Origin of the sequence: Tissierella simiarum, assembly GCF_018917865.1 — a bacterium.
Taxonomy (GTDB): domain Bacteria; phylum Bacillota; class Clostridia; order Tissierellales; family Tissierellaceae; genus Tissierella_C; species Tissierella_C simiarum.
Genome location: NZ_JAHLPM010000006.1, coordinates 115,343 through 199,541, shown reverse-complemented (window position 1 = coordinate 199,541; position 84,199 = coordinate 115,343). Strand labels below are relative to the sequence as shown.

The window sequence follows — 84,199 nt, the reverse complement described above, 5'->3', positions numbered from 1 at the left end:
CTTAGGAAGCCTTATTCTTTTTGGCGTGTCCAAGTACGCCCTATGCTGAAAGCAAGTGCTCACAGTTTACATTTATACTACCTTAATCCTCACTGGATTTAAATACTCTTCATTAATTAAGTTAATGTTTTTTATATTTGCTTTTCTCATTATGTTTAAAGAGCCATTTATATCTGCGTTTAATATAACTTCTGTAGCTGATTTATATTGACCTCGTGAGATTCTTCTGCCACTAAAAGGATAACTTTTCTTATCAAAAGCACTATAAATAGGCAAGCATCATTAGCTAAAAAATCAGCTTGTGAAGTATAACTCTCTTAAAGCTAAATATTCACCTTTAGACAAATGTTTAAGCTGTTGTTTTTGAACACCAAACAAAACTTCTTTAGTAGGCTTTTGGGGCATTTAAATCCTCCTTTCTTAGAAAATTATAGTAATATTATAGTATAATAGTCACGATTTTACAATAAATGCTATTATTTATGTAATCTAATAAAAGAAAAAACTTAGCTAAAGCTAAGTAAAAATTCACCACCCACCTATACATGATGGGTGTACTCTTTTTGAAAAAAGATAGAATTTAGTAAAACCACTATATTTTAGGGTTTTAAGGTTAATTTAAGTCTTTAGTAAGATTGATTTAAGTTTCTAATAAGACTTATTTAAGAAAAATAAGCTATTCTATAAATACTATTAAGAAATTAAATATTTCAAAGGGAGGTATGCTTATATGTTTAAATTTCCAGATCATCTTTATACAGATGTACGTATAGAAGATGTGTATGAAACAGAAATAGTTTACTCCACTGGGGAGATTGAAGAGTCTAAAATCAGAAACTATAAAGCTGCTTTTATTAGAGTATTTGATGGAGAAATGTGGTATTACAGCTCGATATCAAATTTAGAAAGCATTCAAAAAGAAATAGATTCTCTCTCATCCTATGCAAGTCCTAATAGAGAAATAGATAATCATCCTATTGTAAATAAACTACAAGTCACCAAGGAAAAACTTTTAAAATTTGAAGATAATGGTATGGAAAAAATTGAAATAAAAAGAAAACATGACTTATTAAAAGAACATTTTCCTTTGCTAGAAGGCAGTACATTCATTAAAAATTGGAAAGCTGCTTATGTAGACCGAAAAGTTAATAAAGAGTTCTATTCAAGTAAGGGCTCAGAAGTCATTTTCGATACCCAATCTACTGGAATATTTATATCGATGCAATTCGGTTATGAGGAAAAAATGTTTTCTGAAAATTATCAGATATCCTACGATAATTTTGATAGCCTAGATGGTAAATTAGAAAATTTTAAATCTTTTATTAAGCAATGTGAGGATTTCCTATTGGAATCTCAGCCCGTTAAACCTGGTAAATATACAGTGATATTATCTCCTTCATCTGCTGGTGTATTTGCTCATGAAAGTTTTGGACATAAAAGTGAAGCCGACTTTATGATAGGTGATGAAGCTATGAAAAAAGAGTGGGCAATAGGAAAAAAGGTAGGAAGCGATATTCTTTCTATTGTGGATAGTGGCAATATATCTGGTAGCGGTTATACACCATTTGATGATGAGGGTATAAGGGCAGAGAAAACTTACCTTATTAAGAATGGCATATTAAGTGGTAGACTTCACAGTGGTGCTACGGCTGCTTCTTTAGAAGAAAATTTGACTGGAAACGCTAGGGCTGTTGACTTTGAATTTGAGCCTATAGTAAGGATGACAACAACATATATAGAACCAGGCAATAAAACAAAAGACGAATTATTCTCAGAAGTTAAAGAAGGAATATATGTTGAAACTATTAAACATGGGTCTGGAATGTCTACTTTTACTCTGGCCCCTTCACTAGCTTATTATATTAAGGATGGCAAAATTGCTAATGCAGTAAATATTTCAGTAATTACTGGTAATGTCATGGAAACATTAAAAGAAATTGATGGATTATCTGATAAACTTGAAATACTCAGCTTCGTTATAGGAGGATGTGGTAAAATGGAGCAAGCGCCTCTACCCGTAGGATTTGGTGGACCTTATGTTAGGGTAAATAATCTTAATGTACAATAGGGGGAATATCAATGATAAAAGAAAAATATATTAATAGAGTTAAAAAAATATCAATTAATGTGACTCAAACTAAGATAGATTCCATAAGCCATAAGGATATAGAAAAGACAGGACTTAGAATATATAAAAACGGATATATAGGTTATTCAGGAGCAATTGGAAGATATGAAGAGGAAGAATTAGAAAAAAGAGCAAAAGATTCATTAAATAACAAAATGCCTTACCAATATAATCTTGGCAAAAACCTTAGAAAAAAAGAAGATTTTTCTTCTGAAATAATTAAGGAAGATAATTTAGTAGAAGAGCTCAATGAATTGCTAGGTGCTCTTAGAAAAGAACAACCTGAATTCTACTTTTCAAATAAATTCAATCTTATTGAACATGAAGTTAGACTTTTAAATGATAATGGCCTTGATTTATATTATAAAGATAAATACATTGATTTTATACTTATCTTTAAGGAAAAAACATCTCCCAATATTATGGATGGCTTTGTAGGGCTAAACGGGAGGAAATATAGTCGTAAGCTAGCTTTAGAAAACATTAATCAAATATGCAGTGCCTATAGAAACAAAGTAATGCTGCCAAACAAGAAAGTTTTACCAGTAGTTTTTTCTACGGACGATATGCTACCTCTTGAAAAATTTCTTGAAGATTTAAATGGAGATAGATTTGGCAGCAAAAGCTCTTTGTTAAGTAATAAAAGAAATAAAAAAATATTTAATGAAAATTTCACTTTATACCAGACCAACAATCCTAATGACTGCATTGTCCCTTTCTTTGATGCAGAAGGAGTTATAAATGATAACCACAGATATCCCCTCATAAAGGAAGGTATAATTGTATCCCCTTATACAGATAAAAGGATATCCAATAAATATAATTTACCTTTAACAGGATGTGCAGCAGCAGAATATGACGGTATGCCTAACTTAGGATTTCCAAAATTGAAAATTAAAGAATCGGAAAAAACTGCTAAGGAGCTATTAGGCGGCGAAATGGGAATCTTCATACTAGTAGCTTCCGGAGGAGATTTTACTCCTGAAGGAAACTTTGCTACACCAGTTCAATTAGCATTTTTATTTGACGGAGAAAAATTCATTGGTAGATTACCTGAACTAAGCATATCTTCAAATGTTTTTCATATGTTTGGTGATTCATTTTTAGGTGTAAGTAAGGATACAATGAACCCTCTTTCTAATAACAAGTTTCTAATAATGAATATGGAAGTATCTAAAATATAAACATAGACCATGACTATTTAGTCATGGTCTATGTTTATATCTAGTAATTTAGACGGATTGTTATTCCCTAAAGTTTCTATTATAATTAGTGGGCTGCCATCACAGCTTTTTTAATTTAAATATTATTTCTTAAATTCAGGAGGTATAAAACATGAAAAAAAAATTAATCTTAATAGTCTTAATCATTTCTTCAATATTACTTACTTCATGTAGTGGTAAAAACACGACTTTATTTACAGATAAATCGGTTAAGGAGGAATCTGCTAATATAACAAAAAAATATAACGCCTATGTAGAAGCTAATAATATTATGAATGATGTTTTAAATCAATCTTTAAATTACTACTACAAAAGCTTTGGATTAGATATAGATAACTTTGAACCAAAGGAAAAGGCCTTTGTTACAAGTTCCGTTTCATCTTTTAATGTTGATTTGATTCAGGAAAAACTTAGTTTCTATGATAATGAACCTATTATTGAGAATCTAGATAGTGCTGCCAAAAATTTAGAACCTGCTATAGTAGAACTTGCAAATATTATAAATGAGATTAAAATTTACTACGATTCTAAATCTTATGTTGATGATGATTTTAAAGAAGGCAGAGAATTACATACAAAGCTTTGTACAAGCTATGAAAACTATTATCAAAAAAAAGAAACCTTTTTCGTTCCTTTAATAGAATTATCTTACGAGGAATCAGAAAAAGCTATGGAAAACTATCTTAAAAATAATGAGTTGATAAAATATCACTCAATTGATTATATGGTAACAGCCCTTGATTTATTTACTGAGTTAAAAAGTCAAAATATAGACAACGAAAATCTTACTGTTGATTCTGAAAAATTTGCAGAGCAATATAAAATTCTATCAGAAAAAATAAATGAACTTGTTGATGCAGTCAACAACTCTAAAAATGAAGAAATAAATCAATTTGAACAAAGTAACTTTAACAAGTTTATAAATTATACTCAAGAAACAAAAGGAGCTGCTGCCCAAATCTCGCAAGATCTAAATGAGGGAAATCTTTCTATTAAATCTTTAAATGAATTCTATAAAAACTATAGGACAATGATTCATTACTATAATAGAGTTGTACAATTCTCCAATAACATAGATAATCTAAATTACTTTCCTGTAATTTAATTATAGATATAAAAACAATAAAATAGTTATTAACCCAAGGAGGAATAAAATGTCGAAAAAAAAATCTTTATTAATTCTACTATTTTTACTTTGCTTTACTATTACTGCTTGTAACTCTACTGGCAAACAAGAAGAAGAACCGGCTACTACATCTACTGAAGTTAGTGATTCTCAAGCTGATTATGAAAGAAAAATTATTACTAAACAAAATGCTTATGTTAATCTTGGAAATTTCATTACAGCTGAATATTTCAATAGAATTATTGACACATACTTTAGCAGATTTGGTACAGAAGAATTTGTTAAGCCATCAAGTGCACCTTTTGTAAATGCCGTTGCAAAACATGAAATTGATTTAATAGATGATGCATTAGAGCGTTCTGAAAGAGAACCTTATATTGAAGGATTTGACGAGTCAGTGCAAGACTTAGTGCCAAAACTCAAAAACTTGATTAGCATCATGGATGAAGCCCATACATATTATAAACAGAAAGACTATATAGATGATGACTATGCTAAAGGTGCTGAATACCATAATCAAATAGTCTCAATATATTTCAATGAATTTTATCCATCTCTTGAAGTATTCTTCGGCTATATGGATGAATTAGCTAAAAACCAACGTGAAAGTAATATGCAGTTATTAGTAGAAAATGATTTTATGATAAGGTATCATATACTCGATGTATTATATAAAGCTCAAGATATTCAATCTGGAATTTATGATCAAAATGTTAGTTCAGAAAATATTTTAGAATTAAACCTTGATTTAATTAAGGAAGACTATGAAGCATTAATTGAATCTATAAATAAGCTTAAAGAGTATTCAAAAGATAATAAACGTCTAGAAGCTGAAGGTTTTGACTCAGTTCAGATGGAACAATATATAGGTTATGCAGCCGAAGTTAAAGCCGCTATTACAGAAATAATTCAAAGAGTTAATGACAAAAATCCCGTTCCTGAATCTGACATTAAACATAACTATGTTTCTTCTACATCGGGAACCCCTGAAAAACTTGATTCTAGAATAAGTGCTTTAATTGATTACTATAATTCTTCTTTTTCTAGATAATCATTATCTTAATAAAAGTGTTGCAGAGGTAATCTACAACACTTTTATACTTTTATCTATCATAGAATTTAACTTTTCTTCTTAAAGATATTTTTATAAATAGATTGTAGTGAAAAAAGTGTTCCATTAATGGCAGTAGTCATGGTTTTTACTAAAATTGGAAGACTACTGAATTGATCCGGGCTATCATCTATTAAATAGGTCCAAGTTGATGAAGGCACTTTTAATTCTTCTTTATCTAGCTTTATTCCATCTTTACCAACTTCTATATTGTTGAAAGTCTTCACTATTTCTAAATCTATCCTATTCATCATTTCATCAAAAGCCTCTATTGCCATCTTATGAAATTCATCTAAAGGACTTTTTCTTCCTATCACAACCAAATGTATACTTTCTCTTATATAAGAAACATAATCTAGATAGTCGGCCCAGCATCTGTTTATATGATATAAAGTAATCTGTTTTTCAAGGCTTTTCAATGCCTCTTCACCTATTTGGTTAAGAAAGTGATCATATTGCTGAGGTGCTTTAGTACGTAATGTATCTACTGAAACTTTATCCATAAGTATCCTTTGTCGCTTATCATAAATTATACGTCGTTGCTGCTCCACAATAAAAGAATACTTCCATAGCTGCCTTCTAGTATCCGAGTTATATCCCTCCATAATTCTTTGTTCTTTTTCTATTCGTTGGCCAATAGCAGGATCTTCAATTTTTTCTTCATTCTCAATATGTTTAAGCAAATGAGTTAAATTGCTCATATTATATTTCTTAATCATATCATCTTCTAGACTAATAATGAACCTGCTTTCTCCAGGATCTCCTTGACGACCAGCTCTCCCCTTTAACTGCTCATCTATTCTCCGGCTTTCATTACGATTGGTTCCTATTACATATAGTCCTCCTAAAGCAAATACTTTATCTCTCTCCTCTTCTCTTTCCCCACCTAACTTTATATCAACTCCACGTCCTGCCATATTAGTAGAAACAGTTATAGCTCCTACTTCTCCAGCTTTAGCAATAATTTGAGCTTCCATTTCATCGTTTTTAGCATTTAACACTCTACAGCTTATTCCTTCACTTTTTAAATCTTCTGCTAATAGTTCCGATTCTTCTACACTGCCTGTACCTATTAACACAGGCTGCCCCTTTTTATGAGCTTTTACAATTTCATCAATAAGAACTTTCCTCTTAAATTCTTTATTAGAAACAATTAGATCAGCATGGTCTTTACGGATACATGGTTTATTCGTAGGTACCACTAATACATCCTTATGATAGAATTCTTTTAGTTCCTTAGCGGCAGCTTGTGCTGTTCCTGTCATTCCTGATATCCTTGGATATAGACTTAAAAAATGCTGTAAAGCTATGGAGCCCATAATCATTCCTTTTGATTTAGACACCAGACCTTCTTTAGCTTCTACAGCTTCTTGCAGATTATTAGGCCAATGTCTTTTATCAGCAATACGTCCAGTAAATTCATCAATAATCTCAATACTTCCATTCCTTACAATATAGTCTTTATCTTTGTCGAGAAGTATTTCTGCGTGTAAGGCACAGTTCAGCTTTGTAAGTAGTTGTAGATTCTCAGGAAGATAAAGGTTGCCACACCCTAACATCTTTTCAACTCTTAAAAGTCCAGCTTCTATAAGATATACATTTCTCTTATATTGATCAACTTCATAGTCATGGCCAAGTTTAAGGTCCTTGACTAATTTAGATAAACAAGTTTGTTCCTCTTCAACATCTTCCATCTTTCCTGCAATTACTAAAGGTACTCGAGCTTCATCAATAAGGATGGAATCAGCTTCATCCACAATCCCATAATGGAATGGACGGTGAATAATATTTTCTTTTTCCATACATAGAAAATCTCTCAGATAATCAAATCCTGCTTCTTTTGCAGTTACATATGTTATATCAGCTAAATAAGCTTTTTTCTTTTCCAATGTACTCATTCCTTCTTGTACACACCCTACTGTAAGTCCTAAAAATTCATATATTTGCCCCATCCATTTTGAGTCCCTGCTTGCCAGATAGTCATTAAAAGTCAAAACATGAACGCCTTTTCCTGTCAATGCATTTAAATAAGCCGGCATTGTAGCAGCTAAGGTTTTACCTTCTCCTGTTTTCATTTCTACAATCTTATTCATATGAAGGGCTATACCTGCAATAATTTGAGTATCAAAGGGATACATCCTCAACACACGTCGTGCTGATTCTGCAACTAAAGCAAAAGATTGGGGTAAAATTTTCTCAATTTCAATTCCACTTCTAGCTTGTTTCCTAAGTTTTATTGATATTTCTTTAAGTTGATAATCACTTAAACTTTCTAACTTAATATTTTTAATCTCTTTTAACACTTCTTCATATATCTCTAATTTGTATTCTATTGGATTATAAAGATTTTCTGTAGAATCAATTAATTTTAATAACTTATTAAACATAGCAATTCCCTCCTGTAAATAATCATATTTAACACATTGGCTATAAGCACAAATAGTCCCATTTATATAATAAAGGGATTTATGTTATAGCAACTCACAAGCAACTTAGATTACTTCACAAGAGAGTCTCTAGTTATTTTAAAAGTATGATAAAAAATAATAATTAAAATAGTAAATAAAAAGATAATATCTAATGAAATGATAAAATGGTTTGATGATTTGGAAAAACTATAAATAGATATAATACTTTCCTTTAATGATGCCTTCAATAAAAGAAAATTATATATTACCTGAGTACTTATAAAGGATAAGATAAATAAAATTGAGCATACAGGTAAATCTTTATTAAAGACATATAATCTATCTCTAACAAAGCTAACACTTACAATTTTAAAAACATGAATTATGCTTAATATGCTTAGCAATGACACACTCATTTTATTTACTCCTTTTATAAATCTAATCTACTTTCATTTTTCTAACTATTTTATATCTATAGATAGTATTATAACAAATATTGTTACTTTTGCTTTAAAATTTTTAAAATTATTCAAAAATGTAAAATACTTTTATACCAGTACGAAAAATAGTATACTATATTAGAATAAGGTTTTAAAAAGATTATATATAGCTTAAAATCTAAAACATACATAACAATAAAAAAGTTTTCTATACTACATATGAAAGTTAGAGGTGTAAAAATTATGTCTAGGAAAAAAAGATTCCTATTAGTTTTATTAATATTGATATCTGTTTATACAATTTACCATATCATTGATAAGATTAATTACAATAAATATGTTTCCAAAAGTAATGATAGAGTAGATATGTGGGAAAAGGATATAGATTACCTTGCCTATAATTTACCCAAAAAACATAAAGATTTATTCTATAAAGTAAGCAAAGATGATTTCACTAACCAAATTGAAAACCTTAAAAAACAAATTAGAAATATGGAAGATGATGAAATCAAAATGAATATACAAAAAATAATTGCCTCTATTGGAGATGGTCATACTTCCGTTAATGTTAGTCCACGAAAGATATTTCCTCTACAACTATACTATTTTAATGATGGTATATATGTTATAAACACATTAGATGAACATGAGGAAATCATGTATAATAAGTTAAAAGAAATCAATGGAATAAGCATTGACAATATAATTGAAAATGTTTCACTAATAGTTTCTCACGACAATGAATTTGGGTTAAAAAATGATTTACCACTCCGTATAGTATCGTCAGAGGTACTCCATGGATTAGGTATCATAGATAACCCTGATGTTGCAAAATTTGTTTTTGAAAATCAAAATAAAGAAATCCTAGAAGTTGAGCTTGAATCCATAAGTGGTGAGAAATATTTTGATAATATCTTTTCAAAGGAAAGAAAAGATGCTCCTTTATATATGAGAAATAATGATCAATATTATTGGTTTGAATATTTAGAGAATGAAAAAACAGTCTATTTTAAGTACAGTCAATGTGTCAATATGAAGGACAAGCCATTTAAAGAATTCTCAAAAGAACTTATTAATTTTATCAATAGTAATGATGTAGAAAAATTTGTTATTGATGTTAGAAATAATGGTGGAGGAAACTCTGCTATATTAGATGGATTTATTAATGAAATATCTAAAAACAAATTAAATAAAGAAGATAATCTATTCGTTATTATAGGAAGAAGGACTTTTTCATCAGCAATACTAAATTCAATAAGCCTTAAAGAAAAGACAAAAGCAACTTTTGTTGGGGAACCTACGGGAGGTAAACCTAATCACTTTGGAGAAGTTAAAAGTTTCAAACTTCCTAACTCTCAAATTACAATAAATTATTCTAGTAAATACTTTAAACATTATAAAGAAGATATTCCATTTTTAAGCCCTGACAAGATAATCGAGTTAACTATTGATAATTATATGAAAAACAATGACCCTGTTTTAGAATATATTCTTAGTATTTAATAAACTAATATATTGGACTAGTAATTTTAAAAAATCCGTAGGTTTTAAAATGTACGAAACCTACGGATTTTTAAATAAGATGAAATTTAATTTATATGTCTATCCACCATATGTCTTAAGCTTGGATACTTCCAAACGTCCTTTATTATTTCTTAAGATACGATCTACTATTCCTCTAGATATTTCTGTAGAGTCAGTCTTTTCTGCCTTTAGCTTTTCCTCTAAGTATTCAAAGGCAGCCCAAGGATCTATCATAGTTCCACAAGTAAATAAATCTACAGCTGCATAGCTATATTCTGGCCATGTATGAATAGTTAAATGTGATTCTTCTATGATAACGGCTCCACTAACTCCCCAAGGATTGAAAGTATGAAATACACTTTCTACTACCGTAGCTTTAGCTATTTTTGCAGCTTCTATCATATATCCTTCAATTAATTTTGCATTGTTTAATACTTTATTATCACAATTATAATATTCCACTAAAATATGTCTTCCTAGTTGTTCTGATTTAATCATAATTCCTCCTTTTCAATATCCATTCCATTTTTAATTAACCCATCTATTTTAAATACTTGTTTTTTTCATTAATTCAAAGACTTGATGATTACATTTATAACATCCTTTTGACTTTAGATCTTCTATAGTTTTAAATTTTTCTGAAATACCAACTTTCATTATTTCACCGCATTTTTTACACTTATAAGAACGCACTGTAGTTTTAAGCTCTCCAGTGTAGAGTGCTCCTTCATAAGAGGATTCTATTAATGTCTTGCTAATACTAGTGGTTTTAAGAATAATCATCTGCCCTGTATTTCCAATTATTCCAGCTCCCTCATAAGTATTAAACCTAACCGTTATTTCTGAAACGGTAAGTCCCATGTTCACAAAACACTTCTGCATAGCTAGCTCAAAGTCTGGTGATTTATGAGCATAAGATAGAAATATAGCAAGGCCACTTTCAGCTTTTAGAGCTTCTATTCCCCTTGAAAGAAACAAATTCATGCCCTGAAGAGTATAAGGTGGGTCTGTAAAAAAGCAATCAAATTGATTTCTAAATTCCTTTGGTAATTGCCTTCTGAAATCCAACTCCTCACACTTAATAGGAAGAGCTTTTTCTACAGCTATACCTTCTATATAGTTGAGAATTCTACTGTCAATATCCATTACAGTAATTGATGTACTACAGTCACTAACGTCATTAAAGAGTTTCTTCAGTAGAAAACCCAAAGCTATGCTTATTAAATCATCATCTCCTACACATAAAATCTTTTTTCCTATTAAATTATGATTTTTAACACATAACACTGCTCTTTTTATGGCTGTATCCACATTACACTTTGACTGATCTATAGTAACATCCACCTGAGGTCGATTCTTAAAGATTGTATTTAATTCTTCTTTTATTTCAATAATTTCCTTGTGCTCTTTCCATGGCTCCATTAATAATTTCATATATAAATTTTTATTTATTTTTTTAAAACCTAATTCATTCTCAATAAAGTCCCTACCTTCCCTAGTGAGCCTTACCCCTCTATCTTGAATAAGCAATCCATCTTTAATAAATTCTCTTTTTATGGCTGCAACTACTGGAATAGGTAATAGATTGTTTCTAGCTAACTCTTTAGTAGAGATACCTTCTTTAAAATATATATTTAATAAAATATTTTCTATAGCTTTATTTCCCTCTTCTATTTTCACATTCCTATTTATTTTTTGTATATAATTACACATCGCTGATAACCCTCCGTATCTTAATTTTCAATTACCTTATATTTAAATTTAGTCAAGCTTCTCCTTTTAGAAACTAAGAATGACGGTTGTATTTGAAAGTAAATTAGAAACATGAATAAAAAACAAAAAAGACCATAGCAACACAAAGTCACTACAGCCTTTTTTATAATCTAAAAATATGCCAAAAAACTTTTTTAAATCTTAGTTTACTGGTATTTTAAAAACTATACCAAATTACTAGAAATTTAAAATAAGCTTACAAGTAAACTTATAACTATATAAGTATTCTCCTTTAGCAAAATAACCGTGCAAAAGCACGGTTAAACAATATATTACAAGGTCTAATGATATCCGTGTTCCTAACCTACTCCTAAAAAACCATCGACAAATAAACCTAAAACATCCTAGGTTAAAAAAGTTTTTTAAGATTCAACTATTTAGTTGATTTAGTTAAGAACAAACGCTGACATCAACTTCTCTCCCTTATTCATCTCTACTATTTATTTAATCTTAATCATATTATAGCATATGGAAATATATGCTGCAAATATATTTCCATATGCTTATTTCAAGAATATAATGTTATGAAAGTCTTCATATAATTACCGATAGATATAATCTTCCATATTCCATATATCGGTTACCCAGCTTTCATAAAATTCCTTCTCATGACAAACTAGAAGTATCGTTCCATTATAGGCAATAAGTGCTTCTTTTAAAGCTTCTTTGGCACTAATATCCAAATGATTTGTTGGTTCATCAAGAAGAAGCCAATTACTAGGTTTCATCATTAGTTTGCATAGTCTAACCTTTGCCTGCTCTCCACCACTTAATGCAGACATTTTTTTAAGAATATGCTCCTCTTTAAGTCCACATCTTGCAAGAGATTTTCGTATCTCCTCTCGTTTTTTCTGAGGAAAATCATTCCATACTTCATCCATAGGGGTGTTGTTTCCACCCATAATCTCTTGCTCAAAATATACTGGAAAAATATAATTTCCCATTTCAATTTTTCCATTTAACGGTGGGATAATTCCCATTATAGTTTTTAGAAGGGTAGATTTTCCTATTCCATTACATCCTACTATAGCAATTTTCTCCCCCCTTGAAAGCTTTAAGCTTAAACTTTTTATAATTGGATAATTATATCCAATATCCATATTTAAACTTTTAAATACAGATTCTCCAGATTCACGAGCAGATAAAAATGAAAAAGAAGGTCTTGGGAGATTCTTTGGCTTTTCTAACCTTTCAATTTTTTCAAGTTGTTTTCTCCTACTTTGAGCCCTTTTAGTAGTAGAAGCCCTAACAATGTTTTTACTTATAAACTCTTCCATACGTTTAATTTCGCTCTGCTGTTTATTGTACATTTCAATATATCTTTTTTCTTCGTCATCTTTAAGGCTTAAAAACTTTTCATAGTTGCCTGGATAACGGTTTAGAGAACCATAATTAATATGGAAAATTACATTTGTTATTCTGTTTAAAAAATTTTCATCATGGGATATTACTATAAAGCAATTGGGATAGTTTATTAAATAATTTGATAGCCATTCTATATGTTCTTTATCTAAATGGTTAGTAGGTTCATCTAAAAGTAGTAGGTCTGGATTTTTAAGAAGAAGTCTTGCAAGCTTTACTTTAGTTCGCTGACCACCACTTAATTTGCCTATAGGAGTATCCATTCCTAACAATTGCAAACCTAATCCCCTTGCTACATTATCTACTAAACTATCTATCTTATAAAAGTCTTTTGCATATAATGTTTCCTGCAAATTACTAAATTTAGTAAGAAGTTTTTCCATTTCATCTTCACTGGCATTAGCCATATTTTCACCAACTTCTAACATTTCTTTTTCTATAAGATATAAATCACTAAAAGCTGATTTTAGAACATTTTCAATAGTATATCCTTCTTCAAGCTTTGAATGTTGGTCTAGATAACCAATATTTGCCGATGAAGCTTTATATATAGATCCTTCGTCTGGAATTAAATTACCCATTAAAAGATTAAAAAAAGTGGTTTTACCAGCACCATTAACTCCTACAAGTCCTGCATGTTCTCCTTTTAGAAGGCGAAATGAAACATCCTTCAATATCACCTTATCTCCAAAAGAAAAACTTAATTTTTCAACATTTAAAATACTCATATTCTAACCTCCTCAAAAAATAAAAAAAGGAAAGGGGATATTTAAACTCCTCTTTCCTTTTAACACTATTAATCTCTTCTATTAAAAATAAATAATTATACTTAATAAAATTCCATAAGAGATTATTCTGTATCATCTATATATTAACAATTATAAATATCTCTAATAACATATAGAAAATAAATACAACATAAAAAGAGCCTTCAATCCTTCACTACGTATTCCTATATTAATTTAATTTAACTTAAAAAAGGACGCACCCATCCCTTGGTTAAATTAAATTAACTGTAAGAATTACGTAGTTACTCATTTTAGACTCTCATCTCCTCTAAGTATAATTATTGTATTCTATTATATAAGGTTTCTTTCATAATGTAAAGCATTCCCTATTAATTAACTTTTTATTACTAGTATTTATATTTAAATATATTCCAGAACCATACAAAAAATCCCGTAAGAAAATTATCTCTTACGGAATGTTTAAAAAACTTAAAACTATATTTTTCTGAATTATATTAATATACTCATATACAAATTAATCTACTGATTTCAAAGACTCTACCATTCCTACTCTCTTTAATCTAAAGTACATCACAAAATTAACCAACCCTGCAAATAATATAGTAAGCATTGAAGAATACACATAACTTATGGCATTGATATTACGCCCAAACATTACATACTCTATTTCTCCAGTAACAACAATGAACTTATGCAAAAATGTCCCTAATATAAGTCCTAGCATCATTCCAATTAAAGTAAGTATAAAGTTTTCTCTATAAACATAGGTTGAAACTTCTTTATCATAGAATCCTAGTACCTTAATGGTAGCAATTTCTCTAATTCTTTCACTTACATTAATATTGGTCAGATTATAAAGCACCACAAAAGCTAAAGCCCCTGCAGAAGCAATTAAGACTAAGACAACATAATTAAGACTACCTATTATATCCTTAAAGTTTTTACTAACACCTGTAGTAAAATTTATAGAAGCAACTTCGTCATCTTTTAATAGATCTCTAGAAATCTTATCTTCAAAACTCTCCGATATCTCTGTGGTTTTTGCTACTATTTTTTGAAACTCTATATTTTCCTCATAAATAGACTCAAATAAATTTGGTGACATATAAATATAATGGGCAACATAATTTTCTGTAATGCCTATTACTTTTACATTTATTTTATTATTCTCATCTTTTATATATATTTCATCTCCTATTTCAACTTCAAGGATTTTAGCTAGTTTTTCGGTCAACACAACACCTTCATTATTAAAAGGTACAGTTTCTCCAGTAGTACGATTTCTTAAAACAATAAAATTCCTTATATTATCAATATTTTCAGGAACTATTAGAGAAACAGTTTTTTCAGTACTTCCTTTTCCTATATCAATATTTTGTTCTTTCATAAACATGTAATCAGAAATTCTACTATCTTTATCCATAATGTTTATAAGATCTATAGCTTCTCCTGATTTTATACCATTCTTTAATTCTATCGCCATGTCATACTGATATATTTCATCGAATTGTTTAGTAGCAATAGATACTATAGAATCCTTCAATCCAAACCCTGCTAACAACAGTGCTGTACAACCGCTAATCCCAACAATAGTCATAATAAAACGTTTTTTATATCTAAATAAATTTCTAGCAGTAACCTTCTGAGTAAAATTAAACCTAGACCATATAAATTTAATTCTTTCCAATAAGATTCTCTTACCAGCCTTTGGAGACTTGGGTCTCATAAGTAATGCAGGTGTTTCTACAAGCTCATTATAACAGGCTACCAAAGCTGCTAACGTAGTCGCAAGAACGGCAAAAGCCGTTGAAATAATAGCATAAAATACGTTAAATTCTGTTATGATAGGAGGCATGGTATACATAATTCTATAAGCATTAAAAATCACAGTTGGAAATACCTTAAATCCTACTAATAAACCTACTATACTTCCACTAATGCTGGCAGCAGTAGCATATATTAGGTATTTTGAGGCTATGGCCGTTCCACTATATCCCAATGCCTTAAATGTACCTATATAAGTTCTTTGTTCATCAACCATTCTTGTCATAGTAGTAAGACAAACTAATACAGCTATAACAAAGAAAAATACTGGAAACACTTGAGAAATAGCATCTATTCTGTCTGCAGCCATGCCATAATCAATAAAGTCTAAGGTTTCACTTCTTTTTATTACGTACCACTTAGGTTTTTCCAGTTTTTTTATCTCTTTTTCTGCATCAGCTATTTTCTTATGAGCTTCCTCTATCTTATTATTTGATTTTGTCTTTGCATCTTCATATTCTTTTTGTCCCTTTTCAAAATCCTTTTTAGAATTATCCAGCTTTTTATGAGCAGCTAAAAATTCATCTGAAGCTTTTTTCTTAGATTCTTCTAATCTTTCCCTCTCTTTTTCCAGTTGCTCTTTACCAACAATCAAGGTTTTCTTTGCATTAGCTAATTCATTTTCTCCCTTAGAAATACTCATCTTATTATTTTCTAACTCAGTTCTGGATGATGCTAATTGAGCTTTAGCATAAGATAACTCCTTCTCCCCTGTTTCTATAATAGCTTTAATCTTAGCCTTTTCTTCTTCATTAGTAATGGAACTTAAAGTAGTTTTAAGTTGATTAATTTCAGCCTCTTTCTTATCTATTTCTTTTTGTGCATAATCTATCTTTTGTTCCGCTTCTAAAAACTTTTCCTTAGATTGAATTTTCATTTCATTGAAAGATTGAAGCTTTAGATTATATTCTTTCTCTCCATCTTCTAATTTCTTACTTTCCTCTTTTAATTTACTTTCAGCATCTTTTATAAGGGTATTAAACTCTCTTTCTTTTTTATTAAGTTCTTTTTCTCCATCTTCTATTTGTTTTTTAGCTTTCTCAAGTTTAGACTCAGCATCTGAAAGTTCTATTCTTTGTTTTTCTTCTGCTTCTTCTAGCTCTCTTTTATTAGCATTAAGTTCCTGGTTAGCCTCTAAAATTACTTCGTCATAGCGCATCTTAGCCCTATCTTTCCCAATATTCTTAATAGATTCTTTTATAGGATCAAGAATATTATCGTATTCATCATCATAACAAAGTACTTCCCTAGCTTCTTTCACTGTAATAAAAACATCTGTATAAACAGACATATTAAAGTCTTCTTCAGGAATCATAATAAAACTGTTTATTTTACCGTTTCCAATAGTACTCGTGCCTCTTTCAAAAGAAATGTAATAAGGAGTTTCCACTATACCTACAATAGTGAATTCATCGGTCTTCAAGCTTTCACTGATATCCTTATCAGAGCCAGAAGATAATTTAAGAGTTGAACCAATAGACATTGAAGATTCCAGCATTTTCCCTCTTTCAGCCAAACATTCTCCTGGCTTTTCAGGATATCTTCCTTCTACTAATTTAATTCTGTTAATATAAGACTTATCAGGATTATGAATTTTATCCATAGGTACAGTGAGAATCTTTACAACTCTATCTTTATCATTAACATTAACTAAAGCATCCATAGAATAGCTAGGGAAAATTCCTTCTGCTCCAGATACTTTCTTTATAGCATTTATATCATTATCATTAAACCCCATAGTCGAAATGACTCTTATGTCCATTAGCCTATAATCATCAAAATACTTATCAGCGGTAATTTTCATATCTGGAGATGTAGCCTTAAGCCCAGCAAAAAATGATACTCCCAAAGCTACTATTGCAAAAATAGAAAGAAATCTACTAAGAGTCCTTCTTATTTCTCTAAAGGTATCCTTAAATAAGGCATTCTTCATTATTACCACTCAATCCTTTCTACAGGTACTGGATTATCATTAAGTTCAATACTATCTACTTTACCATTTTTAATTTTGATAGTCTTATCTGCCATAGGTGAAATAGCTAAATTATGGGTAACAACAATTACTGTCATACCTCGGTCCTTACTTGTATCTTGTAATAGCTTTAAAATAGATTTTCCTGTATTATAATCTAAAGCTCCTGTTGGTTCGTCACATAGTAGCAACTTAGGATTTTTAGCTAAGGCTCTTGCTATAGCCACTCTTTGTTGCTCTCCACCTGATAATTGAGCAGGAAAATTGTCCTTTCTATCTTTAAGTCCTACTTGTTCTAAAACCTTTTGTGGATTAAGAGGATCTTTACATATCTGTGTAGCAAGTTCTATATTCTCAAGGGATGTAAGGTTTTGAACTAAATTATAAAATTGAAAAACAAAGCCTATATCGTATCTTCTATAAGTTGCCAGCTGTTTTGAATTATATTTACTTACTTCACTTCCATCTACCATTATTTGCCCACTACTAGTAGAATCCATTCCTCCTAGTATGTTTAGAACAGTACTCTTACCAGCACCACTTGGTCCTACAACTACTACAAATTCTCCTTTATCTACAGAAAAAGATACACCGTCTAAAGCCTTTATATTTACTTCTCCCATTTTGTAAACCTTTTTAACTTCTTTTAATTCTATATATTTGTTCAACTAGTCTCACCCCTATCTTTATAATTTATTATTATACTTTAGCACTCATACCTAATCAATATTGTTAAATATTAGATTAAATTTTATATAATAAAGCTGCCTATAGAACTTTGACAGGGAATTAATCCCTGCCAAAGTTTTATAAACTGCTTATTTTTTAATAACTAATTCTACTGGACAATGATCAGAACCCAGGATTTGTCCATGTATATCTGCTCTTATTAAATTATCCTTCAATTTTTCTGAAACACAAAAATAGTCTATTCTCCACCCTGCATTTCTTTCTCTTGCCTTTCTCATATAAGACCACCAAGTATAAACCTCTTCTTTTTCTGGATAAAAGTGTCTAAAAGTATCTATAAATCCATCATCTAAAAGCTCTGTTATTTTTTCTCTTTCTTCATCAGTAAATCCTGCATTCTTTCTGTTAGTCTTAGGATTCTTAAGATCTATCTCTTTATGAGCAACATTTAAATCTCCACATAAAATAACAGGCTTTTTTTCATCTAATGCCTTTAAATAACATCTAAAATCATTTTCCCATTCCATTCTATAATTAAGTCTTGCTAGCTCTCTTTGTGAATTTGGAGTATAAACATTAACTAAATAGAATTTTTCAAATTCTAAAGTTATTACCCTTCCCTCATTATCATGATGTTCTATTCCCAATCCATAAGTAGCATTAATAGGTTTTATTTTAGTAAATACTGCCGTACCTGAATAGCCTTTCTTTTCTGCATAATTCCAATACTGATAATATCCTTCTAGATCCAAGTTTATTTGTCCCTCTTGCAACTTAGTCTCTTGAATGGAAAAAATATCTGCATCTACTTCATTAAAATAATCTAAAAATCCCTTTTCTACGCAGGCACGAAGTCCATTAACATTCCATGAAACTAATTTCAGCATATCTCACACTCCTTAATCTATACATAATTTTTAGCTTTAGTAAAACTATTTATTTTTTAATCCATAAAAAGCTTTTAGTATATAATAACATATACTCACTGCTCTATGTATTATAGAACCGAAAATTTTTTAACACTGTAAGAATGTGATATAATAAATTGGGGTGGTATTATGAAAATACTTATAGATGCTGATGGTTGTCCTGTTGTTGACCTAACCATTAAAATAGGTAAAGAATATAATTTAGATGTTATTATAGTAAAGAATTATGCTCATGAAATTGAAGATAATTATGCTACAGTTGTAACTGTAGATTTATCTCCTGATAGTGCAGATTATTATATTGTAAATAAAAGTGAGAAAAATGATATTGTAATTACACAAGATTATGGACTTGCAGCTATGGCTCTTTCTAAAGGGGCTGTATGTATAAATCAAAATGGACTTATTATATCTTCAGAAAACATCGACCAATTGCTAACCCGTCGCCATTTTAATCAAGAACTCCGTCGGAAACATAAAGTTTATTCTAAAATAAAAAAAAGAGATTCTCAAGCTGATATACAGTTTGAGAAAAACCTAAAACTTTTAATTCAAAAACTAATATAGAGGCTTTTAAATCAACTATATAAAGCCTCTATGTTTTCTTTTCATACATTCAAAAATCTATTACCTTTTTTTCTGCCTAGTTTTATTATTTTTTGATGTTTTTTTAAATTTGCTATCCTTTTCTTTTTTAAACCTTTGTCTCTTAGGTTCTCTTTGTTCTTTATAATTTTTATTTTTGTTGGTGCTTCTCTTATCTTTTTCCTTTTCTATTTTTTGTTTCTTTAAGGTCATTTTAATTTTTCTTTCAATCATGGCTAAAGCATCTTTATCTTTAGGTGTAACAAAGGTAACAGCAATACCTGTATGTCCTCCCCGTCCTGTACGACCTATACGATGAATATATCCTTCAGCATCTTCAGGTATATCATAATTAAATACATGAGTCATTCCTTCTACATCCAAACCGCGAGCAGCAACATCTGTTGCTACAAGAAGTTGTATTTCTGCTTTTCTAAATGATTTCATAACCTTCTCACGTTTTGCCTGGCTAAGATCTCCATGGAGTTCATCAGAATCATACCCTCTTGCCTGTAAATCTTCATTAAGTGCAGATACACGTCTTTTTGTACGACAAAAAATTATTGCTAAAAATGGTCTATACTCGTCAATAGCCTTACACAGTGCATCCTGCTTTCCTCTATCTGTAGTTTCAACTACTATCTGCTTTATTTCATCCAAGGTGATATTGCTTCCTTGTATCTGTATTTGATATGGATCTTTTGTATATCTAGTAGCAAGAGAGCGAACCTCCTGTGGTATTGTAGCAGAAAACAACATGGTCTGTCGTTTCCATGGAATCTCATGGATTATATTCTCTATATCTTCAAAAAAACCCATACGAAGCATTTCGTCAGCTTCATCTAGTACAATCATTTTAAGTTGACTTAGGTCGATAGTTTTTCTTCTAATATGATCCAATAAACGACCTGGTGTAGCAATCACTAAATGAATCCCACGATTTAATTTTTTTATCTGTTTATCTACATCTTGCCCACCATATGCTGCCAATATATTTACACCTTTCACTGATGCAAGTTTTTTAGCTTCATTAGTAATCTGAATTGCCAACTCCCTGGTAGGTGTTATGATCAAACCTTGTATAAAAGACTGTTTTGTATCAATCCTCTCCATCATAGGAAGCATAAAAGCAAGAGTTTTACCTGTTCCTGTATGGGCTTGAGCTATAATATCCTTTCCTTTTAAAAGTTGTGGAATAGCTTGCTCCTGAATAGGTGTGGGCTCTACTATCCCATTTTTCTTCAATATACCTTCAAGTTCACTGCTGATTCCAAGAGTTAAAAAATTAATTGCCATAATGTCTATTACCTCTCTTTTTTATCTATTATTAGCATTCATTAATGAATTGATTCTATAATATATTTGCTAATTTTCTGTAAAACTTTAAATTATAATTAAATAATTTTTAATAATATATAACTATATCATAAGAAATTAAAAATGTATTCATTAATAATAAGTTTCTATCCAGTTCATTTAAATAGTTTTTACTATATACATCATAAACTATTACAGCTATAGAAACACCTCTTACCCATGCATAAGCAGCAGTAGGAATATCTCTTTTTTGAAATTTTTTATGATGGGTCTTATAATACTTATCTATTGTCTTTGATCCATATTGGGTACGAATAATTATTAAATCAATTTGTCTTGAAAGCTTATCATAATTAATCTTTATATAAAATTCAAAATTTTACTATTGACAAATATGTTTTTTGGTAGTATACTCGTTTTTAATATTTTGAATAATTTAAAAGTTAAGAAGGAGACAAAAATACTGACATTTTAACTACAGAGAACCGAAGTTGGTGAGATTCGGTGTTAACACAGTATATAATGATCACTCCTGAGCTGCCGAATTGAAACAAATGTGGAGTAAATAAGGCCGGGAATCTATTTTAATAGATTTTGCCACCGTTATATGGCTAGGGTTCAAGGTATTTATCCTTCGACCTGAAGAGGCAATTTATGAAAGTGAATTGTAAATTAGAGTGGTACCACGAGAATAATCCTCGTCTCTAAAGCATAAATTTTATGCTTTAGAGACGAGGATTTTTTATATCTTTTTAAGTAAGTCTGGCCAGAACTTATCTAAAAGAATTAACTAACTTTATAGGAGGATTTTATTATGGATAGTTTATTAGCTTTAACTGTATTATGCTTAGTTTTTGCAATTGGAGATTATATCTCAGCAAAAACTAAATCAATTTTTTCAATGATGTTTGTTTCATCTGTCATTCTTTTAGTTGGTTTTTGGATAGGCTTGCCTAAAACAATTTTTCAAGATGCTGGATTGGTTAATATTGGTGGATTGATGATAGCTTTTTTGATCACTCATATGGGAACACTTATGGACTTTCAGGATCTTAAAGTTCAATGGAAAACAGTTGTAATCTCTCTATTTGCAGTTGCAGGAATAGGAATATTCTTATTCTTTGTTGGAACTCCTATTTTAGGAAGAGAGTATGCAGTAGTATCAGCTCCACCAATTTCAGGAGGTATTGTGGCTGCCATAATAATGGGTGATGCGGCTAAGGCAAAAGGTATGGAAACTGTTGCTGTTTTTGCAACTTTATTAGTAGTAGTCCAAGGGTTTTTTGGATTTCCAGTTGCCTCTTTATTATTAAATAAAGAAGCTAAAAGAATAAGTAAAGTTTACAGAGAAAACAAATCATTACAAGAAGCTAAAGCTTTTAAAGAAGTAGCTGCTACCACTTGTAAACACATGAATGAGAAGAAAAAGTTAATATCACCTTTATCGAAAGAACTTCAGACTCCCTGTATTTTATTAGCTAAATTAGGATTAGCTGCTATACTAGGCTTTAAATTAGCTGATTTAACTAACGGTATAATAAATAAGTACGTAATGTGCTTAATCATAGGTATTATCGGAAGAGAAACGGGTTTCCTTGAGGAGAATATAATAACAAAAGCAAATTCTTTCGGTTTAGCTATGGTTGGACTTATGGCAGCTATATTTGGAAACCTTACACTAGCTACTCCAGAAATGATTGTTTCTCTTTTATGGCCTTTAGTAGGTAGCTTAATTTTAGGTCTTATAGGAATTACTATAACTTCACTACTTCTTAGTAAACCACTTAATTATTCCAAAGAAATGGCTATATCCATAGGGGTATCTGCTTTATTTGGATTCCCAGGAACATTTATTATTTCAAATGAAGTAGCTAATGCAGTAGGAGAAACTGAAGATGAAAAGCAAGCTATTCTAAATGAAATATTGCCTAAAATGCTGGTGGCTGGGTTTATGACCGTTACTATTTCTTCTGTAATACTTGCAGGTTTTATGGTAAAGCTTATTTAATTTAAATTCATATAGAAATAACTATTAATCATAAAGGAGAGGACTTTATTATGTCAAACAAAACTTTATATACAGGATTTACTCTAATTAATGGTACTGGAGAGAACCCAGTTGAAAATGCTTATTTTCTTGTAGAGGGAAATAAACTTCTTACAGTAGGTAGCGGAGATAAACTACCCTCAGCAGAAAATATTGAAATAGTGAATTTAGCTGGAAAAACTGTTATACCTGGTTTAATCAATTGCCACGTGCATATTACTATGGAACCAGTAGGAGATCCTTTTTCTTTAATGTTAAAGGAATCCCAAGCCAAAACTGCTTTAAGAGGAACAGCTAATTTGAAAAAGCACCTAAAATCTGGTACTACCTATTTCCGCGATTTAGGTGGTCCAGATGGAGTTGATTTAGCTTTAAGAGATGCTGTAAAAGAAGGGTTTATAGAAGGTCCTGAATTTTTAGTATCTTGTAAAGTATTGACAATGACTGGGGGTCATGGCTGGCCTATGGGTAGAGAGGCAGATGGTCCAGAAGAGTTGAGAAAAGCTGCTAGGGAACAACTTAAATCAGGAGCAGACGTTATTAAAATAATGGCTACTGGAGGCGTTATGACTCCGGGGGTAGAGCCTGGCTCTCCTCAGCTTTCAAAAGAGGAAATGGAAGCGGCTATTATAGAAGCTCATAAAGCTGGTAAGAAAACTGCTACCCATGCCCAAGGAACTACAGGTATAAAAAACGCAGTATTAGCCGGAATAGACTCAGTAGAGCATGGTATCTTTCTTGATGATGAAGTTATTGAACTAATGGTTGAAAGAAATGTTTATCTTGTTCCTACCTTGGTTGCACCATATTTTATCGTTAAAAATGGAGTTGAAGCTGGAATCCCAAAACATGCAGTAGAAAAGGCTAGGATGGTTATGGGCAGCCACATGGAAAGCTTTAGAAAGGCTCACAAGGCTGGTGTTAAAATTGCTATGGGTACAGACGCAGGAACCCCCTTTAATTTCCATGATGCAGCACCTTTTGAATTGAAATTAATGGTTGAAGGAGGAATGACTCCTATGGAAACCATTGTTTCATCAACAAAAACTGCTGCTGAATTATTAGGAGTTAATAACAATTATGGAACCTTAGAAGAAGGAAAATTTGCAGATTTTCTTGTACTAGATGAAAATCCTTTAAATAACCTAGATACCTTGTTCAATATTAATAGTGTTTACAAAGCAGGTAAACTAGTAAAATAATGAAATAAGCAGCCCTGCCAATATTTATACCTTATGATGAATATTGACAGGGCTCAATAGTATCTTATATAAATTGTTTATAATATATTTGTAGTTAAAATAATATTTCTAGATTTATATCATCTATTGAAAAGTCTATACTTTAGATATATTATAAATAATATATCAAGATATAAAAGGAGAATTATATGATAAATGAAGTTAATATTAAAAAGATAATATTACATATTTTAGATCCTTCAGTAGGAATGCCAGTATTATCAGAAGAAGAGCACCCACATGATGAAGAAATAAATGAGTTCATAAAAACACATATAGAAAATGTATTTAAAGATATTAATATTAAAAAAGCTTTCTTTAGAAATGAAGAAAATCGAGTAAAAAACTTATGTATGGATATATCAAAAGATGATAATAAATTTGTAGAAAAAACTAAAGAATTTTCTCAGATTTTTTATGACTTTATGGTTAGTAATATAAGCATACCTCCTTGTGATTTAATATGTTCCCTATTTAATGGAGACGGTAGAGAATATTTAGGATTTTTTATATTAAATTATAAAACTTCTTATATACACTATGTTGAAGAATTAGAAGATACAAGGGTTAATACTGTAGTTAAACAAAGCACAGCTTTACCAAGCGAAAGCCAAAAGATAGATGAATTTATTATAGTAGATTTAGAAGATTATTCGATGCTATTAAAAGAAAAGAAATATGAAATAGATGGACAAAAAGAATATTATATATCTCGTTATTTATTAAGGTCAGAGGACTCATTATCCGATAAAGAAAAAATAGATATTGTAAATAAGGTATCAAAAAAATTGGTAGAGAAATATTATGAAGGTGATGTTACAAAACTAGCAGAAATTAAAAGCGCTATGTTGGAAAGCGTTGAAGAAACTGATGCTATAAATGTAGAGCATATTAAAACCAAAGTATTTAACAATAACTTAGAAATTCAAAATGTATATGAAGAAGAGATAGAAAAAAGAGGATTGACAGAAAGAACTATAGAAGTAAATGAAAATCTAAGTAAAAAAATATCTAAGACTCAAAAGTTAGTAACTGACGATGGAATAGAGTTGAAAATACCTATATCTTATTTAACTAGTAATGATAAAGTAGAATTTTTAAATAATCCTGATGGTACTATTTCAGTCTTACTTAAAAACATTAGAGACATACAAGGTAAATAAAAAATAAAGTTCTAGTAAAATTTTAAAGATCTTACTAGAACTTTATACTTTATTATGCGGCCATATTTAAAGAGTCTAGATTTTCTACAACATTTTTAATCCACTTCTTTGAATGAAGTCGTTTCGCTTCAAATACTACCTTAACTACTTCCTCTAAACAGATTATAAGAAAGACTTTATCTAAAGGCATTTTAAAATATACAGCAGCAATATATCCTGCCGGAATAGCGAAGCACCAAACAGTTCCAAGTTGTACTAACATGGAATAAGTAGTATCTCCTCCTCCTCTAAAGACACCTACAATCATAAGAACATTAAAGAATCTAAGAGGTGCAAATATAGCCATAATTCTAAGCACTATAATTGTAATATTTAAAGTATCCTGATTTATGTTAAATACTCCTACAATTGAAGGAGAGGCAATCCATAACGCTATACCTGATATTAATCCTACAATTGGAGCTAATATTCCTAGTTTTACTGCATAATCAATAGCTAAATCTTCTTCACCTGCTCCTATTTTATTCCCTATCATAATAGAAGCTGCGGTAGCAATACCTATGCATAGAACCATAAACATATTATTAATGGTAGTTGCTATTTGCATACTGGCTACTTCACGGATACCTATTTTAGCATATATTATTGAATATGCAGTTAATCCTAAAGCCCACACTAATTCATTGATTATTACTGAAGAAGATGTTTTAAAATATACTTTAACAAATTCAAGATTAAATCCTATCATCTCTTTTAATTTACTAGGAATAACACTATTAGATTTATAAGCACAAACAACCACATATATCATTTCAACAAGTCTTGCTATACTTGTAGCTATAGCAGCACCTGCTACTCCCATAGCAGGAAATCCAAAATGTCCAAATATTAGCACCCAATTTAAAAAAGCATTTGTAAGTACTCCTATTAAACTAGCAAACATAGGTGCTTTTGCTATACCTATACACCTTAAAGCTGTAGAGTAAGCTTGAGTGATACTAGTCAATATAAATGTTATAGAAATAATCCTAAGATACTGAATTCCTAAATTTATAACTACAGTCTCTTTAGTAAATACTTTCATTATTGTTTCAGGAAATATAAAACCTAAAAGGAAAAAAATCAAAGATGCCGTCATACTAAGTATAATATCTAATCCAAGCATCTTACGTATATTTAAAATATCTTTTCTACCCCAAAATTGAGACATAAATATACCTGCACCAGCGTTAATTCCTGATAGGCAAAGCATAAATATGAAAAAATATTGATTAACTAATCCAACTGCTGCAATTGCATTTTCTCCAAGCTTTCCTATCATCAAATTGTCCACCATATTTAAAGATGAACTAATTAAATTTTGTAAAGTTATAGGTATAACCAATGTAAGAATTGTAAGAAAAAATTTCTTGTCTTTAAATATCTTTTTCATTTAATTCCTCCTTCTATTATTAGAACAATAAAAAAGCAAATGGGTTGTATATAAGCCGCCCATCTGCTTTTAAGCTATATTTTAAAATATTAAATTTATTATAATTACCTATTAAATTATACAGAAAGATTGTATAGTCGTCAATATTTTCTTAGGCAACCTAGGCTATTATATATTTCCCTGTTCTATTTTAATAAAAAAACCTATATAGTAATTAAAATTTATTACCATACAGGTTTCCTAGAAAACTAGGGTATTACCTACTAGTTTGCCTATCAAGCATATCTTTTACTTCTTGTGGACTTAAGCCACTTGCATTTACTACTGGTGCTTTTGTTTCAGTATCACTGTAGCCTAGCATGTTAGTGTTATAGCCTGCTGCTACTATGGCATCTAGGCCATCTAGCTTTGAAATATTGTCATCTATTGATTCACTTAACATTTGTACAGAATAGCCTTCATTAGTTAGAAATTCTGCAACATTGTCTAATCCCTTTTCTACTCCAATTTTTTTCATATCTCTATCACCTCTCGATTATTTTATACAAGTAGTTTCTAATCTATACACATAAATAATATATAGTTTTCATAAATAAAAAACAGAATAATTAAAATTATTCTGTCTGAAGATTATATTGATGAAAAATTTCTTTGATTAAGTTAATATCTTCTTTACTAGGTGGAGTAATATTTTGAAGTTCATATTTATATCCTAACTTTTCCCACTTGTACTCTCCTAATTTGTGAAAAGGGAGTATTTGTATTTTCTCTATGTTCTCTAAAGTAGATAAAAATTCAGCTAAATTTTTAACGTCTGAACTATTATCAGTTATTCCAGGAACTAATACATATCTTATCCATACTGGCTTATTTATATCAGATAAATATTTTGCTAATTCAAGAGTAAATTTATTTGAAACCCCTGTTAAATCCTTATATACGCTATCATTAAAAGACTTAATATCTAAAAGAACTAAATCCGTGTACTTTAAAACTTCTTTAGCTGCATCTAAACTTACATATCCTGAAGTATCAATAGCTGTATGAATATTTTCCTCTTTACATCTTTTGAAAATTTCTTTTACAAAGTCTGATTGTATAAAAGGTTCGCCACCACTAATAGTGATACCTCCTCCAGAAAATTTCATATAAGATCTATACTTTTTAGCTTCTTTCAATATTTCTTCTACTGAAATCTCCCTTCCATCTTTTAAGTTCCACGTATCTGGATTATGACAATACTTACATCTTAGGGGACAACCTTGCACAAATACTACAAACCTTATGCCTGGACCATCAACTGTGCCACAGCTCTCTAGAGAATGGATCCTTCCTTTCATATCCATCTACATCAACCTCCATTAATAATAAGATAAGGTGTAGTAATAAATAATTTAATACTACACCTTAAGTTTTAGCCTTTCTTACATTGCCTCATGGAAAGTTCTATTTAAAACCTCTATTTGCTGTTCCTTTGTTAACTTAATAAAATTAACTGCATATCCCGATACACGAATTGTTAACTGAGGATACTTCTCTGGATGCTCCATTGCAGCTACTAAGGTATCTCTATTGAATACATTAACATTTATATGATGTCCACCATCATGGAAATATCCATCTAACATACCTACTAGATTGGAAACTTTTTCCTCTTCATTTTTACCTAAAGCATCGGGTACTATTGAAAATGTATAAGAAATACCATCTTCTGCATGTTCATAAGGAAGTTTAGCTACTGAAGCCATAGATGCAATTGCACCATTTTTATCACGGCCATGCATTGGATTTGCTCCAGGTGCAAAAGGTTCCCCAGCTTTTCTACCGTCAGGAGTATTTCCTGTTTTCTTACCATATACAACATTTGATGTAATAGTTAATATAGATTGTGTTGGTATTGAATTTCTATAAGTCTTGTGTTTTCGGAGCTTATTCATAAAGGTTTCTACTATGTTGGCTGCTATCTTATCTGCTCTATCATCATTGTTTCCAAATGCAGGGTATTCCCCTTCTATTTCATAGTCCACAGCCAAACCTTCATCATTTCTTATTACTTTTACCTTGGCATACTTCATTGCTGATAGAGCATCGGTTACAACTGATAATCCTGCAACACCACAAGCAAGAGTTCTTACTACATCTTTATCATGAAGGGCCATTTGAATCCTTTCATAGCAATACTTATCATGCATATAGTGAATTATATTTAATGCATTGACATAAAGTTTAGATAGCCAATCCATCATCTGATCAAACTTTCTTGAAACTTCATCATAGTCTAAATACTCTGATGTTATTGGTGCAAATTCAGGAGCCACCTGCTCTCCAGACACTTCATCCTTTCCTCCATTTATAGCATATAATAATGCTTTAGCTAAATTAGAACGTGCTCCAAAGAATTGCATTTGTTTTCCTATTCTCATTACAGATACACAGCATGCTATACCATAATCATCGCCATAAGAGAGCCTCATTAAATCATCGTTTTCATATTGAATAGAACTAGTATCTATTGAAACCTTAGCACAGTATCTTTTAAAATTCTTAGGTAGTCTTTCAGACCAAAGTATAGTTAAATTTGGCTCTGGAGCAGGACCTAAGTTATATAATGTATGAAGAAATCTATAACTTGTTTTACTAACCAATGGTCTTCCATCTTCTCCAATTCCACCTATAACCTCTGTAACCCATGTAGGATCCCCTGTAAATAGCTCATTATAATCAGGAGTTCTTAAAAATCTTACCATTCTCAATTTCATAACAAAATGATCTAGTATCTCTTGTATCTCTTTTTCTTTTATTATTCCATTCTCTAAATCTCTTTCAAAATAAATATCAAAGAAATTTGATACACGTCCAAGAGACATAGCAGCACCATTTTGCTCTTTTACAGCTGCCAAATATGCAAAATAAGTCCATTGTACAGCTTCTTTACCATTTGAAGCTGGTTTACTTATATCAAAACCATAAGACTTAGCCATCTCTTTTAACTCTTGTAGAGCATATATCTGTTCTTTAGTTTCTTCCCTGCATCTTATAATATCTTCTTCCATATATTCTGTTTCTAATAACTTTAACTGTACCTCTTTATCTTCTATTAGCCTATCTATTCCATAAAGAGCAACTCTTCTATAGTCACCTATAATTCTTCCTCTACCATAGGCATCAGGAAGTCCCGTTATAACACCAGAATGTCTGGCTTTTCTAATTTCTTCTGTATATGCATCAAATACCCCATCATTATGGGTCTTTCTGTAATTAAATATATTTTCCGTTTCAGAGTCTAGTTCATATCCATATGCTTCAAGAGAGTCCTTAACTACTTTCAATCCTCCAAATGGCATTATTGCTCTTTTAAGTGGCTTTTCCGTTTGAAGTCCTACTATTTTTTCTAAATCCTTATTAATATATCCTGCATCATGGGAAATTATAGTGGATATAGTTTTAGTGTCGGTATCCAATATTCCCTTTTCTACTTCCTTAGCCATTAGCTTAGATACTTCTTCCCAAAGCTTTAAAGTATTATCTGTAGCTTCTTCTAAAAAAGTTTCATCTCCTTCATAAGGAGTATAATTCCTTTGAATAAAATCCCTAACATTAATTTCTTCACGCCATTTTCCTTCTTTAAATCCTTTCCATTGTTCAAACATACTTAAACCTCCTTTTATATTTAAATATTTTTCTAATAGCTGCTATAATCTTATTAACTATTAGAAATTATTGCTTTAGTGAAAAGATTATTAGAGATTGCCTTTCGTGAATTATTTAACATTTTTATACATTTGCATTTTTATTTGTATTTTGTATCTTTTAGGTATTTTATTGCTACATCCGCTATTCCCAATGTTTCTAATTATTTAAATTTTATAGAATATTCTTAATTTAGCAAATTATCTGCGTTTTGATTTTTAGCAACATATATTTTTCTCTTTTTATCGTTATCTTTTTAACATATATCGTCAAAAAAATAACAACATCTATATATATAATTAATACCATGAATTCAAGTATAAGTCAAGTTTATAATAGGTTATTTTTTATTGAATAAGAGCTTCTGAAACTTTATCATCAAAATAAATAAAAGAGAGTTCTTTCTGATAAAACTCTCTTTTTTATATAAAGAACTATATTTTTCTTATTCTGTCTACAGATATTGAATTCACTAATTATTTAATACAAACCAATCACTAAGCAATTTAAATTCCTTAAATCCTCTTTTTTTATATATATTATAAGCTAAAGTATTTTTAGTTATTATAGTTAAATAAATCTCATCTACATTTTTTAAATTTAAAAAATCTATGGCAGTTTCTAAAAGTCTTTTCCCATAACCTTTGCCTCTATAAAATTCTCTTAATCCCATATCAAATTCTCCTGCATTCCCTTCAATTTTACATTGAAGAAATCCTATACCTTTATTATCAGTCCCAACTATAAAAAAATGATTATTATCATCAGTTATTTCTATTTGTTCATCAATATCTTTTTCTGTTAATGTAGCTCCATGAGGCACTTCTTTAAAGGCATCATTATAAATCTCTAAATATTCATCCTTATTTTCCTCACATAGTGGAACTAAATGTAATGGAGTATGCTTTATCTTCCTATCCCTTAAGATCATTTTTATTGCTAAATATTGTTTATACATATTGAGAGAATTTAAGATTTTAATTATCTCTTCATTTCCAGTTCCCATATATATCTCATATGCTCCATAATTTTTAGCTATACCTTTAGCTTTATTCAATATCTCACTTACAATTAATTTTTTATTAGCTACATTTTCATCTATATCTAAATTAACTATATATGCAACCCCTTTTTCACTACATTCCTTTAATATTATCAATACCCTTCCTATAACATTGCCTTCATGAAGTTTAAAAATAACTCCCCTGCCTGAATCATATATTTCATCTCTAAACTGTTTATCCATTTCTTCAAAAGAATGCTTGTTATTCCCATTTCTATTTATAAATTCATATACTTTATCTATTTCAGCTTTATTTAATTCTAAATAATTTTTGAACACCAATCTCCCTCCGATACCTCTACTTATTCTTTTACCCAATAACTGCTACAATCCTTAGTTCTCTCTATGAAACCATATTCAATCAATCCTCTTCTTATTGTTGCATTATCATCATAAATTCTCTTCAATATCCTATTTATCTCCTTCTCTGAATAAATCTTTCCTCTTGAAAAATTCTTCATTATTTCTTCCAAAACTATAATCTTTTTCTTCTCTTTTGATGGGTATGTTTTTAAAGCTCCATTTTCATCCATATAATTTTTAATAACAGTTTGTTTTTCTTTATCTGTTATATTAAATCTGTCATCTAAAGCTGTGGCAGTTTTATGAGCATCACATATAATCCCCTTGTTAGTATTATTCAATTTATTATTGGTATCCTTTGCTAAAAGCTCCATTATTGCTAAGAACATCTTGGCTTGCTTTTCTTTTTCTCTGAGCTTAAAACGACGATTCCTTATAGTGGACGTGGCTATCCCTAACTTACTAGCTATCTCCTTATCAGAAAATCCTTGGGAAATCAATGTCAACAATTGTTTTTGAGCTTCTGTTATACCTGTAAAACTTGTATTCATATTAAGTAAATATCCAATCATTGATTCATGCTTTTCTTCTACATGCAGTTCTACAGTTTTTTTAGAATCGTATAGCTGCGAATCAACAGTATATATTCTGCCTTTAATATACTCTTCTCCACAAACTATACATTTAAACCTATCTCCATATTCTACGTATCCTTTTTTTATTTCATCAATATTAGCATTCCAAAATAATTCATTCAATTTAGTCTCCATAACTTTAATCACCTACCAATTTATTTATAATACAATTATATAGATAGAGTATTATTTTGTCTATATAATTGTAAACTTATTATGTTTTTGTTTATATCGATTTGATTGTAGATCACAGTTTTAAGGTTACTAGAATACCATAAATCTATATTATGGATTTTTTTACTTTTAAATACTATTGACATTTTATGTTAAAAGTTTAAAATAAAATAGTAATTTTTTGTTAATCATAGAGAAGGGAAATGGTGATTATGAAGAAGTTTGAAATACCTTTTAATTTTGATATTGAACTGTTAAATTTTTTAGATAATAATATTGATAAAAATTGGATTGAATTTCTATTTTTATCTCTTTTTAGAGAAGATAGCTTCAATGCCAGAAGCCATGTAGAAAATGTAGAAGTAAATGGTTGGATTTATAAAGTACCAGAAACAAGAAATGAGTATACAAAATATATTGAGGAAATACAACTTAGAGGATATAGACCTGCTATCCTGCTACAAGCCCCTAATCCAATTGCAAAAGAAAAATTGAATTATTATTTTAATTTAGGAATAAAAGATTTCATAGTAAATAATGATAGTCTTGCCTTGTATATAAAAAATAAGAATCCTAATTATAACTTAGTAGCTTCTATAACCAAAATACTTAGTGCCAATGACATTGCTGAAAATGACTATTCTATGTATGATAAAATTGTACTTCATTTTCCATTTAATAGAGCATTATGCAGACTAAAAGAACTACCTCAGCAATATAACTATACAATACTTGTCAACTCCTATTGTTCCTATAACTGTATGGAAGCTAAGAACCATTGGTATAGTACTTCTGAAAATGTACACAATGTAAACTGTACTAAGAATCTTAATAAAGATAAGTTAGTATATATTCCCCCTGAATATATACATCTCTTTGAACCTTATGTCTCAAGCTTTAAACTTCAAGGAAGGGAATATCCTACATCCGTATTAGCTAATGAAATATATTATTACTATAATAGACTTCACAACCCTATGGCGGGAGCTATATATAATAGATTAAGTCCCTTTAATGAACAAGAATATTTTAATCAAGCTAAAAACTTAAGCTTCGTAATCAACAATAATTTTACTCCTAAAAATCCAACATCACCAAATTCTCCTAAAGAGTTTAAGACCCCTGCTTAATCTCCAATTTAAAACTCTAGCCATTAATTATGCTAGAGTTTTAAAAGTAATCTATGTATTAAAGATACTGTTTATTATAATGAAAATAGGATTATGATTATACAGATATTTAGTTATAGTAGATTCTTCAAGATACTTTAATATCATGTTATTATTAACTAGTCCTATTAAAAATGTTAATAGAGTAAGGCTAATAAATATTAGTATCAATCCTTTTATGGAGCCAAATATCATTCCTCCAAAACTATTGACTTCATTAAGTACAGGAAGAGAAACAATATTGTCTATTATTCTACTTATAATAGATAATACAATCATAGCTGCGAAAAAAACGGCTACAAAACTAATTAGATCCATAAGTGTTTTTGCAAGAGCATCTGAAATGATATCATTTAATCCACCCATTGTTTTGACACTATGTCTTGTAATTAAGTTCCCTTCCATTAAAATCTTTTCTAATTGACTAGGAAGATTTAGTGCTTTAAAAATAGTTTTGTTTATAGTCGCTCCATTATATGCCATAGTCTCTTGAGCCATATTTTGTATTCTATCACCTATAAAATTTTTCACTATATTTATCATATTCGTATTATTTAAGATATAATTCGATAAACGTGGAGAATAGTACTTTGCTGCAATTCCTGACAATATATATTGAAGCATACCAAATGCTGATAATACCAATCCTTTTCTCCATCCACTAATACTATATATTATTAAAATCAAGATAACAGCTATATCTAGCACTATAATATCTCCCTCCTATTCTATCTTTTCTATTATGTCCTACTCTTATTTTATGAAAGAGCTTGTCTTTTTAATATTAAATTTATTATGTTTATTTATTTCCTTATTATTACTTTTTAGTATATAAACCCATATCTGCAAATCCTACCTTTATGCCTCCAACTTTATCACCCGTTTTTTCAACTTCAAAAATTAACTCACCATAACTTGACACATCTAAATTTATATCTAAAGGTTTAGTATTATATTTTATAGTATCTGATGTATAAAGCAATGTTTTATCACCATATATTTTTAAAACTATATTCCCCGTAGAACCGCTATCTTGCCAAACAACAATTTTACCTTTTAGAAAATCATATTTCTTATCTAAATTATATGATAAATATCCTTTATAGCTCTTTGCATTTTCATCTATCCGAACAGCCTTAGTATATGTATTTAACTGATTATCAATCAATGGACCTCTATTGTTAATACAATATCCCCACCAATCATCCATTCTTGCATCATCAATTCTTTTTGCTTGACTATAATTTGATGCTTCAATCCATGTTATGGAATCATCAGCTATAGATTTTGATGAATTTAGCTCTTTAGAACCTGCAATAATAGGATTAGCAAAAATATTATACTCAACATCACTTGCTTTCTCAGCTTCAAATACGGCCCTATAGTTTCCATCTTTTAAATCAATCTCAATAGTTTCATTAACATTATTTCCAGACTTTTCATATACTATTTCGTTACTATCTGAATAAATATAAAACCCCACTTCTCCACTTTTACATTTAAAATCCAAATGTAAACTTATCCTATTATTACCTTCAATTTCAAAGTATTTGTTGCTTTTAAATATAGATGCATATGAGAATCTATCTTTTAATGCAAATAATTCATTATATTTTATATTATCACCTATTATACTCTCCATATATGCATTTACATTCTTCTTTAAATCATTTCCTTTATTAGGCTCTACAAAAGTTGCTCCAGACACTACTGCAACAGTAGATACAATAATAGATAAAATAATTGGAACAACTAATGCCTTCTTAGTAATCCCTTGAAATTTCATAATAATCGACAACCTTTCTTTCAAAATCTCCTTATCCCTATACATAGTAGGAACAAATAAGTCATTTTCACGACCTTTATTCTCAGCAATTTTTAAAAGTACATTACCATAGGCCTTACGCTGGTCTTTATTTAAATTTCTTACAACCATTTCATCACAAGAAAGTTCACAAACCTTGTTAATCTCATTTCTAACTAAATAAATAATAGGATTAAACCAATGAATGCTTACAGTAAAATTAATAATCCACCTTATTATTAAATCTAATTTCTTATAATGTGTTAGTTCATGTTTATAAATATAATTAAGTTCGTCCATTGAGTATTCTTCACAAGGCAGCAATACTTTCGTTCTAAATATGCCTACCAACATAGGCGTTGAGATATGAGAATTTTTAGATAACCAAAATTCCCGCTTTATATTTAAATCTTTTTTACAATCTTCTAAAACGGAAAAATAATATTGATTTTCTATCCGCTTATTATTTTTTCTTATGTTTCTTATAAATACAATATAGAAAGTTATATTTAATCCAAAGGATACAATAAATCCAATGGTCCATAAAATCCAAATATTATCAAACAATTTTTCTATATAATTAGTCTTACTTTCAATTATATGTATATTGCTTATTATATTGGATTCATTGTCATTATCTATAGCTGCATCCTTTCTTTCACTAATATTATAATTAGACGTAGTGAGAGATATTAATTGTATAGGTAAATCACTTTTAACATAATTGACCTTATTGACTTTAGGAAATACTGGTACTAAAAATCTTAAAATAACTATCAGCCATATATAATACTGCCACGACTTAGAAATTTTGTTTTTTACCATAAGATTAATAGAAAATACAATAATAGATAGAACGCTTCCTAATATTGAAAGAAAAAATATTGTCCTCATAAAATCACTCATCATCCATTCCCTCCATAAAATAATCCCTTAATTCTTTTAAGTCATCTTCATTTAACTTATTCCTATCACATAGGGATAAAACATAGTTTTTTAAGCTTCCATTATATAATTTATCAACTAAGGTTTGCGTTTGATAGTCTGCATATTCTTGTTCGGTTACTAGGGGAGTATAATAGAAAAGTTCTTTCTTCTCACAGGCAATCACTTCTTTATCTGTAAGCCTTTTTATTAAAGTAAGGACTGTTGACTTCTTCCAGTTTTTTTGCTCTTGTAGTATTTTCCTAATTTCAGGTGCTGTCATAGGCCTTTTACTGTTCCATAATATTTGCATTATCTCTAGTTCTGATTCTGATATTCTATTTGACTTATTCATATTAACCTCCTAACATGAGTTTACAAATGTAACATCTAACTAGATGTTACATTTGTAAACTCGAAATGTCAAGAGTTATTTACTTTCTAAATCTTCGATAAACTTTATTGAAGCAGGTGATAAAGATACACTCTTTAGAAAACAAACACCTATACTTCTTTTTGGTATTTCGTCTACTATTTCTACCTCATACAACAAATTATTTTTCAAATATTCTTGTGAAAATTCTTTAATAACACAGGATATGCCTAGATTAATCTTAGCAAATTCCAAGAGTAAATCATGAGATCCAAGCTCAATCTCTGGTTCAATTTTTACTCCTTTTGATAAAATATATTTTTCTACATATTGCCTTGAGTTTGACTTAGGTTCAAGTAGTATTAGTGGAAATTCTGCTAGCTCTTTAAAACTTAATGGAGCAGAAATTCTATCTTTATACTTTTCTCCACAAACAAAAATATCATGAATATCCATACATGTTCTTATTTCTAAAGAAGAATCTTTAATGGGTAGATTACAAATTGCAATATCAACTTCTCCTGATTTTAATATAGTACAAAGTTCTAAGGTGGTACGATTTACAATTTTTAATTTAATATTTGGATATTTATTATGAAACCTTTCTAAATAAGGCAATAAAAAATAACGTGAAATAGTATCTCCAACACCTATCTTTAATTCTCCAGCCATTAAATTTTTAGACTCCATAAGCTTTTTTTCACCTATGTTAATTAAGTTAATGGCTGAATTTATATATTCAAATAAGAGCTCTCCTTCATTTGTAAGAATTACTCCTCTAGGAGTTCGTGTAAAAAGACGTATCTCTAATTCATTTTCAAGCTGCATCATAGCTTGGCTAACAGCTGGCTGTGTCATATATAGAGATTCTGCAGCTTTAGAAAAATTTTGGCATTTAGCTACTTCACAAAAAATTTTATATAAATCTAGTTTAACGGCCACATAAGCACTCCTTATATCTAATATTATATCTATTTATTTTACTTATACCATAAAGTAGTATATATTACAAGAGTAAGGTAAATATTGAATCCAAAATAAAATAATTAAGGGGAGATCTCAATGGAAAGAATAGTAGGAACTGTTGTTAGAGGCCTTCGTGCCCCAATAATTAGTCAAGGAGACAATATCAGAGAAATAGTTGTAAACAGTGTATTGAAAGCTTCAGAAATAGAAGGCTTTTCTATTAATGAAAAAGACGTTGTTGCTGTAACTGAATCTGTAGTTGCTCGTGCCCAAGGAAACTATGCAACTATTGATGCCATTGCAAAAGATGTAAGCTCGAAGTTCGGTAAGAAAACTATCGGAGTAATATTTCCTATTCTAAGTCGTAATCGTTTTGCTATTTGTCTTCGTGGTATTGCAAAAGGAGCTAAGAAAATCGTATTAATGCTTAGCTATCCTTCTGATGAAGTAGGTAATCATTTAGTAGACATAGATATGCTTGATGAAAAAGGTGTAAATCCCTGGACAGATGTTTTAACAGAAAAGGAGTTTCGTGATCATTTTGGATATAACAAGCATACTTTTACTGGTGTTGACTATATTGAGTATTATAAATCTTTAATTCAAGAATATGGTGTTGAATGTGAAATCATCTTTTCTAACAATCCAAAAACGATTCTTAATTATACAAAAAATGTTCTTACTTGTGATATTCATACAAGATTTAGAACTAAGAAAATTTTAAAGTCAAATGGGGGAGAAAAAATTTACAGCCTTGATGATATATTATCAAAACCCATCGATGGCAGTGGATATAACGAAACTTATGGTCTTCTAGGTTCAAATAAGGCAACAGAAGACAGTATAAAACTTTTCCCAAGAGACTGCCAACCTATTGTTGATAATATCCAAACCCTTATTAAAGAAAAGACTGGTAAGACCGTTGAAGTTATGATCTATGGAGACGGTGCATTTAAAGATCCTGTAGGAAAGATCTGGGAACTTGCTGACCCAATTGTGTCACCAGCTTATACAAAAGGGCTTGAGGGTACACCTAATGAAATTAAATTAAAGTATCTTGCAGATAACAATTTTGCCCATTTAAAAGGTGAAGAACTTAAAAAAGCTGTATCCGAATATATTAAAAATAAAGAGTCAGACCTTGTAGGCAATATGGAGGCACAAGGTACTACTCCTAGAAAGCTTACCGACCTTATAGGCTCTCTCTGTGACTTAACTTCAGGAAGTGGAGATAAAGGGACTCCTATTATATACATCCAAAATTATTTTGATAATTATACGAAATAATAACTAATTCATATTTCTCTTTAAGTAAGAATCTTTATTTAGAAAGTCATTTGTCTTGAAATCTAATTGTATTTTGGTTAAAATTATAATTAGATTTTAGGTATTAAAAATAAGTTATTTACTTATTTTTAATTGAGAAAGGAAGAAAATTCTATGTTTACTCCCATTAAGAATACAACAGTTTCCGAAAAAGTTATAGAACAGATAAAAGAAATGCTTTCTAAGGGAACTCTTAATAAAGGTGATAAATTGCCTTCTGAAAGACAAATGGCAGAGAGATTACAAGTAAGTAGAACTTCTGTAAGAGAAGCTCTAAAAGAATTAGAAATAATGGGTCTTATAGAATCTAGGCAGGGAGAAGGAAATTTTATAAAAAGTAATTTTGAAGATATATTATTTGAACCTTTTTCTACAATATTCCTAATCAAAGAAAGTAATGCTGAGGAAATACTAGAACTTAGGAAGGTTATAGAAAAAGGAGCTGTTACATTAGCCGCACAGCGAATAACCGATGAGGAATTAGAAGAAATTAAAAAAGTTTTAGATGCAGCAGAAAACTCAGACTCTGAAGACGAGTTAGCAAAACTAGATGTACTTCTTCACTATAAAATAGCACAAGCTAGCAAAAATTTTCTTCTACAAAGCATATTAAATGCCGTTTCTTCTCTTATTGAAGCTTCTATAAAAGATATAAGGAAGAATATAATGGTCAAAGAACAACATAAAGATGTAATTAAAAAACAACATAATTCAATCTACGAAGCCTTGAAAAATCATGATACTGAAACTGCAGAAAATGCAATGTCAAATCATCTTGATTTTGTTAATAATGAAATGAAAAAATCTATATCATAAAAAGTCGTCTTTATCAAGTAAAGACGACTTTTTAATATTAGGTTATACTATCATTTTTTCTTGTAAAAATGATTTATTTAAAACATCTTCTAACGTATTAGCAGATATCTTTAATTTTTGAACTTCATCATCACTTAAAGATACCTTCAATGCTTTTTCAACGCCATTTCTTCCCACAATAGCTGGAACTCCTAAATAAATATCATTTATACCATAATAATCATTGAGTAAAGTAGATACTGGTAATATACATTTTTCATCTCCTAATATAGCTTCAACAATACGTTTTACTGCTAAACCTATAGCATAAAAAGTTGCACCTTTTCTATTTATAACTTCATAAGCAGCATTCTTAACGTTTTCATGAATTTCAGTTCTAACCACATCGTCATATCTACAATTTATTTCTTTAGCATATTGATCTATTTTTATACCTTGTATATTAGTTAAACTCCAAGAAACAAACTCTGTATCCCCATGTTCCCCCATTATATAAGTTTGTACATCTCTTGCATCTACACCTAATCTTTTACTTATTTCATATTTAAGTCTTGATGTATCTAAAACAGTTCCAGATCCAATAACTCTTTCTTTAGGAAATCCTGATAACTCATAAGCTACATAGCTTAATATATCAACTGGATTAGAAACTACTAATAGAATAGAATTTGGGCTATATTTAACTACCTGTGGAATTATTGATTCAAATATTTTTATATTTTTATTTACAAGATCTATTCTTGTTTCGCCAGGTTTTTGCGCAGCTCCTGCAGTTATCACAACAATATCCGAATCTTTAGTATCTTTATAATCTCCTGCTTTTATATTAACAGGTTTTATAAATCCAGCTCCATGGCTTAAGTCTAATACTTCTCCTTCAGTTTTAAGCTTATTAACATCTACTATTACTAAGTCCGTAGCTAACCCTGCCATAATTAATGCATAAGCAGTAGTTGAGCCTACCGCTCCTGCTCCTATAATTGATATTTTAGCACATTTCTTTCCTTTACTCATTTAAACCATCCTTTCAAAATAATAATAAATTTTAAAAATAAAAATTAGGTGACTATTATTATAATATTTTGGTTCATTGGTATACTGGTCGTACCAGTTTCTTTTATAATATCAAAATATTTTATTAATGTCTAGTATGATTATTTTATTATCAACTAAAACTTCCTATAAGAAATAACTTAAATGTGGCAAAATATAATTTTGAAGAAGTATTGACAAATATCATTTACAAATGTAAACTATATTTAACGTTTACGCTTGTAAACAATTTATCACTAGGAGGAGATTTATATGAATAATATCCCTAAAATATCTGAATCTGAGCTAGAGATTATGAAACTTTTGTGGAAGTCCAGCCCTTTATCCTCTAACGAAATAATAGACTCTCTATCAGATAGAACAGACTGGTCTAGTCAAACCATAAAGACTTTTATAAACAGGCTTCTTAATAAACAAGTCATAGATTTTGAAAAATCAAAAAAAAGCTATCTCTATTATCCTCTAATTTCTTATGATGAATATGTAAAAAAAGAAAATACGTCTTTTCTTGAAAGAGTTTATGATGGGGCTGTAGACATGTTTTTTTCAAAATTTCTAGAAGAAGAGAATTTATCTGAAAAAGAAATAGAACATCTTGAAGAAATTTTAAAACAGAAAAAACAATCTATAAATAATGAATCTGAAAATCCTAAGAAAAGGAAGTAGTTAATATGGCCATATTAGAGAAGACTTTTTTATGGGTTTTATATTCCTCATTAACAGCATCTGTTATTACATTGCTCATTCTTTTTATTAAGAAGCTTTTTAACAACAAACTTAGCCCTAGACTTCACCATGCTTTATGGTTTCTAGTATTAATAAGACTTCTACTGCCTTTTGTTCCAGAAAGTAACCTTAGTCTATTCAATCTTTCTATTAATAATCATAAAAGTTTAACTATATCTAGCCCTTTAGAACCAATATATTTAGATCAAGGACAAACAGATGAAAATAACAGTGAATTAGATGATATGAATCAAAATAAGGTAAATCAGAGCATATACTCCAAAGAAAATCCTTTAAAATATAAAAATCAGTCATTATCTTCCGATAAAGAAGACAATGTACTTCAAAAAATTATAAGGATATATTCATATATATGGTTACTAGGCTTTTTATCTGCATGTATCTTTATTCTATTGACTTTCTTAGGATTTAAGAAAAAGGCAGGTTTTTTCAAAAATATTAATCATCCTGCAGCTATAAGTACCTTAAATATATGTAAGGAGAGACTAGACGTAAATAAAAATATCCCAGTTTATTGTGGAAATACTTTTAAAACTCCTTTCATATATGGGCTTTTAAATCCTAAAATCTATCTTCCTAAAGATATTTTAGATACAATTGATGATAATCAGCTATTACATATATGCTTACATGAACTAGCTCACTATAAAAGGAAAGATTTATTTTATAATTTACTTGGAATAGCAACTATAACGATTCATTGGTTTAATCCTGTAGTATGGATTGCAATGAAAAAAATGAAAGCTGATAGGGAATTGGCATGTGATAGTTATGTATTAGAAATCCTTGGAGAAAATGAATCTATTTCTTATGGAATGACTATTATAAAGCTTTCTCAGATTGTTTCAAATAAAAGTTCTAAAAAAATACTTTTTACACATTTTTATGAGAATAAAAATCAAATCGAAAGGAGAATTACAATGATAAAAATGTTTAAGAAAGGCTCATATAGAGTATCTATTGTAGCCGTTATACTTCTTGTAATATTAGGAACTACAACTTTAACAAATGCTAAAGGTTCTGAAGTTAAAATCAATACAAACAAGGTAGACCCTCAAGGTCTTATAGAAAAAAAAGATAAGAAGTTTGTATTAGACGGTCCTACCAATAAATTTTTTAATAGCTTGGATAGAGCAAAAGATTTTATAGATTTCGAATTTAAAGTACCAGATTTTATCCCTGTTGGTTATAATTTTGATCGTGTAATTCTTGATAAGGATGATATAGTGAATATAAGTTTTAGGAATGAAAACAAGAAAAGTAGTTTTATTCTTTTAATTTCTCAAGAAAATATTATAGAAAATTTCAAAGCAAAAAAAGATGCGAAAAAGGATAATAAAAATATTAATCACAATATAGATATAAATCCAATGACTATTTCTAATGTAAATGTCTCTCATGTAATTAGTAAAATGTGGACAGATGATATAGATAGTACTGAATTTATAAATAAATATTTTATATGGAAAGATGAAGATGTATGGTATGGTATTAGATACTGCTTTGAATCTAAGAATTCAAAAGGAAAATCCTACTTAAATTATAGTCATATAGAAGATGATTTAGGTAAAATTATAACATCACTAAAATACCCTAAAGACATACAAAATATTAGTTATATATCAGAGAATTCTGTTAGCGAACATATAGACATATATGACGAAAAGGATTTAAAAAAAGCAGAAAAAATTATAGGGTTTGTTCCTAAATTTCCATTATCTTTACCTGGAAACTTTGTTCCTGTTTCATCACATACATCTGTTTCTATGTATAAAGGACAAGATAAATCTAGTACTCAGATAACTACCACGTTTAATTTAAAAGATCAGGATAATATTATACCTGCAATAGAATTCGAACAAACAAAAAATACATTCTATTATAACAACTTAGAACAAAAAAGGTATGTTGAAATAAAGCATCCTGATACAAACAAGACAGTTAATATTAAAGTAGATTCACTGATAATAGATAATATTAAAGTCTTTAAGTATGAAACAGAATTTAATTTAGAGGATGACATTGATGAGTTACACCAATATTATATATGGAAACAAGAAGATATTGTATATACAGCTAAATTTATTGGAAAAATGGATAACAAACAAGAAATAGTAAGGGCACTTATTAAAGCTGATTGATTCTTTTTCATAAAATGAAGCTAGTATAATGAGAGATGTTGTATGCATTTACCAAATGTATACAACGTCTGCTCTATAATAATAATAAAAGTTCCAACATTGTTATATAGCTCTACTTCTGATACTAAATCTGTAGTTAATCCATTCATAATTAATACATAATCAGTAGTTAGAACTACGGATTCTGCTCCTATAATTGATATTTTAACACATTTCTTTTCTTTACTCATTTAAACCATGTCTTCAAATAAATTTCTTATAAGAAATACCTTAAATATAAGAAGATATAACTTTAAAAAAGTATTGACAAATATCATTTACAGATGTAAACTATATTTAATGTTTACATCTGTAAACGATAAATGCTAGGAGGAAATTTATATGGCTAATATTCTTAAAATGTATGAAAAAGAAATAGAACATCTTGAAGAAATTTTAAAACAGAAAAAACAATCTATAAGTAATGAATCTAAAAATCCTAAGAAAAGGAAGTAGTTGATATGACCATATTAGAGAAGACTTTTTTATGGGTTTTATATTCTTCATTAACAGCATCTGTTATTACATTACTTGTTCTTTTTATTAAAAAGCTTTTTAACAACAAACTTAGCCCTAGGCTTCACCATGCTTTATGGTTTCTAGTATTGATACGACTTCTATTGCCTTTTGTTCCAGAAAGTAATCTTAGTCTATTCAATCTTTTTATTAACAACCATAAAAGTTTAACTATATCTAATCCTTTAGAACCAATATATTTAAATGAAGAACAAACAGATGATAATACTAGTGAGTTAGATGATACGAAACAAAATAAGGTAAATCAGAACATATACTTTAAAGAAAATCCTTCAAAGCATAAAAATCAACCATTATCTTCTGGCAAAGAAAGTAATATGCTTCAACAAATTATAAAAGTATGTTCATATATATGGCTAATAGGATTTTTATCTACATGCACCTGTATTTTATTGATTTTGTTAAGATTTAAGAAAAAAGCAGTTTTTTTTAAAAAGTCTAATCTCCCTAGAGCCATAAATGCCTTAAATATATGTAAAGAAAATTTAAATATAGATAGAAACATTCCAATTTATTATGGAAATACTTTTAAAACTCCTTTTATATATGGGCTCTTAAATCCTAAGATTTATCTTCCTCAAAATATTTTAGATACAATTGACGATAATCAACTACTACATATATGCTTACATGAACTAGCTCACTATAAAAGGAGGGATTTATTTTATAATTTACTTGGAATAACAGCCATAATTATTCACTGGTTTAATCCTATAGTATGGATTGCAATGAAAAAAATGAAAACTGATAGGGAATTGGCATGTGATAATTATGTATTAGAAATCCTTGGAGAAAACGAATCTATTCCTTATGGAATGACTATTATAAAGCTTTCTCAAATTATTTTAGATAAATATTCTAAGAAAACACTGTTTACACATTTTTATGAGAATAAAAACCAAATTGAAAGGAGAATTACAATGATAAAGATGTTTAAGAAAGGCTCATATAGAGCATCTATTGTAGCCGTTGCGCTTCTTGTAGTATTAGGAACTACAACTTTAACAAATGCTAAAGGACTTGAAGGTAAAATCAATACAGAAAAAGTATCCCCTCAAAGTATTATAGAAAATGAAGACAAGGAATTTACATTAGATAATCCTTCTAAAAGCTTTAACAACCTAGATAGAGCAAAAGATTTTGTAGATTTTAAATTTAAAGTACCAGACTTTATTCCATCAGGATATGAACTATATGATATAGATCTTGATAAAGATGATACATTGCGTATAGACTTTTGGACAAACATCCAATACAAAGAACATCACTTTAATTTTATAGTTTCTAAAAAAGATATTATACAAGAAATGAAGGAGATAACCAAAGATAAAGAATCTTCTGCTAATATTTATCGTATAAAGAGCAACAGTACAATAAAGGAAGAACCTATGCATATTGGTAATATAAAAGGTAATAGTATAGCAATTGATTGGAAAAATAACAATAGCAGTATAAAGAATCTTCATACCATATCTACTACCGATAAATACTTTGTATGGAAAGATAATGATATTTGGTATAGCATTCAATATTATGATTCAGGTGTTCTTTTTGACTCATCTTCCTATGTAAATGAAATTTCTAAAGATAATATACAAAAAATTATATCTTCAATTAAATATCCTGATGATACGAAAAATGTGAAGTATGTATCTAAAGCTTTTAAAAACTCATTGTATATATATGATAATAAAGATTTAAAAGAATCAGAAAAAATATTGGATTTTAAACCAAAGTTTCCTTTATCCTTACCTGAAGGATTTTATCCTACTTATTCTATGGTATCAGACTTTGCCTATTCAGAAGGGTCAAACCATTCAGAGCAAAGCATATGTATGGAAACAAGGTTTTCTCTAAAGGACGCTGAGCCTTTTACAGGAAAAATAGATTTTTCTCAAACAAAAAATAGATTCTTCTACGATATATTAGCAGAAAAAGGATATTTTGAAACAAAAGATCGTAGCACTAAAGAAATGAAAAAAATTGAAGTAGATGAACTTATGATAAACAATATAAAAGTTTTAACATATAAAGATGAACTTGATACTTATATTGGAAAAGTAAAATATACAAGTTATACATGGATGGAAAATGGTGTTGTTTATGAAGCTGAATTTACTTCGGATATAAAGAATAAAGAGGAAATAGTAAAAGCATTAATGATGTTTCCTACAAAATTATAAACCCATATTAAACTAAATTTAAAAGTGTATATTTCCTTGTAACCATGTTTCTCAAGGAAGTATACACTTTTTATAATAATATTCTAAATTTAAAAATTATCTATCAAGCAAAAGAAAGATTTCTAACATTGAATTTTTCATAAAAAAATGATATGTTAAACTTATAATAAGATTCCAAATTATTCAAATATTTGTTAGAAGGAGGAAAAGATGAAACTAGAAGTTAATAAAATTTATCATGGATTTAATCTATTAGAAGAATACGAGATAAAAGAGATACAATCAATAGCAAGAGTATTCATTCATGAAAAAAGTGGTGCAAGATTATTACATCTAGAAAATGCCGATGATAATAAAGTTTTTTCCATAGGATTTAGGACACCACCATCCGATAGTACAGGAGTACCTCATATTATTGAACACTCTGTTTTATCTGGCTCTAGGAAATACTTAACTAAAGAACCTTTTATGGACATGGCTAAAGGTTCTTTAAAAACTTTTCTCAATGCTATGACTTTTCCTGATAAAACCATATATCCTATAGCTAGTAGAAATGAAAAAGACTTTTTTAATTTAATGGATGTTTATTTAGATGCTGTTTTTTATCCAAAAATATACGATATTCCTGAGATCCTTATGCAAGAAGGATGGCACTATGAATTATACGATAAAAATGATGATATTACGTATAAAGGTGTTGTTTATAATGAAATGAAGGGAGCCTATTCATCGCCTGAAAGACTTCTATACCAAGAAATCACAAAATCCCTTTATCCTGATACTTGCTATCAATATTCTTCAGGAGGGGATCCAGATGTAATTCCTGAACTTACTTACGATGCATTTTTAGAATTTCATAGAAATTTCTATCATCCTGTAAATAGTTACATATATCTTTATGGAAATGGAAATATTGAAAAACAACTTGATTTCATAAATAAAAACTATCTATCAAATTTTGATAAAATCAATATAGATTCTCATGTTGAAATTCAAAAACCTTTTGAAAAGATGAAAGAAGTAGAAACTTATTATCCGATTTCAAAAGATGAGAATGATGAGAACTCTACTTATTTAAGCTTAAACTTTGTGCTAGGAGAATCTACTGATCCAGAAATTTATTTAATGAAGAGTATAATCAATCAGTTATTGATCGAATCCTCTGCAGCACCTCTTAAAAAATCATTAATAGATGCTGGAATCGGAGAAGATATACTTGCTATAACTAGTGGTGGGATACAGCCTAGTTTTGGTATTGTTGCTAAAAATACATCTTTAGATAAAAAGGAACAATTTAAAGAAGTGGTTTTTTCAACTCTTAAGAAACTGACTAAAGAAGGTATTGATAAAAAACTTATTGAAGCTTGTATTAATATAGCCGAATATGACCTACGGGAAGCCTCTAAGTATCCAACTAAAGGTATTATGTATAATAAGACTTGCTTAGATAGTTGGTTATATGATAGTCATCCTACAACACATATTCAATATGAAGAAACTATAAGAAATCTAAGATCAAAAATAGACACAAATTATTTCGAAAAATTTATTGAAGAACATATTATCAATAATAATCATAGTTCCCTAGTTATAATGAAGGGTAAAAAAGGCTTGGGAGATGAAAAAAGAAAGATATTAGAAAAAAAATTATCTGACTATAAAAATTCTCTTACTGATGAAGAGATTGAAACATTAATCCAAAAAAATACCAAACTTAAAGAAATGCAGTTATCTCCTGATACGCCAGAAGCTAAAGCTACTATTCCTAAGCTTCTAATATCCGACGTAGAACCTAAGGCTAAAGTCATTCCTCAAGAAATAATTAAAGATAAAGAGGTTACTATACTTTATCATGATATTTTTACAAGTAAAATCGCTTATGTAGATTTCTTATTTGATATAAGTATGGTTGATGAAGAGTTAATTCCTTATGTCAATCTTCTTACAGAAATTATAGGAAAAGTTGATACAGAAACAATGTCTTATTCCCAGCTTTCAAATGAAATATACGTAAACACTGGGGGTATTGATTTAGCTACAGAAGTATATATTGAAAATGGCAATGATAAGATATATTATCCTAAACTAATTATTAAAGGAAAAACTATAGGCGATAAAACAATTTCTTTTATAAACCTTGTTACAGAATTAATTACAGCTTCAAAAATAGAGGATGAAAAACGAATTAAAGAATTAATTCAACGAACTAAATCAAGACTAGAAATGTCTATATTTGATATGGGTCATCTTGTATCTTCAAAACGAACGGCTTCTTATTTTTCTCCAGGAGAAAGATATAAAGAGATTCTTAAAGGCTTAGATTTCTATTGGTTTATTTGTGATATTAATAATAACTTTGAAAACAATAGTGAAGAAATCTTATCTAATCTTAGAAAAGTTTATGATATGATATTTAACATTAATAATCTAATTATAAGTTTCACAGGAGCTAAAGATGATTTCCATATTACTAGAGAGAATCTACACTTTGTTACTTCAAAACTTAACACAGAGAAACTTGAGCCTAAATACTATAACTTTGTTGAAACGAAATTGAATGAAGGTATCCTTTCTTCTGCTAATGTTCAATATGTATCTAAAGGATATAACTTCAATACGCTTGGTTATAAATATCATGGTAATATGCTTGTTTTATCCACTATATTGAGTGCAGATTATCTTCATAATCGAATCAGAGCAAGAGGTGGTGCTTACGGTTGTGGCATAAGTTTTGAAAGGTCTGGCAATGTAACAGCTTTATCATATCGTGATCCTAACCTTAAAGAAACCATTGACGTTTATGATAGTATAGCTGATTATGTTAAAAATCTAAATTTAGATACAGATGATTTAACAAAATATATTATAGGAACTATAAGTAAATTAGATTATGCTACAACTCCTCATATGGAAAGCCAAATAGCAGTAAGAAACTATATTTGTCATATTAGTCAAAATGACATACAAAATGAAAGAAACGAGGTTTTAAGTACAAAACTTAGTGACATCGTATCTCTTTCACAACTTTTAGACGATATAATGAAAGAAAATTACTGCTGTGTATTGGGTAATGAAAACAAAATAAAAGAAAACGAATATATATTTAATAAACTTGTTCCATTAAAAAAATAGTATGATATATAATACGAAAATAAGGACTAAAAAATAAGTCCTTATTTTTGTATTCATATAATAAAGATGTTTTTTCCTTCTATATGTCAACCTTAGTTTATAAATAATTTATCCATTTCTAATTAAATTTAACTTCTTGTTAACTTTCTTCCGTAAAACATTAAATAAGAATTTTTTTATTTTATTGCTGGTATTATTATACTGACTAAAAAAATCATCTGGACTATTAAAGATTCCTAGATCATCTGTAATAGAAAAGCTTTGAATATACGTATTTTGACCTTGCCAACAAGTATTTATCTTATTTTTATCCTCTACAGAAACACCATATCCTATATAGCCTTTATTAAAATTACAAAGTCTATCTTTTACCTGATTAAGGTACTTATCATCAATAATTACACCTTCTAAAGTTATCCATCGATTATTAAAATACACTTCAGTCCAAGCATGAACAATTTTTTTAGGAGCAAATAAATATATAAATCCTGTTAAAGCACCTTTTTGCATTTTCTTATCGATAAAAAATCCATGAATCCTACAAGGAATACCTACTGCCCTTAGTAATGCCATTAACAAAATGCTTTTTGTATTACATTGTCCATATCCATCTCTTAAAACTTCAGAAGCAGTTATATCATCTTTTTCATTATATCCAAATTTAATCTCATTTCGCACAAAATCATAAACTGCTCCAATCTTTTCTTTTTCCTCTAGCTGATTCCATCCCCTACTAATGATTAAATCTTGAATAGATGGTGCAGTAAAATCTAATAATTTGGTTTCTTTTAAATATGCCTTCATACAATCACCTCTTTTTACCCTATTATAAGGTGAAAAAAGTAGTTATACTTTCAGATATCTGCTATTTTTTGTAATGATCCTCGGAGGCATTCCCAGTTTATCTCGAACAGTTTGAGTAAAATGAGAAGAACTGCTGAATCCAGCTTCTATAGAGGCATTTGTAATATTTGATCCATTAAATATTAAATAAAAAGCTTTTTCCAATTTTTCATGTAGTATATAGCTGGTTAAAGATATTCCAATTTCCTCTTTAAATAAATGGGATAGTCTACTTTCTGATAAAAAGACTATATTACTTAATTCTTTAACAGACAGCATATCCAAAGGATGGTCTTCAATATAATTTAAGACCTCTTGTATTCGATTATCTATTGTATGTTCTACATTATAATTTGATATTCCTAAAGTTTCTTTTAACTTTTTTATAAATTTATTATATTCTAAGGAATTAGTTATTTCTGCTATTAATTGAATATTTAATTCCATGATACTATTTATCTTTTCTTCTTTTATCATATAAACTTTATTTTCTTTCAACAAATTCTTTTTTATTGTTTCTCCAAAAATGGATTCAGGGTTAATTAATAAATATAGCTGCCATTCATTATAACCATGTAGCTTATGATCTGTATTTGAATCTAAAATAATTCCTTTTGTATAAATGGAATCCTTTTCTATAGTAATATGAAAGTTTTTTTCAACTCCAATGGTAATTTGAATATAGTTGTGTCTATGATAATGGGTATCTACTTTATCTGTAAGAAATGTAATATGATCTTTAGCATCAAATATAATTAACTTATTTTTATACAGTTGGTTTAAATCAGTATTAAACATTAAAGCCTATACCCCCTTCTATTTCTATAATATAATCTACTTTAAATACAGTAGTTTAATTATATCATAATACAACCTTTATAATGATTTTTAAAAAAGCAAGCGTGTACCAAAAGCTAAAATAACAGGATAATATCCTGTTATTTTAATCTTATCATTTATAAAATGGTAATTAAAACTTATCTTTATACTTCTCTTCCCATTCTCTTATAAGATATTCTCTAAAATCTGGATGAGCTATATTTATTAAGGCTCTTCCCCTTTCTCTTAAAGTTTTTCCTTTAAGATTGGCAATACCATATTCAGTAACTATATATTGCACATCATTTCTTGATGTTGTAACTGCTGCACCTTCATCAATAATAGATACTATTCTAGACACTGTACCCTTAGCCGCAGTGGAAGGCATTGCAATTATAGATTTACCATTATCAGACATATTTACACCTCTGACAAAATCTACTTGACCTCCTACACCACTAAATTGTTTCTTACCTACAGTGTCTGAAACTACTTGCCCCATTAAATCTACTTGTATACAAGAATTAATGGAAACCATCTTATAATTCTTCATAATTACAATTGGATCATTAACATAATCTACAGGATGCATTTCTATATTAGGGTTGTTATTTACAAAATCATAAAGACGCTTTGTCCCCATAATAAATGTTACTACCATTTTATCCTTATGCAAAGTCTTCATCTTATTCGTAATAACCCCTGCCTCATAAAGTTCAACTACTCCATCAGAAATCATCTCTGAATGAATTCCCAAATCCTTCTTATCTTTTAAAAATAATAGTACTGCATCAGGAATTGCTCCAATACCTAATTGAAGGGTAGAACCATCTTCAATCAAGGAAGCACAGTATTCTCCTATTGATCTTTCTACATCCGTAATTTTAGGAGGTTTTAGCTCAGGTATATCTGCGGAAGCTTCAACTATATAGTCTATATCCGATAAATGTATAAAAGAATCTCCCATAGTTCTAGGCATATTAGGATTTATTTGTGCAATTACAGTTTTAGCACATTCTGCTGCTGGTTTTGTATAATCTACAGATGTACCAAAGCTGCAATATCCCTTTTCATCTGGATAACTTACTGTAACCAAAGCTACATCTACTGGTAAATAACCTTCCCTAAAAAGTTTGGGTACTTCATAGAAGAAACATGGCGTATAATCCCCTCTTCCTTCATTAATTGCTTCTCTTGTAGTTCCTCCTACAAAAATTGCATTATGGCGAAAGTGTTTTGTCATCTCCGGCTTCGTATATTCACCTTTCCCCATAGGAACCATATGAACAATTTCAACATTCTCATATTGCTCTTTATTAGCTACCATAGCATCTATAAGTAAAGTAGGTTCTCCTACCGCATGGCCTATTACAACTCTATTTCCTGGTTTAATATGTTTAACAGCTTCTTCTTTAGATACAATCTTATGTTTATATTCATCTTTCCAATCCATTTATTCAACCCCTTTCCAATACTTTTTACAATATCCTGGGACATATAATAAATCTGTTAACTTTAGATTTATTAATATAATCTTTCATATATCTCTCTTATTTCTTCTCTTGAAAGAGGTACATAATTATTAACTAAAAGTCTTTGTTGAGTTGCTATTACACTGTCTGTAAATAAATCTATTTCAGCTTCTTTCATACCATAATCTTTTAAATTTCTTTTAGCTAATAATTGACTTAGAACATTCTCTAAAGAATCGTATACTTTGTCAACAGAAACAGAAAGTATATCTGCTAACATCTCATTCACTTCTTTTATCTTTCCATTAGGATCAAGTCTATTATATGTTTTAAAAACTTCAACAAAGAATTGATAATTTGCTTCTCCGTGAGGAACATGATATGTACCCCCTAGAGGATAAGAAAGGGCGTGCACAGCACCTACACCAGTATTTGCAAATGCTACACCTGCATAATTGCTAGCAATTAAAAAATCATCTATTATCTCAAATCTATAGTCGCTTCCTTTTTCTAATATTTCAAGATATCCTTTAAGTATTATTTCTATAGCTTTTATACTGAAAAGTTCCGTATAACAATTTGACTTAGGAGAAACTAAAGATTCAGTAGCATGTACAAGGGCATCTATTGAACTTGTTACAAAAAATTTATAAGGTAAACTTTTAACCATTTCTGGTATCATAACTGCATAATCAGCATATAATTCATCTATTGCCAATCCCATCTTTGTACCTTTTGCTTTTATTTCGGCTATAGATATATTGGTTACTTCACTACCAGTTCCGCAAGTAGTAGGTACTATTATGAGCTCTTTTTCCTTTATTAGAGGAATTTTCTTTTCAAATAAATCTAAGGTATTTGTCGCATCCTTTATTACAAAGAGTTTTGCTATATCTATTACAGAACCCCCACCTATAGCAATTACTCTGTTATATTCTATACCTTTTATGTCTTCAAAAATCTTATCAATCATTTCATCTGAAGGTTCTCCCAAGCCATACTTTTCTTGATATATAACATGAGCTGGAAGGTTTAAAGAACCCATAAATGGTTTATAGATAAACTCATTAGTCAATATTAAGTCCTTGTCATTTATAGAAAAGAATTGATTAAATTCAGCACAAGTATCAAATCTATATATTTGAGGCTTTACAATTAATTGTCTCATTCATACCACTCCTTTATTAGAATTTAATTATTCCCAAATTTCTTCATCTGTAGGTACTTTTACATTTGTTCTTACAAGACCTATTCTTGAAACGTTTATTAAATGTTTATAGTCAAGGTTTTCTGAAATACTATTATTTCCCCATGTACCACAGCCTAAAGTAGTTGTAGGTGTAAAACCATTTAATAGAGATCCTCCTGCTGTCGTTGCTGATGGAGCATTTACGACTACCCTTGAAACCGTAATATTTTCACCAGCATACTTTATATGTTCCATATTATTTGAATGAACTACTGCTGTATGACCTTTTCCCTCTAGATTAAGGTTTGTTTGAGCAATATTAACTGCTTCTTCAAAAGTATTATATTTTAATACAATTATTGCAGGACACATCTTTTCTTTACATAAATAATCTAAATTGCCTACACCCTTTGGTTTAAACAATAATACTTTTGTTTCCTTAGGAACTTCTACTCCAGCCAAGTTAGCAATGAATTGTACTGATTGTCCAACGATTTCTCCATTTATCTGACCTTCTGGAAACATTACTTTTCTAAATTTATCAACTGTTTCTTCATCTTCTATATAATATGCACCGTTAACTTCCATAGCTTTTATCACTTCATTATATTTGTCTTCAGGTACTATTATAGATTGTTCTCCTGAACATATTATTCCGTTATCAAAAATTCTTCCCGCTATTATTTTTTGTGTAGTATCTACGAAATCTACATCTCTATCAATTATAACTTGAACGTTTCCAGCTCCTACTCCAAAAGACGGCTTTCCACTAGAGTAGGCTGATTTTACCATTGCCATACCTCCTGTTGCTAGTACCACATCACAGGTTTTCATTAATTCCGTTGTAAGCTCTATAGTTGGTTCTTCAATTATTTGAATAAGGTTATCAGGTCCATTCAGTTTTTTAATTTCTTCATTCATCAAATCTACTGTATGTTTACTACATTTCTTAGCCCTTGGATGGGGAGCTACGATTATTGCATTTCCTCCCTTTAATGCAAACATAGCATTACACATAGGAGTTACCACAGGATTGGTTGTAGGTGTAACAGCACATACTACTCCTATAGGTTTAGCTATACATATAAGACCTTTGTCTTTGTCTTCCTCAATTATTCCAACAGATTTTTTATTCTTTAAATGATTCCATATATTTTTTGCCTTTCCTTTGTTCTTTGCTACTTTATCTTCATATACTCCCATTCTTGTTTCTTCTACTGCTTCTTTTGCCAGCATATCCGCATTGTCATATACTACCTTGCCTATGGCTTTTACTATTGCATCAATTTGTTCCTGAGAAAAAGTTTCAAATACTCTTTGTGCTTTTCTAGCTTTATCTACCATTTCTTCAATAAACCTTTTATTATCCACATTCAAACCTTCTTTCCCCTTATATTTCACTACTTATATTTTAATAAATGCAAGAAACATACCAATGACAAGGTAGCAATGAATGTAAACATTCATTCTTTGTTAAAATAATAACTTTATTTCCAATCTTTATTGATGTTTATTTATATAATTGCATTTTTGCAACATAAATTATGTTTTAAAATGCAAATTTAAAGCTTAAATTTAGTCTATCTAAGGGATTGGGTATTTTTTAACAATCTGTTGCATAAATACAACTTGTTGTATTTATGCAGCAGAAGTTTTCTTCTCCTATATATGCTTTTTTCTCTTTCTAACAAAGGTTGAAGGATCTATTTCAAGAGCCTTGGCAGCATCTCTTACATTCCCATATTTATCAAAAGCCATTTTTAGCATGTATTTCTCTACTTTATCTAAAGCTTTTTTCAAAGGAATTACTTCATTCTCGATGTTTATGTTTTGCTCCTCATTCCAAATTAAAATCTCTTTTGGAAGATCTTCTTTAGTTATGACATCACCACTAGTCATTACCATTATTCTTTCAACTATATTCTTTAACTCTCTTACGTTTCCTTTCCATTCATAATTATAAAGACAATCCAACGCCTCACTGCTTAAAGATTTATTAAATTTATACTTATCGTTCAATTTTCTTAGAAAGTAATTTATAAGGGGTATTATATCGTCTTTTCTATCCCTTAATGGTGGTATGGTTATAGGTACAATATTAAGCCGATAATACAAGTCCTCTCTAAAAGTCTTTTGTTCAACCATTTCTTCGAGATTTCTATTTGTCGCAGCCAGTATTCTTACATCTACTTTAATAGATTTTACTCCACCGACTCTTTTAAATTCATTGTCTTGAAGTACTCTAAGAAGCTTTACTTGCATGTCAAGAGGCAGTTCACCTATTTCATCTAAAAAAAGAGTACCCTCATCGGCTACTTCAAATAGACCTATTTTACCATCCTTACTAGCACCAGTGAAAGCTCCTTTTTCATAACCAAAAAGTTCTGCTTCTATAAGAGGTTTTGGTATGGCACCACAGTTTATTTTTATAAATTGTTTATTATTTCTATTGCTGCTTCTATATATACACTTTGCAATTTCATCTTTTCCTACACCCGTCTCTCCAACAAGTAAAACAGTAGTATCTAAAGGTGCGACCCGTTTTGCCATTTGCACCACACTTAACATTTTTTTATCCTTAGCTATGATATTCGTGTTTTTTAAAAGCTCTATTCTCATCTTTTCTAACTCTATACAGTATTTTTTCGTTAAATGTTCATTTTCATTAAGTCTTTTCTTTAACTCATATAGTTCTGTAATGTCTCTTACGTTGGTTACTACCATAGTAATATTCCCATCTTCATCAAAAACGGGTGTAGCCGTTACTAATGCCTTTTTTCCTGTTTTAAAATTTTGCTCTATAGTGTTAACTTTTTTATTATTCAAAACTAGTAATGTAGCAGATTGAGATATATAACCTTCTCTTACCAAGTCATTCATATTTCTTCCTAACAATTCTTCCTTATTTATTCCAGTTATTCTTTCATAAGCTTTGTTGACTATTAGTGTGTTTGCCTCTCCATCAGTAATATATATGCCGTCAAAGGAAGAATCAATTATATCGTTAATCTTATCATATATGTTTTTATTAGGAACCAAGGAAATATCCCCCCTTATAGTGTAAGTCCACTTTCACACTCCATTACATAATAATATGTTAAAATTATAACATACATGAGAAACTTTTAAAATTGATTTCAAATCTTAAGTACTTTTGAAATGTTCTTTTATAAAACTAACTATCCGTGTATTTTATCTATTTTATATTCTACAAAAAAGACGAATTCCCTTTCTATATTTTTAAGGGAATTCATCTTTTTATATATTATTTATTTTGTTCTTCTTTGATTCCAGCTATTTCTTTTGCCAGTTCTTTTTTAGCTGATATATTACCTTGTCTTGATATCATTATTCGTTGGGCTTGTGGTGATCCTGCACCATGCATTGATTCTGTACGATATCCTACTGCTGCAGTTCCTAGGGTAATATTTTCAATTAATCTTAGTACCCTCATTCTATTTTCTGTAGAAACTCCGTCTACACCCTTTAAGTATTTTTCTATATATGGACCAATCTTTGGATCTTTAAGATCTTTTTCTGATGGCATTGTAACCATTAAACCACCTGCTAAGTCTTCAGCAAGTCTTGCTATTTCATAAGGATATCTTGTTACATTTTGCTTACATACGTTTGCTAACAATAAGTCTATTTGATAGTTTCCTGAAGCAGTAGGACATCCTTCTGATGAACAAGCCATTCCACAGCAATATAATGTTTCATTAAGATGTGTCATTTCAATAAGTTTATCTTTAACATGAGAGGCCTTTCCTGCACCATTATAATCTGCAGCAAGAGCAGCTGCACCTATAAGAACGTCACCAACACCTACTTTACATCCACCATAACTTTGTCTATGATATCCAGCAAATCTTTCTACTAACATTCCTGCGAAATCAGTTTCTCCATTTAAAAATATTCTGTCATTAGGAACAAATACATCATCAAATATTACTAATGTTTCATGTCCTCCAAAGTTCTTATTTCCTAAATCAATGTCTGCTCCTTCTTCTAATTTCCTAGTATCACAAGATTGTCTTCCGTATATCATAAATATCCCATCTGTATCTGTTGGTACTGCAAAAGAAACAGCCCAATCTTTATCTTCAGGTCTCATGGATATTGTAGGCATAACTATAACTTCATGAGAATTTACCATACCTGTTTGATGTGCTTTTGCTCCTCTTACTACGATTCCATCAGGTCTTCTTTCTACTACTCTAAGATATAAATCTGGATCTGCTTGTTGACTTGGAGATAATCCTCTATCTCCTTTAGGATCTGTCATTGCTCCATCAACTACTAGATCCTCCTTTTGTATATAATCCCAATATTTTTTGAAATTTTCATGATAATTGGTTCCATAGGCTTTGTCTATTTCATAAGTAGTACTATATACAGCATTCGCCGCATCTAATCCTACACATCTTTGGAAACATGCTGCTGTTTTTTGTCCCATTAACCTTTGCATTTTAACCTTTTTTCTTAAGTCATCAGTGCTTTGATGAATATGAGTAAATCTATTTATTTGTTCTCCGTTTAAGTTTGATGTAGAAGTCATTAATTCTTCATGCTCAGGTTGTTTAGCCAATTCATAAGTCATTGCTACAGAATTTAGAGAAGGTCTTATCATAGGGTGATCTACAGGATTTTCAATTAATTCGCCAAACATATACACCTTTAAATTAAGCTTTCTTAAGCTTTCAATGTATTGCTCCTTTGTCTTTAATGCCATTTCCATCTCTCCCTTTCTATAATTAATTTTATTTTTTGATTAATAAATACTTCTGCTTATTTATTAAGCAATAACCTTGCCAAGTTTTTAACATAAGCTTAGTATTTTATATTTTTTTATAAAATTTATAGGGAGAAAATATATAAGACGGTGATTTTATAATTCTTCGTGTATTTAGTATATAAATAAAAAAATACTGGATTTTTCCAGTATTTTTCATTTATAGTGAGAACGAGGTAATCTTTTATTGCTCCAATATAAACTAGATATATTCTATTTTCTTTAATATTTCAAGTTTTAGGTACCAGCTTTTAAGCTAAATCATAATACAGCTTCTTCTCTAAAACTTAAACTTTGATCCTTCATTAAAAATAATTTGGCTATTAAAAACACTAATAATTCCCCACTAAAATTGCTAAGCCATATACCACTATCTCCTAAGAGCTTAGGTAATATTAATAAGGAAACTTGTATAGTGATAAATCCTCTTAACAAACATATTAAATTTGAAGCTTTACTCATTTTTATAGATTGAAGATAGGATGAATTTATTATATTTATAGCTGCAAAAAATGATCCTAAGTTAAAAAGATTAAATGCATTATATGTTATTGATATTAACTCTTTGTCAGAAGTAAAAAGTGATATTATTCCCTTTCCAAAAAAGAAACAAATACCAAAGTTAACAACTGCAGAGATAAGTCCACTCTTTAGGGACAATAAATAATAGTATTTAATCTTTTCTTCCTCTTTAGCACCATAATAAAAGCTTAATAAAGGCTGTACCCCTTGAGCAATACCTCCAAGAACCATGTTCAAGACGGTAATAGCATAACTAATTATACTATATACTGCTACTCCACTTTCTCCAATCTCTTTTAAAATTACCATATTAAAAGCCATTGTTACAACGGCTATAGCAGATTGCGTTAAGAAAGATGGAAATCCTATTTCAGTTATATCTTTAAGTGCCTTAAAAGATATTTTGCACTTTTTAAATCTAAGAATCCCCTTTCCTCTTAAAAAGTAAATAATGGGAATTATAGCACTTATAAGTTGGCCTAATCCTGTTGCTATTGCAGCTCCTGCAACTCCCCATTGAAATATAAATATAAATACATAATCTAAAAATATATTGGTTAATGCTCCAGCAATCATTGCATACATGGCAAGTTTTGGAGCTCCATCATTTCTTAAAAAATAATTTAATCCATTACTAAGAACTAAAGGTACAGAAAATAAAAAATAAAATCTTATATAATCATGTACATCCCCTATTAATGAATCTGGAGAGCCTAAAGCATAAGCTAAAGGTTTTGATAAAAATGTTCCTACTAAAAATAATACTATAGCAGATATGATTAAAAGTAGAAATGATTGATTAAACTTATTGACAGCCTCCTCAGTTTCGCCAGACCCTAAACTCATAGAAACTAAAGTAGAACCTCCGACAGATATTATAAGAGTCAATGCTGTTGCTATTAATGTTGGTGGAAATGCTATATTAATTGCCGCTAATGCATTACTTCCAACACCTTGACCTACAAACATTCCATCTACAATAACATAAAATGATGTAACTAACATTCCAATTATAGCGGGAATTACGTAATTAAAGAACTTCTTCATTAAAATCCTCTCCTCCTTATAAAGAAGAATTATACACTCTACAACGACTATAGAGTCAAGAGGAAATTAAAATTTTATATATACAATTTATAACATTAATTTTGTCTCTAATTTTGTCTCTAGTTAATTATTCTTATTAACCTTTATAAAAATCTCCATAAAGCTTTTTTCCCTATCATTGTATAATTCTGAACCTATACAACTCTCATATAAAGGACTTTCAATACTTAAGTTTTCAGTCTCAATAAAATCTAAAAGATGATTTATATATTTTTTATTATTGATATAGTAATCAAGATAAATAATGGAAGCATATAAACCTTCTTCTATTTCAGAAACTTTAATTCTATCATCATCTATCTTATCTTCTATTACAATAAAGTAGCTATTATATTTCACTATCTCTTTTTCTTCAAATTCTTCATAATTTATTTCATATGCTAATTCAAGGGTTAGAGGATCATTTAATTTAGGGAATTCATTTAAAGCTTTTCTAAAGCTTACTTCAGCATCTTCTAAAGACTCATCTTCTAGTTTTACCTTTATAATTCTCTTTTTAGCCTTTTTATTTAAAAATACTGTTCCTAAAGGTTTAGAAATCATTGATTTTATATATTTATTTTTATTTTTAATTGATTTTTTTTGTTTTTGTAACATTTTAATCTGATTATCAATTTCGTCTTCCTGAGCTTCCAATAGTTCAACTACATCATTTATAGTAACCTTATTTGATATGAGTTCCTTTATTTCTAAAAGAGATAATCCTAACTTCTTATAAAACCTTATAAGGTCTAATTTATAAAATTGTTCTAAAGAATAATATCTATATCCGCTATCCTTAACTAAACTAGGCTTTAAAAGCCCTAATTTATCATAGTGTCTTAGAGTTTGAACCGATAGATTATATAAGCTTGCAACCTCGCCAATAGAAAAATATTTGCTCATTATGATCAACTCTGTAAAACTTATAGAAAATATATTTATATATCCTTTATAAATTTTACTCATACATCTAACATAAGTTAATGTACATAATAGCATTCTTACAATGCTATACCGTAAGTTGGCGGTACTTTCTTCACCTCACTCTCTATACTTTAATCATCTCCATCTGGGAAATAAGCTTCCCTTACATTGTATCTCTGTTTATTTAGTATTTTACACAATAAACTATTTATGTCTGAATCGTCTTCTACTAATATCTTTATGTTATGATTCATACTCTAAATCTCACTTTATTCCTATATTTTTTGATTTTATATAAATTAGTATAAAGTACCTTGTCTTTAAAGACAAGGTACTTCATATTTTCAATGCATTACATTTATTATAAGTATTTCTCTGCATCTTTTTAATTATTATTAAACTTGCTTATTATTAGTGTCACAACATCCTTTTCTTTTAAGTTCAACTTTGCCTTAATTTTTTCTCCATTTACTTTAATAGCTCCTATCTCGATTAATCTTACAATATCTGATCTGCTAATATCTTTAATCTTAGATGATAAAAATTTATCTGTTCTTATCTTTTGTTGCAGTACATTAAGGAAGATATTTATCTCACTAATGCTCTCTTCTTTAAATTTTATTACTCTAATCTCCTCATAATTACTTTCCTCTATATTAAATTTCTCTTGAACATTCTCTAATCCTGATACTGTTTTAAAAGTATCTATTTTTTTATTCCATGTATGACCTTTTGGACATTTATATATTGCAAAACGAAATATATTTTTACCATTAGCATTTTGCCTTCTTTTTAAAGAATCCTTAAACTCTACTTTTTTTCCACAATTGTGGCAATATCTTTTTTCTATGTCTATTTCACCATTATATATATCCCAAATTAAATTTATTTTTTTCTCCATATTCCTTACCTCCTAGAATTTTAACTTTACGGTAAGGAATATAGAAATAATTTTTTTGTTTTCTTAGTTTTGGTAATGTATTAATCATAAACTTATACTCCTTCCGTTTATCGATTTGTATCCATTACCTTAATAACAGGGGTCATCTGCTTACCTCCCATCCTTATATTTTTGTTTGATATGCCCTCTATGGACTGCCTAGATATAACTTTATTAAAAATTTATACTTTCTATTTCATATAATAAAAAAGACTATAAGAAGATACATACTTCTTATAGTCTAAAATGCATAAATATAATTATTATAATTTTAAAAAATCAAGATTAGACACAAGGAAAATCAATACTCTAAAGAATCAAAGTATTATATTGAATCTATGAAAATTCTTATTTAATTACAATAATTAGTTTTAATGAAGTAAGTTAATCTCTAAATTGCAATTCCATAAAAGAGCACAACAAGTATACCTAACCTAAGTTAAGTAAAATTAAACTCCTTTGGAATAAATATTAATTTATTAATAAAATTAATATTAGCAATTAGATGGTGTCATAACTTACTTCCCTCCTTCTTAACTTTAAATTAATGATATTATATATTATAAAGTGCTTAGTGTAAACATATTCTAATAACTATTTTTTAATAATTGGTATCCAAACTTCACATTATCTAATAATGGACATTGAATATATATTTTTGATTAATATGTTTTATTAAACCTGAGAAGAATCCATATCAATTTAATTTATAAGCTTGTCTTGAATTTTTCCAAATAAAATGATATAAATTTAATTAAAATTCAAATAACTTAACATAGCACAAAAAGAGTTCCGCTACATTAAACTGTTAAGTTAATTAGGGTAATTATTTTATTTCTTAACAATTTCTATAATAAACTATGATATGGACATAAAAGGAGGAAAAAATTATGTCATCTAATTTAAGTAAAAGTGCTGGAAAGGTTCAAACAGCACTTAAAGAATTGGGATTTGAACTTAATATAATTGAACTATCTGATTCTGCTCGTACTGCACAAGAAGCAGCGGATGCTATAGGATGTAGTGTAAGTCAAATAGCTAAATCCTTAATCTTTAAAGGGAAAATTTCTCAAAAACCTATATTAATTGTAGCAAGCGGTACAAACAGAGTAAATGAAAAAGCAGTTAAAGAACATATAGGAGAAAAGCTTGAAAAAGCAGATGCAGATTTTGTACTTGAACATACAGGCTTTGCCATAGGAGGCATTCCTCCTATTGGACATAAAACTGCTATTACTACTTTAATTGATGAAGACTTAATGCAATATGAAGAAATATGGGCCGCTGCTGGAACACCCCATGCTATTTTTAAATTGACTCCAAAGATTTTAACAGAGATAACTCAAGGAGATATTATCTGCGTTAAATAATTCAAAGCCACAAAATACCCTTATATATTTTGTGGCTTTGATTCTATAAATTACTCTACTACCATATTTACCTATTTGGATTCCATCCCAAGAGAATACATCAATGTCTTATTTACATGAAGTTCTACTGTATTCAAGACCTCTAATTCAAGGTCATCTTCATTAATAATTAATGGTAATTCTGTACAACCTAATATTACACCGTCTACATCATACTTCTTAATAATATTAATAAGTTTTTCTTTACTACTATTATGAAATATTCCTATGGTTAATTCATCAAAAATAATATCATTGATTAATATCCTTTCATCTCTAGATGGAACGATAACATCTATTCCTAACTGTTTTAGATAGTTTTCATAAAAACCACTTTCCATTGTATACTTTATACCTAATAGCAGAACCCTTTTTAATCCTTTTTCTTTTGCTCTTTCCCCGACAGCCTCTACAATACTAAGCATAGGCAATTCAGTAAGGATTTTTACTTCATCATATACTGAATGCGGTGAGTTTGCAGACATAATAATAAAATCTACTCCGCTTCTTTCTAGAGAATGTATCCCTTCCATTATATACTCAATATAGCCTTCTTTGTCTCCATTATCCTCAAAATCAGTAAACTTCTGAAAATCTAAACTATATATAATTATTTCTGGATAATAATAATCTCCTTTAAGTTCATAATATTTCTTTAATATAAGCTCATAATATTTAATGGTTGATTCATGACTGATACCGCCTAATATTCCGATTTTTTTTGGTGATTTAGCTTCATTCGGTTTAATTCTAAAGGAATGATCATCTATTGCCTTTGAAACAGCCAATACTCCGTCTAAATGATCATATTCATGTTGAATCAATTCAGCAAGATCACCTTTTGCTTCCATTACAAAATCCTTCCAATCCAAGTCCTTATAATGTATTTTACATTTATTATATCTTTTTACCTTTACGAATAAATTAGGAAAACACATACAATCGTCCCATACCTCTATTATTTCATCATCTAAAAACTCCAATTTTGGATTAATAAAGGTAGTTTGGCGACCATTGAAGTCCATGTGAATAATACGTTTAAAATACTCAATTTGAGGAGCCGCTATTGCTCTTCCATATCCATATTTTTCTCTAAAATCCATTAAAGTATCATTTAAATCTTCAACGATATGTTTAACATCTTTAAGTTCTTCATACTTCACTTCTTCAGATACTTTATATAAATCTTCATCACCCAATAATAATATTCTTTTTACTGCCATACTATCTCTCCTTCATTTATAAGATTAATTATATAATCTTAATATGCAACTATTATGCCAACATATAAAATCAATATAAATGCTCATTTTATGCTATCTTAGAGAAAATCTAGCAGTATTTCAATTTTTAAGATTTTATCATTTTGAGAATTATTATTTATTAAAACACTATATAGAAATGATTTTACCTGTAATCATTAATTTATCATTTTTGAGAAACTTATCATTTGTGAGAACTCTTTCATTTTAGATATTATATTTTTTAATCTTTCTATATAAAGTAGCTATACTAATACCTAATTTTTCTGCCGCTTTCTTCTTGCCTTCTAGGCTTGAACCATAAGTATTTAAATATTCTTCAATCAATTGTCTTTCTACATCATCTAAAGTAATCTTTATTTCTATATTGGGTTTCCTGCTAGCCAATATTTTACTAGGTAGATGTTCAATAGAAATGATTTCATCGTTTTTTAGCATATTCACACTGTATTCTGCAGTATTTTCTAATTCACGTATATTACCTGACCAATCATAAGCATATAAATATGTCCAAATATCCTTATCAATTGCCCTAACTTCCTTATTAAAAATGTTACCATATTTTTTTAAGAAATGAGAGAATAAGATTTTAATATCTTCTTTTCTCTCCCTTAATGGTCTAATATTTATTGGAATAACATTTAATCGGTAATAAAGATCCTCTCTAAATGTATTTTCTTTAATCATTTCTTCCAAATTTTTATTTGTAGCCGCTACAATTCTAATATTAAGCAATTTTTCTTCCAGATCTCCAAGCTTTACTATACTTTTGTCTTCCAGTACCCTAAGAACTTTAGCTTGCATATATAAAGGCATATCACCAATTTCATCTAGAAATAATGTCCCCTCATCTGCCAACTCTATTTTTCCAATTTTACCTTTTGGATTGGCTCCTGTAAATGCTCCTTTACTATAACCAAAGAGTTCACTTTCTAATAGTGAATCGGGTATAGCCGCACAATTAACTGCGACAAAAGGTTTGTCTGCACGATTGCTTTCATTATGAAGAGCTCTAGCCACTAATTCTTTTCCTGTTCCGCTCTCACCCGTTATTAATATAGTGGATTCTGACGAAGCAACAGTGCTAATTTTTCTCTTTAATTCTTTTACGACTTTTGAGTTGCCAATAATCTTATCTAATCCAATATCATGTTTAGAACCTGATAGCTCTAAAAATTGTTCCTTCAAAGTTTCTCTAGACGTAAAAACAATAACTTCATTAATCTCTTGATTACCATAGTTAACATCATATCTTTCTCCAACTACAGTAAATGTATTGCCATTATATTTGATTTTGTATTCTTGTAGTTTCAATACCATATTTCCTGTTGACTCAATATTTATATTTCTATTTAAATTAGTATCGATTTTTAAGATATTTTTAGCATAGTTATTAAAATTCACAATGTTACAATCACTATCTATTATTACAACACCTTCATTGATTTTATTTAAAACATTATCTAATAGATCTAAGACTTTTAACTTTTTTCTTTTCTCTATCTCTTCAATTACCCTTGATTCCAATAGCTTTGCCATTTGTTCAATAAATACTATATAGGTATTTTCATTGTTTACTATATATTCCTTTTGTTCTTTATTGGTACATACACATTCTATAGTACCAATAATTCTTTCACCAAATTTTATAGGGATCGAAATTTCCATTGTTTCCATACAATTATCCTTTTTATTACAGTTATTGCAGATTAAATTTTCTTTGGGATTATGAATTATTGCATTTTTTCCAGTTTCAAAAACCCTCTTAGTAATATAGGCATGGTCTCTTATACTTTCATCTATTTTATCTTGCCAATATCCCGTTCCTGCAACACGTTTATACTGGGAATCTATAATTTGTACATCTACCTTTAACACTTGAGATATTACTTGGACGAAATGATTCAATTCATCTTGAAGAAGCGAGAATAGCTGTTCCATTGGCATTACCTCCCAATTCTTCCATTGTATTTATTTTTATTTTCTAGTTTATATTTGTATTTACACGATCATTAATTTTTCTAAAATAAAAAATAGATCTATATTTAATAGTATTTTTATTGGTCATAGTCTGAATTATAATTTTATTCTAAATTTCTATGTATTATATGAATAAGTAAAAGATTATAACTTTTTGCTATATCCCTATACATTATTTATCAATTTGGATCTTTATACTATACTAATATACTAACACTAGTTTATATAAAATCCCATAGTTGGCTTTACTTAATTATAGCTGTTTCTAAGGATACTATAAAGAGTCCTGATTTATTATTATAGGATTTTCCGTAACAGGTATAGGAGAGACTTTTTTAGAAGCAAAATACTACTTAGACCTAAATCTAAGTAGTATTGTTTAATTGTTTAAATTTGCTGATTCTACTAGCTAATTATATCCTTACTTTCAATATCTTTTATAGATAGATAAGCAATAGATACTCCTATAGCAGCAAGAGTTATTGGTATTGCAACAATAGAATTTAAAGAAAAACCATAATTATTTCCATTAATAATAAGTGCTATTAATATAGAGGATACTATTGTAGTTGAAGCTGATTTTTTTCTCATACCAAAGTATAAAGGTATTAAACTTATACATGAAGAAGATAAAGCATTCATAACTATCTTTATAGAATTTTCCTTAATAATAGTCATACTTAAATTACCTGGGATAAAGTTATTAATAATATTTAATGTTAATAAGGCACTATTTACAAATATATTAGATATAATAATAAATACAAATGTAAATATTACAACAATTAGTAACTTTGATATGATTAATTTTTTTCTACTTATAGGATAAGTAAATAGTATAGAAATTGTATTATTTTTATATTCATTAATTATTAATCCAGACATAAGCACGGCTGCAAATATTGTAAAAGTTACCCTTACAAGAACATCAACTGCTAAAAAAGCTTCATCGTAATCAGCAAATATACTAGCCCCCTCCATTTTATCTATAAAAACAAATACAATCATAAAAAACAATATGCCTAAATTACAGAAAGCGGCACTCTTTATATATCGTCTTATTTTAGATTTTTTCATTTCTAACCTTATTAGCTTAAGCATCTATAACACCTCCATTTAGTAAATTCATGAAATAATCTTCAAGAGAACTACTCTTCCTACTTATAGACTCGATCAGAACATCGTTTAATATTAATGTTTTAGATATATGAGATTGGGAAATATTATCTTCATATATCCTTATAATATTATTCTCTATAACTCTAAAGTTTGAAATGTTAAGATGATCCTCCAAAACATAGACTGCTTTTTTACAATTCATTGTCACTACTTCTATATAATCTGTATTCTTTCCTCTTATAGTATCCATAGGAACTTCATCTAGTAATCTTCCATTATTTATAACTCCTATTGTATCTGCAATTTGTTCAATTTCTCCTAAAATATGAGTAGAAATTAACACTGTCATCCCATATTCTTTACTCAACATTTTAAATAGGCTCCTAAACTCTTTAATCCCTATTGGATCTAGTCCATTAATAGGCTCATCGAGCATTAAAAACTCTGGTTTTGTTGTTATCGCCCTTGCTATACCGAGTCTTTGTTTCATTCCTAAAGAAAACTCTTTAACTGGCTTGTTATCAATACCTTTTAAATCAACAAGCTTTAATGCATTGTCTATAGCCTTTTTATCATAGTATCCCATATATTCACAATGAAGTTCTAAGTTTTCTCTAGCAGTAAGTTTATCATAAAATACTGGATATTCAATAATTGTTCCCATTCTCTTTAGTACTTCATAAGACCTATCCGTTAGTTTTTCACCCAAAATTTCAATTTCACCACTAGTAGGCTTAAGAAGATTTGTTATCATTCTCATTACCGTTGTTTTACCCGCTCCATTAGGTCCTAAGAATCCATAAATTTCTCCTTTTTTTACACTCATATTTATATTTAATATGACTTCTTTACCATTAAATGCTTTCGTTAAATTATATGTCTTTAATATATGTGTCATTTTTCCCCTCCTCATAATTGTAAGCTATATTTTAATTATAAATATTAAAAGTATCTTTTTTATTTCTCAAATCTTACAAAATTATTAAGTTTTTTTCTTATAAAAAAACAAGATACTTTCTTTATGTCAGCATCTTGCTCTCCTTTCTATTAAGTATAGATTTTCATTTAATTTTACTTCATTTTATTAATAAGTAATTCTCTTCAATTTAAAAGAAAACACTGTTTTTTCATAGGGTTTGCTATAAAGAAAAATTTCTCCACCTAATCTTTCAACAAGTCTTTTAGTTATGGTAAGACCAAGACCACTGCCTTGGTAAGATTTATTTCTTGAATCCTCAAGAGTGTACATTCTTTCAAAGACCCTATCCTTATCTAATTCATTGAATCCCTTGCCTTTATCCCAAATGTCTATATAAGCAAATTCTTCATCTTCTCTCAAGGTTAAACCTATAATATTTCCTCCATTTCCATAGTTGATAGCATTTGAAATCAAATTGTTCAATATCCTATTAATGGATTCTTCATTTCCTAAGACATAAATACTCCTTTGAGGAATATCAATATTAACCTCAAGCCCTTTAGAAGTTAATATATCGTAAAAAGCTAAAATGTTTTTTCTGCAAACTTCATTTATATTAATTCTTGTTGTTTGAATATCTTGGTCTCCCGACTCCAGCTTCGCCAAGTCAAAAAATTTATTAATAAGTTCTAATACTTCTATCGTTTTATTTTGTACCTTTAAAAGTAACTTATCCCTTTCATCACTGTCCATATTACTATGAAGTCTTATAGTTTCAATATATCCTAATATAACTGTAAGGGGAGTCTTTAAATCATGAGAGATATTCGAAAGCATCTTTTTCATTGATGTTTCTGTTCTTATGTGCTCTGACAATATTTTTTGATTATAATCTAGCAAATTATTTATCTCTATTAAAAAAGATATAAGTTCTTTATCTTCAGTAAAAAGCAAAAGTCTTTTAGAAGTATCATTTTTTATAATTTTATTTAGCTTTTCATAGGTGTATTTTAAGTCTCTACTTCTACGTTTTTGAGATTTATATTGAAAATAAATGATTATTATTAAAGCAATGATTATCATCAGCAAAAAATTAATCATATTAAATATCTCCTAATCTATATCCTATGCCCCATAGAGTCTTAATATATTTAGGCTGAGATGGAATATCTTCTATCTTTTCTCTTAACCTACTTATATGGACATTAATTACATTCTCATCGCCAAAATAATCATCTTTCCAAACGAAATTATAAATTTGTGCTTTAGTAAAGACCTTATTAGGATTTGTAACAAATAGCTTTAATATATCAAATTCTTTTGCTGTAAGCTGTATGCTTTTACCATTTTTAATTACTGAAAAATTATTTGAATTAATAATAAGATCATGAATTTTTATAACATTTGTTTCTTCTTTTTTATTATCATTAGAGTAAGTAGTAGCACGTCTTATAGCTGCCTTAATCCTAGCCAAAATTTCAATCATTGAAAATGGCTTAGAAATATAGTCATCAGCCCCCAAACCTAGTCCTATAACTTTATCAACATCGCTATCTTTAGCAGATATAATCAAGATCGGTATTAAACTTTTTTCCCTAACTATTCTCATAACTTCCATTCCATCAAGTTTTGGCATCATTATATCAAGTATTATCAAGTCAAAAGAATCCTTTAAAAATTTACATATTCCTTCTTCGCCGTTAAAAGCAGGTACTACAATAAATCCTTCTCTAGTTAGATAATCTGTGATCATTTCGCTAATACTTATATCATCTTCAATAAGCAGAATTCTACTTTTCATTAAAAATACACCTCATTTTATAAATAGCTAAAATAATAGAATATTAAAATTCCAATTTTTTATATAATATTCAGTACTTTACAATCCCTATTTCAGGATAATGCTTTGATATATTATCTAGAAAAACAGACTTTATCACCCCTGACATACCTGTTGAAAAATGAAAGATTAACTTCATTAATTATACCATTAGTATAACTTACATCTTCCCCTTCACTTTGAACAGAAGGAAAAATAAACTGATATCGGATAGCTCGTGTGATCCGTGCGGGGAATCCGTCAGATAATAACTATTACCATTTCATAGCAAGATGGCTTCTTCGTTCTAACTCATTCTATATACCCTAAGCAAATGGTTTCTAAACTAAAATGACTTAATGCAAGGCATTAAGTCATTTTAGTTTTATAATATCCTATCTAGTTTTTTAAACTATTTAATAGATTCTGCAATCTTTATTAATTCATTTTTGGTAATTTCTCTGCCATTTAACATGTAAATCACACCATTAGCTTCCCAGTCAATATTTCTCTCATCATACATTATAGCATCTACGCCATTAATTTTTATTTCTTCAACCTTATCTGCTCCCGTTTCATATGCAGTTTCTTCATCAGCAAATCTTTGTTGCATATAAATATATTTCCCTGTTTTTTCATTAGTAAAGTATAAAACAATATATTTAGTATTCTCTACAATACCATTTTCATCTTTAAAAAATTCTGCTCTATCAAATTCATAGCCTTCTGGTAAATAGCTAGGAAGTATAACATTAAAACAAGTATAATCATTTAGTTCACTAATATTTTCAACTACTAAAGTATATTCTTCTTTTTCTTTTTCCCATTGAGCTACAGTTGTTATTTCACCAGTTAAAAAATCTAAATCAGCAATTTTTTCACCGTCAGCTGTATATATATTCCCAGCATTATCTTTCGAAAATACTTCTATTGGATTTCCATCTTTATCGAAAACTTTCCCTTTAAGCTTACTTGGAACAGGATATGATTCTATTTCTGAAGACTCTTCTTCATAGATTGTTATATGCCCAAGAGATATAGTCCTTACTATTTTGTTTATTACATCCTGTGCAAAGGATGCTTGCATTAAAGAAAAACCTAATATACATACCAATGCAAAGGATGCTACTTTAGTAATAGGATGTTTAGTTCCCTTTGATTTTTTCATTATATCCTCTCCTTTATATTTACTAATATTTTTTAAAGTTTTATTAAATACTTCTTCTTTATTGCTACTTTCACTAAAATCTTTATCAGATAAAGCCTTACCTAGTTCTAAAAGTTCATTGCATTCTTCTGATTCTAATTTGTTTGAGCTTTTTATTCCCTTTAAATAAGCGTCCATCTCTATAGCAAATCTATCTTCAATACCTTTTCTGCCCATATTTATTCCTCTCTTTCTAATTCTTTTTTCAGTTTTTTCATTGTTCGATAGAGGATTACCCCAATATTACTTTCAGTAAGATCTAATATTTCTGCTATTTCTCTATTTCTTAAATCTGCACCAAATTTAAGTGCTATTATATTTCTCTCTCTTGTATCTAGAATTTTTAATGCCCTTAGGAGTTCATCATTAGTTTCCGATGTTTCTACTATGTCTTCTGGAGTTTTTTTCTTTGACACTAATTCCTTAATTGCATCCAGAGAAAAAATCTGTGTTTTTTTTAGACTTCTGAAATAGTCGTTTACTACATTTTTCGCTATGGCAAACAACCACACTTCAAAGGGTGATTTGCTTTCAGAATACGTATTTATTTTAAGCATGGATTTTTCAAAAACTTGACTAGTCAAATCTCCTGCTGTATAGTGGCAGTTGACTCGATAATATATATAGTTATAGACCCTTTTATAGTAAGTTTCAAAAATATAAGTAAAATCTACTTCTTTACATAAATCTTCTCTAGTTTCCTTTTCATTTAAAGTATCAACCAAAGTAAGTTGCTGCACCTTTTTAAAACCTCCTTCTCCTAACATCTTTACTTAGCTAAGTATACTCAGAGACATCTATACCTCCTTTCTCATATGTTAATACGAAAATGTTTTGATTTCATTACATAATATTTTAAAAATTTCTCAAAAACTATTTAACAAGGAAAAATTAAGATAATCTTTCCAAAATATATTTCACATAAATTGAGCTGAGCTTAAAAAATGCATATTTAGAAAAGCCATATCTTATTGTAGAATAAATACAATAAGATATGGCTTATTAGAATGTACCTTAACTAAAGCATACGATATAATATCATCAACGTCAAAAATAGGTAATCTCCTTGATAAGATTTATATAGAAGATTTCTATTATTTTAAAAATTAAGCTGACACCTTATAAAAAAAATATCAGCTCATATAGCTTTATGAGAAATTATGATAAGTGATTGTACTCTATATTTAATAAAAATAAATCCCTGCCTCCTAAAATAGAGTAGGAGGCAAGGATTTATTTTTATTACTTATATTCATTCTGTTTATCTGTTGCTTCGTCTTTAATTTCTTTTCTCATGGAATTAAGTGATTCTTCTCTTCTCTCATTTTTTTCTTCTAATGCTTTCTTCATTTTTTCATCGTCTGTTTCTGAAATCATCTCTTCAGCAAGTCTATAATTCTTAATGGTTTGATCAATATTATATTGGATTTTATCTACATTATCTCTTCTGTCATCTGGTTTTGGTTTGTTTTTCATAGTTTCACATCCCCTTATTTTAATATAATCTATATTTGTCAATAAATGAGAAATGTGTAGTTCCTTATAAATACATATCTTCTATTTTATTATGTCTATAAATTGACTTATTATTCTTTTCCTTTTCTTTACTCATTTTTACTGCAAATATATTTAAAAAGTGACTATGTTAAAATTATCTTAATACAGCCACTTTTTTCATAAATCATAATAAATTTTTTAGACACAAAATAACATCTACCTAAATGATAGATGTTAAAAAGCTTTTTTAATATCTTAATAATATATTATTAAAATATATCCTAACTATTTGACCAATTTATTATCTCATAACTAAATTTGTTCATTAAATATTAAAATTACTTACAGATATATTAAGGGTATTAACAACATCATTTAAACTTTCTGAATGAGATGAAATTTCTTCTATTGCTGCTAAATTTTCTTCATTATTAGCTGAAACTTGTTCTGTAGCTGCCGCTGTTTCTTGGGAAATAGCTGAAACACCTTCTATAGCTTCTATTACAATATTTTTCATATTAACCATTTCTTCATTATGATCTTTCACTTCTACAACCTTTTCAATTAAAGTATCAATAGAATAGGTAATATCATCAAATACTTTTTCTGTTTCATGAACAGCCTTATCTTGCTCCTGTACCGTATATATTACTTGCTCCATTGCATTAACAGCTATATTAGACTCTTGTTGAATATTTAATATCAATCCTTCAATCTCATTAACAGCTTCAGAAGACTGCTCTGCTAATTTTCTTACTTCTTCAGCAACTACAGCAAATCCTCTTCCTGCTTCTCCAGCTCTTGCTGATTCAATAGCTGCATTTAAAGCTAGTAGATTAATTTGACTTGCTATACCTTTAATTACTTCCGTAATTGTACCTATATGCTTAATACTATTATCTACATTTTGAACTGTCTGATTTACTTCTGCCGTTACTTCTTTGTTTTCTTCTGATTTATTTGTCAATAAATCTACTATCCCATGTCCAGTTTTACTGTATTCACTAGCTTTTTGAGCAAATTCATTCATTATCGCCGTTTTCTCGGTAATACTTTCCATCATGCTAGCTAACTCTCCCATAGCAGAAACGCATATTTCTGCATTACCTGCTTGCTCTGTGGCATTACTTGCTATTTCTTCCATAGTTTTTGCTATTTCATGAGTAGCTATATTGGTTTGTTCTGAAATGCTACTTAATCCACTAGACATTTTCACTAACATATCTAATGGATCTTGAATCTCCTTAAAGGGTTCTTTCATATTCTCTACCATTTGATTAAAATCTTCCATAAATTTCCCAATTTCATCAGTAGTTTTTACTTCTACCTTTACGTTTAAATTTCCTTTAGATAACTCTGCCATACAAGACCTAAGTTCATTTAAAGGATTCAAGAATATTTTCTTTATACAAATTACCAAAAATATCATACTTATTACTATTTCTATAATCACCGATAATATTCCTTCTAAAAAACTGGGAGTATTCAACATCTTTCCTATAGTGTTGTGTAGAAATAAGGCAATTATTCCTGCCAGTACGGAGGCTCCGAAAAATGCTATAATAAATTTTCCTAAAATACTCAAATTGGACTTGTTGCCTTTTTTCGTTAAGTTTTTAAACTTACTTAATTCTCCTTTCATAGTTCTTCTCTCCTTCTTTTAAATTTACCATATTCTAGAATCGTCTCCAAAGTTTAAGGTCTTTTTCCTATTCTTAATAATATGTTAAGAAACTGAACCCAGCACTATATTTGCGTAAGTTCAGTTTCTTTGAAAATAGACTTCTTTTAGAAGCCTTGACTTTTAAGCCAATCGTCAGCAGACTTTTCATCAGTAAAAATCTCTGGTTCCATAACGCCTGAACCGCTTTTTTTCATCTGCATCTTAATAATACTACTTTCTACTACAATAGCTGCCTTCTCTAAACCATTTTTTGCAGACCAAGAAACGTGTTTATTGATTTCATCTGTGATGTTTGAAGTCTTATAGCTTTTCAACTCACTTAATTTAGCCCAAGGTTTGCCACCAAGAAGAGGTCCAATTTTTGTAACATATTCATTGTGCAGTCTCTTATAGTCTTCTGCCTGCCATAATCCTGTAACGTACTCATATACTATTCTTCTTTTAGTGTCTACCTTAACTTCATACATACCTTTTGCATCTTGAATTATCATATTATCTCCTCCTAATTTTTCTTAGTTCCTTCTAAAGCTTTAAATCTATCTGCTACAGGAGCTGGTTCACTCCCGTCAGTAATTAATTCAATTACACACGGACCTTCTAAGTCTTTTATAAATTCACCTACACTGACTAACTCCTCTAAAGTAGAAATCTCTATAGACTTTATACCTATAGCGTTCATCATACTACTAATAGAAATTCTTTGCTGTCTGAATCCTTCTACAGCTCTTCCATACAAGAATTTATGTCCATGCTCCACATATCCTAACATAGCATTGTTAATTACAATATAAATAATAGGCATCTTATATTCCTTAGCTGTTAAAATTTCCATTCCGTTCATAAAGAATGAACCGTCTCCAGTAAATATAGCCATTGGTCTATTCGGTTCAGCTAAATGTGCACCTACAACACCTGCTACTCCAGAGCCCATAGCTCCATAATTTAAACTAATATCAAAATCTCCCTCCGAAGGCATTGGAAGATATTTGAACAGGAAGTTCATGTATTCTCCAATATCAGAAATATAATAAGTATTTTTAGGGAGAATTTCTGTAATTCTCTCTAAAACTAATCTAATAGATAGACCAGTATGATTTTGGACATAGGATTCATTTACTAAGGACTTTTGAAATAACCCGTCTTTTGCTTTTACACCTTTTACTAATGCTGGAATAACATCTTTTAAATCATGGTAAACTTCTACATCGGTCTTAAAAACTTTTCCTAATTCTTTCTTATCCCAATCCACATGTATAACCTTCTTATCCTTTACCAGCACTGGATTGTAGTTACGAGTAGCTGATTCGCCTAAGCTAGAACCTAATACTAGAACACAAGTAGCAGGACTAGTTTCTACATAAGCTGTAGAAGCATCTGTTCCGGAGAACCCATAATTTCCTAAATTTAAGTAAAAATCCGTAGGTATAATTCCCTTTCCTTCTGGTGTTGTGATTATAGGCCATTGTAGCTGTTCACTTAAAGCCATCACTTGTTCTGATAATCCTCTGCAGCCTTTCCCGACCATGATAATTCCATGTTTTTCTTCGTTTATTACTTCTATGGCTTTTTCTATAGCTCCATCATCAAATATAATCTTCTCTGGTATTGCTACTTGCTCAGGAATTAATTCTACAAGCTCAGAAATCTGTATATCAATAGGTATAGATATATGAACAGGACCCATAGGTGGAGTTAAGGCAATCTCCATAGCCTCTTTTAGAGTAGATAAGACGCTTTTCTCATCAAGTACAGTTTTACTATATTTAGTGATAGGTTTTAATATTTCTTCTGTATTTAATTCTTGAATAGCACCTTTGCCGATTTGCCATCTATGAACATATCCTGTAATAAATAGAACAGGAGCCTTAGATCTCATGGCATCTGCTATACCATTTACCATATTATTAGTTCCAACCCCGCCTGCAGCAATACATACACCTATCTTTTTGGAGATACTAGCATATTTTGCAGCCATATAAGCCGCCCCTGCTTCATTCTTAGTAATAATAGGTTTAATATTTACATCATTAACCCCATCATAGATAGCACTAACAGTACCTGCAGACATACCAAAAATATATTCTACATTATTTTTCTCTAAGTATTTCATAATTGCATTAGCAACTTTCATATCATGCTCCCTCCTTAATTTATATTTTATCTATTCATATAATCTTGGATCAAAGCCTCACATTTTTCTATTTCTTCAAAAGTAAACTCATGGGGTTGTCCTATAGATGCTATACATACAATCCCTTTTAAAATTTCATCTTCCATAACAGGAACTACCAAAATACTATCTATGCCAAATAGAAAGAATGCTTTTGAGGAAAGTTTGTCACTCTTAACGTCAGAAATGGCAATAGGTTTCTTTTCCTCTGCAATCTTCATAAGTATTTCATGCTCATCTATATAGATTACATTTTGGGCATGAATATCTTTCCACTGTTCTGCAGATAGTACATTAGTTTTGGTCTTATAAATAGGCTTAAGTCTACCATCCCTTATTTCATGATATCCTATATCTTCAATTCCAGTAGTATCATGTATTTTTTCAAATAATTCAACTAGAAACTTTTCTTGCATTTTCTTCCCTTCCTTTCTTATGTGCCATAATCATAAGGAACATACAAAATAAAATGGAAAAATTTACAACAAAAAATAGACAGCATCTAAGACATGCTATCTATTTTTCATAGCAGAACTTAGCAGCTTGGCAATCATAGAACAAGTTCCTTAGACCCATGGCTTTGCGTCCCTATCTTTCGATAAGTTTGCCCTTGTTAAATTCATGTTTTTATATTGTTAAAGAGATTATACCATATTTTTCTGTTTAATTGTGTCAATTTTTGTAATATGGTCGTGTTTTTTGCACAATATATGAATTATATGTATTTTTTTGAAATCTATTTTTAAACAAATCCAATTATCTACAGTTAAATTTTAAAGTCTATACCTTGGATATAAGGCAAGACACTATAATCTACCTAGATAAATGAGATTTAAATTTATAATTTATAGATGTTTTTAAACTATACAATTTCCTACTTTAGCCCTAGATAAGACTTTATAGAACTTTCTTTTAGTGGAATGGTTCTTTAAACATATACTTTAAATACCCTATCTAATTAGGTGACCCTTTCGATATTACTATGCTGGTATCACTAAACTTTTCATAAAAAAATCTATCTCTTCTAATAATACAAAGTAAAAAGTGAATTAAAATTAGTAAATTTATAATAAGCTGCAATATTACTATAATAATAATTGCATATCCAATATCCGTATATTCATTCATCGTAGCTACAGAAGATAAAACCCTGTTGACACCAAATACTCCAAAATACAGAGTGGTATATCTTATAAATATTTCACTAAACTTTAATTTACTCTCTTCTCCCTTAATCTTTATGCTCGTAAGCCAATTCCCTATTGTCTTACCATTAGTTAAATATGCAATTAAAATAAAATATATAAAATATATAGTTCCTTTATAAATAATATTATCTTCTATTTTAGGAATTAGCCTAACTATATTGATATCTATTAGAAATGCTAATCCTCTTCTAAAATAGCTTACCCTCATTTCTTGAAGATTTATATTCTTATCAATCTCATCTGTATTTGGAAGGAAAAAAGTAAACATAGGCGTTATTACATATCCAATATATCCTCCAAGAGTATTTAAAAATAAATCATCAACATCAAAGAGTCTATAAGGCGCATTATAAATACCATATAATCCAGTAAGTTGTGTGACTTCAAAGAATAGAGAAACAAAAAATGTAGTAGCTATAGTCTTCTTTAAATCTTTTTTAAAATAATACCTTAAATAAACTCCAAGAGGTAAAAGTAAAATTGCATTAAAAACTGCTTGTAAAAAGGCCCTTTCAGTTAATAAATACTTATATGTTGAAGGCTTATTAAAAACCACGCTAGTCTCTCTAAGAATATCATGAATAAATGAAAAAGGTACTAAGTTATAGTGCTGGGTACCAGGTCTTTGTAAGCTCTTTATATCTCTTGTTTGTGGTAAAGGTAATATTATTAAATAATACGCTACAATTAAATATAATAAAAAAGAATACAAAATAAAAATCCTAAACTTATTTATATATCCATATTTTTTATACTGATAAATTGCAAAGGGAAAAGTAAAAAATAATGCTATAAATGGGAATGTAATAAAAGCAATTTTTATAGGAAATAAATATGACTCCATAAAAGTCCTCCTCAATTTATTTGATATAGGTCGTTCTACATTTATTATTCATATTTGTATCCATAAATATTGCATAGCTTTAAAAATAAAATTAATTTTATTAATTTTTTCTCAAATATAGTAAGAATTAATGTTTAAGGTTAATTATACAATGATAATTTTAATATTATGTTTAGACATAAAAACCTGCTAATAAAAATAAGACCTACCTAAATGGTAAGCCCTTATACAAATATTGAATATCCCAATTGCAAGTTGTGTAAAAAGTGATAATATATAACGTTATATATTATGCTCATTTGTCTTTATCATATATCTTAAAACTGTTTTTAATTTATCTTTCTTAGTTTTTCTTGCATCAGATAAGTATATCTCTCTGTGAAACATACATCTCCTTATATATCCATTTTCATTTATATAATCTATCATCTTTTGAAAAGAAACTGGTTCATTATCATAAGAACCATTGTGCATGATCTGAACAGATAAGCTGTCTTCCATTTCATCAAAATATGCTTCTTTCAGTAATGGATGTGGTTTCTTTTTATTTGCAATTTCAAATGCTTTTTCCACTACTTCATTTGTAATAAAATCAGGTTGTCGTATCATAATTGTGTAAAGCAATTCATCTTTGTTTAGGATATCACTTTTTTTACCTTCTTCAGTTAAGTCCCAAATTCCTTCTAACGGATATACAGTATACTCAAAATATCCATCTGGGGTAAAACCGTTTTTAGACATCATTCTTACCGCATAGGCTAATGAATATAAAACGCCTATTCTATCAGAAAAATCCACATCATTTGGATTACCTTTCCCCTTAATTGCAAAGAACTTTTGCTTAGGTATAGTTAATAACTGTGGTTTATCCTTTGGTACATATAATTCTTTTTCGTGCTTTCTCCATTCATGCTTCATGGCTTACTCCTTTCAAAATCCATTTATAAGCTTCTTCTTCAAAATCTGCTATCTGCTCAATCATATACGATAGTCCATCAAGTTCTGCACGTTCTTCAAGCAAATATTCTACTATAAAGTCTGTCATTTGTTGTATTACAATACCACTCTTTACAAAAAGTTCGCTTGCCTTTATCCATTCTTTGAATCCATATCTTTCGCCCAGTTGCAACATTAATACGGCATATTCTTCTCTAGCCGCTTGATGTTTAATTAAATCGGCTTCTTCTTTCATTAATAGACTACTTGGTAAAATAGGTATTGTACCTGTATACATTACAATGTGCTGAAGTGATTCTTCATATTCTTCTTTTGTTAACTCTTCTTGCCAACGTTCAACCTCCTTACTAAGTTTTCGCATCCCATGAATTCCACAAAATCCTACCCTTGAATCAAGCATTTGGTTCGCTTTATTTCTAAATCCATTAATAGCAATTTCTCGAACGCTCTTTAGTTCATCATTAAATTCAATGTAACATATAGCATTCTTATCTGAAAGTGAAGTCTTTTCAATATTTAGGGCCTTTTCAAGTGCTCCATATGATATTTTTTGTATATCTTTTATTCCACAATCATATACATATACACATTTTTCCTCGTCATCATATCCTACCATTAATACATAGTGGATTGGAATATGTTCTTTATAATAAAATTTTGGATAGTATTCTAAATAATACATATCTAGACATCCTAAAACTACTGGTTTTCCCTCATCAATCTGCTCTTTTGCTTTCTTCATCGCATATTCAAATTTTCTTCCTTCAATATGCTTATACTTGAACCCTATTGTATCACAGATTGACTGATACATTTTCTTAGTTCTTCCATCATTCCAACAGGCCATTCTTTTAGGATTTCCCCGGCTAAATTTTAAATAAACAAAATTGCCAATTCCACTTAAACAAAAGAAAAAATAATCTGGAACTGCTTCTCCAGACTTCCTCTGATATAAATCTTCAATACCATTCCACATACAGGTATAGTCACATACCTTATGTTCTAATTCCATAATCCTTTTTGACATGTATATCCTCCTTTTATAAAGTCAGTCACATAGATGACTTCTTTAAGTAAAGGATATACCCTCGCACAATGCTAGAGTCAATAGGTTATTTTCTCTTTTTTATCGGAAAACAAACTTCTGTAATAAATTTGTCTTCATTCTTTTCATGTTCTGGTGATACATAATAAATATTAAAAACCGGTCCACATATTTCAAACTCATTTTGTATTATCCACTTTGCCAGATATAAGTTTATATCTTTGAGCCTGTAATATCCCCCTTGAAACGCTAATGAGACCACATCACATGATGATACGTCAAAAAACCTAATTTTATCTGTATCTTCCATAACTTTTTCTACTGTTCTCTGAACTTCCACATCTATATAATTGTCATCAAAATTAATTTCATGTTGAATAGCTATAGCATAATCATTATCTGCAAATTCAACATTTAATTTTGCACACTCGTCTCCAAGAGTTTGCCACAAAGTACCTTCATCTGGGAATTCCTCAATTTTCATTCTAAAGCTTGCCACTTTTCTAGGAGGTATTCTTTTAGTTACTATGGAAAACGCAAAGTTTTCTTCTTTCTCTAAATCATTAAGTGCATTTTCCATTTGAGATAATTGCCTTTTAATTTGTTTTATCTCTTGTTCCTTAATAATAATCTTATTTTGTAATACCTCTTTTAATTTATCTAGTTGCATATTTTCCAATTGCATATTCGATATTTCTTTTAAACCAAATCCCATTACTTTCAATGCTACTATTTGGTTAGCTATTGGCAATTGTTCTTTACTATAATAACGATACCCTGTTGATTCATCTATATACTTAGGCTCTAATAATCCTATTTTATCGTAATTTCTTAACATATGAATACTTATGGAAGAAAGTATCGAGAACTCACCAATTTTAAACATTTTTTTCCCCTCTATATTCTAAATTATTATAAATTTTTTTATATTATAATTTTATCAAAAATTATTAGACTTAGATATATTTTCCCATCTTTGCTTTTAATCTTCCTACTACAGCGATTTCCTATCCTAATCTTCAAGTGTTTTTAATTTATAATCTCTGTTCTATTCATATTCATTTATGGATAGAAATCTATTTAAAAATTATTTTTATATATGATATTAAATAATCTTAGAGTATTGTCTCCTGCTTACGGGAATTACATGACTATTGTCTAATTCTATATTGTCCTTTCCTATTTTTCTTATATGTTTCAATCCAACAATATAAGATCTATGGCAACTTACAAAGATATTTTCATCCAATGTTTTCTCTATTACTTCAGTATTTTTCCGATAAATTTTTTCATTAGCCCAATTTAGCACATGTTTTTCTAAAAGCTCTACTTGAATCTTTTCATCATCACATATAGCTATATTGATTATTGAACTCATTTACACCACCTCTAACAAGCTTGATTAATGAAATTATATCATAGTTACATCTATTCTATATAAAAGGATTCAGTAAGAAAGGTTTCTATTATTGGACACTTTTACTTAATTTTTTCAATTGAAATTTCTAGGACTTGTCTTTCTAGCTCTAACTTAGACGACATGTTCATTTCTCCATAGTATCCTAGCATCAAAGGGATTTTATATATAGGTTTTTAGATAATTCACGGAGTCTATCCTCGTCTAATATATATACGGTTTTATGCTCACATCTTATAATTGATTTTGATTCAAGCTCTTTAAATGTTCTATTTAAGTGTCTATAAGTTGTTCCCAAGAATTGAGCAATTTCTTTGAATGATGAATTTAAGATTATATAATCTTTATCTGTTATATGTTCAACTAGATAGCTGGATAATCTATTTATAAGGGGATATACAAAATTGTATGAGCTATTATTAATGGTTGCATAAAGTTTTTCACTTAAAGAGTTTATTAAATGGTGTAAAAACTTTAGATTATCTAGGTATTTTTTTCTGAGTATGTCTGCAGGTATGGCTATTAAATAAGTATCCTCTATTGCATCAATATTGCAGAGTATAGGAATGTTTTTTAAAAGCTCTAAATCTCCTATTGAATTAAATTCTTTATAAAACTTTAAAAGCATTGATTTACCATTCTCAAAAAGATATGAAATTTTGATTTTTCCGTCTACAAGTAAATAGTAGTATTCAAGGTTAGACTCTGCTTCTAATATATATTCATCTTTTCCATAAAAATGAAGTTGTGCATATTTTAATATATCTTTATCGAATATGTTCTCTATATTATGCTTAACAACATAGTAGTCTAAAAGGTCATTGTTTAAAATCTTTCTCATAATTCCTCCTTAACATGACATATGTCATATGCAAATTTATATAAATATTGTATTTTATTTATAAAGTTGGGTCAAGTGCCTACAAGTTATATTATAGAATTATCAAAACTAA

68 protein-coding genes, 1 riboswitch and 1 other annotated feature are annotated in these 84,199 nt (G+C 29.2%); of the genes, 17 read left to right on the top strand and 51 right to left on the bottom strand.

All coding sequences use genetic code 11. The features are described 5' to 3' along the window. Positions 1-72: 72 nt before the first annotated feature. Positions 73-276, bottom strand: a complete 204-nt coding sequence (locus tag KQI42_RS08960; RefSeq protein WP_216518973.1) for a hypothetical protein — start codon at positions 274-276, stop codon at positions 73-75. Positions 277-730: 454 nt separating this feature from the next. Here KQI42_RS08960 and KQI42_RS08955 point away from each other — a divergent pair, with 454 nt between their 5' ends. The 4 genes from KQI42_RS08955 to KQI42_RS08940 all read left to right on the top strand — a co-directional run bounded on the left by KQI42_RS08955 (position 731) and on the right by KQI42_RS08940 (position 5,528). Then, a complete protein-coding gene (locus KQI42_RS08955; RefSeq protein WP_216518971.1) occupies positions 731-2,068 on the top strand; it encodes a TldD/PmbA family protein in 1,338 nt (445 codons plus the stop codon). Positions 2,069-2,079: 11 nt separating this feature from the next. Continuing rightward, the gene (locus tag KQI42_RS08950; protein WP_216518969.1) at positions 2,080-3,312 is read left to right on the top strand and encodes a metallopeptidase TldD-related protein; all 1,233 of its coding nucleotides are present in this window, start codon (positions 2,080-2,082) and stop codon (positions 3,310-3,312) included. A 151-nt stretch (positions 3,313-3,463) separates the two neighbouring features. Further along, positions 3,464-4,456, top strand: a complete 993-nt coding sequence (locus KQI42_RS08945; RefSeq protein ID WP_216518967.1) for a DUF3829 domain-containing protein — start codon at positions 3,464-3,466, stop codon at positions 4,454-4,456. Positions 4,457-4,505: 49 nt separating this feature from the next. After that, a complete protein-coding gene (locus KQI42_RS08940; protein WP_216518965.1) occupies positions 4,506-5,528 on the top strand; it encodes a DUF3829 domain-containing protein in 1,023 nt (340 codons plus the stop codon). A gap of 68 nt (positions 5,529-5,596) precedes the next feature. On the opposite strand, the gene secA2 is transcribed toward KQI42_RS08940, so the two are convergent. After that, positions 5,597-7,975 carry an accessory Sec system translocase SecA2 gene (secA2, locus tag KQI42_RS08935; RefSeq protein WP_216518964.1) on the bottom strand — a complete coding sequence of 793 codons (2,379 nt, stop codon included), beginning with the start codon at positions 7,973-7,975 and terminating at the stop codon, positions 5,597-5,599. 704 nt (positions 7,976-8,679) lie between these two features. On the opposite strand from secA2, the gene KQI42_RS08930 reads away from it, so the two are divergent. Further along, positions 8,680-9,939 (top strand): S41 family peptidase, encoded by a 1,260-nt coding sequence (locus tag KQI42_RS08930; protein WP_216518961.1) that lies wholly within the window; start codon positions 8,680-8,682, stop codon positions 9,937-9,939. 99 nt (positions 9,940-10,038) lie between these two features. Here the strand turns inward: KQI42_RS08930 and speD are convergent, their stop codons facing one another. The 6 genes from speD to KQI42_RS08900 all read right to left on the bottom strand — a co-directional run bounded on the left by speD (position 10,039) and on the right by KQI42_RS08900 (position 19,214). After that, positions 10,039-10,458 (bottom strand): adenosylmethionine decarboxylase, encoded by a 420-nt coding sequence (speD, locus tag KQI42_RS08925; protein WP_246566281.1) that lies wholly within the window; start codon positions 10,456-10,458, stop codon positions 10,039-10,041. Positions 10,459-10,506: 48 nt separating this feature from the next. Then, complete coding sequence (locus tag KQI42_RS08920; protein WP_216518959.1) at positions 10,507-11,673, bottom strand: bis-aminopropyl spermidine synthase family protein; 1,167 nt, start codon at positions 11,671-11,673, stop codon at positions 10,507-10,509. Positions 11,674-12,275: 602 nt separating this feature from the next. Then, entirely contained in the window at positions 12,276-13,823 is a 1,548-nt protein-coding gene (locus KQI42_RS08915; protein WP_216518957.1) for an ABC-F family ATP-binding cassette domain-containing protein, read from the bottom strand. A 535-nt stretch (positions 13,824-14,358) separates the two neighbouring features. Continuing rightward, entirely contained in the window at positions 14,359-17,601 is a 3,243-nt protein-coding gene (locus KQI42_RS08910) for an FtsX-like permease family protein (RefSeq protein WP_216518955.1), read from the bottom strand. Positions 17,602-17,603: 2 nt separating this feature from the next. Continuing rightward, complete coding sequence (locus KQI42_RS08905) at positions 17,604-18,263, bottom strand: ABC transporter ATP-binding protein (RefSeq protein ID WP_216518990.1); 660 nt, start codon at positions 18,261-18,263, stop codon at positions 17,604-17,606. Positions 18,264-18,458: 195 nt separating this feature from the next. Then, positions 18,459-19,214 carry an exodeoxyribonuclease III gene (locus KQI42_RS08900; RefSeq protein WP_216518988.1) on the bottom strand — a complete coding sequence of 252 codons (756 nt, stop codon included), beginning with the start codon at positions 19,212-19,214 and terminating at the stop codon, positions 18,459-18,461. A gap of 174 nt (positions 19,215-19,388) precedes the next feature. Here KQI42_RS08900 and KQI42_RS08895 point away from each other — a divergent pair, with 174 nt between their 5' ends. Further along, positions 19,389-19,826: a YaiI/YqxD family protein gene (locus KQI42_RS08895; protein WP_216518953.1), complete on the top strand. Its 438-nt coding sequence runs from the start codon at positions 19,389-19,391 to the stop codon at positions 19,824-19,826. A gap of 60 nt (positions 19,827-19,886) precedes the next feature. Here KQI42_RS08895 and KQI42_RS08890 read toward each other — a convergent pair whose 3' ends face one another. After that, positions 19,887-21,140, bottom strand: a complete 1,254-nt coding sequence (locus KQI42_RS08890) for a DEAD/DEAH box helicase (protein WP_216518951.1) — start codon at positions 21,138-21,140, stop codon at positions 19,887-19,889. A gap of 457 nt (positions 21,141-21,597) precedes the next feature. Next, positions 21,598-21,870: a binding site (T-box leader), on the top strand. Positions 21,871-21,975: 105 nt separating this feature from the next. Between KQI42_RS08890 and KQI42_RS08885 the strand changes: the two genes are divergently transcribed. The 3 genes from KQI42_RS08885 (at position 21,976) to KQI42_RS08875 (ending at position 25,612) form a co-directional block, all read left to right on the top strand. Then, on the top strand, positions 21,976-23,169 hold the full coding sequence (locus KQI42_RS08885) for a hypothetical protein (protein WP_216518949.1): 1,194 nt from the start codon (positions 21,976-21,978) through the stop codon (positions 23,167-23,169). A gap of 50 nt (positions 23,170-23,219) precedes the next feature. Further along, complete coding sequence (locus KQI42_RS08880; RefSeq protein ID WP_216518947.1) at positions 23,220-24,410, top strand: metal-dependent hydrolase family protein; 1,191 nt, start codon at positions 23,220-23,222, stop codon at positions 24,408-24,410. A gap of 188 nt (positions 24,411-24,598) precedes the next feature. Then, the gene (locus tag KQI42_RS08875) at positions 24,599-25,612 is read left to right on the top strand and encodes a nucleoid-associated protein (RefSeq protein ID WP_216518945.1); all 1,014 of its coding nucleotides are present in this window, start codon (positions 24,599-24,601) and stop codon (positions 25,610-25,612) included. Positions 25,613-25,664: 52 nt separating this feature from the next. On the opposite strand, the gene KQI42_RS08870 is transcribed toward KQI42_RS08875, so the two are convergent. The 6 genes from KQI42_RS08870 to KQI42_RS08845 form a co-directional block, all read right to left on the bottom strand. Next, the gene (locus KQI42_RS08870; RefSeq protein WP_216518943.1) at positions 25,665-27,044 is read right to left on the bottom strand and encodes an MATE family efflux transporter; all 1,380 of its coding nucleotides are present in this window, start codon (positions 27,042-27,044) and stop codon (positions 25,665-25,667) included. A 256-nt stretch (positions 27,045-27,300) separates the two neighbouring features. After that, positions 27,301-27,561, bottom strand: a complete 261-nt coding sequence (locus KQI42_RS08865; protein WP_216518941.1) for a YkuS family protein — start codon at positions 27,559-27,561, stop codon at positions 27,301-27,303. Positions 27,562-27,658: 97 nt separating this feature from the next. Beyond that, complete coding sequence (gene pflA / locus KQI42_RS08860) at positions 27,659-28,390, bottom strand: pyruvate formate-lyase-activating protein (protein WP_216518939.1); 732 nt, start codon at positions 28,388-28,390, stop codon at positions 27,659-27,661. Between the two features lie 78 nt (positions 28,391-28,468). Further along, the gene (gene pflB, locus KQI42_RS08855) at positions 28,469-30,694 is read right to left on the bottom strand and encodes a formate C-acetyltransferase (RefSeq protein WP_216518937.1); all 2,226 of its coding nucleotides are present in this window, start codon (positions 30,692-30,694) and stop codon (positions 28,469-28,471) included. A 512-nt stretch (positions 30,695-31,206) separates the two neighbouring features. Next, positions 31,207-32,076 (bottom strand): GNAT family N-acetyltransferase, encoded by an 870-nt coding sequence (locus KQI42_RS21670; RefSeq protein ID WP_216518935.1) that lies wholly within the window; start codon positions 32,074-32,076, stop codon positions 31,207-31,209. Between the two features lie 23 nt (positions 32,077-32,099). After that, complete coding sequence (locus tag KQI42_RS08845; protein ID WP_216518933.1) at positions 32,100-32,870, bottom strand: DUF2087 domain-containing protein; 771 nt, start codon at positions 32,868-32,870, stop codon at positions 32,100-32,102. A gap of 251 nt (positions 32,871-33,121) precedes the next feature. Between KQI42_RS08845 and KQI42_RS08840 the strand changes: the two genes are divergently transcribed. Continuing rightward, the gene (locus KQI42_RS08840) at positions 33,122-34,039 is read left to right on the top strand and encodes a hypothetical protein (protein WP_216518931.1); all 918 of its coding nucleotides are present in this window, start codon (positions 33,122-33,124) and stop codon (positions 34,037-34,039) included. 51 nt (positions 34,040-34,090) lie between these two features. On the opposite strand, the gene KQI42_RS08835 is transcribed toward KQI42_RS08840, so the two are convergent. From KQI42_RS08835 to KQI42_RS08820, 4 genes are all read right to left on the bottom strand, one after another. Continuing rightward, the gene (locus tag KQI42_RS08835) at positions 34,091-34,786 is read right to left on the bottom strand and encodes a CvpA family protein (protein WP_216518929.1); all 696 of its coding nucleotides are present in this window, start codon (positions 34,784-34,786) and stop codon (positions 34,091-34,093) included. Between the two features lie 109 nt (positions 34,787-34,895). Continuing rightward, positions 34,896-36,788 (bottom strand): M56 family metallopeptidase, encoded by a 1,893-nt coding sequence (locus KQI42_RS08830; protein ID WP_216518927.1) that lies wholly within the window; start codon positions 36,786-36,788, stop codon positions 34,896-34,898. Further along, on the bottom strand, positions 36,781-37,161 hold the full coding sequence (locus KQI42_RS08825; RefSeq protein WP_216518925.1) for a BlaI/MecI/CopY family transcriptional regulator: 381 nt from the start codon (positions 37,159-37,161) through the stop codon (positions 36,781-36,783). Before KQI42_RS08825 ends, KQI42_RS08830 begins: the two co-directional genes overlap by 8 nt. Positions 37,162-37,236: 75 nt before the next feature. Continuing rightward, complete coding sequence (locus tag KQI42_RS08820) at positions 37,237-38,121, bottom strand: LysR family transcriptional regulator (RefSeq protein ID WP_216518922.1); 885 nt, start codon at positions 38,119-38,121, stop codon at positions 37,237-37,239. A gap of 120 nt (positions 38,122-38,241) precedes the next feature. On the opposite strand from KQI42_RS08820, the gene KQI42_RS08815 reads away from it, so the two are divergent. Both KQI42_RS08815 and KQI42_RS08810 read left to right on the top strand, forming a co-directional pair. Further along, positions 38,242-39,432, top strand: coding sequence for a coenzyme F420-0:L-glutamate ligase (locus KQI42_RS08815; RefSeq protein WP_216518920.1), 1,191 nt, complete (start codon positions 38,242-38,244; stop codon positions 39,430-39,432). Positions 39,433-39,585: 153 nt separating this feature from the next. Then, positions 39,586-40,287 carry a FadR/GntR family transcriptional regulator gene (locus tag KQI42_RS08810; RefSeq protein WP_216518919.1) on the top strand — a complete coding sequence of 234 codons (702 nt, stop codon included), beginning with the start codon at positions 39,586-39,588 and terminating at the stop codon, positions 40,285-40,287. A 42-nt stretch (positions 40,288-40,329) separates the two neighbouring features. Here KQI42_RS08810 and KQI42_RS08805 read toward each other — a convergent pair whose 3' ends face one another. Continuing rightward, complete coding sequence (locus KQI42_RS08805) at positions 40,330-41,301, bottom strand: L-lactate dehydrogenase (RefSeq protein WP_216518917.1); 972 nt, start codon at positions 41,299-41,301, stop codon at positions 40,330-40,332. Between the two features lie 291 nt (positions 41,302-41,592). Here KQI42_RS08805 and KQI42_RS08800 point away from each other — a divergent pair, with 291 nt between their 5' ends. Both KQI42_RS08800 and KQI42_RS08795 read left to right on the top strand, forming a co-directional pair. Beyond that, entirely contained in the window at positions 41,593-42,006 is a 414-nt protein-coding gene (locus tag KQI42_RS08800) for a BlaI/MecI/CopY family transcriptional regulator (RefSeq protein WP_216518915.1), read from the top strand. A 5-nt stretch (positions 42,007-42,011) separates the two neighbouring features. Then, the gene (locus KQI42_RS08795; protein WP_216518913.1) at positions 42,012-44,228 is read left to right on the top strand and encodes a M56 family metallopeptidase; all 2,217 of its coding nucleotides are present in this window, start codon (positions 42,012-42,014) and stop codon (positions 44,226-44,228) included. A 20-nt stretch (positions 44,229-44,248) separates the two neighbouring features. Here the strand turns inward: KQI42_RS08795 and KQI42_RS08790 are convergent, their stop codons facing one another. Beyond that, entirely contained in the window at positions 44,249-44,458 is a 210-nt protein-coding gene (locus KQI42_RS08790) for a hypothetical protein (RefSeq protein WP_216518911.1), read from the bottom strand. A 270-nt stretch (positions 44,459-44,728) separates the two neighbouring features. On the opposite strand from KQI42_RS08790, the gene KQI42_RS08785 reads away from it, so the two are divergent. Together KQI42_RS08785 and KQI42_RS08780 are read left to right on the top strand one after the other, a co-directional pair. After that, on the top strand, positions 44,729-46,987 hold the full coding sequence (locus tag KQI42_RS08785) for a M56 family metallopeptidase (RefSeq protein ID WP_216518909.1): 2,259 nt from the start codon (positions 44,729-44,731) through the stop codon (positions 46,985-46,987). Positions 46,988-47,197: 210 nt separating this feature from the next. Continuing rightward, entirely contained in the window at positions 47,198-50,119 is a 2,922-nt protein-coding gene (locus tag KQI42_RS08780) for an insulinase family protein (protein WP_216518907.1), read from the top strand. Positions 50,120-50,227: 108 nt separating this feature from the next. Here KQI42_RS08780 and KQI42_RS08775 read toward each other — a convergent pair whose 3' ends face one another. The 11 genes from KQI42_RS08775 to KQI42_RS08730 form a co-directional block, all read right to left on the bottom strand. Then, on the bottom strand, positions 50,228-50,923 hold the full coding sequence (locus tag KQI42_RS08775) for a transglutaminase-like domain-containing protein (protein WP_216518905.1): 696 nt from the start codon (positions 50,921-50,923) through the stop codon (positions 50,228-50,230). 42 nt (positions 50,924-50,965) lie between these two features. Continuing rightward, positions 50,966-51,760: a helix-turn-helix domain-containing protein gene (locus KQI42_RS08770; protein WP_216518903.1), complete on the bottom strand. Its 795-nt coding sequence runs from the start codon at positions 51,758-51,760 to the stop codon at positions 50,966-50,968. A 172-nt stretch (positions 51,761-51,932) separates the two neighbouring features. Then, entirely contained in the window at positions 51,933-53,234 is a 1,302-nt protein-coding gene (locus KQI42_RS08765; protein ID WP_216518901.1) for an acetyl-CoA hydrolase/transferase family protein, read from the bottom strand. A gap of 71 nt (positions 53,235-53,305) precedes the next feature. Then, the gene (locus KQI42_RS08760; protein WP_216518899.1) at positions 53,306-54,421 is read right to left on the bottom strand and encodes a 4-hydroxybutyrate dehydrogenase; all 1,116 of its coding nucleotides are present in this window, start codon (positions 54,419-54,421) and stop codon (positions 53,306-53,308) included. Between the two features lie 27 nt (positions 54,422-54,448). Then, entirely contained in the window at positions 54,449-55,813 is a 1,365-nt protein-coding gene (locus KQI42_RS08755; protein ID WP_216518897.1) for an aldehyde dehydrogenase family protein, read from the bottom strand. 291 nt (positions 55,814-56,104) lie between these two features. Continuing rightward, positions 56,105-57,481, bottom strand: coding sequence for a sigma-54 interaction domain-containing protein (locus tag KQI42_RS08750; protein ID WP_216518896.1), 1,377 nt, complete (start codon positions 57,479-57,481; stop codon positions 56,105-56,107). 226 nt (positions 57,482-57,707) lie between these two features. Further along, positions 57,708-59,174 (bottom strand): 4-hydroxyphenylacetate 3-hydroxylase family protein, encoded by a 1,467-nt coding sequence (locus KQI42_RS08745; protein WP_216518894.1) that lies wholly within the window; start codon positions 59,172-59,174, stop codon positions 57,708-57,710. 321 nt (positions 59,175-59,495) lie between these two features. Then, a complete protein-coding gene (locus tag KQI42_RS08740; RefSeq protein WP_216518892.1) occupies positions 59,496-60,803 on the bottom strand; it encodes an MATE family efflux transporter in 1,308 nt (435 codons plus the stop codon). Positions 60,804-60,926: 123 nt separating this feature from the next. After that, positions 60,927-61,811 (bottom strand): MerR family transcriptional regulator, encoded by an 885-nt coding sequence (locus KQI42_RS08735; protein WP_216518890.1) that lies wholly within the window; start codon positions 61,809-61,811, stop codon positions 60,927-60,929. 89 nt (positions 61,812-61,900) lie between these two features. Continuing rightward, positions 61,901-62,023, bottom strand: coding sequence for a response regulator (locus KQI42_RS21325; protein ID WP_281420380.1), 123 nt, complete (start codon positions 62,021-62,023; stop codon positions 61,901-61,903). Between the two features lie 131 nt (positions 62,024-62,154). Then, entirely contained in the window at positions 62,155-62,670 is a 516-nt protein-coding gene (locus KQI42_RS08730; protein WP_216518887.1) for a S4 domain-containing protein, read from the bottom strand. Between the two features lie 929 nt (positions 62,671-63,599). Between KQI42_RS08730 and KQI42_RS08725 the strand changes: the two genes are divergently transcribed. Beyond that, positions 63,600-64,079: a YbaK/EbsC family protein gene (locus KQI42_RS08725; protein WP_216518885.1), complete on the top strand. Its 480-nt coding sequence runs from the start codon at positions 63,600-63,602 to the stop codon at positions 64,077-64,079. A gap of 71 nt (positions 64,080-64,150) precedes the next feature. On the opposite strand, the gene KQI42_RS08720 is transcribed toward KQI42_RS08725, so the two are convergent. From KQI42_RS08720 to KQI42_RS08630, 19 genes are all read right to left on the bottom strand, one after another. Beyond that, positions 64,151-65,341: an amino acid racemase gene (locus KQI42_RS08720; protein WP_216518883.1), complete on the bottom strand. Its 1,191-nt coding sequence runs from the start codon at positions 65,339-65,341 to the stop codon at positions 64,151-64,153. Between the two features lie 246 nt (positions 65,342-65,587). Further along, positions 65,588-67,321, bottom strand: a complete 1,734-nt coding sequence (locus tag KQI42_RS08715) for a sigma-54 interaction domain-containing protein (RefSeq protein WP_216518881.1) — start codon at positions 67,319-67,321, stop codon at positions 65,588-65,590. Positions 67,322-67,765: 444 nt separating this feature from the next. Further along, positions 67,766-68,461, bottom strand: coding sequence for an ABC transporter permease (locus tag KQI42_RS08710; RefSeq protein ID WP_216518879.1), 696 nt, complete (start codon positions 68,459-68,461; stop codon positions 67,766-67,768). Beyond that, positions 68,454-69,377 (bottom strand): ABC transporter ATP-binding protein, encoded by a 924-nt coding sequence (locus KQI42_RS08705; RefSeq protein ID WP_216518877.1) that lies wholly within the window; start codon positions 69,375-69,377, stop codon positions 68,454-68,456. The genes KQI42_RS08710 and KQI42_RS08705 overlap by 8 nt, the downstream gene beginning before the upstream one ends. Before the next feature lie 186 nt (positions 69,378-69,563). After that, positions 69,564-70,499 (bottom strand): sensor histidine kinase, encoded by a 936-nt coding sequence (locus KQI42_RS08700; protein ID WP_216518875.1) that lies wholly within the window; start codon positions 70,497-70,499, stop codon positions 69,564-69,566. A 1-nt stretch (position 70,500) separates the two neighbouring features. Next, positions 70,501-71,199, bottom strand: a complete 699-nt coding sequence (locus tag KQI42_RS08695; protein WP_281420379.1) for a response regulator transcription factor — start codon at positions 71,197-71,199, stop codon at positions 70,501-70,503. A 430-nt stretch (positions 71,200-71,629) separates the two neighbouring features. Then, positions 71,630-72,601, bottom strand: a complete 972-nt coding sequence (locus KQI42_RS08690) for a DUF4367 domain-containing protein (RefSeq protein ID WP_216518873.1) — start codon at positions 72,599-72,601, stop codon at positions 71,630-71,632. A gap of 2 nt (positions 72,602-72,603) precedes the next feature. After that, positions 72,604-73,164 carry a sigma-70 family RNA polymerase sigma factor gene (locus KQI42_RS08685; protein WP_216518872.1) on the bottom strand — a complete coding sequence of 187 codons (561 nt, stop codon included), beginning with the start codon at positions 73,162-73,164 and terminating at the stop codon, positions 72,604-72,606. 502 nt (positions 73,165-73,666) lie between these two features. Continuing rightward, complete coding sequence (gene tlp, locus KQI42_RS08680; RefSeq protein ID WP_216518869.1) at positions 73,667-73,900, bottom strand: small acid-soluble spore protein Tlp; 234 nt, start codon at positions 73,898-73,900, stop codon at positions 73,667-73,669. A gap of 346 nt (positions 73,901-74,246) precedes the next feature. Then, on the bottom strand, positions 74,247-75,563 hold the full coding sequence (locus KQI42_RS08675; RefSeq protein ID WP_216518867.1) for a methyl-accepting chemotaxis protein: 1,317 nt from the start codon (positions 75,561-75,563) through the stop codon (positions 74,247-74,249). Between the two features lie 146 nt (positions 75,564-75,709). Then, the gene (locus KQI42_RS08670; RefSeq protein WP_216518865.1) at positions 75,710-76,096 is read right to left on the bottom strand and encodes a hypothetical protein; all 387 of its coding nucleotides are present in this window, start codon (positions 76,094-76,096) and stop codon (positions 75,710-75,712) included. Between the two features lie 11 nt (positions 76,097-76,107). Continuing rightward, the gene (locus KQI42_RS08665; protein WP_216518863.1) at positions 76,108-77,736 is read right to left on the bottom strand and encodes a thiamine pyrophosphate-binding protein; all 1,629 of its coding nucleotides are present in this window, start codon (positions 77,734-77,736) and stop codon (positions 76,108-76,110) included. Positions 77,737-77,762: 26 nt separating this feature from the next. After that, entirely contained in the window at positions 77,763-78,191 is a 429-nt protein-coding gene (locus tag KQI42_RS08660; RefSeq protein ID WP_216518861.1) for a GAF domain-containing protein, read from the bottom strand. A 118-nt stretch (positions 78,192-78,309) separates the two neighbouring features. Further along, positions 78,310-78,394, bottom strand: a riboswitch (cyclic di-GMP riboswitch). 335 nt (positions 78,395-78,729) lie between these two features. Beyond that, a complete protein-coding gene (locus tag KQI42_RS08655) occupies positions 78,730-79,827 on the bottom strand; it encodes a VanZ family protein (protein ID WP_216518859.1) in 1,098 nt (365 codons plus the stop codon). Positions 79,828-80,109: 282 nt separating this feature from the next. Further along, positions 80,110-80,745 carry a GyrI-like domain-containing protein gene (locus tag KQI42_RS08650; RefSeq protein WP_216518857.1) on the bottom strand — a complete coding sequence of 212 codons (636 nt, stop codon included), beginning with the start codon at positions 80,743-80,745 and terminating at the stop codon, positions 80,110-80,112. Further along, entirely contained in the window at positions 80,735-81,811 is a 1,077-nt protein-coding gene (locus tag KQI42_RS08645) for a BtrH N-terminal domain-containing protein (protein ID WP_216518855.1), read from the bottom strand. Before KQI42_RS08645 ends, KQI42_RS08650 begins: the two co-directional genes overlap by 11 nt. A gap of 85 nt (positions 81,812-81,896) precedes the next feature. Beyond that, positions 81,897-82,715, bottom strand: a complete 819-nt coding sequence (locus tag KQI42_RS08640; RefSeq protein WP_216518853.1) for a MerR family transcriptional regulator — start codon at positions 82,713-82,715, stop codon at positions 81,897-81,899. A gap of 219 nt (positions 82,716-82,934) precedes the next feature. Further along, positions 82,935-83,207 carry a LytTR family DNA-binding domain-containing protein gene (locus tag KQI42_RS08635; RefSeq protein WP_216518851.1) on the bottom strand — a complete coding sequence of 91 codons (273 nt, stop codon included), beginning with the start codon at positions 83,205-83,207 and terminating at the stop codon, positions 82,935-82,937. Positions 83,208-83,397: 190 nt separating this feature from the next. Continuing rightward, positions 83,398-84,087, bottom strand: coding sequence for a Crp/Fnr family transcriptional regulator (locus KQI42_RS08630; RefSeq protein ID WP_216518849.1), 690 nt, complete (start codon positions 84,085-84,087; stop codon positions 83,398-83,400). Between the last annotated feature and the right edge of the window lie 112 nt (positions 84,088-84,199).

Excerpts from the sequence above, each read along its gene's own strand:
- KQI42_RS08955 (WP_216518971.1), top strand. The coding sequence starts at position 731 with ATGTTTAAATTTCCAGATCATCTTTATACAGATGTACGTATAGAAGAT.
- KQI42_RS08950 (WP_216518969.1), top strand. The coding sequence starts at position 2,080 with ATGATAAAAGAAAAATATATTAATAGAGTTAAAAAAATATCAATTAAT.
- KQI42_RS08945 (WP_216518967.1), top strand. The coding sequence starts at position 3,464 with ATGAAAAAAAAATTAATCTTAATAGTCTTAATCATTTCTTCAATATTA.
- KQI42_RS08940 (WP_216518965.1), top strand. The coding sequence starts at position 4,506 with ATGTCGAAAAAAAAATCTTTATTAATTCTACTATTTTTACTTTGCTTT.
- secA2 (WP_216518964.1), bottom strand. The coding sequence starts at position 7,975 with ATGTTTAATAAGTTATTAAAATTAATTGATTCTACAGAAAATCTTTAT.
- KQI42_RS08930 (WP_216518961.1), top strand. The coding sequence starts at position 8,680 with ATGTCTAGGAAAAAAAGATTCCTATTAGTTTTATTAATATTGATATCT.
- speD (WP_246566281.1), bottom strand. The coding sequence starts at position 10,458 with ATGATTAAATCAGAACAACTAGGAAGACATATTTTAGTGGAATATTAT.
- KQI42_RS08920 (WP_216518959.1), bottom strand. The coding sequence starts at position 11,673 with ATGTGTAATTATATACAAAAAATAAATAGGAATGTGAAAATAGAAGAG.
- KQI42_RS08915 (WP_216518957.1), bottom strand. The coding sequence starts at position 13,823 with ATGAGTATTTTAAATGTTGAAAAATTAAGTTTTTCTTTTGGAGATAAG.
- KQI42_RS08910 (WP_216518955.1), bottom strand. The coding sequence starts at position 17,601 with ATGAAGAATGCCTTATTTAAGGATACCTTTAGAGAAATAAGAAGGACT.
- KQI42_RS08905 (WP_216518990.1), bottom strand. The coding sequence starts at position 18,263 with ATGGGAGAAGTAAATATAAAGGCTTTAGACGGTGTATCTTTTTCTGTA.
- KQI42_RS08895 (WP_216518953.1), top strand. The coding sequence starts at position 19,389 with ATGAAAATACTTATAGATGCTGATGGTTGTCCTGTTGTTGACCTAACC.
- KQI42_RS08890 (WP_216518951.1), bottom strand. The coding sequence starts at position 21,140 with ATGGCAATTAATTTTTTAACTCTTGGAATCAGCAGTGAACTTGAAGGT.
- KQI42_RS08885 (WP_216518949.1), top strand. The coding sequence starts at position 21,976 with ATGGATAGTTTATTAGCTTTAACTGTATTATGCTTAGTTTTTGCAATT.
- KQI42_RS08880 (WP_216518947.1), top strand. The coding sequence starts at position 23,220 with ATGTCAAACAAAACTTTATATACAGGATTTACTCTAATTAATGGTACT.
- KQI42_RS08875 (WP_216518945.1), top strand. The coding sequence starts at position 24,599 with ATGATAAATGAAGTTAATATTAAAAAGATAATATTACATATTTTAGAT.
- KQI42_RS08870 (WP_216518943.1), bottom strand. The coding sequence starts at position 27,044 with ATGAAAAAGATATTTAAAGACAAGAAATTTTTTCTTACAATTCTTACA.
- KQI42_RS08865 (WP_216518941.1), bottom strand. The coding sequence starts at position 27,561 with ATGAAAAAAATTGGAGTAGAAAAGGGATTAGACAATGTTGCAGAATTT.
- pflA (WP_216518939.1), bottom strand. The coding sequence starts at position 28,390 with ATGGATATGAAAGGAAGGATCCATTCTCTAGAGAGCTGTGGCACAGTT.
- pflB (WP_216518937.1), bottom strand. The coding sequence starts at position 30,694 with ATGTTTGAACAATGGAAAGGATTTAAAGAAGGAAAATGGCGTGAAGAA.
- KQI42_RS08845 (WP_216518933.1), bottom strand. The coding sequence starts at position 32,870 with ATGGAGACTAAATTGAATGAATTATTTTGGAATGCTAATATTGATGAA.
- KQI42_RS08840 (WP_216518931.1), top strand. The coding sequence starts at position 33,122 with ATGAAGAAGTTTGAAATACCTTTTAATTTTGATATTGAACTGTTAAAT.
- KQI42_RS08830 (WP_216518927.1), bottom strand. The coding sequence starts at position 36,788 with ATGAGTGATTTTATGAGGACAATATTTTTTCTTTCAATATTAGGAAGC.
- KQI42_RS08825 (WP_216518925.1), bottom strand. The coding sequence starts at position 37,161 with ATGAATAAGTCAAATAGAATATCAGAATCAGAACTAGAGATAATGCAA.
- KQI42_RS08815 (WP_216518920.1), top strand. The coding sequence starts at position 38,242 with ATGGAAAGAATAGTAGGAACTGTTGTTAGAGGCCTTCGTGCCCCAATA.
- KQI42_RS08810 (WP_216518919.1), top strand. The coding sequence starts at position 39,586 with ATGTTTACTCCCATTAAGAATACAACAGTTTCCGAAAAAGTTATAGAA.
- KQI42_RS08805 (WP_216518917.1), bottom strand. The coding sequence starts at position 41,301 with ATGAGTAAAGGAAAGAAATGTGCTAAAATATCAATTATAGGAGCAGGA.
- KQI42_RS08800 (WP_216518915.1), top strand. The coding sequence starts at position 41,593 with ATGAATAATATCCCTAAAATATCTGAATCTGAGCTAGAGATTATGAAA.
- KQI42_RS08795 (WP_216518913.1), top strand. The coding sequence starts at position 42,012 with ATGGCCATATTAGAGAAGACTTTTTTATGGGTTTTATATTCCTCATTA.
- KQI42_RS08790 (WP_216518911.1), bottom strand. The coding sequence starts at position 44,458 with ATGAGTAAAGAAAAGAAATGTGTTAAAATATCAATTATAGGAGCAGAA.
- KQI42_RS08785 (WP_216518909.1), top strand. The coding sequence starts at position 44,729 with ATGACCATATTAGAGAAGACTTTTTTATGGGTTTTATATTCTTCATTA.
- KQI42_RS08780 (WP_216518907.1), top strand. The coding sequence starts at position 47,198 with ATGAAACTAGAAGTTAATAAAATTTATCATGGATTTAATCTATTAGAA.
- KQI42_RS08775 (WP_216518905.1), bottom strand. The coding sequence starts at position 50,923 with ATGAAGGCATATTTAAAAGAAACCAAATTATTAGATTTTACTGCACCA.
- KQI42_RS08770 (WP_216518903.1), bottom strand. The coding sequence starts at position 51,760 with ATGTTTAATACTGATTTAAACCAACTGTATAAAAATAAGTTAATTATA.
- KQI42_RS08765 (WP_216518901.1), bottom strand. The coding sequence starts at position 53,234 with ATGGATTGGAAAGATGAATATAAACATAAGATTGTATCTAAAGAAGAA.
- KQI42_RS08760 (WP_216518899.1), bottom strand. The coding sequence starts at position 54,421 with ATGAGACAATTAATTGTAAAGCCTCAAATATATAGATTTGATACTTGT.
- KQI42_RS08745 (WP_216518894.1), bottom strand. The coding sequence starts at position 59,174 with ATGGCATTAAAGACAAAGGAGCAATACATTGAAAGCTTAAGAAAGCTT.
- KQI42_RS08740 (WP_216518892.1), bottom strand. The coding sequence starts at position 60,803 with ATGAAGAAGTTCTTTAATTACGTAATTCCCGCTATAATTGGAATGTTA.
- KQI42_RS08735 (WP_216518890.1), bottom strand. The coding sequence starts at position 61,811 with ATGAGTAAAATTTATAAAGGATATATAAATATATTTTCTATAAGTTTT.
- KQI42_RS21325 (WP_281420380.1), bottom strand. The coding sequence starts at position 62,023 with ATGAATCATAACATAAAGATATTAGTAGAAGACGATTCAGACATAAAT.
- KQI42_RS08730 (WP_216518887.1), bottom strand. The coding sequence starts at position 62,670 with ATGGAGAAAAAAATAAATTTAATTTGGGATATATATAATGGTGAAATA.
- KQI42_RS08725 (WP_216518885.1), top strand. The coding sequence starts at position 63,600 with ATGTCATCTAATTTAAGTAAAAGTGCTGGAAAGGTTCAAACAGCACTT.
- KQI42_RS08720 (WP_216518883.1), bottom strand. The coding sequence starts at position 65,341 with ATGGCAGTAAAAAGAATATTATTATTGGGTGATGAAGATTTATATAAA.
- KQI42_RS08715 (WP_216518881.1), bottom strand. The coding sequence starts at position 67,321 with ATGGAACAGCTATTCTCGCTTCTTCAAGATGAATTGAATCATTTCGTC.
- KQI42_RS08710 (WP_216518879.1), bottom strand. The coding sequence starts at position 68,461 with ATGCTTAAGCTAATAAGGTTAGAAATGAAAAAATCTAAAATAAGACGA.
- KQI42_RS08705 (WP_216518877.1), bottom strand. The coding sequence starts at position 69,377 with ATGACACATATATTAAAGACATATAATTTAACGAAAGCATTTAATGGT.
- KQI42_RS08700 (WP_216518875.1), bottom strand. The coding sequence starts at position 70,499 with ATGATTAATTTTTTGCTGATGATAATCATTGCTTTAATAATAATCATT.
- KQI42_RS08695 (WP_281420379.1), bottom strand. The coding sequence starts at position 71,199 with ATGAAAAGTAGAATTCTGCTTATTGAAGATGATATAAGTATTAGCGAA.
- KQI42_RS08690 (WP_216518873.1), bottom strand. The coding sequence starts at position 72,601 with ATGGGCAGAAAAGGTATTGAAGATAGATTTGCTATAGAGATGGACGCT.
- tlp (WP_216518869.1), bottom strand. The coding sequence starts at position 73,900 with ATGAAAAACAAACCAAAACCAGATGACAGAAGAGATAATGTAGATAAA.
- KQI42_RS08675 (WP_216518867.1), bottom strand. The coding sequence starts at position 75,563 with ATGAAAGGAGAATTAAGTAAGTTTAAAAACTTAACGAAAAAAGGCAAC.
- KQI42_RS08670 (WP_216518865.1), bottom strand. The coding sequence starts at position 76,096 with ATGATAATTCAAGATGCAAAAGGTATGTATGAAGTTAAGGTAGACACT.
- KQI42_RS08665 (WP_216518863.1), bottom strand. The coding sequence starts at position 77,736 with ATGAAAGTTGCTAATGCAATTATGAAATACTTAGAGAAAAATAATGTA.
- KQI42_RS08660 (WP_216518861.1), bottom strand. The coding sequence starts at position 78,191 with ATGCAAGAAAAGTTTCTAGTTGAATTATTTGAAAAAATACATGATACT.
- KQI42_RS08655 (WP_216518859.1), bottom strand. The coding sequence starts at position 79,827 with ATGGAGTCATATTTATTTCCTATAAAAATTGCTTTTATTACATTCCCA.
- KQI42_RS08650 (WP_216518857.1), bottom strand. The coding sequence starts at position 80,745 with ATGAAGCATGAATGGAGAAAGCACGAAAAAGAATTATATGTACCAAAG.
- KQI42_RS08645 (WP_216518855.1), bottom strand. The coding sequence starts at position 81,811 with ATGTCAAAAAGGATTATGGAATTAGAACATAAGGTATGTGACTATACC.
- KQI42_RS08640 (WP_216518853.1), bottom strand. The coding sequence starts at position 82,715 with ATGTTTAAAATTGGTGAGTTCTCGATACTTTCTTCCATAAGTATTCAT.
- KQI42_RS08635 (WP_216518851.1), bottom strand. The coding sequence starts at position 83,207 with ATGAGTTCAATAATCAATATAGCTATATGTGATGATGAAAAGATTCAA.
- KQI42_RS08630 (WP_216518849.1), bottom strand. The coding sequence starts at position 84,087 with ATGAGAAAGATTTTAAACAATGACCTTTTAGACTACTATGTTGTTAAG.